The sequence below is a fragment of the Pedobacter sp. AC379 genome (assembly GCF_979258145.1).
The window spans coordinates 1095759-1211101 of record NZ_OZ409839.1 but is presented as its reverse complement, the minus strand read 5'-3'; the positions used below and the strand labels follow the sequence as shown (position 1 = coordinate 1211101).

General features: G+C 38.2%; 85 protein-coding genes and 1 tRNA gene (1 of these 86 only partly in view). 27 read left to right on the top strand and 59 right to left on the bottom strand.

Annotation, left to right across the window (positions count from 1 at the left end):
* Positions 1-36: 36 nt before the first annotated feature.
* Both ACZZZW_RS05295 and ACZZZW_RS05290 read left to right on the top strand, forming a co-directional pair.
* On the top strand, positions 37-1986 hold the full coding sequence (locus ACZZZW_RS05295; RefSeq protein ID WP_055908190.1) for a beta-N-acetylhexosaminidase: 1950 nt from the start codon (positions 37-39) through the stop codon (positions 1984-1986).
* The gene (locus tag ACZZZW_RS05290) at positions 1986-2456 is read left to right on the top strand and encodes a CYTH domain-containing protein (protein WP_463492484.1); all 471 of its coding nucleotides are present in this window, start codon (positions 1986-1988) and stop codon (positions 2454-2456) included. The genes ACZZZW_RS05295 and ACZZZW_RS05290 overlap by 1 nt, the downstream gene beginning before the upstream one ends.
* A 184-nt stretch (positions 2457-2640) precedes the next feature.
* Here the strand turns inward: ACZZZW_RS05290 and ACZZZW_RS05285 are convergent, their stop codons facing one another.
* From ACZZZW_RS05285 to ACZZZW_RS05270, 4 genes are all read right to left on the bottom strand, one after another.
* Complete coding sequence (locus ACZZZW_RS05285; protein ID WP_463492483.1) at positions 2641-3276, bottom strand: response regulator; 636 nt, start codon at positions 3274-3276, stop codon at positions 2641-2643.
* Between the two features lie 456 nt (positions 3277-3732).
* Positions 3733-4701 carry an FKBP-type peptidyl-prolyl cis-trans isomerase gene (locus ACZZZW_RS05280; protein ID WP_463492482.1) on the bottom strand — a complete coding sequence of 323 codons (969 nt, stop codon included), beginning with the start codon at positions 4699-4701 and terminating at the stop codon, positions 3733-3735.
* Positions 4702-4898: 197 nt separating this feature from the next.
* Positions 4899-5894 (bottom strand): FKBP-type peptidyl-prolyl cis-trans isomerase, encoded by a 996-nt coding sequence (locus ACZZZW_RS05275; protein ID WP_055908210.1) that lies wholly within the window; start codon positions 5892-5894, stop codon positions 4899-4901.
* Positions 5895-5936: 42 nt separating this feature from the next.
* Positions 5937-6947, bottom strand: a complete 1011-nt coding sequence (locus ACZZZW_RS05270) for a DHH family phosphoesterase (RefSeq protein WP_463492481.1) — start codon at positions 6945-6947, stop codon at positions 5937-5939.
* Between the two features lie 164 nt (positions 6948-7111).
* On the opposite strand from ACZZZW_RS05270, the gene ACZZZW_RS05265 reads away from it, so the two are divergent.
* The 3 genes from ACZZZW_RS05265 to ACZZZW_RS05255 all read left to right on the top strand — a co-directional run bounded on the left by ACZZZW_RS05265 (position 7112) and on the right by ACZZZW_RS05255 (position 8873).
* Positions 7112-7531 carry a nucleoside-diphosphate kinase gene (locus tag ACZZZW_RS05265; protein ID WP_463492480.1) on the top strand — a complete coding sequence of 140 codons (420 nt, stop codon included), beginning with the start codon at positions 7112-7114 and terminating at the stop codon, positions 7529-7531.
* Positions 7532-7660: 129 nt separating this feature from the next.
* Positions 7661-8428 carry an FKBP-type peptidyl-prolyl cis-trans isomerase gene (locus ACZZZW_RS05260; protein ID WP_055908220.1) on the top strand — a complete coding sequence of 256 codons (768 nt, stop codon included), beginning with the start codon at positions 7661-7663 and terminating at the stop codon, positions 8426-8428.
* Between the two features lie 268 nt (positions 8429-8696).
* Positions 8697-8873: a hypothetical protein gene (locus ACZZZW_RS05255; protein ID WP_200912294.1), complete on the top strand. Its 177-nt coding sequence runs from the start codon at positions 8697-8699 to the stop codon at positions 8871-8873.
* Positions 8874-8959: 86 nt separating this feature from the next.
* On the opposite strand, the gene ACZZZW_RS05250 is transcribed toward ACZZZW_RS05255, so the two are convergent.
* A complete protein-coding gene (locus ACZZZW_RS05250) occupies positions 8960-9250 on the bottom strand; it encodes a DciA family protein (protein WP_055908226.1) in 291 nt (96 codons plus the stop codon).
* Entirely contained in the window at positions 9243-10346 is a 1104-nt protein-coding gene (gene recF, locus ACZZZW_RS05245) for a DNA replication/repair protein RecF (protein ID WP_463492479.1), read from the bottom strand. Before recF ends, ACZZZW_RS05250 begins: the two co-directional genes overlap by 8 nt.
* A gap of 105 nt (positions 10347-10451) precedes the next feature.
* Between recF and ACZZZW_RS05240 the strand changes: the two genes are divergently transcribed.
* Both ACZZZW_RS05240 and ACZZZW_RS05235 read left to right on the top strand, forming a co-directional pair.
* Positions 10452-10859, top strand: a complete 408-nt coding sequence (locus ACZZZW_RS05240; protein ID WP_055908234.1) for a hypothetical protein — start codon at positions 10452-10454, stop codon at positions 10857-10859.
* 122 nt (positions 10860-10981) lie between these two features.
* Positions 10982-11647 carry a tetratricopeptide repeat protein gene (locus tag ACZZZW_RS05235; protein WP_055908237.1) on the top strand — a complete coding sequence of 222 codons (666 nt, stop codon included), beginning with the start codon at positions 10982-10984 and terminating at the stop codon, positions 11645-11647.
* A gap of 533 nt (positions 11648-12180) precedes the next feature.
* Here the strand turns inward: ACZZZW_RS05235 and pth are convergent.
* The 3 genes from pth to ACZZZW_RS05220 all read right to left on the bottom strand — a co-directional run bounded on the left by pth (position 12181) and on the right by ACZZZW_RS05220 (position 14572).
* Positions 12181-12741 (bottom strand): aminoacyl-tRNA hydrolase, encoded by a 561-nt coding sequence (gene pth / locus ACZZZW_RS05230; protein ID WP_055908240.1) that lies wholly within the window; start codon positions 12739-12741, stop codon positions 12181-12183.
* 209 nt (positions 12742-12950) lie between these two features.
* Positions 12951-13535: a 50S ribosomal protein L25/general stress protein Ctc gene (locus ACZZZW_RS05225; protein WP_055908243.1), complete on the bottom strand. Its 585-nt coding sequence runs from the start codon at positions 13533-13535 to the stop codon at positions 12951-12953.
* Between the two features lie 95 nt (positions 13536-13630).
* Entirely contained in the window at positions 13631-14572 is a 942-nt protein-coding gene (locus tag ACZZZW_RS05220; protein ID WP_055909454.1) for a ribose-phosphate pyrophosphokinase, read from the bottom strand.
* A 370-nt stretch (positions 14573-14942) separates the two neighbouring features.
* On the opposite strand from ACZZZW_RS05220, the gene ACZZZW_RS05215 reads away from it, so the two are divergent.
* Together ACZZZW_RS05215 and ACZZZW_RS05210 are read left to right on the top strand one after the other, a co-directional pair.
* Positions 14943-17969: a glycosyltransferase family 117 protein gene (locus ACZZZW_RS05215; RefSeq protein WP_463492478.1), complete on the top strand. Its 3027-nt coding sequence runs from the start codon at positions 14943-14945 to the stop codon at positions 17967-17969.
* Between the two features lie 215 nt (positions 17970-18184).
* A complete protein-coding gene (locus ACZZZW_RS05210; protein WP_055908248.1) occupies positions 18185-21226 on the top strand; it encodes a glycosyltransferase family 117 protein in 3042 nt (1013 codons plus the stop codon).
* A 677-nt stretch (positions 21227-21903) separates the two neighbouring features.
* Here ACZZZW_RS05210 and ACZZZW_RS05205 read toward each other — a convergent pair.
* The 19 genes from ACZZZW_RS05205 to ACZZZW_RS05115 form a co-directional block, all read right to left on the bottom strand.
* Positions 21904-22866 (bottom strand): acetyl-CoA carboxylase carboxyltransferase subunit alpha, encoded by a 963-nt coding sequence (locus tag ACZZZW_RS05205; protein WP_463492477.1) that lies wholly within the window; start codon positions 22864-22866, stop codon positions 21904-21906.
* 799 nt (positions 22867-23665) lie between these two features.
* The gene (locus ACZZZW_RS05200; protein ID WP_463492476.1) at positions 23666-25222 is read right to left on the bottom strand and encodes a S10 family peptidase; all 1557 of its coding nucleotides are present in this window, start codon (positions 25220-25222) and stop codon (positions 23666-23668) included.
* A gap of 107 nt (positions 25223-25329) precedes the next feature.
* Positions 25330-25857 (bottom strand): helix-turn-helix domain-containing protein, encoded by a 528-nt coding sequence (locus tag ACZZZW_RS05195; protein ID WP_463492475.1) that lies wholly within the window; start codon positions 25855-25857, stop codon positions 25330-25332.
* Between the two features lie 417 nt (positions 25858-26274).
* Positions 26275-28614, bottom strand: a complete 2340-nt coding sequence (locus ACZZZW_RS05190; RefSeq protein WP_463492474.1) for a family 20 glycosylhydrolase — start codon at positions 28612-28614, stop codon at positions 26275-26277.
* A 247-nt stretch (positions 28615-28861) separates the two neighbouring features.
* A complete protein-coding gene (locus ACZZZW_RS05185) occupies positions 28862-30442 on the bottom strand; it encodes a SusD/RagB family nutrient-binding outer membrane lipoprotein (RefSeq protein ID WP_463492473.1) in 1581 nt (526 codons plus the stop codon).
* A 19-nt stretch (positions 30443-30461) separates the two neighbouring features.
* On the bottom strand, positions 30462-33764 hold the full coding sequence (locus tag ACZZZW_RS05180; RefSeq protein ID WP_235526054.1) for a SusC/RagA family TonB-linked outer membrane protein: 3303 nt from the start codon (positions 33762-33764) through the stop codon (positions 30462-30464).
* A gap of 186 nt (positions 33765-33950) precedes the next feature.
* A complete protein-coding gene (locus tag ACZZZW_RS05175; protein ID WP_055908262.1) occupies positions 33951-35018 on the bottom strand; it encodes a FecR family protein in 1068 nt (355 codons plus the stop codon).
* A gap of 345 nt (positions 35019-35363) precedes the next feature.
* Entirely contained in the window at positions 35364-35918 is a 555-nt protein-coding gene (locus ACZZZW_RS05170) for an RNA polymerase sigma factor (RefSeq protein WP_055908266.1), read from the bottom strand.
* 113 nt (positions 35919-36031) lie between these two features.
* Positions 36032-37921 (bottom strand): alpha-amylase family glycosyl hydrolase, encoded by a 1890-nt coding sequence (locus tag ACZZZW_RS05165; protein ID WP_055908270.1) that lies wholly within the window; start codon positions 37919-37921, stop codon positions 36032-36034.
* Between the two features lie 460 nt (positions 37922-38381).
* Positions 38382-39758, bottom strand: a complete 1377-nt coding sequence (locus ACZZZW_RS05160; RefSeq protein ID WP_055908274.1) for an MFS transporter — start codon at positions 39756-39758, stop codon at positions 38382-38384.
* A gap of 100 nt (positions 39759-39858) precedes the next feature.
* Positions 39859-41541, bottom strand: coding sequence for an alpha-amylase family protein (locus tag ACZZZW_RS05155; RefSeq protein WP_463492472.1), 1683 nt, complete (start codon positions 41539-41541; stop codon positions 39859-39861).
* A gap of 182 nt (positions 41542-41723) precedes the next feature.
* Positions 41724-44042 carry a glycoside hydrolase family 65 protein gene (locus tag ACZZZW_RS05150; RefSeq protein WP_055908277.1) on the bottom strand — a complete coding sequence of 773 codons (2319 nt, stop codon included), beginning with the start codon at positions 44040-44042 and terminating at the stop codon, positions 41724-41726.
* A 69-nt stretch (positions 44043-44111) separates the two neighbouring features.
* On the bottom strand, positions 44112-44810 hold the full coding sequence (gene pgmB, locus ACZZZW_RS05145; protein WP_055908280.1) for a beta-phosphoglucomutase: 699 nt from the start codon (positions 44808-44810) through the stop codon (positions 44112-44114).
* A 93-nt stretch (positions 44811-44903) separates the two neighbouring features.
* Entirely contained in the window at positions 44904-46820 is a 1917-nt protein-coding gene (locus ACZZZW_RS05140; RefSeq protein ID WP_082458734.1) for a glycoside hydrolase family 13 protein, read from the bottom strand.
* A 64-nt stretch (positions 46821-46884) separates the two neighbouring features.
* Positions 46885-47901, bottom strand: coding sequence for a SusE domain-containing protein (locus ACZZZW_RS05135; RefSeq protein ID WP_463492471.1), 1017 nt, complete (start codon positions 47899-47901; stop codon positions 46885-46887).
* A 96-nt stretch (positions 47902-47997) separates the two neighbouring features.
* The gene (gene ltrA / locus ACZZZW_RS05130; protein ID WP_463492470.1) at positions 47998-49257 is read right to left on the bottom strand and encodes a group II intron reverse transcriptase/maturase; all 1260 of its coding nucleotides are present in this window, start codon (positions 49255-49257) and stop codon (positions 47998-48000) included.
* Between the two features lie 546 nt (positions 49258-49803).
* Positions 49804-51393 (bottom strand): RagB/SusD family nutrient uptake outer membrane protein, encoded by a 1590-nt coding sequence (locus ACZZZW_RS05125; RefSeq protein WP_055908286.1) that lies wholly within the window; start codon positions 51391-51393, stop codon positions 49804-49806.
* Between the two features lie 14 nt (positions 51394-51407).
* Positions 51408-54383 (bottom strand): SusC/RagA family TonB-linked outer membrane protein, encoded by a 2976-nt coding sequence (locus ACZZZW_RS05120; RefSeq protein WP_055908288.1) that lies wholly within the window; start codon positions 54381-54383, stop codon positions 51408-51410.
* 433 nt (positions 54384-54816) lie between these two features.
* Positions 54817-55830 (bottom strand): LacI family DNA-binding transcriptional regulator, encoded by a 1014-nt coding sequence (locus ACZZZW_RS05115; protein WP_463492469.1) that lies wholly within the window; start codon positions 55828-55830, stop codon positions 54817-54819.
* 282 nt (positions 55831-56112) lie between these two features.
* Between ACZZZW_RS05115 and ACZZZW_RS05110 the strand changes: the two genes are divergently transcribed.
* Together ACZZZW_RS05110 and dinB are read left to right on the top strand one after the other, a co-directional pair.
* Entirely contained in the window at positions 56113-56472 is a 360-nt protein-coding gene (locus ACZZZW_RS05110; protein WP_055908293.1) for a response regulator, read from the top strand.
* Between the two features lie 369 nt (positions 56473-56841).
* Entirely contained in the window at positions 56842-57942 is a 1101-nt protein-coding gene (gene dinB, locus ACZZZW_RS05105; protein WP_055908296.1) for a DNA polymerase IV, read from the top strand.
* 517 nt (positions 57943-58459) lie between these two features.
* On the opposite strand, the gene ACZZZW_RS05100 is transcribed toward dinB, so the two are convergent.
* The 14 genes from ACZZZW_RS05100 to ACZZZW_RS05035 form a co-directional block, all read right to left on the bottom strand.
* Positions 58460-60889, bottom strand: a complete 2430-nt coding sequence (locus tag ACZZZW_RS05100; protein ID WP_463497720.1) for a glutaminase family protein — start codon at positions 60887-60889, stop codon at positions 58460-58462.
* 256 nt (positions 60890-61145) lie between these two features.
* Positions 61146-61979 carry a PKD domain-containing protein gene (locus ACZZZW_RS05095; RefSeq protein ID WP_463492468.1) on the bottom strand — a complete coding sequence of 278 codons (834 nt, stop codon included), beginning with the start codon at positions 61977-61979 and terminating at the stop codon, positions 61146-61148.
* Positions 61980-61992: 13 nt separating this feature from the next.
* A complete protein-coding gene (locus ACZZZW_RS05090) occupies positions 61993-63429 on the bottom strand; it encodes a PA14 domain-containing protein (RefSeq protein WP_463492467.1) in 1437 nt (478 codons plus the stop codon).
* A 29-nt stretch (positions 63430-63458) separates the two neighbouring features.
* Positions 63459-65156, bottom strand: a complete 1698-nt coding sequence (locus tag ACZZZW_RS05085; protein WP_463492466.1) for a DUF4983 domain-containing protein — start codon at positions 65154-65156, stop codon at positions 63459-63461.
* Between the two features lie 36 nt (positions 65157-65192).
* Positions 65193-66812 (bottom strand): DUF5008 domain-containing protein, encoded by a 1620-nt coding sequence (locus tag ACZZZW_RS05080; protein ID WP_055908312.1) that lies wholly within the window; start codon positions 66810-66812, stop codon positions 65193-65195.
* A gap of 33 nt (positions 66813-66845) precedes the next feature.
* The gene (locus ACZZZW_RS05075; protein ID WP_463492465.1) at positions 66846-67586 is read right to left on the bottom strand and encodes a fasciclin domain-containing protein; all 741 of its coding nucleotides are present in this window, start codon (positions 67584-67586) and stop codon (positions 66846-66848) included.
* A 19-nt stretch (positions 67587-67605) separates the two neighbouring features.
* Positions 67606-69129 (bottom strand): RagB/SusD family nutrient uptake outer membrane protein, encoded by a 1524-nt coding sequence (locus ACZZZW_RS05070; protein WP_055908318.1) that lies wholly within the window; start codon positions 69127-69129, stop codon positions 67606-67608.
* Between the two features lie 11 nt (positions 69130-69140).
* Positions 69141-72287 carry a SusC/RagA family TonB-linked outer membrane protein gene (locus ACZZZW_RS05065; RefSeq protein ID WP_055908321.1) on the bottom strand — a complete coding sequence of 1049 codons (3147 nt, stop codon included), beginning with the start codon at positions 72285-72287 and terminating at the stop codon, positions 69141-69143.
* A 21-nt stretch (positions 72288-72308) separates the two neighbouring features.
* The gene (locus tag ACZZZW_RS05060; RefSeq protein ID WP_157255401.1) at positions 72309-73400 is read right to left on the bottom strand and encodes a DUF5007 domain-containing protein; all 1092 of its coding nucleotides are present in this window, start codon (positions 73398-73400) and stop codon (positions 72309-72311) included.
* A 35-nt stretch (positions 73401-73435) separates the two neighbouring features.
* The gene (locus ACZZZW_RS05055) at positions 73436-74545 is read right to left on the bottom strand and encodes a fasciclin domain-containing protein (protein WP_235526055.1); all 1110 of its coding nucleotides are present in this window, start codon (positions 74543-74545) and stop codon (positions 73436-73438) included.
* 10 nt (positions 74546-74555) lie between these two features.
* Positions 74556-76106 (bottom strand): RagB/SusD family nutrient uptake outer membrane protein, encoded by a 1551-nt coding sequence (locus ACZZZW_RS05050; RefSeq protein ID WP_055908324.1) that lies wholly within the window; start codon positions 76104-76106, stop codon positions 74556-74558.
* A 1-nt stretch (position 76107) separates the two neighbouring features.
* A complete protein-coding gene (locus ACZZZW_RS05045) occupies positions 76108-79122 on the bottom strand; it encodes a SusC/RagA family TonB-linked outer membrane protein (RefSeq protein ID WP_463492464.1) in 3015 nt (1004 codons plus the stop codon).
* Positions 79123-79644: 522 nt separating this feature from the next.
* Positions 79645-81180 carry a SulP family inorganic anion transporter gene (locus ACZZZW_RS05040; protein WP_055908327.1) on the bottom strand — a complete coding sequence of 512 codons (1536 nt, stop codon included), beginning with the start codon at positions 81178-81180 and terminating at the stop codon, positions 79645-79647.
* Positions 81181-81242: 62 nt separating this feature from the next.
* A complete protein-coding gene (locus ACZZZW_RS05035; protein ID WP_082458738.1) occupies positions 81243-81656 on the bottom strand; it encodes a winged helix-turn-helix transcriptional regulator in 414 nt (137 codons plus the stop codon).
* 133 nt (positions 81657-81789) lie between these two features.
* On the opposite strand from ACZZZW_RS05035, the gene ACZZZW_RS05030 reads away from it, so the two are divergent.
* Complete coding sequence (locus tag ACZZZW_RS05030) at positions 81790-82545, top strand: SDR family oxidoreductase (protein ID WP_055908330.1); 756 nt, start codon at positions 81790-81792, stop codon at positions 82543-82545.
* Between the two features lie 43 nt (positions 82546-82588).
* Here ACZZZW_RS05030 and ACZZZW_RS05025 read toward each other — a convergent pair whose 3' ends face one another.
* Positions 82589-83647 (bottom strand): SDR family oxidoreductase, encoded by a 1059-nt coding sequence (locus tag ACZZZW_RS05025; protein WP_055908334.1) that lies wholly within the window; start codon positions 83645-83647, stop codon positions 82589-82591.
* A 59-nt stretch (positions 83648-83706) separates the two neighbouring features.
* Here ACZZZW_RS05025 and ACZZZW_RS05020 point away from each other — a divergent pair, with 59 nt between their 5' ends.
* The 4 genes from ACZZZW_RS05020 (at position 83707) to ACZZZW_RS05005 (ending at position 86500) form a co-directional block, all read left to right on the top strand.
* Positions 83707-84519, top strand: coding sequence for a helix-turn-helix domain-containing protein (locus ACZZZW_RS05020; protein ID WP_463492463.1), 813 nt, complete (start codon positions 83707-83709; stop codon positions 84517-84519).
* A gap of 162 nt (positions 84520-84681) precedes the next feature.
* Positions 84682-85245 carry a Crp/Fnr family transcriptional regulator gene (locus ACZZZW_RS05015; protein ID WP_463492462.1) on the top strand — a complete coding sequence of 188 codons (564 nt, stop codon included), beginning with the start codon at positions 84682-84684 and terminating at the stop codon, positions 85243-85245.
* A 98-nt stretch (positions 85246-85343) separates the two neighbouring features.
* Positions 85344-85733, top strand: coding sequence for a RidA family protein (locus ACZZZW_RS05010; RefSeq protein WP_055908343.1), 390 nt, complete (start codon positions 85344-85346; stop codon positions 85731-85733).
* Between the two features lie 212 nt (positions 85734-85945).
* On the top strand, positions 85946-86500 hold the full coding sequence (locus tag ACZZZW_RS05005) for a hypothetical protein (protein WP_055908346.1): 555 nt from the start codon (positions 85946-85948) through the stop codon (positions 86498-86500).
* A 2-nt stretch (positions 86501-86502) separates the two neighbouring features.
* Here the strand turns inward: ACZZZW_RS05005 and ACZZZW_RS05000 are convergent, their stop codons facing one another.
* Positions 86503-87666, bottom strand: a complete 1164-nt coding sequence (locus ACZZZW_RS05000) for an aspartyl protease family protein (protein WP_463492461.1) — start codon at positions 87664-87666, stop codon at positions 86503-86505.
* A gap of 249 nt (positions 87667-87915) precedes the next feature.
* Here ACZZZW_RS05000 and ACZZZW_RS04995 point away from each other — a divergent pair, with 249 nt between their 5' ends.
* Entirely contained in the window at positions 87916-88329 is a 414-nt protein-coding gene (locus tag ACZZZW_RS04995; RefSeq protein WP_055908352.1) for a VOC family protein, read from the top strand.
* 89 nt (positions 88330-88418) lie between these two features.
* Here the strand turns inward: ACZZZW_RS04995 and ACZZZW_RS04990 are convergent, their stop codons facing one another.
* The 10 genes from ACZZZW_RS04990 to ACZZZW_RS04945 all read right to left on the bottom strand — a co-directional run bounded on the left by ACZZZW_RS04990 (position 88419) and on the right by ACZZZW_RS04945 (position 103168).
* Positions 88419-89285, bottom strand: a complete 867-nt coding sequence (locus ACZZZW_RS04990) for a peptidase associated/transthyretin-like domain-containing protein (RefSeq protein ID WP_055908355.1) — start codon at positions 89283-89285, stop codon at positions 88419-88421.
* 336 nt (positions 89286-89621) lie between these two features.
* Positions 89622-89695: transfer RNA gene (locus ACZZZW_RS04985), tRNA-Asn, on the bottom strand.
* Between the two features lie 186 nt (positions 89696-89881).
* Positions 89882-91459 (bottom strand): SusD/RagB family nutrient-binding outer membrane lipoprotein, encoded by a 1578-nt coding sequence (locus ACZZZW_RS04980; protein WP_055908357.1) that lies wholly within the window; start codon positions 91457-91459, stop codon positions 89882-89884.
* A gap of 24 nt (positions 91460-91483) precedes the next feature.
* Entirely contained in the window at positions 91484-94711 is a 3228-nt protein-coding gene (locus tag ACZZZW_RS04975) for a SusC/RagA family TonB-linked outer membrane protein (RefSeq protein WP_082458740.1), read from the bottom strand.
* 106 nt (positions 94712-94817) lie between these two features.
* Positions 94818-95978: a TIGR03364 family FAD-dependent oxidoreductase gene (locus tag ACZZZW_RS04970; RefSeq protein ID WP_463492460.1), complete on the bottom strand. Its 1161-nt coding sequence runs from the start codon at positions 95976-95978 to the stop codon at positions 94818-94820.
* Between the two features lie 350 nt (positions 95979-96328).
* A complete protein-coding gene (locus ACZZZW_RS04965) occupies positions 96329-97534 on the bottom strand; it encodes a DUF5690 family protein (RefSeq protein WP_463492459.1) in 1206 nt (401 codons plus the stop codon).
* 201 nt (positions 97535-97735) lie between these two features.
* Complete coding sequence (locus tag ACZZZW_RS04960) at positions 97736-98626, bottom strand: alkaline phosphatase (RefSeq protein ID WP_055908370.1); 891 nt, start codon at positions 98624-98626, stop codon at positions 97736-97738.
* Positions 98627-98717: 91 nt separating this feature from the next.
* On the bottom strand, positions 98718-99287 hold the full coding sequence (locus ACZZZW_RS04955) for a helix-turn-helix domain-containing protein (protein WP_055908373.1): 570 nt from the start codon (positions 99285-99287) through the stop codon (positions 98718-98720).
* A 220-nt stretch (positions 99288-99507) separates the two neighbouring features.
* Positions 99508-99666, bottom strand: coding sequence for a hypothetical protein (locus ACZZZW_RS04950; protein ID WP_200912295.1), 159 nt, complete (start codon positions 99664-99666; stop codon positions 99508-99510).
* Positions 99667-99916: 250 nt separating this feature from the next.
* Entirely contained in the window at positions 99917-103168 is a 3252-nt protein-coding gene (locus ACZZZW_RS04945) for a TonB-dependent receptor (protein ID WP_055908376.1), read from the bottom strand.
* Positions 103169-103495: 327 nt separating this feature from the next.
* Here ACZZZW_RS04945 and ACZZZW_RS04940 point away from each other — a divergent pair, with 327 nt between their 5' ends.
* Complete coding sequence (locus ACZZZW_RS04940; protein ID WP_463492458.1) at positions 103496-103996, top strand: GNAT family N-acetyltransferase; 501 nt, start codon at positions 103496-103498, stop codon at positions 103994-103996.
* Here the strand turns inward: ACZZZW_RS04940 and ACZZZW_RS04935 are convergent, their stop codons facing one another.
* From ACZZZW_RS04935 to ACZZZW_RS04925, 3 genes are all read right to left on the bottom strand, one after another.
* Positions 103997-104572 carry a DUF4256 domain-containing protein gene (locus tag ACZZZW_RS04935; protein ID WP_055908390.1) on the bottom strand — a complete coding sequence of 192 codons (576 nt, stop codon included), beginning with the start codon at positions 104570-104572 and terminating at the stop codon, positions 103997-103999. It abuts the gene before it with no gap.
* A 32-nt stretch (positions 104573-104604) separates the two neighbouring features.
* Positions 104605-105183: a YdeI/OmpD-associated family protein gene (locus tag ACZZZW_RS04930; protein WP_055908393.1), complete on the bottom strand. Its 579-nt coding sequence runs from the start codon at positions 105181-105183 to the stop codon at positions 104605-104607.
* A 715-nt stretch (positions 105184-105898) separates the two neighbouring features.
* A complete protein-coding gene (locus ACZZZW_RS04925) occupies positions 105899-106330 on the bottom strand; it encodes a winged helix-turn-helix transcriptional regulator (protein ID WP_055908394.1) in 432 nt (143 codons plus the stop codon).
* A gap of 199 nt (positions 106331-106529) precedes the next feature.
* Here ACZZZW_RS04925 and ACZZZW_RS04920 point away from each other — a divergent pair, with 199 nt between their 5' ends.
* The 3 genes from ACZZZW_RS04920 (at position 106530) to ACZZZW_RS04910 (ending at position 109008) form a co-directional block, all read left to right on the top strand.
* Positions 106530-107498 (top strand): zinc-dependent alcohol dehydrogenase family protein, encoded by a 969-nt coding sequence (locus tag ACZZZW_RS04920; RefSeq protein WP_463492457.1) that lies wholly within the window; start codon positions 106530-106532, stop codon positions 107496-107498.
* Positions 107499-107903: 405 nt separating this feature from the next.
* Complete coding sequence (locus ACZZZW_RS04915; RefSeq protein ID WP_055908400.1) at positions 107904-108122, top strand: hypothetical protein; 219 nt, start codon at positions 107904-107906, stop codon at positions 108120-108122.
* Between the two features lie 64 nt (positions 108123-108186).
* Positions 108187-109008: an SDR family NAD(P)-dependent oxidoreductase gene (locus ACZZZW_RS04910; protein ID WP_055908404.1), complete on the top strand. Its 822-nt coding sequence runs from the start codon at positions 108187-108189 to the stop codon at positions 109006-109008.
* A 10-nt stretch (positions 109009-109018) separates the two neighbouring features.
* Here the strand turns inward: ACZZZW_RS04910 and ACZZZW_RS04905 are convergent, their stop codons facing one another.
* Positions 109019-109411 (bottom strand): winged helix-turn-helix transcriptional regulator, encoded by a 393-nt coding sequence (locus ACZZZW_RS04905; protein WP_055908407.1) that lies wholly within the window; start codon positions 109409-109411, stop codon positions 109019-109021.
* 123 nt (positions 109412-109534) lie between these two features.
* Between ACZZZW_RS04905 and ACZZZW_RS04900 the strand changes: the two genes are divergently transcribed.
* The 6 genes from ACZZZW_RS04900 (at position 109535) to ACZZZW_RS04875 (ending at position 114716) form a co-directional block, all read left to right on the top strand.
* A complete protein-coding gene (locus ACZZZW_RS04900) occupies positions 109535-110326 on the top strand; it encodes an SDR family oxidoreductase (RefSeq protein WP_055908410.1) in 792 nt (263 codons plus the stop codon).
* A gap of 24 nt (positions 110327-110350) precedes the next feature.
* The gene (locus ACZZZW_RS04895) at positions 110351-110689 is read left to right on the top strand and encodes a hypothetical protein (protein WP_055908413.1); all 339 of its coding nucleotides are present in this window, start codon (positions 110351-110353) and stop codon (positions 110687-110689) included.
* A gap of 229 nt (positions 110690-110918) precedes the next feature.
* Positions 110919-111302 (top strand): tautomerase family protein, encoded by a 384-nt coding sequence (locus ACZZZW_RS04890; protein ID WP_055908416.1) that lies wholly within the window; start codon positions 110919-110921, stop codon positions 111300-111302.
* A 328-nt stretch (positions 111303-111630) separates the two neighbouring features.
* The gene (locus tag ACZZZW_RS04885) at positions 111631-112446 is read left to right on the top strand and encodes an SDR family NAD(P)-dependent oxidoreductase (RefSeq protein ID WP_055908419.1); all 816 of its coding nucleotides are present in this window, start codon (positions 111631-111633) and stop codon (positions 112444-112446) included.
* A gap of 63 nt (positions 112447-112509) precedes the next feature.
* Positions 112510-113412: a helix-turn-helix domain-containing protein gene (locus ACZZZW_RS04880; protein WP_055908422.1), complete on the top strand. Its 903-nt coding sequence runs from the start codon at positions 112510-112512 to the stop codon at positions 113410-113412.
* A gap of 992 nt (positions 113413-114404) precedes the next feature.
* Positions 114405-114716 (top strand): transposase family protein, encoded by a 312-nt coding sequence (locus ACZZZW_RS04875; protein WP_463492456.1) that lies wholly within the window; start codon positions 114405-114407, stop codon positions 114714-114716.
* Between the two features lie 8 nt (positions 114717-114724).
* On the opposite strand, the gene ACZZZW_RS04870 is transcribed toward ACZZZW_RS04875, so the two are convergent.
* Positions 114725-115343 (bottom strand): IS3 family transposase gene (locus ACZZZW_RS04870; RefSeq protein WP_463492068.1); it runs 454 nt beyond the window's last position. Within the gene, positions 114725-115343 belong to an annotated coding region that runs on past the window's edge; the region does not span the whole gene.

The window sequence follows — 115343 nt, the reverse complement described above, 5'->3', positions numbered from 1 at the left end:
TTATACTTATCCGGATAAACCGTTTTAATTATTTTAATGAAAAAAATATTCCTTATTATCTCATGCTGTTTTTTTACAGCCAATATTTTCGCTCAATCTATCATTACAGAAACTGAAACCGGCGATGCCGAAAGTGCAGTTGTACAAACACCGATTGCCATTATTCCCGAACCGGTATCTTTAATGAAAAAGGCAGGAACTTTCATCTTACCCGAAAATATAACCATACAGGCCGTCAAAAGTGGAGAGTTAAAACAATCTATTGCATACCTTACTAACCGCATTACTACCGCCACAGGCAAATTTGTGAGTACAGTAAACGCATCAAACCATCCTACCATCAAACTGATTCTAAATGCACAAGAAGATGCACAGTTAGGTAAAGAAGGTTATAAATTAAATGTAAACCCAACTCAGGTTGTCATCACCGCAAATCAACCAGCGGGTATTTTTTATGGTGTTCAATCGTTGCTTCAGCTTTTTCCTGCCGAAATAGAGAGTAAAGAACTGGTAAACAATATCAAATGGAAAGCACCTTGTGTTGATGTGGTCGATTATCCTAAATTAGGTTGGAGAGGCCTTATGTTTGATGTTGCCCGTCATTTTTTCACCAAGCAGGAAGTAAAGCAGTTTATTGATGATATGGTGCGCTATAAATTTAACCTGTTGCACTTGCACCTTGCAGATGATGAAGGCTGGAGAATTGAAATTAAGGGTTTGCCGAAATTAACTGAAATTGGTGCATGGAGTGTTAAAAAAACCGGCACTTTTGGTGATTTTGTTCCTCCAACGGCTGATGAACCACGTACTTATGGTGGTTTTTATACGCAAGAAGATATTAAGGAACTTGTTCAATATGCACAAGAACGCTTTGTAAATATTTTACCAGAAATAGACGTTCCTGGCCATAGTTTGGCTATTATTGCTTCCTATCCCGAATTATCATGCACACCCGATGCCGTGAATTACAAAGTGCGTTCAGGCGAAAAAATTATGGATTGGAGCCGTGGTGCCCCTCCTATCGCTTTGGTAGATAATACGCTCTGCCCTGCTAATGAGAAAGTTTATGGCTTTTTAGATACAGTACTTACACAGGTTGCGCAGCTTTTCCCGTTCGAATATATCCATATGGGTGGCGATGAAGCTTCGCATAATTTCTGGGAGAAAAACGATCAGGTTAAAGCTTTAATGCAACGCGAAGGATTAAAAACGATTCCTCAGGTACAGGCATATTTCGAAAAAAGGGTTGAACAGATCGTAATTTCAAAAGGTAAAAAATTTATGGGCTGGGATGAAATTCTTGAAGGTGGGGTTTCACCTACGGCTGCTGTAATGAGCTGGCGTGGAATGAAATATGGCATTCAGGCAGCAAATGACAAACATAATGTGGTGATGAGCCCTACTGATTATGCTTATTTAGATTACATGCAGGCTGATCCCATTACTGAGCCTAAAGTATATGCCTCATTGAGGTTAAATAAAGTTTATCAGTTTAATCCATTGCCTGCGGGCGTAAACCCACAATATGTAATTGGTGGACAGGCAAACTTGTGGACGGAGCAGGTTTTTACTTTCCGCCAGGTAGAATATATGCTTTGGCCGCGTGCTTTTGCCATTTCAGAGTCGATTTGGAGTCCGATTGAAAAGAAGAACTGGACAAATTTTGTTGACCGTACAGAACAGCATTTCAAACGTTTGGATTTGGCCGAAATCAAATATTCTCCTGCCATTTATGATCCGATTTTTACTGTAAAGCGCAGTGCCGACAAACAGTTGATTATCGAATTAACACCTGAAATTGATGGTTTGGATATTTATTACAGTTTCGATAACTCCACTCCCGATCGCTTTTACCCTAAATACACAACTGCATTGCAGGTTCCGAAAGATGCCAGTATGTTGCGTGTAATTACTTATCGTGGCAAACAACCTATCGGAAGGCTGATTAGCATGCCAATAGCGGATTTGCAAAAAAGAGCGAGGTAATGGGAAAAGAAATAGAACGCAAATTTTTAGTCGATCAACAGAAGTGGGATAACCTTAACAAACCAAAGGGAAACCTATTTAGGCAAGGTTATTTGTTAACCGATAAAGACAAAACCATACGGGTAAGAGCAACAGAAACCAAAGGTTTTTTAACCATAAAAGGGCAAACAATTGGTGCTACACGAATGGAATATGAATATGAAATTCCTGTTGCTGAAGCCGTAGAATTGTTAGATAACTTCTCAAAATCCGAGCTTTCTAAAATCCGTTACGAAATTCCTTTTAAAAATAAATTATGGGAAGTAGACGTGTTTTCGGGCGATAACAAAGGATTAACCGTTGCAGAAATTGAACTGGAAACCGAAGATGAATTTTTTGATTTACCCGATTGGGTAAGTATTGAAGTTACAGAAGAAGAAAAGTATTATAATTCCAATTTAACAATAAATCCATTTAAGGATTGGGTTTAGCGATTATTTCCAGGAAATTGTATCATAATAGCACTTTTTTTGAAAGACATCCTATTAGCAAGATCGTCTTTTCTACCGAAAGACTGCGTGAGATCTTTGAACTAGTTTAAGGATTTCTCTATCAAAGGGATTTCTGCCCAATAATTAACAGTAACAATTCTATAATACGACACAGCACTTTTCCTCAAATAAGTTGATGCTCGTGGGCAAAATTTAGCAAACCCACTATCGATTTTACGCCAGTTTTACGCCAAATATTTTTACGGTGGGTTTCTACTGTATGCTCGGAAATGAAAAGCATTCTTCCAATATCTGCTGAGGTATGCTCTTTGGCAATCAACCGGATCACTTCAATTTCCCTTGCTGATAAAATATTAAGTTCCTCTATGTGATTTTCTCGCTGGTAACCATTTATAAACTTTGCGGTTATGGAATGTTGTATATAGGTTTGGCTTTGTAATACCTTATTTATTGCTTTATGCAATTCATGATATTTTACATTTTTTAAAAGATAACCCGTAGCACCAGATTTGATCATTGCTGAAATATCCGTAAAATCATCCTCCCAAGAAAGTACAATAATTTTAATCTTTTGAAACGCTCTTTTAAGTGTTTTAATTAAATCAGTACTATTTTTTGTACATAAACTGGCATCTACAATAACAACATCCGGTAATTTTTGTCGAATCAATTGAATTGCAACCAAACCAGAACTGGCTTTCCCTACAATGATAACACCTTCAATAGCACTCAGCATCAATTCAACACCGCCGAGCAGCTCATCAGAATCATTAAGTAAAAACACCTTAATCGTTTCCATAAGTTTAGTTTTAACGTTAAGCATTCTACCAGATTACGGGAAAAAACAGAGCAGCCGATTGTAATAAGCTACGCTGAGAAACCTACATCGGGCATATTATTAAAAGCCAGAAAATTTATGTTTTTAACGAAGATAGATAGTATAGGGATTTCGAAAATTTGTAATCGGCTGATAATTAACTGATCAATGGGATAACCTTGAATAAATTTAGTAGTTACTGGGCATAACTGCGGGAAAGGCAGTATGAAAAACATGCCATTTAGCAAACTTTTAATACCCGGAAATGGAACGGTAAAGCTTGAGCGCATAATGACAATAAGGATAAAAGAATGTTTTGTTGATCTAATTTAAACAAATATTTGACTTACCAGCAATTTATTCCATCCTTATTGCCAAAAAAGCGCAAAAACCAGCAATTAATGCTGTTCTTTGCGCTTTTTTTTATACTGGTCTTAATTATTTTGCTAACGGAGAGCCTTCGCCCGGTTTAATGATCTTTTTCAGTTCCACATCAAAAACCAATGGCGTAAATGGATTAATTGGTCCACCACCGTTTTCGCCAAAACCAAGTTTAGATGGCAAAATCATTTTAATCTTACCGCCAACACCGATTAATTGAATGCCTTGGATAACACCTTGAGGCAATTGCCCTAATGGCAAACTACGCGGCGCGTATTGTACATTTTCAGAATATATACCAGCTTCTTTAGCCACTTTTGCATCTGAAGTATCAAAAACATTTAATGCTCCACTCGATTTTTTATTGGTAAACTGACCGGTATAATCCATCACCACCGTATCGGTTAAAGTTGCTCTTTCTGAATTTCCGGGAGAAGTAATTACATATTGCAGGCCCGATGGTGCGGTGGTTACCTTTAGCTTATTCTCTTCAACATATTTAGCTATTTTAGTAGGCTCTACAATCTTATTTTTCTCATTTAACGCTTTATATTCTGCTTCGAAGAACAATCTTTTCTTGGCATCAAAAATAGAATCAGGATCTTTTCCTTTATGCAATACTTTCTCTATTTTAATTGTAAAGGAAGCAATATTTGATTTTAAACCTTTTGGCTTCGGCTGACCGGAATATTTCTCCATCGAATCTAGATTCAATTTGAAAACCGCACTATCACCCTCACCAAGCAACTTTAACCCAGATGCCAAATCGCCCTTAAACATGGATTTACTAATGGCAAAAAAGGCAGGTCGCTCATTATCGTAAGTATTAACCATTATCGAATCAGGATTGGTATTGGTTTCGACTGTTTGAACTCCGTTTAGCTTTACATAATCGCCATCCTGAATTTTTGGCTTACCATCACTTTTATAGATCTTGTAAGTCATATCTCCTTCACCCTTTTCAAACTTGTTACAGGCAGATAGTCCTAATGCTGCCGCTAAGAGCATAATAATTGCTTTTTTCATTTAATTTTATTTATTAAAAACCACTTCAATTCCTCATAAAGAAGATTTAAGTTATTTTATTACATCACTACAAAGATAGACTATATTAAGTTTTTATAAATCTTTAGGATATTATATTTCTTGGCTCAGCGTCAAAAAAAAAGGCAAAAAAAATCCTGCTTAAATGAATAAGCAGGATTTGTATATCAGTTATCTGATTATTTTTTAACTACCGGAGCAGGGATTGTTACCGGAGCCGCTGCAGCTGGTTTTCCTTTGATAATATCTTTGATTTCTAAATCGAAAGCAATCGGACTGAAAGGCATGATACCAACTTGTGGTGCACCTTGCTCGCCGTAACCTAAATTAGAAGGGATAATCACTTTGATTTTACCACCTTTACCAATCATTTGTAAAGCTTCAGTAAATCCAGGGATTGTACCGCCAACTGGCATTTTTTGAGGACCATATGGTTTACCTGGTTTAAGTTCATTTTCTGCTTTAGCAAGTTTCTCATCACTTGTATCGAAGATTTTGTATTTACCATCTTTACCTTTTTTAGTTACTCTACCTGTATAATCAATTAGTACGGTATCACCTAAAGCTGGTTTTTCAGCACTACCTGGTGCTTCAATAATGTAATGTAAACCACTTGCAGTAGTTTTGGTAGCCAATTTAGTATCGTCTAAATAAGCTTTTAATTTAGCAGGTTCAGCAGCTTTCTTTTTCTCTGAAGAAGCTTTGTAATCAGCCTGGAAAAATTCTGTTGCTCTTTTATTGAAAGTAGAATCAGCTTCGCCAGTTTTTTTCTTGAATACTTTTTCAATTTTAACAGTAAAAGTGATGTATTTATCATTTTTAAACTGCTCTGGTTTTGGTTGTTTGCTATGGAAAGCCATAGTATCCAAATTCACCTTAAAAGTTGCGCTATCGCCTTCTCCAAACAATGTTAAAACATCATTCATATCACCAGCGTACATTTTTTTCTGTGCAGGAAATACTGCAGGGGTTTCGCTATCGAAAGTGCTTGATAAAACTGAATCTTTATCGTTTTTTTGAATAAAATTCATTTTAACGATATCACCTTCTTTAATTTTTTCGTTACCTGCCGAGTGGTGAATGGTATATAATAAGCCACCAGCTCCCTTTTTTTCTTGTTTACATGCCGCTAAGCCTAAAGTAGCTGCTGCTAGAATAATAATTCCCTTTTTCATTTATTAATTTGACTTTTTAAGTTTTGTGTTTATTTATTGCCCTTAGGCGATTAATTGTTCTTTATATTCTGCTAATATCGATTTAAATTCGTTAACCACATCAGCTAATGGTTTTTCTGCCGCTCCACCAGCTGCATTTCTATGTCCGCCACCGTTGAAATATTTTTTGCAGATTTCATTTGCGGGAAAATCACCTGTAGATCGAACAGATAATTTCACTTTATCGCTACGCTCAACAATTAAGGCGGCCAAGCGGATACCGTTAATCGATAATGCATAGTTTACTACACCTTCTGTATCGCCTGTGGCACTATGGTATTCTGCAAGTTCATCTTTTGTAACCGAAATGATGGCTGTATTGTATTCTCTTAATACTTCCAGTTTATTTGATAAACAATAACCTAAAAAGCGCAAACGGTTTTCACTGGCATTATCGTATACGAGTTGATGGATTTTCCAATGCTCTGCACCCAAATCTATTAAATTTGCTGCTATGCGATAAACTTCTGAGGTGGCAGATTGAAACCGGAAAGAACCTGAGTCGGTCATAATACCTGTATATAAACAGGCTGCCACATCTTTATTGATGCCCGCTTTATCTTCCAGCTGATTTACGATAAAATCGTAAACCAATTGTGCAGCAGCACAGGCATTGATATCCCAATGGCGGTAATCATCAAAATCTTCAGGTTCCAAATGGTGATCGATCATGATTTTTTTAGCACCTGCAACCCTAACCAATTCGCCGAGTTCGTTAATACGGCTTAAGGTATTAAAATCAAGGCAGAAAATGATCGAAGCTTCATCCACTAACTTCGCGGCTTCTTCTTGCTGCTCGGTAAAAATAATTACATCACCATTGTTTGGCATCCAATGTAAAAAAGTAGGATAATCAGTTGGAGTGATTACCTTAACGTGGTGGCCTTTTTGAATTAAATATCCATATAAACCTAAAGATGAACCCATCGCATCGCCATCAGGTTTGTGATGCGTAGTGATCACAATTCGTTGTGGCGTAGCCAATAATGTTTTTAATTCAGTTAATGTAAGCATATATTTTTTGCGCTGCAAAGCTAAGTATTTTTAATATAGAAATGCAGCTTAAAGTAACAATATCAGTCGCATTATAGCCAAAGCCTCTCCTAAACATGAACAATGGCTGTTGATTATTCATCAATTAAAACGTATTTTTGCAGAAAATTGATATCAAAAGCACAATGAGCACTAACAGAACTTTTACCATGATTAAGCCTGATGCAGTAGCAAACGGCCACATCGGATCGATCATTAACGACATTACCAATGCAGGTTTCAAAATCATTGCATTAAAATATACCAAACTTACAGATGAAACTGCCGGTCAGTTTTACGCTGTACATGCTGAGCGTCCTTTTTACAAAGATTTAGTAAGCTTTATGTCTTCAGGACCAATTGTTGCTGCTATTTTAGAAAAAGACAACGCAATTGAAGATTTCAGAAAATTGATCGGTGCTACCAACCCCGCTGAGGCTGCAGAAGGTACAATCCGTAATAAATATGCTAAATCAATCGATGCTAATGCAGTTCACGGTTCAGATTCTGATGAGAATGCAGAAATTGAAGGTAACTTCTTTTTTAAAGCAGACGAACGTTTCTAGTTCGCTACACAAAAAATTTACAATAAAAGCCCGAATATTCGGGCTTTTATTGTTTTATCTATTTTGTATCTTTCGCCCATAAAATAATCCACAATAAACCTGTTGGAATTAGTTACAAATAAATAATCAATGAAGAGAATTTTTCTGGCGGTATGTTTATCAGGTATCGCCTTTGCATCTTATGCACAAACCAAAACAGCAGCAAAAAAGCCTGCCGCAAAGAAACCTACTACAGCAAGTAAAACTTCAACATTTACCGTGTTAAAATCTTCATTAGATTCTACCAGTTATGCTTTCGGTACTTCGATTGGTGCAGGCTTAAAAACTACCGGCCTATCTACCTTAAATTACGAAGTATTATTAAAGGGTTTGAAAGATGCATTTAGTGGCGGCAAGGTAGTACTTACGCAACAACAGGCTCAGCAGTGTATAAATGAGGCGATTTCTAAAGCCTCTGCAGTAAAAAACAAAGCAGAAACAGAAGCAAATAAAATTAAATACGCACCAATTATGAAAGAAGGACAGGATTTTTTAGAACAAAACAAAAAACGTGCAGGCGTGCAAACAACTGCAAGCGGTTTACAATATGAAGTTTTAACTCCAGGAACAGGAGTTAAACCGGTAGCAACAGATTCGGTATTGGTTCATTACAAAGGAACCCTATTAAACGGAAAACAGTTCGACAGCTCTTATGACAGAGGTGAGCCGATTTCTTTCCCACTTAACCGTGTAATACCGGGGTGGACAGAAGGTGTACAGTTAATGCCTGCTGGCTCTAAATACAAATTCTTTATTCCTTATAACCTGGCTTACGGCGAACGTGGCGCAGGTGCAGATATTCCGCCTTATAGCACTTTGATCTTCGAGGTTGAGTTGTTAAAAGTGAACGGAAAATAATTTTAAGGCAATTTAAGAACGGACATTTGCAGTTAACCGTCATAAATGGCTAAGAACCTGAAGGTTCACCGAAGTTAAATTTATTATTTGCGGTCAGAAGTTCACATCTGGCCGTTTTTTATTTTAAATAATTTGTACTTGGAATTGCATGTTGCATTACTTTACCGGGTGGTTACATCCAACATCACTGATAAGCAATTGGAGGCAAATAAGTCATTTACTAAAACTTTCTTCAACCTTCGATGTTAGCTATTACAAATTAACTGATATGAAAAAAGCATTTCCTTTAGTACTGATCGCATTTTTATGCACCACCTTAAGCAGTTGTGAACTGGTAGAAGGTATATTTAAAGCCGGCGTTTGGGTAGGCGTTATTGTGGTTGTGGTTGTTGTTGCAATCGTAATCTGGATTTTATCTAAGATTTTTGGCGGAGGCAGAAGTTAGTCTCTAGTGCACAGTCTTTATTCGGGAGCTTTATCTCCACTAAAATAAAAGGGCATAAATTTAAACTAATGCCCTTTTATTTTCACTTACAAAAAGACCATGTCATTGATGACCTCACTACCGGCATGTTCGTTAAGTTTCTGGATAATGCCCTGACGAACCATAACCAGTTCGTTTTTAATAACGGATGATTCTATCCGGAGAAAAAGTTTTTTATCGTGGATGTAGATCTGTTTGGTTCTATTTGCAATGGCAGTTCCCATAATCTCAGGCCATATCGATAAAATTGAAGTTTCATCAAACTTACGGCGTAAACGGTATACATCGAGCATTTTGCTAATCGCATCCTTTACTGTAACATCATTGGGTTTACGCATTTTGTATATTTCCGTTATCAACTTCAAACAAAGTTACATCAACTTCTATTTTTTCAAAAATTGATTTTACTCTTTCCCTTCCTGTATCTGTTATAAATATTTGCCCAAAATCATGGTGGGAAACCATTTGCATTAATTTTTGAACACGGTTATCATCCAGCTTATCAAAAATATCATCCAGCAAAAGCAAAGGTTTAAAACCCTTATTTTTGGCTAGGTAAGCGTATTGTGCCAGTTTTAAAGCAATTAAAAATGATTTTTGCTGACCTTGGGAACCAAACTTTTTTAAAGGCATACCGCTAATTACAAAAGCCAGTTCATCTTTATGTATGCCTGTGGTGGTACGCTCAAGGATGCGATCTTTCTCAACTGATTTTTTTAAAAGTTCTTCAAATGTTGTCTCATTCAATTGTGATTGATAGTTGAGCTCAACCGTTTCCTTGTTTTCGGTAAGGTAAATATAATACTGGTTAAAAAGCGGAATAAACTCATCCATAAAGGCTTTACGGATGGCAAAGATTTTATTGCCGGCAAAAACCAATTGCTCATCTAAAATTTCGAGTAACGTTGGGTCGTATTTCCGGGTAATGGCAATCTGTTTTAACAGCGCATTCCGATTTAACAAGATGCGGTTATAGGTAATCAGCTGATCGAGATAATGGGCATCTGTTTGCGAAATCACATTATCGATGAATTTTCTCCGTTCCTCACTTCCTTCCATAATCAGGTTTACATCATAAGGAGAAACCATTACCACAGGGAACAGGCCTATATGATCGGCCAGTTTATCGTATTCTTTTTTATTGCGCTTAAACTGTTTTTTTTGATTCCGTTTAACGCCGCAAGAAATTTTTTCGTTTTTGGTACTTCGGTCGAAATCACCCTGAATCATGAACACTTCTTCTCCGGTTTTAATCTGCTGACTATCGATTGGATTGAAGTAACTTTTGCACAAACACAGGTAATGTATGGCATCGAGCATATTGGTTTTACCAGAGCCGTTATTACCCGTAAAAACGTTTACAGTTTCTGAGAAATGAAGATCTGCATCCGTATAGTTTTTGAAATTTAGAAGGGTAATGTTTTTTAACCACATAAATATGTCACAAATTTACCGTTTTTTAACCTCTTAACATTCATTGTTTAAAATAAACGTTAATAACATTTAAAAAAACTGTACTTTCATAGCAAGTAAAATTACATGGTTGCACAAAAAATGTTAGAGGGAAACGTTCTATGGTCTTACGATCATGAACTGACCAATGAAAAAAGCTCAAGCTGGATTAAAAAAATCGCTGGTTTATTTTCGTTTTTAAAGCCGATCCATAATCATGAAGGGAATATTCTATTGGCCTCCAACGGACTTTTTATTACCGGAGACGAGCAGCTGGAACTTCCACTATCACATATTGAAGAGGTTTATATGGGTTTCGATGATGTATTTCCTGCCTCATCAGCCAAAAATTTCGGAGCATTTTGGCAACCCATCCGAATTAAATCAACCATAAGCCGCTCAGAAAGCCAAACCGTATACCTGGTGATAAACCATACGGGCATTTTTAGCGATAACCAAACCTGGTTTAACACGCTAATTAGGTTATTGCGGTAATTGAGCTGGCATTTACAGTTCTGCATGCCTAAATAACTAATGTTTAATCAAATACTTCAAAATAAAGATTGATACTTTGATTGAAAAATGTATTTTTGCAATCTTAAATTTTTTAAACAAACATGTCTACAACAGATAACCAGACAATTCAACCATCTAAAAAAGGTTCATTTTTACAAGAGAATAACAAAAGCTTACTGTTTATTGCAGGTGCTGTAGTTTTATTAGTTTTAATATATCTTTGGTATCAAGGCGTGTATTTAAAAGGCCGTGCAGAAGAAGCTGCCAGCAAAATGTACAAAGCAGAACAATATGTTGGGGTAGATTCACTATCCAACAAAGCTGTTAAAGGTGAAGGTGGTTACCCGGGCCTGGAGCAAATTGCAAAAGAATACGATAACACAAAATCGGCAAATTTAGCAAATCTTTATTTAGGTGGCATTTATTTACGTAAAGGCGAATATAAACAAGCTATCGAATCGTTAAGCAAATACAGTGCTACTGGCAGTCCGGTTGCAGATCCATTGGCTTTAGGTTTATTAGGAGATGCTTACAGTGAGTTGAAAGACTACAAACAAGCCGCCACTTATTATAAAAAAGCAGCTGATAAAGCAAGCAAATTTACTTCACCAATGTTTTTAAAGAAATTAGGGTTGGTAAATGAAAATCAAAATGATTTTAAAGGTGCTGTTGATGCCTATACTAAGGTAAAAACGCAATATCCTGAAAGTGCTGAAGCGCAATTAATTGATGCTTATATTGCAAGAGCTCAAGAAAAAGTTAAATAATCATTAACTAAAAATATATTCATTAAAAAGATCATCGAAAGATGGTCTTTTTTTGTTTGAAAGTAGTCCTGATAAAGATTTAAATTCATGCAGAATAGTCTGTGAGGACACAGACCATGGATCCGTAGAGGGAATCTATATAAAATTATGCTATTCAGCCCCTAATAGCAGTAAAAACTTTGCTTTATAGACCTGATTGACGCGGTAGCTCCCGATTCCCTTCTAATCGGGACTACAAGCATAAAGCAGCGCGAACATTCAAAAGAGCTTCTGCAACTGCGCTTCAAATGATTTTTCTCCTCCCCTACGTGCTAATTAAAAAATCCCATTAGCATCTTCATCAATTGTAGCGCAACGAAATAGAGATGTTCCCTTCTGTTTATTACCATATAAGGCATTTGAGGGACATATAAGTTAAAATTATTATCTGTAGAAGGTTGAATATACTTTCTAACAAAAGATCCTCTGCTATGCTCAGGATGACAGCATGCATAGTTAAGCGATTTAAACAGTTACCGGATTAACCTCAAAATTTACTTATTAAAAGCTGTCATGGTGTGAGCAGGCCCAATGGTAACAAAACTTTTAATCAGTTCAACACTTTTATCAATCAATGCAGGGAGTTCTAATTGTTCATTTTTATCAAACAAGCCCAAAACAAAATCAATCTGTCTACCTTTTGGATAATCGCTTCCGATGCCAAAACGCAAGCGGGCATAGTTTTGTCCGCCACACATTTCTTCAATGCTTTTTAAGCCATTATGGCCTGCACTGGAGCCTTGCAGTTTAAGTCTTAACTTTCCTAGAGGTAATGCCAGATCGTCAACTACAACCAAAACATTTTCAGGAGCTATTTTTAACTCCTTCATCCAATAGTTTACTGCCTTACCGCTAAGGTTCATAAAAGTAGTTGGCTTTATAACATGTAGTTTTTTGCCTTTATAGCTTACTTCCGAATAATAGGCCAAACGAATATTATCGAAACTACCTCCTAGGCCTTTAACCAGTTCATCGGCAATATCAAAGCCAATGTTGTGCCTGGTGTGTGCATAATCCGGTCCGATATTTCCTAAGCCAACGATGAGATACTTCATGGCGCAAAGATAATAAAAAGGTTGAGGGCGGGAAAGCTGGATGGTGGAAGATGAAAAAAGTTCGGAGTAGGAAGTTCGGAGTCTTTACCTTTGCAAGAGCATGGTATTTAGCGTATGAGGGTTATCTCACGTAAATAGAAAAAGCGGTACAAAATTGCTTTTGCACCGCTTTTAAAAACTGTGTAATCACATTATGTGATATCAGTGTACTATTTTTTACCTTTAGCAGCTTCAGTTTCTGCTTGTTTTAATGCTCTAGACATTGCAACAGAAACGATAGTATCTTCAGGAGTGTTAGTAATTACGTAGCTCTCGCCTTTAAGGTCGCGAACACGGAATAAACTTCCAACTTCTAATTTTTCTAAGCTTACTTCTACGTTTTGAGGCATGTTAGCTGGTAACGCTTTAACACGAAGTTTACGTAATTTCTGGATTAATTTACCTCCCATTTTTACACCTGGAGAAGTTCCTGTTAATTTAACCGGGATCTCCATAACAATTTCTTTCTCGTCGAATAACTGAAGAAAATCGATGTGCATTAATACGTCGGTAAGTGGGTGAAATTGAGTGTCTTTTACGATAGCTTTAGTTTTAGTACCGTTAACATCAATCTCCACAAAGTTTACATCCGGGGTATAAATAACATCTCTTAAATCTGCAATAACCACTGCGAAGTGTTGTTGCTCTTTTCCACCATACAATACCGCCGGAACTTTACCTTCGTAACGAAGTTCCTTGGCATCGCGTTTCCCTACGTTCTCTCTTGGAGAACCGCTAATTGCGATTGTTTTCATTTTTATATTTATTATTTAATTAAACTCTTTTTTATGGTTTCACGTTCTGCGGCTGGCGTTTTTAGCACTCTTCGCAATACGTTAAACATTTTGCATTATACTCTAAACAGATCGCTAATTGAGCCATGTTCGTTTACATTGGCAATTGCCCTTGCAAATAAACTTGCTGTACTTAGCACCCTAATTTTCGGACTTTCCTGTCTTAACGGAATGGTATCCGTAACAATCAGTTCGGTTAATACCGAATTTTCTACCGTTTCTATGGCTTTGCCCGATAATACTGCATGTGTACAAACTGCTCTTACACTTGCTGCTCCGTTTTCCATAATTAAAGCTGCTGCTTTAGAAAGGGTTCCGGCAGTATCGCAGATATCGTCAATCAATACTACATCTTGTCCGGTAACATCACCAATAATCGACATTGATTCGATTTCATTGGCGCGTTTACGGCGTTTATCGCAAATAATTACCTCAGCGTTAAAGAACTTTGCAAAAGTACGTGCCCTATATGAACCGCCCATATCCGGCGATGCAATAGTTAAGTTTTTTAAGCCCAAGCTTTTGATATATGGTACAAAAATTACCGATCCATCTAAGTGATCAACCGGAATATCAAAGAAACCCTGTATCTGTGCAGCATGCAAATCCATCGTCATGATGCGGTGAATACCTGCTGATTTTAATAAGTTTGCCACCAATTTGGCACCGATTGCTACACGGGGCTTGTCTTTTCTATCCTGACGGGCCAAACCATAATAAGGAACTACTGCAGTAATATAATGTGCCGATGCTCTTTTAGCAGCATCAACCATTAGCAAAAGTTCCATTAAATTATCGCTGGGCTGATAAGTAGACTGGATTAGAAAAACATCACTACCACGAATTGATTCATCAAAGGAAGGTTGAAACTCGCCATCGCTGAATTTGTGGATGGTTACGCTACCAAGCGGCTTACCGTAATGTTCGGCAATCTTAAGTGATAATCCCTTAGAACCTGTTCCGGAAAAAAGCTTTACCGGGTTAAACTGCAATGGCATGGGTTCGTGTAGTTTACGGTTAAAAAAAATCGGATCATGTCTATTTAAAACATGATCCGACATTAAATTTTAGTTGTCCGACCTGGATTCGAACCAAGACAAACGGTACCAAAAACCGTTGTACTACCCTTATACTATCGGACAAAAACTTCTCAAGGATATTCTCCTCGAAAGGGAATGCAAATGTAGGAACCTTATTTTAAATATGCAAGAGTGATTTTAAAATATTTTTAATTTCTTTCCTGCTGTTCCTGTTTGCGTTGCAAAGATAAAAAAATCATCATATCTGGTGCAACATTTTATTTTTTTCTACGACTTTTTTTACTGCGAACCACTTAAATCATTTATTATCAAAGACTAAAATTAAACTATGAATTACTCAAGGATCAACACCATTGGAGGCTGGCTCTGTTTTTTCGTTGCCACGCTCACGTACATCTTAACTTTAGATCAATCTGTAAGTTTTTGGGATTGCGGCGAATTTATTTCTGCAGCCTTCCGCATGGAGGTGGTACACCAACCCGGCGCTCCTATTGTATCAATGATCCAGCGGTTATTTTCTGCGTTGGCTTTTGGCGATAAAACCAAAGTGGCTTATTTTGTGAATTTAGCATCGGCCCTTGCCAGTGCCGGAACGATACTTTTTTTATTCTGGACGATTACCGCACTGGCAAAAAAAACGGTAATTAAAAAAGGCGAAGAAATTACAAATCAGAAAATCATCGGCATTATGGGCGCAGGTTTAGTTGGTGCCCTGGCTTATGCTTTTTCTGATAGTTTTTGGTTTTCGGCAGTTGAGGCAGAAGTTTATGCCATGTCGTCGCTTTGTAGTGCCGTTGTGTTTTGGGGAATACTAAAATGGGAATCGCTAGCCGATGAACCAAAATCAGACCGATGGCTGCTCCTTGTAGCTTATATTATGGGGCTTTCCATTGGCGTACACATTTTAAACTTACTTACCATCCCCGCGCTAATATTTGTCTATTATTTTAAAAAATATCCCTCACCTACCTGGCAAAGTATTTTAAAAGTATTTTTTATTTCAATTCTGGCTTTAGCGGTGGTCCAATTTGGTATCATCCAGTATATCATATCTATTGCAGCAGGTTTCGATTACTTTTTTGTAAACACGATGGGGCTGGGTTTTGGATCGGGAATATTGTTTTTTGCTGTTCTTTTAATCTCTGGTTTGGTTTATGGCATCCGCTACTCCATCCTAAAAAACAAAAGGGCCTTAAACCTCATCATGCTATTTACTGTGCTATTATTATTTGGCTATAGCTCCTATGCTTTACTGGTAATCAGGGCGCAGGCTAAACCGAATTTGAACAATTATAATGTAGATAACGTTTTTTCACTTTCGAGGTATCTGGGTCGCGATCAATATGGCGACAGACCTCTGCTTTATGGTGAGAATTACAATTCGCAAAAAACAGACATTAAAGAAACTGGTAAAATTATCCGTAAGGGCGAGAAGAAATATGAACCTGCCGGAACTAAATCTGCTTATGTTTTTGCCGATGAAACATTATTACCGCGCATGTATAGCGACAAACCCGAACATACCAGGTTTTATAAAAGTTATATGGGTTTTAACGATGAGCATAAACCAACCTTTATGGATAACCTGACGTACTTATTCTCCTTTCAGGCGGGGCAAATGTACATGCGTTATTTTATGTGGAATTTTGTTGGCAGGCAGGATAATGAGGATGGACAGTTTGGAGGAAAAGATGGCAACTGGCTTAGCGGCATTAAACCCCTGGATGCGATTAGGCTTGGTAACCAGAAAAACCTTCCACCTTCAATTGTAGAGAACAAAGCATATAACCGATTTTTCTTTTTACCGTTAATTATCGGACTGATTGGTGCGGTATGGCATTTTAAACGCAACCAGAAAGATGCCGGCATTATTGGTTTACTTTTTGTTTTTACCGGCATTGCCATTGTATTTTACCTAAATTCTGTACCAATTGAGCCTCGCGAGCGGGATTACGCTTATGTGGGTTCATTTTATGCTTTTGCCATATGGATCGGTTTAGGTGTATTTGGTTTAAAAGATTATGTTTTTCAAAAATTAACGCCAACAAAGGCAAGTATTTTTGCATCACTTATAGCACTGTTTGGTGCTCCGGTTATAATGGCCAATCAAGGCTGGGATGATCACGACCGTTCGGATATCCATGTGGCGAGAGATATGTCGGTAAATTACCTAAAATCATGCGCACCAAATGCCATCCTCTTCACCTATGGCGATAATGATACCTATCCTGTTTGGTATGCCCAGGAGGTAGAAAACATCCGTCCGGATGTGCGCATTGTAAACCTAAGTTTATTTACGGCTGATTGGTACATTGATGGGATGCGCAGAAAGCAAAATGAATCTGCTCCATTGCCAATTACGCTAAAACCTGAACAATACGTTGAGGGTACAAGGGATATTATGTATTACCAGGATTATAAAATAGCCCAGCATATAGAGTTAAAACAGATTTTAGACGTGCTCCTATCCGACAGTGATGAAGATAAGGTAACCATGAATGATGGCACAAAGTACAATGTATTGCCAACCAAAAACCTTAAACTGGCAGTAAACCCGCAACAGGTTCTGGATACCGGAACCGTGCCTAAAGAAGTTGCAGGTAAAATTGCCAGCAGCATGGAATGGACTTTTGGTTCGGAATATGTAACAAAAGGCACCCTTGCTTTATTTGATATTTTAACACATAACAATTGGGAAAGACCCATTTATTTTAGTGGCGCAATGCCGAATGAACAGTATTTGGGGCTAAACAAATACCTTTACTCGGAAGGGTTAAACAAAAGATTGCTGCCTTTAAAACCAGATACCGCAATAACCGAAGATTATGAACGTGTAAACTTAAAACCTTTATACAACAACCTGATGAATGTTTACGCTTTTGGCAATATTAAATACGCCAACCATTTAGATAGGCAATCTGCTGATGATGTAACTATGTTGGCCAACATGTTTAACGGCCTTTTAAATGGTTTGATCAATGAAGGTAAAGTTGCTGAAAGTAAAAAAGTGGCCAACAAATACCTGGAAGTAATTCCCACTAAATTTTACAGCATGCGCCAGGTAATGAGCACCTATTATTTTACGGAAAGCCTATACCGATTAAACGATTTAAACCATGCAAATGCAATGATCATAAAGTCTGCTGATTATGTAGGTAAAGAGCTTACCCACCTGGCTGATGTTTCGGAAAGTAAAAATCAATTGTCATCAGAGCAGGATGTTCGTTTTTACCTCGGCTATTTAGGTCAGATGGTAAAATTAACGGAGGTTTTTAAGCAGCAAGCACTTAGTAAAAGTTTAGAAAAACAGTATAACGACCTGATTGTAAGATTTACTCCTTTTGCGGCGGGTTAATCAAAAACATTCTAAATTTTAACCGATAGGCAGATTTTACATTTCTGCTTATCGGTTTTTAATTTGTAAATAGATTAAAATCCTTTAAGATAATAGACTTAAGCCGTTAAAAATTGTTAAATCAATCCAAAAATTTACCTGTTTTATCGACTAGAATAGTTAATTTCGGCAGCATTTTTATGTGAAAACAATTTTTAATATCATTAAACAAACCAATGAATTATTCAAAAGTTAATAATATAGTAGGCTGGATCTGCTTTTTAATTGCTACACTAACTTACGTTTTAACCTTAGAACCATCTGCAAGCTTTTGGGATTGCGGTGAATTTATCGCATCAGCATTTAGAATGCAGGTTGTTCACCAACCGGGTGCGCCTTTATTCTTAATGATCCAACGTTTCTTCTCCATTTTTGCTACAGGCGATTTAACTAAAATTGCTTACTGGATGAACGTAGGTTCGGCTGTTTCAAGCGGGGCAACTATCTTATTCTTATTTTGGACAATTACCGCACTGGCTAAAAAAACAGTGCTAAAAGCTGGCGAAGAGCTTACAACAGGCAAACTGATCAGCATTATGGGTGCAGGAGCCGTTGGTGCACTGGCTTATACTTTTTCTGATAGTTTTTGGTTTTCTGCTGTAGAATCAGAAGTTTACGCGCAATCGTCGCTATTTACTGCGATTGTATTCTGGGCTATCCTTAAATGGGAAGCACATGCCGATGAGCCAAGGGCTGATAGGTGGTTATTGTTTATTGCATACATTATGGGTTTATCGATCGGTATTCACTTGTTAAACTTATTAACCATCCCAGCGTTAGCTTTTATTTATTACTTTAAAAGAACAGATAAGGCAACAACATCAGGAATTATCAAGACACTTATTGTCGGTATCTTAATCCTTGCAGTAATCCAGTATGGTATTATCCAGTACCTGGTTTCATTCGGTGCATATTTCGATCTGTTTTTTGTAAATACATTGGGAATGGGCTTCGGAACAGGTGTTTTATTCTTTGCCGTTTTATTAATCGGTGCGTTGGTTTGGGGTATCCGTTATTCCATTCAGCACCAAAAGAAATTGTTAAACTTAGGTTTAATTTCTACCGTTTTAATCATTTTCGGTTATGCTTCTTTCTCGATGATCATCATCAGGGCCAAAGCAGACCCGAATTTAAATAACAGTGCACCGAAAGATGCTTTCTCTTTCTTAAGTTACTTAAACCGTGAACAATACGGCGATAGGCCATTGGGTTACGGACCTAACTATAATTCTGAAAGAACAGGTGTTACTGAAGGAAAAACAATCTGGAGAAAAGGCAAAGACAAATATGAAGTAGCAGGCAAAAAAACCGACTATGAGTATAGTAACAACACTTTATTGCCACGTATGTATAGTGATGATCCTAAACATGCTGCTTTTTATAAAGAGTGGATGCATTTAGATGATTCTAAAAACCCTAATCTGGTTGATAACGTTGGCTTTTTAGCCAGTTACCAAATTGGTTATATGTATATGCGTTACTTTTTCTGGAATTTTGTTGGCCGCCAGAACGATGAACAAGGTCAGGGAAGTGGTTTTGAAGGCGAATGGATAAGCGGTATTAAACCAATTGATGCCATGCTGAGAGGCGATCAAAGCCATTTACCGCCATCAACAGTTGATAATAAAGCGTATAACCGTTTCTTCTTTTTACCTCTAATTTTAGGTATAATTGGCGCACTTTGGCATTTTAAACGCAACCAAAAAGATGCTGGTGTTGTGGGTTTATTATTCTTTTTTACCGGTATTGCAATTGTATTGTATCTAAATCAAAAACCTTTAGAGCCACGCGAAAGAGATTACGCCTATGTAGGGTCGTTTTATGCCTTTGCCATATGGATAGGGCTCGGGGCACTCGCCATTAAAGAATGGGTATTTAAAAAAGTAAGTCCTACCGCTGGTGCTATTGGGGCAACTGTAATTGGTTTATTGGCAGCTCCGGTAATTATGGCTGAGCAGGGATGGGATGACCACGATCGCTCTACTAAACTGGTTCCTCACGATATTGCTTTGGATTACCTTCAATCCTGCGCACCAAATGCCATTTTATTTACCTATGGTGATAATGATACCTACCCGCTTTGGTATATCCAGGAGGTTGAAAACGTTCGTCCGGATGTGCGTATTGTAAACTTAAGTTTATTCGATACAGATTGGTATATTAATGGTTTAAGGCAAAAACAAAATGAATCGGCACCATTGCCAATCTCGATGAAACCTGAGCAATATGTGCAGGGTGAAAGAGATGTTATGCCATACGATGATTACAAAATTGCAGGTAGCGTTGAGCTTAAAAACGTTGTAGATTTATTATTATCGAATGATGAAAGCGATAAAGTACCAATGCAGGATGGAACAAAATCTAATTTCTTACCAACAAAAAACCTAAAAATTACAATCGATCCTAAACAGGTGGTGAGTACCGGTACTGTACCTGCCGCTGATGCCGCGAAAATTGCTTCAGAAATGGACTGGAAATTTAACAAAGGTTATGTTACCAAAGGAACTTTAGCCATGTTTGATATTCTTGCGCACAACAATTGGAAGCGTCCTATTTATTTTGCTTCTACAGTGCCTTCTGAGCAATATAACGGATTAGATAAGTATTTATACAGCGAAGGTTTAGCCTTGCGTTTATTGCCACTTAAGGCTGATACAACAGCATCTGAAGACAGACCTGAGCAGTTAAACACACCTGTTCTATATAACAACGTGATGAATAAATTTAAGTGGGGAAATATGAAAACCGCTAAATATTTGGATCCACAATCATCTGATGACACCTTTATCTTCACCAACATCTTCAGCAGCCTAACAGGAAGCTTAATTAAAGATGGTAAAATTGATGAGGCTAAAAAAGTAATTGATAAATATTACGCTGTAATGCCTGATAAATTTTTCGGCATACGCACTGTGGTAGTAAAGTTCTACATGGCCGAAAACTTATACAAGCTTGGCGAAACAGCAAGAGCAAACGATATTTTAGATAAATCTGGCGATTACATCAACAAGGAACTAAATTACCTTGCAGATATTTCACAATCGAAGGGTTTAACGGGATCGCAGAATATTCAAACTGGTTTGTACTATCTGGATAGAATGATTAAAACCAGTAAAGCTGCTGGCCAGGATAAATTGAGTGATAAATTACAGAAAACATTTAATAGCCTGGAAAGCCGTTTATCAATGTTCTTCCCTCAACAAGGTCCGCAGCAATAAGCGGATGCTGAAAACATTTTACGAAGCAGCTACATTAATTTGTAGCTGCTTTTTTGTTTATTAGCTAATACAACAGGGATATTCGGTAATGTAACATCCGTCACCCTGAATTTATTTCAGGGTCTTTTTTTTATAGCATGATAGATGTTGAAATAAATTCAGCAGGACGCATATCCATTGAGCATTGCCAAATAGGAAATAAATATCGTAACATACATCACCCTGAATTTATCTCAGGGTCTTTTTTCAATAGCATGATAGATGCTGAAATAAATTCAGCAGGACGAATCTCCATTGAGCATTGCCAAACAGGAAATAAATATCGTAACCTACATTACCCTGAATTTATTTCAGGGTCTTTTATCTATAGCATGATAAGATGCTGAAATAAATTCAGCAGGACGAATCTCCATTGAGCATTGCCGAACAGGAAATAAATATCGTAACATCCGTCACCCTGAATTTATTTCAGGGTCTTTTTTCTATAGCGTGATAGATGCTGAAATAAATTCAGCACCTGAATTTATCTCAGGGTCATTTATCTATAGCAAGATAGATGCTGAAATAAATTCAGCAGGACGAATCTCCATATATCTTGTGTCTATCTTCACTGTTTAAAATAAAAAATCCTGTTCAGCATTGCCAAACAGGATTCAAAGTATTTTATTTTGTTATAATTATTCGTTAACTACTCCCATTGCACAGAATTTCTCAATTCGTTGTTCAATGAGTTTATCAGTTTTTAATTTGCCTAATGCAGCTAAATCTTTAACAATGTAATCTTTCAAAGTTTTCCCCATTAACTCCGGATCCTGGTGTGCACCACCAAGTGGCTCAGGAATTATTCCGTCAATAAGCTTGTTGCCAAACATATCATCCGATGTCAGTTTTAAACATTCGGCAGCTTTTTCTTTAAAATCCCAGCTTCTCCACAAAATAGAAGAGCAGGATTCAGGTGAAATTACCGAATACCAGGTATGCTCCAACATATACACTTTATCGCCAATACCAATACCTAAAGCACCTCCCGATGCACCTTCACCAACAACAACACAGATAATCGGCACGCGAAGGATAGACATTTCCAACAAATTTCTAGCAATTGCTTCACCCTGCCCGCGTTCCTCTGCCTCCAAACCAGGGTAAGCACCCATGGTATCGATAAAAGAAATTACCGGTTTGTTAAATTTTTCGGCCAGGCGCATTAAACGTAAAGCTTTCCGGTAACCCTCAGGATTGGACATACCGAAATTACGGAACTGACGCTCTTTGGTGTTTTTACCTTTCTGGTGACCGATAACCATTACGGTTTGACCATTTATAGTAGCAAAACCACCAATAATAGCCTTATCATCTTTAACCGTTCTATCGCCGTGCATTTCAATAAAATCATCGCAGATCATACTGATGTAATCGAGCGTTTGCGGACGATCAGGGTGGCGGCTCATCTGAACCTTGTTCCAACCGGTTAAATTTTTATATAAGTTGTTGGTAGTTTCATCTAATTTACCATCAAGCTCGTCTAAAGTGGCAGACATATCTACCTTGGTTTTATCGGCAACTTGCTTAACCTTTTCTATCTGCTGAACTAAATCGGCAATAGGTTTTTCAAAATCGAATGATGTTTTTATTTGCTGCATAATTGAACCACAAAAATAAGTAATTATTTTTAGTTTGAAGCGAACAGTTTTTTGTTTGCGTTTTTGGAGCTGAAAAATCGCTTAAATGAGCTGGAAACTTTAATAGCAAGTAATAAAACTAGAAGAGTTGACAACTTTAATAGCAAGGCGCACAAGAAAGTTGTCAACTCTAAAAAAATAAAGCTAAAAGAGTTGACAACTTTAATAGCAGGGTGCATAAGAAAGTTGTCAACTCAAAAAAAAAAAATAAAGCTGAAAGAGTTGACAACTTTAATGGCAGGGTGCATAAGAAAGTTGTCAACTCTAAAAAAAATAAAGCTAAAAAAGTTGACAACTTTAATAGCAAGGTGCAAAAGAAAGTTGTCAACTCTAAGAAAATAAAGCTAAAAGAGTTGACAACTTTAATAGCAGGGTGCATAAGAAAGTTGTCAACTCTAATAGCAAGGTGCAAAAGAAAGTTGTCAACTCTAAAAAAATAAAGCTAAAAGAGTTGACAACTTTAATAGCAAGGTGCAAAAGAAAGTTGTCAACTCTAAAAAAAAATAAAGCTAAAAGAGTTGACAACTTTAATAGCAGGGTGCATAAGAAAGTTGTCAACTCTAAAAAAAAAAACTAAAAGAGTTGACAACTTTAATAGCAAGGAGCATAAGAAAGTTGTCAACTCTAAAAAAATAAAGCAAAAAGAGTTGACAACTTTAATGGCAAGGTGCAAAAGAAAGTTGTCAACTCTAAAAAAATAAAGCTAAAAGAGTTGACAACTTTAATAGCAGGGTGCATAAGAAAGTTGTCAACTCAAAATTTAAAACTTAGCCGCCTCTCCCGCCTTTGGCAATGCTTTTTTGATAAACTCCCTGATATGGTTATTAGCTGTTTTAAGGTCATCTTTGCGCAGGTACATCATGTGCCCACTGCGGTAACCTTCCCAACTCATGCGATCTTGCAGTTTACCGGCGGCATCCAATTGCCACATGCTATATTTAGCGTTAAAATAATCGCAGGCACCATCATAATAACCCGATTGCACCAACAAATGAAGATATGGATTTTGCGCCATCGCCTGACGGAGGTTATCGCCCGTTTGGTCGCCGGTTTTATCCCAAGGGTAAACCGAACCGAACATATTGTATTTTAAATCGGTTTTATAATTAAGTTCATTGCGGATGTACATGTTAATGGCTGGCGTAAAAGAGTGCAGCCACGAGGTTAATTCGGCATTATAATCAGGTCCTTCACCAGCACTCATTTTATCGATACCACGATAGCGCGAATCCAATCTGCCAACGGTAAAACCTTTATCTCTCAACAATTCTTTCCAAAAGAAATCTGTGGGCACGTTGAGGTTATAATCTAAAATCACCTTTTCCGAAAGGCCCGAATAACGCGCCATTTTAGCAGCGATTCCTTTTTTCTTATCTGCACCAAGTATTCCGCCTTGCGAAATTGCCGGAATTAATTCGTTGAGGGTGAAATTTTCTACTTCGGGTAACATTGCCGTTAAATCTTTGCTTTGTAAATCGGCTGCCAAGGCTTTATGGTACCATGCAGTAGCAGCAAAATACGGTAAACGTAAAGCTGCATCAACAGGACCGCTCCGCTCTATACCAAGTTCGGTAGGCGATACCAATACCACACCATTTAAATACATCCACTGGCTATTCTGTAACTCTAAGGCAAGCCCTGAAACGCGGGTGGTGCCATAACTTTCGCCTATTAAAAACTTGGGTGATGCCCAGCGGTTATTGCGGGTTACAAAAGTATTAATCCACTCGGCAAGGTATTTTATATCAGCACGTACACCAAAAAATTTATTTGTCGGAATATCTTTACTTACTACCCTTGAGTAACCTGTATTAACGGGATCAATGTAAACAATATCGGCAACATCTAAAATAGAATAAGGGTTTTCCTTATAACCATAAGGCTGAACAGGGTAACCTTCATCATCGATATTTAGCACCACCGGACCCGTATAGGCAATGTGCATCCAAACTGAGGCAGAGCCCGGCCCACCATTGAAAGAAATTACCAGCGGTCTTTTATCGCGGTTTTGCACATCGCTGCGTTCGTAATAGGTATAAAACAAGCCGGCAATGGGTTTTCCATCTTCATCCCAAACCGGAAGCGTACCTGTAGTGGCTTTATAGGGGACAGCTTTTCCGTCAATGTTTACCGAATGGTTGGTAACCACAGCACTTTCTACTTTAATGGTTCTTTCGTTTGTTAGCGATTTTGGTTCGTCTTTCACGGTAACCTGTGTGGTGGTTACGGTTTCTTTTGACTGATTTTTTCTTGGTCCTTGTGCCTGCACATAAAAGGCTGCACACAGAAATGTGGTGAGTAAAAATTTAAATTTCATCGAAAGTTTGGTTTGGTTGTTAAATATCAAACTAATGCGGCGTTAATCAAAAATCGCATTGGAAATGTTACCATAAAAGCACCAAGCATATTTATTAATGCTGCTTGTTATGCCTTTAATTCCTCAATCATTGATTTTGCCGCAGCCTGCTTAAATTTTAAAGTTTTAATTTTGAGAGAAATTTCTGCCTGCTTATCAAGGCCGCATTTAGCTGTTTTTTCCAAACAGTCTATTTCCAAAATTTCTAGATATGCCAATAATGGTAGGTTTTCAGGCATTTTTAATTTTAAATGAACCAAAACAGACCATAAATTCTTTGTTTTAAGATTAGTATCCTGCAATAACTGTAGCTTTCTTTTTAGCTTTAAACATGCATAAGCAGCCCGATCAATCTGCTTATTTAATTTGGTTATAATCGCGCTTTTTGCATGTTCAGTTTTAGTGTTGATTTCGCTATGGATTATTTCATGAACATCGTTGTTTAAAAATATTTCTATTACTGAAAGCAGAAGCAGATTTTTTGTGGCTATACTTCGTGAACCATTTTCATACATTGCTGCCGAACTTCTGTTTATCCCAAGTAGGCCACTCATTTGATCTTGTGTAAGGCCTAGCTTCTCTCTGATGTTTTTCATTTGCTATTCCTGTTACGGTAACCTTGTGACAATTTTTTACATCATTCGAAATTTGCTCATAGATTTGTGACAATTTTTTTTAAAAAAAATTATTTTGTGCAGCTATCGGATAATTGCAAAGTAAGCTAGCAATAAAAAGCCGACATTACATTTAGTAACGCCGGCACTGCAAAAAACTACTTCAAAGAAGTGGTAAAATTTTTATAAAGAATTTTGTTACTAAAACAGATTGCCATTTGATAAACAACAAAACTTAAATAAGCAACGTATAATTGAAGTTATTACTTTTACAAAAAGCTATTTGATCAATTATCGCACAAACGTTTGATTAATTTTGCATTCCGAAGCATAACGCATGTATAAGCAATATTTACTATAATGATCACTTTGGCTTGTTATTGATTTTACAGCATCCGTTTATTTTAGTGCCGAAATTTCTTCATCAGACAATACCTTGTTCCAAATTTGCAGTTCATCTAACTTTCCTTTAAATCCACCGATAGTGTGTAAAGGGAAAAACAGTGTTTCAGATTTACGCATTTTTGTTTTGTCTTTATCTGTGAACTCGATCCAGTTATCGTACAATTTCTTTTGCAGCTTACCATTTACATAAAGGCTTGTCCCCTTATTCGTACCTGTTATCACTACATGCGTCCAGTTATTTTCTGGCAAGCGGTATCCAAAATCAATATTATAGCCTTCTCTCGAAAAACCCAGATTACCCGTACCCGCCTGTTCTAGTTTTACAACGGCGTTAGGAGATTTAAACAGTATCGCATTATCTGCATTGTTACTAGCAGGGTTTACCCAAAATGAAACCGTGTAATTGTATCCAATTTCGGTATAAGGCAATTCGGCCAAACTGTTTTCACCTGAAAATGCTAAGGCATTTTTTAAATATCCTGGGGTATATAGTGTATTTTGAAGTTTAACCTGATTATTCTTTTCATCAAAACTATAATGTGCTGTAAATGGAGCTTCCTTTTTGGATAACTTTCCACTAATATTTAGCGATGGTCCTTCTCCTATTTGTTTACTCAAAACGCTAAAATCATCGAATGTTAAATGCGTATTGCTGCCACCCCACATTTTTTGCGCAAGTACCTGCATCGCCGGAAACACCCTATCGTGCACATCTTTTTCGGTAATGCCATTGCCTACAATATCATTCCATACGGCGAAAGATCCTCCTAATATGGTAGGATCACCGGTAGGAAACTGAACATCACCGATCATCGAGGGAGTCCACTTACTGTACAGGTTTTTTATATTCAGGTAATCAAAATAATAGCCCGCAGCGGGCACAATATAAAGCCATCCATCTGGCGTACTGATCTGTTTGTAGCCCAGTTTTTTCATCTCAACAGGATTTGCATATCCGTTGTACCAGGTATTCATCACTACATTTTCTACTTTAACAGGGGTATTGCCCTTGGCATGTGTTAATGCGCCCCAAAGCCTTACCTCTTTCCCAAAATCTTCTACATACCTGATCATATGATCGGTAAAAGCCCTAAAAACTTCTGCATCTTTTTTGGCGTATTCATCCGTGCCAATATGAACCGCTTTACCCATAAACACGGGGTTGTTTCCTGAAATGTATTCTTTAAACACATTTTCCATAAAAGTATAGGTTAATGGGTTATGGAGATCGAGGTGATCCATACCATATGCCTTACTACCAATTTCGGGAACCACTTTGGTAAAAGCCAGTGCATGGGCCGGGGCATCAATTTCAGGGATGATACGCACGGCATAATCATTTGCAAGTTGTTGCAAGGCGATAAATTCTTTTTTGGTATAAGAACCATCTTTTGCAGTTAAGCCAGGGTAGCTTGTATTTTCTAAACGGAAAGCAGAGTAGGTTTCAGACCAGTTATCGTTGAAATATTTTTTAAAACCGTTATCATTTAAATGAATCTGAAAATCGTTCAGTTTATAGTAAGACATGAATTTCACATAATCTCTTAAAAACCGTAAACTAAAGAACTTACGGCCAACATCGAGTACAAAGCCGCGGACTTTAAATTCAGGGTAATCTCTGGCCAGGCCTTTTGGAATACTATTTTTCTGTTCCAGTAATTGCAACAAAGTCCGTGTTCCCCAAAATAATCCCTGGTATTTTTCGGCACTAATGGTTACATGCTCGTCAATATTAAAGTAATAACCCTCCTCTCCAATGCTTTTATCTTTGGTATTTAAGGTCAAGAAAACGTCTCCTTTTTTAGGTTTTCCTTTTACGATCAACAGCATAAAACCCAGCTTATCTTTCAATTCCTGTTTTAAAATACCGGCAGCATTTTTCAACGCTGACTCATCATTTGCATTTAAAACTATCCTGCTGGTTTTTGTGAGTATGAAATTACCTTTATCTCCATGCCATTCGCGTAAAGCCGGAATAACGAAGGGTTGTGGATTAACACCAGCGTCGGCATATTTTCCGGGTACAATTATTTCTTTTGAAACATCGTACTTTATCGAATCAGTTGTTTCATTAATCAATTGAAAGTAGAGTTTCACTTTTGTTGCAACCAGTGGTGTGGTAATTTTGCCCGATGGATTTATAATGGGCTCGTGGTTGCTTCCTTTAAATACGAGGGAATATCCTTTAGGACTTTCAGGAAAGACGATTTTCTGGTCGCCTGCTTTTATTTCTTTCACATCAGCTACTGATTTTACAATGGTACTATCGGTTTGACCGAATATAAACCCCGTGGTAATGATGATTAAACCAACGGTAATTAGCATATTTTTCATGTAGTGAATTGTATTTGGCGTTTAGTGGTAATTTCCCTTTGCTGAAGCCTTGACATTACAAACAGGCCCATTTAGTTTAAAGATATATTAAACTTTTTCCATATGCTTAAGCAAGTATTGCGCAAACGTTTGATGCAATGCTCATGCGAAGTATTAAATGCAGTGAAACGCTACTCAAGTACCCAAAAATAAAAAAGCCGACACTGCGCAATGCAATGTCGGCCAGTATAAAAACCGTGAAGCCTTGTTATTTATCCCACCATACTTTTCCTACCAACTTATCGCCACCAGGTACGGCGGCTGATGCAGCTTTATAATTTACTGCATTGGTAACACCTTCAAAAAGCGGATAAGGAAAACGGCGTGGAATTGTTCCATTGGTTGCGTTACCACTATAAATTACTGGAGTTAAAGCAGGTATGCCTGTTCTCCGCCAGTTAGACCATGTTTCGTAAAAATCCAACATGGTAATGGTATGTGCCCAATATTGGGTAGCAATCATATCCAAACCATTTGCCGGTAGATAAGGATGTGCCACCAGATATGCAGCAGCATCAGTAGCACTAACAGTCATTGATGGGTCGTACTGCGATAAATACGTCATTGCCGAAGTTACGCCTGCATTGTAATGTGTAGCTGCGCTACCACCAATATTGTAACGCTGTGCAGCCTCTGCCCAAAGCAGTTCTGTTTCTGCATAAGTTAAAATAAAGGTATTACCATCCTTTTTCAACATACCGGGATTCGGTGAGGAATAATCGGTAAAATCTGTATAGGAAGGATCCTGGCGTACATCCCTGGCTGCAATACCGCTTAAATCTTTACCGTTTGGCATGCCCTTTTGTACTGCAGCAGTTGTAATGAAAGCAGGATTTTGATCCTTAGTTCCATCGGTTAAATATAGCTTGGTTACCGCAACCTTACCTAGACGCGGGTCGTTATTGGTTTTTAAATAATTGATAAAGGTGCTGCTCCAGCGGGTATAAAAATTCTCTTGACCACCATCTCCCAAAAGCACCTGCGAATTTCTGTTTTTAGTTACACGGTCACCATTGGCATCATGTTTAAAAAATGCATTATCAGCGTCGCTGGTCATGGTTTTGCCTACCGCTTTGTTGATATAGTTTTGTGCCAATGTTGCATCGGCTTTGGTTAGCCTCATGGCCATACGCAACATCAAACTATTGCCAAAACGTTTCCATTTGGCAATGTCACCAGCGAAAATAAGGTCGCCTGTAACTTTATCACCGCTTGCATTTAATGCTGTGCTGGCTTCATCAACCTCTTTTAACAGATCGGCATATATAGCCTGTTGTGCATCATATTTAGGATACAAATTTGCGGTGTAATAACCTTTACCTGCATCAAAATAAGGTATATCGCCATATAAATCTGTTAATCTTTCAAAAATGAGTGCTTTCCAGATTCTACCCATTTGGTAAACGTTGTTATATTGAGGCTTTCCTTTGGTAAATTCAACCAGATCGGCAGCATATTTAACCTGATCGGGATAAGCTTTTTCCCAATAAGCCGCGGTGTAACCTTCGTTAAGCAAGTATTTATCTCCTGCCCAATAACTAATAACAGACGACATGCCCTGCATCATGGTTGAGGCATAGATTAAATTACCTCTCCAGGTTTCGTAAGCAAAATCGATGCTCCCTGTATAATTTAACTGAGCCGTAGATAATAGGAAGTTTGGGTTATATTGCTCCTGACTGATAGCTGTTGGATCTGTATTAATTTTTTCAAAGTCTTTTGTACAACCAGTTATCATGGCTAATCCAGATAATAAAAGAGGTACGTATAATTTTATGATCGTTTTCATTTCAATTTTTTTTAAAGGATTATAACTTAACACTTAAATTTAAACCGTAGGTACGTACTGGTGGCACACCACCTAACTCCATACCAGGAATGGTTGCATTATAGCTCGATTCGGGATCAATGTTGTCTGTTTTCTTCATCAGAATGAATAAGTTACGACCAACAAAGCTTACGTTTAAACCTTTAATTTTATTATTGAACATTTTTGCAGGAAAATTATAGCCTAAAATGACCTGTCTGAACTTTATAAAGCTCGCATCCTGCACAAACTGTTTTGATACATTATTAGCAAAATTGGTGTAATAAGTTGCCGCATTTGGTTTGGTAGGGTCAGCAGCAGCGGCAGCATCCAATGCATCACGGTTTTCGAGTGTTGACTGATGCAAACCAAACACATAACCATAATAATCAGTAGCTGAGAAAATTTTGCCACCCCATTTACCGTCGATTAAGAATGAAAGATTAATTCCTTTATAAGTAAATTCGTTATTCCATCCGGCAGTCCATTTATTGTATGCCGAACCATAAGGTTTCAATTCTCCTCTTTCCGGAATCCCGTCGGCACCTTTAACAATATTGCCATTTGCATCATACTTATAATCGTAAGCCATAACCTGCGCAATAGCCAATCCTTCTAAATTTTGCAAAAAGCCTACATTACTTCTTGAGGTTGCTAATGGTTGCGAGGCGGTACCAGGTGCAAGGGTTAATACTTTATTATCATTGTATGAACCGTTTATGCTTGATGTCCAGTTAAAATCCTTATTCTTTAAAACAACTCCAGATACCAAGCCTTCTATCCCTTTGTTTTGCAAACGGCCAATATTTAAAATGGCAGCGTTATAACCTGTTGTGGTAGAAGCAGGAACAGCCAGGATTTCATCTTTCGATTTTTTATTGTACCAGGTTAAATCGAAGCTCAAACGATCGCCAAAGAACTTCATCTCCGTACCAATCTCTAATTCTGTAGCACTTGACGCTTTTAACGTAGCATTTGGAATTGCTGGATTAACAATATTACCCAATGAGCTTCCATTAACGGTTTCGCTACGTAAATTATAGTATAGTTGGGTTTGGAACGGATCTGTAGCCTGTCCAACCATTGCATAACCTGCCCTAAGTTTACCAAAACTTAAAAAAGATGGTTTCCATAACTCTGAGAAAACAAATGAACCGCTTACAGAGGGATAGATGCTATTGAGTTTATTATCTTTCCCTGGGGTTGCCAGTGTAGAAAACCAGTCATTGCGTAAACTTCCTGTTAAATATAAAATATCCTTATAGGCTAATTCCAAAGTACCATATACCGATTGAGTTTCTTGATCTGTTTGATAAATACCAACAGCTTTACCGCCGGTATTGGCTAAATTATACACGCCAAAAATCTGGAACGAACCACCTGTATTTGTGGTTCCGGCCCCTTTGGTACGACGATAACTGGCACCAAAATTCGGTGTGATTGAAAAATCATCAATTTTAAAAGATTTACCAATTAATGCATCAACGTTAAGGTCAGAAAATTTACTGATCTGCTCTGTATACCCCCCATCAGCATCGTAAGCTGTACCTGAAGGAGTAATACCTAAATAATTATCGTTGTACGAGTCTCTACCCGCACGTAATTGTAAAAACAGTCCGTTATCGAAAGTATATTTTGCGTTGATAGAACTCAATAAACGCTCTCTTTTGGTATTGTGGATAAAATTGTAAGCGGCAAACCAAGGGTTAGTAGCATAGGTATTGCCAGTGTTATACGAAAGCTCAGATCCATCGGGTTTTGTACCCGGCTTAAGTGTTTCAATATTTACGCTGGTTGGTAAAAACGCTGCGTTGTAATTGGCATTACCTGCACCATCTGAAACCATAGGGCGGTTATTTGCTTGTTCTAAAATGTAGTTGAAGCGTGCATCAATTACCAAATTTTTAATGGGATCGAAAGTACCTGATAGGGTAAAGTTTTGTCTGTTTAAGCCAGAGTTTGGCACAACAGAACGGTTAGTTAAATCACTTGCCGATAGGCGCATTACGCCACCGGTAAATGATTTGTTTAATGCCAGGGTATTGGTAAAGGTTCCCCCTGTTCTATAAAAATCCTCAATATTATTTTCCTGGGCCGAATAAGGTCTGCTCACCCCATCAAACTGAACTACGTTTGATCCATCTAATTTTGCTCCCCAGCTCGAACCGCCTACCTGGGCGGCTGCGGTTGCATCAGCAGGTTTTACCCCATTGGCACCCTGGCCGTAAACATATTGCCAATTGGTTCTATCCATTACCTGTTCGGCTACATAGTTACTGCTAAATTCGATGCTGTTCCCTTTTCCACTTTTGGTGGTTATTAAAATTACCCCAGCTTTTGCTCTGTTGCCATATAAAGCTGAAGCGGCAGCACCTTTTAAAACGGAAATGCTTTCAATATCATCGGGATTTAAATTGCTAATCGCATCGCCCAGATCGGGAGCGTTATCGTATTGACCGCCGTTGTTTCCAATACCTATTGTACTTCCAAAACCAACAGGGGCACTTTCCATCGGAATACCATTTACCACATATAGTGGTTGTTTTGATGGGCCCATGCTCGATACCCCACGAATGGTAACGTTGGTTGCTGCACCGGCACCGCCTGATGTGCCTGCAATATCCAAACCTGCTACCTTACCCACCAATGAGTTGGTAACGTTATTTTCGCGTGCCTGTGTTAAGGTTTCGCCACCAATTTGCGTAACTGAATAACCTAAAGCTCTTCTTTCTTTTTTGATGCCCAAAGCCGTAACCACTACATCGGTAAGCTGTTTGGTATCTTCTGAAAGCACTATATCGATACTGGTTTGAGCACCGATTGAAATTTCCTTTGTTTGAAAACCTGCAAATGAAACCACCAAAACCGCATTTTCTGGCGCATTTAAAGAAAATTTACCATTTACATCTGTTGAGGTACCAATACCTGTTCCTTTTACCCGAACAGTTGCTCCGGGTAGTGCACCTCCAAGTGCATCTTTAACCGTTCCGCCGATTGGTACTTCCTTATTTTTGCTAATTACAATTAAGCCACCTTCAGAGACAGAATATTTCAGGTTCGTTCTGTTTAAAATGGCTGCCAACACATCAGTAACCAAAGTATTGGTAACAGTAATACTTACATCCTTATTAACAGGAACATAAGAAGAACTGTAAACAAAATGGTAACTGCTTTGCTGTTCAATAATCTGTAATACCCTGGCCAGTTTTGTTTTCTTAACATCTAAAGAAATTTTTTCCTGAGAAAAAACCGATGCCGAAACATTAAGACAGGTAATGAAAACCATAATACAGGTTAGTTTCATTAGCATAATGAATTTTAAGAGCGCTTTATATTTTGGGCGCCCTTGCAGTAAGTAATAATAAATCATATTTTTGTTTTTTTGGTTGCATAAGTTCTTGGCAGCAATCTGTTTGCGCATAAACTGCCATTAATTAATCAAAAGAGAAATATTTAAGGGCGGTGCTCCAACACCGTCCTTTTTTTCTTCCTATTTTGAGATGATTACCTGTTTTCCCTTTATCTCATATTTAAAATTATTTTCAGTTGCTTTTAAGGCATTCAAAACCTGTTCAATAGTCTCATTTGTAATGGTTGCCGTAAAACGGTATTTTTCTATGGCGGGGTCTGTAAATTTGATTTCTACATTATACCATTTCTCTAAAACATTCTTAATTTCATCAAAATCCTGGTCGTAAATCTCAATCCGGTTTTGCGTCCACGCGGTTTCTACAATCGTGCTATCCTTAATTTTAGTGTAATGATTAATGGTAATTTCGGGCTGGGGAGCAGTTGGCTTTACCAGTTTGCTTTTTAATTGAGGAGCAACATTTTTATAAAAAGTAACTTTCTGACTTGGTTTAAGGGTAATGGTACCTCCATTTCCATTTACAGCTTCCATTGTAATTAACCCACGGATTAAGGTTGCCTCTGAAGTAATTTCATCAGGATAGGCTTTTACATTAAAAGCCGTGCCCAGCACATTGATATTAAAATCAGTAGTATGCACTTTAAACGGCTTATTTTTATTGTGTGCAACATCGAAAAAAGCCTCTCCGGTTAAGGTTACTTCCCTGGTTTGATCGTTAAAACCTTTGTTAACGGATAAAGAACTTTTCGCATTCAATAACACAGCGGTACCATCCTGAAGCCTGATTTTTTTGCGCTCGCCGTTTTTTGTAGTGAACGTATTCATCACCTGCGCAGCGTTTTTAACACTATTGTAATGATTATAGTTGTTATAAATAAGTACCGAACCAATAATGAAAATGATTGCCGCAGCAATTTTAAGCCATAAATAACGGTTAATCTTTACAACCTTTCCTACCGGGAATACACTTTCTTTAAATGTTTCTACTTGTTTGTTTAACGGACGTTTGTTACCGCTCAATATCACATACAGTTTTTTCGCCTCTGCAATTACCTCCGCCTGTTCTTGATGGGCATTAATATACTTCTCCCAATATCCAATGCAAAGCTTATCTGTTCCAGCGCAATATTGCTGGAAAGTGCTGTCGACTAAAAAGTCTTCTGCATTAAATTTACTTCTATCAACCATTATTGTTTGCCTTTTATATAGCAGTGCCTAAAAGCTTTACTTTTTCCTAAGGAAATTTTAACTTTTTTTTAACATTACCGAATATATGCATTGAATAGCGACAGAAGAAGGAAATTTAATTTGTAAAATCAAATTTAGACGGGTAAAAAAGAATTTTAACGGATAAAAGATCTGGTGATTTTTTCAATATAGGTTATGCCGTGATTTTTTTGGGCGTTTTAACACGCTATCCGCTGTATCTTTTGGTTATCCCTTCGCTTATTAAGCTTCAGGTATACCAAAAGGATGCCGCTGCTATCGTTAACGCAATTCAAGACCTTTTTTACTAAGCCTAGAAAAAATGATTTACGCGTTAAATTCCTTTCTCAGGATTTTAAGTGCATCGTAAATGGTATTGTAAGCAGTTTTAATGGTTTGATTGCTTTGTTCGGCAATTTGTTCGTAAGTTAATCCATCAAAAAATTTCAGATGGATGAGTTGTTTCTGCCTAAATGTCAACTTTTCCAACGCATTTTTGAGCTGATGTTTTACCAGCTCATCACTTTGTACTTTAACAATAAATTCTTCGTAACTCATTTCCATCCAATCGCCATCGGCTCCGGCATTAAAAAGGGCATCGTTAATTTTGCGTTTTCGTTCGAGAATTCTTAGTAATTTCCTCTTAAGGAAAGTACGCAGGTAAGCTTCAACATTATCAACGCGGGTTAAACTTTCATGTTTTTCCCATATAGTGGTAAAAACTAGGTCGGTAGCTTCGCTGGCCGTATCGGCATCGGCACAAACCCTGATTCCGAAATTTACCAATGGATAATAAAGCGCAGCATAGAGATCAAAAAACGCATCTTTATCACCAGTTCGTAATCGTTCCCATAATAAGTGATGCGCTAATTTGTTGTCCATTAATTTGTTAGTTGTTATCGCAATATTAACTAAAAACAACAAGATTATTACGTCCGGATTTTGATCAAAGTGAAAAAACTAAAACTCCACTATCCAAAACTTATCAGTTTATTTTACTTTAAAGCCGTTTTACTAAAAATATGGTATTCTCCTGGTGCCAATGTTTGTGTGTAAATGTTGCTGGCCAGGTTAATATTGCTCCCGAAAGCATCTGTCCAATTGCCTGCTGTACCAAAATCAATATTGGCTGTTTGGTTCACCACATCAAAGTTTCCAACCACTACAACGGTATTGTTTCCTTCAATTAACTTAATATATTTAATTCCGCCCGCTAAACTATACGTAGAATTTGCTGAATTAAAAATGCTGTTGTTTTTCTTTAGCCTGATCAATTTGGCATAAGCATCGTACAAAGCCTTACGGTTTGGATCGCTGTAATAATCCCACTTAATTGGTTTTTCACCTGTCCTGTTGTTATAATCAATGCTAATATCGTAACCCAATTCTCCAAACTGCCACACCATTTTTGGCCCCGGAATACTAAATAAAAATGCTGCGGCCAATTCTTCTCTTTTTAATGCTATTGCCAAATTCCCTTTAATTGTATAACTACCTGACCCGTTACCGTAACTGATGTTTTTAAAATTCAGCCTTTCTTCATCATGACTTTCGCCATAGGTAACCAGTCCATCCGATTTGGCAAAACCATGGTTACCATAAAAACCCCATTGAAAATTCGAGTTTCCCAGCCAGCCCATAGTGGCTTCGTTCATGTTTACATTTAGGTTGTTCCACAACATCATTCCATCATCAGCCAGCACCTTTTCTTCAGATTCTTCTGCAAAATGTTCTAAAATCACATAAAAATTATTGCCATCAACGCTTTTTATAAATGCATTATAATCTTTCCAAATGGCAATACGACTTGCGTCGAACAGCCTGAATTGTGCATCATCTGTTGATGTTTTCTGGGTAAATCCTTTAGAAAGATCGAAGCGGAAACCATCAATTTTATACTGCTGCATCCAAAACTTCATTACATCTTTGGAGAATTTTTTCGTTGCCTGGCTCTCATGGTTAAAATCGTAACCCACATTAAAAGGATGCTTGGCATCAACATTAAACCATGGGCTGGCAGTTGTTGGTTTTGAGCCATCGAAATACAATTGTACCATTGGCGATTGCCCAAATGAATGATTCAAAACCATATCCATAATTACGGCAATGCCACGGCCATGGCACTCATCAATAAAATTCTGCAAAGCCGTTTTGGTACCGTAATATTTATCGGGTGCAAAATAAAACGATGGATTATAACCCCAGCTTAAATTCCCTTCGAACTCATTTACGGGCATCAGTTCAATTGCATTTATACCCAAACCTACCAAATAATCGAGTTTGGTCAAGGTTGAAGCATAATTATGATCGGATGTAAAATCGCGGACGAGTAATTCGTAAATCACGAGGTTATCTTTTGCAGGGCGTGTAAAACTGGCATTTCTCCAGGTATAGTTTGGCTGATTGGCCTGCATTGTACTTACAATACCCGTGGTTTTACCCGTTGGATATGCTTTTAAATTTGGATAGGTTGCAGCAGTGATGTATTGATCGTTATCAGGATCGAGTACTTTTTCGCAATAAGGATCGGCAACTTTTAAATTCCCATCTACATAAAATTGATAAGCATATTCTGAATTCGGATTTAAATTATCGAGCTGAATCCACCAGTAATTTCCATCTGGTGTATTTTTCATCGGTGCAGCAGTTACCAACCAATTGTTAAATTCGCCAATCAATGAAACTGATTTTTTACCCGGGGCATAAAGTGTTACAATGGCTGATGTGCCATTATTGATAAATACTACTCCATCTTTTGCTCCAGAAGGTAAATCTGCCTTTTGATTGGTTGGCGTTAGCTCTATACCTCCGTCATTTGATGCTTTTTTACATCCGCTATTAAATACAGTTATCAATAAAAATAGATAAAGGATGTTTTTTTTCATTTGGTTAGGATTTTATTTTACTTCAATTCAGTGCACGAAATTGGTGGCCTGTGGGGACACAGGCCACGGAATAGCTTTCATTTTTATGCTCTGGTTCATGTATTCACGAACCTTAATTTATTTCCTTATGTAATCTCGAATAATGGCAGTGAATCCTATCGGGTTGTATGCCTACAAAATAAATGCTGTTAGTGGTCGGTGAGCACACATACCACGGGATCATTGATCATCTCCTCGGTCTGTGTCCTTGTGCCCTGATTCATGTCCCCGTGAACCAAACTTTATTTCCTTGTTTAATCTCAAATAATGGCAGTGAATCCTATCGGGTTGTATGCCTACAAATAAATGCTGTTAGTGGTCTGTGGGGACACAGACCACGGAATCTTTATACTGATCTTGCTCATCTCCCCGGTCTGTGTCCTCACAGACCGAATATAAATAATGGCAATTTATGCCCTATTTACATCGATCTATTTTCTTCTACTTCCAGTTTGGAAGTCAAAACTTCATCTGTTTTCTTTGGTTCACGAATAAATAAATAACAGATTATTGCCGCTAAAATCATCAATCCACCGCCTAGTTGTACCGCTAAAAGTCTATCATTATTCAGAACATTACGCATCAGCCAGCCAAAACCTAATGAGGCAATAATCTCTGGCAAAACAATAAAAAAGTTAAAAATCCCCATGTAGATCCCTATTTTATCTTTTGGTAACGATCCGCTTAACATGGCATAAGGCATAGAAAGGATACTGGCCCAGGCAATACCAACGCCTGTCATACATAAATACAACATATTTTTATCGTGCACCCAGGCTACACTGATTAAGCCAATGGCCCCGCAAATTAAACAGAGCGCGTGCGTGGTTTTTCTACCCAATGCATCGGCAATTTTTGGCAGCACCAATGCAAAAAGAAAAGTGATTACGCTATAATAGGCAAGTGTTAAGCTTCCAAAATCTGCACCTTGGGCATAAACCGGATCTGCGGCATCTTTCCCGCCAAAAACATTCACAGCAACAGCCGTGGTGTAATAAAACCACATTAAAAATAAGCCTGGCCAGGTAAAAAACTGCACCAAAGAAACAATCTGCATCCTTTTGGGCATATTTTTTAATGCACCAAAAATTTCGCGGGCACCACCACCAAAACCTTTGTTGCTTTCTTTAACTTTTTCTTTAAAATCCACTTCTTGTGGCGGGTATTCTTTAGTTGTAAAAACCGTCCATAATACAGCGGCTAAAAAGAAAAATGCGCCGATATAAAAAGAAAATTTAACATTTTCAGGAATATTGCCTTTTTCTGCTGTGTTGGTTAAATGAAAAACATTGTTCATAATCCATGGCAACGCCGATGCCACACTCCCACCCAATCCAATCATCATGCTTTGCATAATAAAACCACGGTTAACCTGGCTATCAGGCAATTTATCGGTAACAAAAGCGCGGAAAGGTTCCATGGCAATGTTTCCAAAAACATCTAAAACCCAAAGCAGGCCGGCTGCCATCCACAATACGCTGCTATGTGGCATAAAAATTAAAGCGATACTGCTTACAATGGCACCAACCATAAAATATGGTCTTCTTCTGCCCCATTTTGGATGCCAGGTACGATCGCTCAGGTAACCAATAATCGGTTGTACCAATAAGCCTGTTAAAGGTGCTGCCAAAAACAATAACGGAACCTGATCGGGATTGGCCCCCAGGTTTTCGTAAATACGCCCCATGTTGGCACGCTGTAAATCCCAACCGAACTGGATGCCAAAAAAACCTACACTCATGTTAATGATTTGAACAAGTGTTAATTTTGGGTTTTCAAATATTGTTTTTAAGCTCATTTTGGTTTGTTTAAGCGCTTAGCGCGGGGCGCAGGGCGTTATATTGGTTATAAATAATGTTCAATCGCTACCCGAGTTACACTTAATGCATTGCTAATGATTAAAATTCTATCACCTGTGCGCTAACGGGTGTAACGGTTACTGGTATACTAGTTCCTGCCGGGATGTTTAATTTCCTTTCGGTTAACAAATCTGTAACCGGGGATGAATGTTTAACTTTTAAAATCTGATCTGGAATTTCGATATTGGCGTTTAAAGTTTGTGTTCTGTCGAAATTGGCCACAACCAATAAACGTTGTTTACCGGAGTACCGGATAAAAGCATACATGCGGTTATTCATATTCCCAGTAACAGGAACTTCATATATCTCTCCATTTACTACCGCATCGCTGGTTGTGGTAACTTTTAGCAATTGTTTGTAATACGCTCGCAGGCTTTGTTGCGCCGCACTTAGTTTCTGACCATCGAATAAACCTCCGTTCATCCATTTCTGGTGATCGGGAACGCCCCAATAATCGAATATTGTTGTGCGGTTATCATCGCCCCCGAAACCTTCTTGTCCTTTGCCTTGCTCGCCAACTTCCTGCCCGGAATAAAGCATTACCGGACCTGAACCCAGGGTAGCCGAAATAACCATTGCAGGCAAAGCCAGTTCGGCTTTTCCTGCAAATCCTGCTGATGCAATGCGTTCTTCATCGTGATTTTCTAAAAAGCGCAACATATGTTTGCCAAAACCAGCACTTTCTACCTGCCACACCTGCTTAATTGCTGCTACATCTGCAGTTGGTTCATTTTTGATCAGTATTTTAAGGCCATCATATAAACCCACTTTATCATATAGGTAATCGAATTTACCCTCATCCAAATACTGCTTGTAAACTGTTGGATTGTAGGCCTCACCCAAGAAAATAAGATCGGGGTTAACTTGTTTTACTTGTGGTATAACCCAATTCCAAAAGGCAATGGGTACCATTTCGGCCATATCACACCTAAAGCCATCTACGCCTTTTTTAGTCCAGTATATTAAAATATCCCGCATTTTAAGCCAAACAGGTGGAATGGGATCGAAATATTGTCTTTCTCCATTCAGGTAGTCTACTCCATAATTTAATTTAATGGTTTCGTACCAATCATCATATTTGGGTTGGGCAGAAAATACGTTATTACCAGTTGCCTTTGCTGGGTTTTCTTCAAATTTCCGATCTTGCAAGGCGGAGATCGGGGTAGATTTTGATCCTGATGTGGGCACTGAAAATGGTTGCCCAGGGGTATAGTAAAAATCGTTGGTGGTACTAAAAGCTTTTGTAACATCGTCTTTTTCCCCAAAGTCGGTTACTCCACTTGGTTTTGTATAAGAATGATAGCTTCTGGCAACGTGATTGGGCACAAAATCGATAAGCATTTTCAGGTTATGATCATGTGTTCTCTTTACCAAAGCCTCAAATTCTTTCATCCGGTTTTTAACGTCAACAGCTAAATCAGGGTCAACATCATAATAATCTCGGATAGCGTACGGAGAACCTGCTCTGCCCTTTACTACATCGGCATCGTCTACTTTAATTCCGTAAGCACTATAATCAGTTAAACTTGCATGGGCCAGTACGCCGGTATACCAAACATAATTTACGTGGAGTTCTTTTATGCCTGCTAAAGCCTTATCGCTGATATCATTAAACTTACCAGAACCGTTCTGTTCAATGGTTCCGTAAGGGATATTGGTTGTATTTTTATTCCCAAATAAGCGGGGCAATAACTGGTAAATAACGATTTGTTTATCGTTCATTTTTGTACGCTTTTTTTGTGCAAAGGATGATAATGTAAGAATGGCAAAAGTAAAAAAAAGTGTTATGTACCTACCTTTACCTCCTCCAAAAGGGAACAGAGATAGGACTGAAAAGGTTTTTCTATTTACGGAAGATTGAAATTTTAACCCGCTATCCACAACCTTTAAACCCTTTACATTCCTCATACCAACGCTGCATTATTTACTTCGATTTCGGTATTTCCAGCTAATTTATAAACCTGGTTTCTAATGCCGATTTCTAAATCGATTGCTGCATTATTTTTTATACTGATACCGTTTTCGGTAATGTTAATTTTTAAGGTTGCGCCTCTAAAACCAATGGTAAAAGAAAATGATTTCCATTTATCAGGTAAGAAGGGATTAAATTGAAGTTTACCGTTTCTAACCCGCATACCCGCAAAACCTTCTACCACACTCATCCAGGTACCTGCCATTGAGGTAATGTGCAGGCCATCTTCGGTATCGTTGTTATAATCATCAAGATCTAAACGTGCCGTGCGCAGGTAAAATTCGTAAGCACGCGCTTCATCATTTAATTTTGCAGCCAATATACTGTGTACGCAAGGCGATAAAGAGCTTTCATGTACGGTGCGCGGCTCGTAAAAGTCGAAGTTTCGTTTTAAAGTATCGAGATCGTAGTCTTCTTCAAAAAAGTACAATCCTTGTAAAACATCGGCCTGTTTAATAAAGCACGACCTCAAAATCCTGTCCCAACTCCATTTCTGGTTAATTGGTCGTTCACTTGCAGGGAGATCACTAACCAAAGTCTGTTCTTTATCCAAATAACCATCCTGTTGTAAGAAAATGCCAAGTTTTTCATCATGAGGGTAATACATTTTCTCAATAATGTCGGCCCAATCAGCAAACTCTTGCTGATTAAAATTTATGCTTTTTAGTAAGCTGTTGTATTTTTCTGGTTGTTGTGTTTTTACAATTTCAGCGGCTTCGGTTGCATATTTCATGCACCATGTAGCTAAAATATTGGTGTACCAGTTATTGTTTACGTTGTTTTCGTATTCATTTGGCCCGGTTACGCCAAGCATTACATATTGTTGTTTATCGTTGCTCCAGTTAACACGTTGTTTCCAGAAACGGGCAATACCGATTAATACTTCTAAACCAAAATCTGATAAATAACTATCGTCGCCCGTATAACGGATGTAATTGAAAATGGCAAAGGCAATGGCACCGTTACGGTGAATTTCTTCAAAAGTAATTTCCCACTCGTTGTGGCATTCTTCGCCATTCATGGTAACCATTGGATATAATGCAGCACCATCTTTAAAACCTAATTTTGCTGCATTTTCAATTGCTTTACCCAATTGTTTATGGCGGTACACCAACAAGTTTTTGCTTACTTCCTGTGGGGCTGTAGCCAGGTAAAATGGTACACAATAAGCTTCAGTATCCCAATAGGTAGAGCCGCCGTATTTTTCGCCTGTAAAACCTTTCGGACCGATATTCAATCGATCATCTTTGCCGGTATACGTTTGGAAAAGCTGAAAAATATTGAAACGAATGGCTTGCTGGGCCGAAACATCTCCTTCAATTATGATATCACTTTCTTCCCATTTGGTTGCCCAGGTTTCGGTTTGTTCTTTTAATAAAGTATCAAATCCTTTAGCAGATGCTTTGGCAATAACTGCTTTTGTTTCTTTTAAAAGAGATTCTTTAGCATAATTCTCTGAAGATAAATTAGCAGCAATTTTAACCAGGGTAATCTCCTCGTTTGCTTTAACATCTAGAGAAAAAGTTTGTGCAACGAATTTTTCTTTACGTACCGCCTCTGGATTAATGTTTAGTTTTTCGGCGTTTTTATACAGTTCGATATTGCTACCGGTACAAACCTCAAACTCAGTTTTCTTTGTTCTTAATTTGATATAGGCTTCGGTTCCTGAAATTTCATCAGTTACCTTATCCCAAAATTTTTCATCGTAGTTACTGTCCTGGTTTTTAACATCGCCATCAATAAAAGGCGTTAAGGTTAATTTACTATCAAAATTTAAGGGTATAATGGTGTATTTAATGGCACCAACTTCATCATCGGCTATGCTGCAAAAACGGGTAGCTTTTACTTTCAGGGCTTTTCCGCTCTTTAATTTTGCGGTAAAAGTCCGCTCCAGGTAGCCGGCATGCATATTCAATACACGCTTGAAATCTTGTACTTCTGCTGTTGCCAGATCAAGAATTTCATCATCAAGCTTTACTTCAATACCAACCCAGTTTGCAGCATTTAATACTTTGGCAAAATATTCAGGATAGCCATTTTTCCACCATCCCACACGGGTTTTATCTGGATAATATACCCCTGCAACATAGTTACCAGATAGGGTTTCGCCGCTGTAAGTTTCTTCAAAATTTGCACGCTGCCCCATGCGACCATTGCCCAGGCTGAAAATACTCTCCGAAATTTTATTCAAATGTGGATCAAAGCCTTCTTCGATAATATTCCACTCATCTGCCTTAATGTAATTTTTCATAATTGAAAATTGAGTAGTGAGATGCAAAGATTGGAGGGCATCCCTCTAAACCTTGTACCGCACACTAAACTATAAATTCTCTAAATCTGTAACTGTTAATTTGTCTAATCCGCTTACTACTACATCGGCCTGCGTAAGCACACTTTTTTCGCCGATTCCGATTGCTTTCATCCCTCCTCTTTTTGCGGCTTCTACGCCTGCAACGGCATCTTCAAAAACCACACATTCTTCGGGTTTAAAGCCCAAAAGTTCGGCACCTTTTAAAAAAACCTCAGGGTCGGGTTTTGATTTTGTAACCATATTGCCATCTACAATCTCATCGAAGAAGTGGGCCAGGTGCGTTTTCTCCAAAATGATGCCTGAGTTTTTACTTGCCGAGCCTAAGGCCAATTTATAACCGGCTTTGTGAATGGCGGTTAAAAAATCAACTGTACCGGGTAATACTTCTGCCGGCGTCATCTTCGTGATCATATCTACATACCAGCTGTTTTTTAAACTGGCAAGTTCTTCCTTTTCACGATCAGTTTTTTCTACACCACCCCAGCTTAAAATTTTATTTAAACTTTCTACCCGGCTAACGCCTTTCAACTGCTCATTCTGCGCTTCGGTAAAATCAAAACCCATGGTATTGGCCAAACGTTTCCACGCTTTATAATGGTAAACCGCAGTATCAACCAGTACACCATCTAAATCGAAAAGGCAAGCCTTTATTGAGGCAGAAGGCTTAAGGTTGAGGTTAGAAGGTTCTATATGACTATTATTTTGCATCTTTATTTTATATTTTTTAATAAGTATCAGGTTTCAAGGCATAGCATTTATTTGGCAATAGGCAATTACCTTCCGCCTTAAACCCTCAACCTTCTACCTTAATTCGAGCACTAAAGTTGTTTTAGCGGGTACTTTGATGTTTTTAAATTCGACGTTTTCTCCGGTAATTACATTTTTTGCAGTGGTAATTCCTTTTGTTCTTTCGGCAAAACGATCGGTATTTAAAGTTTTTTCTTTTTCTGTATTGTTTACAATAACCATTACCGAGCCTTTTAGTTCGTTGGTATAACGGAAATAAACATAAATATCATCCTGAGGCACAAATTGCATCAACTTTCCGGTTTGTAAAGCTGCACTGGTTTTTCGGAAATTTGCCAATGTTTTAACAAAGTTGAAAGCTTCATTTTCTTTGTTTGTACGACCATCAGCAATGAATTTATCCTTTTTATCATTCTTCCAACCCCCAGGAAAATCAGAGCGGATTAACCCATCTGGATTGGAAAAATTTTTCATTAAAATTTCAGTACCATAATACATTTCAGGGATACCACGCATGGTAAGTAAAATGCTCATGCCCATTTTATATTTGTCGAAATCTTCGCCAACCATCGAATAGAAGCGGCTCATATCGTGGTTATCTAAAAAGATGCAATTGGTATTTGGGTTTTTATAAAGAAAATCGTGTGCCAGGGTGGCATATAAACGGTTAATTCCATCTACCCAGCCGTTTTTACCATTAATTCCTTCGTAAATGGCATCTTTTAAAGTGGCATCGGTTATGCCTTGCAAGTGGGTATCAAAACCGCGGTTAACCGTATTGCCACCTGTAAAAAAGGCCTGATTGGCTACAGCAGTTACCAATGTTTCGCCAAAAACGGACAAATGAGGAAATTCTGCCTGCACTTTAAGTGCCCAGTCTGCCATGTAAGCCGGATCGTTATAGCCATAAGTATCTAAACGCAAACCATCAATACCTGCATACTCAATCCACCAGATGTGGTTTTGGGTTAAGTAATTTTGTACATAAGGGTTAGTTTGGTTTAAATCGGGCATTGAAGGTACAAACCAGCCATCGAGCATTTGTTTCCGATCTGCCGCAGAGGCGTGTATATCCATTACAGTTTGATCGCGGTAACTGGTTTGCGTATATGTTGGCCACTGGTTCAGCCAGCTTTTCATTGGTAAATCCTTATAAAACCAATGTTGGGTACCAATGTGGTTGTGTACAATATCTTTAATTACTTTTAATCCTTTGGCATGGGCCAACTCTACATATTTTTTGTAAAGTGCATTTGTTCCATAACGGGGATCTATTTTGTAATGATCGGTTACCGCATAACCATGGTATGAAGCGTGTGGCATGTCGTTTTCTACCTCAGGGGTCATCCAAACAGTGGTTACGCCTAAATCTTTAAGGTAATCGAGGTGGTTCATTACCCCCTGGATATCTCCGCCATGGCGGTAATACATGCTATCGCGGTTGAGTGCGGTTTCTGTTAAACCCTGCACAATGTCGTTGCTTTCATCTCCGTTCGAAAAACGATCGGGCATAAGCAGGTAAATAAAATCTTTATTGGTTACGCCCTGAATTCTGCCCGCACTTTTATCGCGGCTTTTAAATTCGTAGGCATAACTGAATATCTTTTTGCCATTTACCGAAAAATTAATTGGAAAGCTTCCTGGTTTTACGGTTTGGGCAATATTTAAATCGAGAAAGAGGTAATTAGGGTTTTCAACTTTGTTTACTTTCACCAGTTTTACGCCCGGGTAAGTAAGGCTTACTGTAGCATTGGCAATGTTATCGCCATGCACAAGTAATTGTAATTTAGGGTTGTGCATGCCTGTAAACCAGAACATAGGTTCTACACGCTCCAGCTTTTGCGCAAACAGATTGTTTGTTAGCAAAACAACCAATAGGGTAAAAATGGATGTTACCCATTTAAAAAAAGAAGTATTAGTATGATTATGAATTGGAAACGGATAATTTGGATGGGTATGAGATCTGTTCATGCTAAAACTTTAAAGATTTTAAAAAAAGCCCTGCAGCATGTAACTGCAGGGCAGATAATAAGGATTAGTTTTTAACCATTGTAGCTTTTTTAGCGGCTACATCTAAAGTAATGGTATAAGTTCCGGGAACGGTTACGGCAATGTTATCGCCTCCATTGGTTAAAGCAGTTATGCTACCACCGAGATTAACTGTCCAATCATGTTTGAATCTGAATTTCAATGCACCAGTGGTTAAAGTGGTTTTAACGGAGTAATTATTTGACTTTCCATCATTTACCACTTTCATGTCGGTATCATTGTTCCAGCCACCCAAAGTTGCATCTCCAATAATCGACCATTCGTTCGGTGTTGTAAAAGCTATGGTTTTGGCATTTAAATCAACAGTTACCTGTTTCACTATGGCATCTGGTGATTTTAAGTTATCTCCTACGCTACTGCTGATTTTACCCGCACCTGCATCGCCATAGGCTACATCCCATTTTTTAGCAGGTGTAATTTTAAATTCCAGATTTCCTGCGGTATAAGCAATCATTCCGGTATAAATACCATTGCTTGATAGCGAAATTAAACTGTCTGCAGTAGTAGGATCCCAGCCCTGATAAGCTCCGGGAGCGTAAATCCATGCTGAAGCCAAATAAGGGGTTGCAGTAATCGTTATTACATTAGAATAGGTTATGGCATTTGCTGCAGCACCCGATTTTAATCTTACTTCTAATTGAGTTGGAGTATCAATTTTGCCACCCAAAGCCAACATCATATTATTAAAATCGTTTACAGTTGGCGAATATGAGGTGTTGCTGATTACATATTCTTTCGGCGCTGCGAAGTTTTTCCCTTTAAGATCGAACTGCAATGTAGAAGTTACCGGAATAGTATAACCTGTTACTGTTGGTGCCGGAAAAGTTAGCGTTAATGCAGGTTTTGCCCCATTTGCCTGTACCAGACTTAAAGTAGTTGCCGAAGCTGTAAGTGTGCCTGCCGCACTTACATTGGAAACGGTTTGCGTTTCTTCTTTTTTACAAGACCATAGCGATAAGGTTATCAGACTTAAAGCAAGGGATTTTAAAAATATTGTTTTCATCTCTTATAAATTTTAAGATTATCAAGTAAACCCAGGTATCTCAACCTGAGATTCTCACAGAACCGTACGTGATGGTCTCCCATCATACGGCTCTTATTATCGTAATTCCATAGTAGGTTTCGAGCCAAATGTCCAATGTGCAAATAAGTTTGGCTTTCGTTTATGTAAACGCCTTATCCATTTCATCGCACTGGTCAAACTAACCCTTAACCCTTTGTATTTTCTGATTGCCCAGTTGGCCAGCTTCGCGTTAACCCTACGCAAAAAGCCTTTCAACTTTGTGCTATAGAATTTTCCGTAATAGTTGATCAAACCCTGCAATACCGGATTCATTTCTTTGGCAACAGATTCTATCTCAATACCTGCAATTCGTAGTATCGGCAACTTGTTGAGCTTTTCATTCATTGCTTTCATTGCTTTCATACTTACTGCGGGAAGAAAGTTGGTAAAACTGACATGCCTCTTGGTGTTCAATGCCTGTCTGGGCTTGAATGTATAACCAAGAAAGTCAAACGATACCGCCTTCTCTGTTTCTCCCCTGCGGTTGCTGTCCTTGCAATAGACAATCTTAGTTTTCTCTTCATGCATCTCCAGTCCACAATCCTTTAGCCGTTGTCCTAATGATTCCTTCAAGTGGATGGCCTGTTCCTCTGTTTTGCAGTGAATGACTGCGTCATCTGCATAACGCTCAAAAGCATGATCCGGATAGTTGGCTTTTAGCCACACATCCATTGCATAATGCAGATAAAGATTTGAAAGAACCGGACCAATAACAGAGCCTTGAGGTACTCCTTTACTCCTTGCAACTACTGTTCCATCTTCCAGTTGTAAAGATGCTACCAGCCATCTTTTGATGTAAAGAACCATCCAATCTTCTTCTGTGTGCTTTTCAACGGCTAACATCAGCAAGTCATGCGGAATATTGTCGAAGAACCCTTTAATATCGACATCCAGTAACCAGTTGTATGCCCAGCACCTTTCACGTGCCTTGGCAACTGCCTGTAATGCTGATTTCTTTGGGCGATAACCGTAAGAATCTTCGTGGAATAAGTTGTCGACCACTTCTCCCAGTCTTACTGCTACCACTGCCTGTCCAATCCGGTCGGTTATCGTGGGAATACCCAATGGCCTTTTACCGCCATCTTTCTTGGGGATCTCTACCAACTTGATGGCGGGTGGTACATAGCTACCAGAACTCATCTGGTTCCATAACTTGTAAAGATGCTTTTGGGATTGCATGTCAAATGCTTCCATACTCATCTTGTCTACACCCGCTGCGCCTTTGTTGGCTTTGATCTTCAAGTAGGCTTCCTGGACCGACTTTCTTGAAATACAATATGGTTTTGGCCTGTACATCCTCTATACCTCCTGTAGTATTAACCTTGAACAGTTTCTATCAATGTACAGCGCCTGATAATGCCACTCCTTCGTTCCAGTCAAGTTTCCAAGACTATCATCACTACTACAGGTGGCTCTGCCCCCGTGGATGGCATCGGTACTTTCGACCTTACGGGTTCCTCCGCTTGGACTTTTCCCTTCACATCCTTCCGACAGGTTCACAAGTTCCATCTGATTGCCTGTATAAAGCTCATGCTGCCTATACGCCGGATGCCACAGAGAAGGTAAACAGGTCGTCCTCCCTGCTGATAATAAAGTGTTACTGTACTTTAGTTTTGACATCATCTAATCCTTTCGACGCCTCTTCGGCAGTTCATTTGCATTCATCTTCTTTATACTTACCTGACACCTTTAAGATGCCTTTTCCTCTGACGCTCACCACCAGGACACTTAATCCAAGCAGCTCAGAGGCGGTTTGGTACCTGCTCCTGTAAGCCGATACCGAGGGGCCTACCCTCATCAATCAGACAGCACTGATTTGCTCGCGCAAATCATTCATGTCGCTCAATAACCTGGGTTTTGAACCAAATTCGGATTAACGATAATATCTGCCGATGGAATTGGATATAAATTGCGGTATGCAGGAACACTGGTTCCTGATTTTACACCACCTTTAAATGGCCATAAATAGGTGGCACCTGTAAATTTACCATAACGTACCAAATCTGTACGGCGGTGACCTTCCCAGTATAACTCGCGGCCACGCTCATCCAAATAGAAATCAACTGTAAGTGAAGCTGTGGTTAAATTCCCGTTATTATTCCCATAAGCTCTTTGACGTAATGCATTTACGTATGTTAAAGCCAGTGCAGCACTACCTCCTGAACCTCCACGGGCTACTGCTTCTCCATAAATTAAATATTGTTCAGCTAAGCGGAACAAAGCAAAATCAAGTGAGCTAAATGTTCCATTTAACGATGCAGGTGTAGAACCTGTTGAAGTAACATTCTTGAATTTTGTTACCCTTAAACCATCGGTAAAAGTTCCAATTTCATCAACCGTACTTTTTGCACCAAAGAAAACACCACGTTTATCCTGTGTTCCGTTTGGATCTGGAAATAGCGCAGGCAAATTCTGGCGGGTTCTGTTACCGCCCCAACCGCCGTTTGGCACACCGTAAGAAGCTGTACCCATATCGGCATTAATACCTGCATTAATCAAAAATGTTGTACCACCATAGTTGGTTCCGGTTACGCCATCGTAATTGATGGTTAAAATATTTTCGGTATTGTTAATGTTGTTATCAGCTTTGAAAAGATCCATATAATTGGCTTTTAAAGTGTAACCTGCATTAATTACCTTGCTTGAATAGGTAATGGCTTCTGTATATTTTGCAGTACCAGTATATACTTGTGCATTTAAATATAATCTTGCCAATAATGCCCAATCGGCACCTTTATCTGCACGGCCATATTCATTTGTACGAGCTTCAGCCAAATCGCCTTCTATAGCTTTCAATTCTGATTCTATATAAGTAAACAAAGCTGCTCTACTGGTTTGTTTAGGTGCAACTTTACCAATCTGATCATCTTCGGTAACAAATGGAGGATTACCAAAGGCATCCATTAACACCCAATATTGATAAGCACGTAAGAAACGGGCTTCTGCACGGTATCTCTGAATTGCAGTTACATCAGCACCTGTTATGTTGCGCGAGGCCAATTTATCCGGTGTGCTTTCGCGAAGAAATTCGTTACAAACAGTAATCTGTAAAATACTTCTTGAGTATAAGCCACGTAAAAACTGGTTATCAACAGCCCAGGTTGAATTGTCTAGTTCTGGAATACCGGTATCTCCCCAGGCGCAGATAGCTTCATCAGTGGTTAATTCCTGCGAAGTCCAGAATAACCTTAAAAAATCTGCAAAGCCAGAGTTTAAGCCACCCACATCACTGTTATCAGATCCGGTAGAACTGGTAAGTGCATAGGTTGCATACAATTTAACCAAACTTTGTTTGTAACCTGCCGGTGTTGCATAAACGGAAGCAGAAGTTACATCGTTTGTAGGCAATACATTTAAATTGTCCTTTTTGCATGAATTTAATGACAGCAGTAATACGCCTGATGCCAATATTATTTTAAATGAATTTTTCATTCTTTATCTCTTTATTAAAACCCTACGTTAAACCCTAATGTGTATGTACGTGGCCTTGGATATAAGTTATAATCAATACCGCTGCTCAGTTCAGGATCGATACCTCCGTAATTGGTTACGGTAAAAACATTCTGGCAGTTTGCCGAAATCCTTAAAGTAGCTGTGCCGTTTTTAGAAAGCTTACCTGCATTAAAAGCAATACCTGCATTGTCCATTTTTAAAAATGAAGCATTTTTAACATAGTAATCGCTTAAAAACTGGTTGTTCTGGAAATTTGTGTTTAAAAAATCGCTTGATGCATTGTTGATCACACCAGCCGAGCTTAAAATATTAGCCCTGATACCGAAATTTGAAGAAACGTTATCGTAAACATAATTGCCAAGATTAGCCCTTAATGTTGTGGTAAAACTCCATTTTTTATAGTTAAAAGTGGTGTTAAATCCGAAAGTAACATTAGGATCGGCAGATTTATAAAAGTATTGGTCGCTGGTGTTTACCACGCCATCACCGTTTAAATCTTCATACACACCTTCCAATGGTTTTCCTGATGGATCGTAAACCTGTTTGTAAACAAAATATGATCCTGGAATCTGGTTAACGGCGTTGTATTTTAAGTGGATACCCGTACCGCCGGTAATGTCTCCCGCATCAACCTTGAATCCCGAATTTGGGTTTAAAGTTAAATTGGTAACTTTTCTTTTGTTGTAAGCAACGTTCACACCAAAATCCCAACTGATGTTTTCGGTTTTAATGGCGGCAAAATTAATGCTGGCTTCGGCACCTCTAACATCCATATTACCAACATTGGTTGTTAATTCGTTATTGAAGTTGGTACCTACAGGGATATTGATTTTACTCAACAGATCAGAAGTTTTTTTGTAATACACATCAATACTTCCATATAAACGTCCTTTCATAAAACCATAATCCAAACCTGCGTTATAGGTGGTTGTGGTTTCCCATTTCAAATCCGGATCGTAAGCTGCCGGAGTATAATAGTTGTAATAAGTATTCCCAATCTGGTACTGGCCGGTATTGCTGTTGGCATAATATTTTGATAAATAATCGTAATAGCCGATACCATCTTTATTTCCCGTTTCACCATAACTTAAACGGAGCTTTAAGTCGGAAACAGATTGACTGTCTTTTAAGAAATTCTCACCCGAAATTCTCCAGGTAAACGCTGCTGAAGGGAAATAACCCCAACGGTTCTGCTCAGAAAATTTAGAAGAAGCATCTGCCCTTAATGTTCCTGATAAGATATATTTATCAGCCAGGGTGTATATAAACCTTCCGTAGTACGACAATAATTTATCGCGATCTGTAGAAAAAGGGAAAACCGGAACTACCAATTCTTCACCCGTTCCTTTGTATGAAGTAAAATTGAAACCCGTTTTCGAGTTATCGTAATAACCATAACCAGCAGTTACATCAAAACGGCTTCTGATGCTTGCCACAGTGTGCGCATAGTTTAAATAAAACTCCGAAAGTTTATTGGTTTCGGTATTTAATGAGCGTGTGTAAGAACCTGAAGTAGAAATACTTTGTGCTGCATAAACCGGAACACTAACCGATCCGTAACCTTTGGATAAATCGTAACCTAAATTTAAGTTGGCATGCAACTCAGGCAAAAAGTGAAAAGAATAATCGAAACGGGCATTACCGAAACTTCTTTCAGCATTACCATTGTTATCGTTTAATCTGATTAACCCTACCGGGTTACGTGGTGCATTTGGATTAACAGAACCATCGCTTCTTAACCATTCGAAATAATTTCCGAATTTGTTATTGGCCGTTACCTGTTGCGTTGGATCGAATTGAATGGCAGAACCTACAGCACCTGCATTGGCAAAATGCGATTCGGTTAATGCACCTTTTAAATTCAGATCGATTTTTAAGTGATCTTGAAATAAGCGTGGAGAAATGCTGATTGCCCCGGTACCGCGAGAAAATTTATCGGTAATTAACAAACCCTGCTGATCTAAATAGCCAGCAGAAACACGATAAGGAACACCCTTAAATGAACCTGCAATGCTTAAACTGTTATCTGTAGAAAATGCATTCTGGTAAATTTCATCCTGCCAGTCGGTATTTGCATTGCCCAATAATGCAGTATACTTTTTACCATCATCGTATGATGCATTGGGATTGGCGTTTACAAAATCGCGGATTTGGCCAGAAGATAAAATATTAACTTTTTTAGCTACGGTAGCGATTGAGTTGTTGGTACTGAAATTAAAAACCGGAGCACCTGATGCACCTTTTTTAGTGGTGATTAAAATTACCCCGTTAGATGCTCTTGATCCATAAATGGCCGTTGCATTGGCATCTTTTAACACAGTAAAGGTTTCAATATCATTAGGGTTTACCAATGATAACGGACTTGGCGCATTACCAATAGAGTTGCCACTGAATGGCACCCCATCAATTACGATAAGCGGATCGTTACTTGCATTTAAAGATGCACCACCACGGATACGGATGGTACTACCAACACCTGGTTGCCCGCTGTTTGAGATAATGTTTACCCCTGCTACCTTACCCTGAATTAATTGCTCGGGTGTAGTAATGGTACCTTTTTGAAAATCTTTCGAATTTACCGTAGTGATAGATCCCGTTAGGTTTTTCTTTTCGGCAGTACCATAACCGATTACCACAACTTCGTTCAGTTTTTGTGCATCTGGCACCAATTTAAAATCAACAGTTGCATTTGCCGAAACGCTAACTGCTTTATCAAGGGTTTGATAACCGATAAAACTTGCAGATAGGGTTACCGAGCCGCTCGATAGGCCTGCAAGTTTAAAATTACCGTTTCCATCAGTTGATGTACTTCTTGTTGTACCTTTTACAACTACAGAAGCACCGGGTAGTGGAAGGCCGGTTTCATCAAGCACCTTACCAGATACTGATCCGGTTTGTGCTTTTACCATTAATGCTGAAAAAACCAACAGCACCAAAAGCCCCTGTTTTAACAGGTAAAATACTCTCATATTTGAAGCTCGTTTAAGTATAAAAATTTGGTTAAATATTATAGTGATTTACACATAGGACTAATTTACAGCTGTTATGGAGATTTCAAAATTTATTTAAAAAATATATTTGGCGCAACAAAAGCTTAATAAAAACTAGTTCAAAAATCTGTTTTTTTGTACCCATAATAAGTCACATTAAATAATTGTTAAATATTTAATCGTTTATAAATCAATTACTTATAAATGTTAAATTTCAAATTAAAGTGTAAATTCTACACTAAGCCATTTTTGAGGCTTTTTTCGGGAACGTTCCCGAAAAAATTAGATCAAAATTTAGTCATCTTTCGGGAACGTTCCCGAAAATCGGTCAGAATTCTGCGTATTTTACACTAAGTGAGGAAATTTTTTGAGAATTTGGAGTTCAAAACAGCCCTGTTTTTAAGGGCCTTTTTTAATCTTTTTTTGTCGAATTCCGCTTGATGATTTTCGACTCTAAAACCACCTCATTTGATTCGTTTTTATCAGCATGATCATCTAAAATGGTAAACAATAATTTTGCGGCCTGCTCCCCTATTTCAGCTGCCGGCTGAGTGATGGTGGTAAGCGAAGGATTTAGCAATGGCGCAATTTCAAGACTGGAGAAACTGATTACTTTTAAATCTTTGGGAATATTAAGGTTGAGGTCGTAACAGGCATAATATGTAGCAAAGGCCAAACGCTCTACCGAAGTGAAAATGCCATCTGGTTTTAATTGTGTTAAGGCATTTTTTATGATAGTGCTGTTTTCCTCATAACTATTGCTGCAATCTACAATCAGGTTTTCTTCAAAAGGAACCTGATGTTTGGTCAATGCATCAATATAACCTTGCATACGTGTTTTACCGATTGATAAACTTTTATTCACAACCAGGTAGGCAACACGTTTACAGCCCTGCTCTATCAAATGCTCGGTAGCCAAAAAACTGCTGTTATAATCGTTGGTAATTACCCTCGGCGTATCAATATCTTCGTAAATCCTATCGAAAAATACCAGGGGCAATCTTTTAGCACCAAATTTATTCAGGTAATTGTGGTCGTTTGCTTCACCAGAAACCGACATTACAATACCATCTGCTCTACCATTGTGTAAATGGCGTATAAAGTTGACTTCTTTTTTGTAATCATCATCCGTTACATAAATCAGAATGTGGTAGCCATTTTCACGCGCTACGCGCTCTATACCGTGAATAGCCTGCGAGAAATAATTATTGGCCAGTTCGGGCACAATAACCGCAATAGTTTTACTTTTCTGCTCCCTTAAATTACTGGCGTAATGGTTGGGCTGGTAGTTTAATTCTTTCGCTTTAGATAATATGCGTGCTTTGGTAACATCATTAATGTCACTATTATCTCTAAAAGCCCGCGAAATTGTAGAAGTAGATAAATTTAAAGCTTCTGCTAACTTCTTAATATTAATACTATCCATTTTTGGCTATTTAACTCAATTAATTTGAATTAATGCTGTAAATATAAACTATAAATGCACCAAATATTTGTTAAGAACCACAATTTATCAATTTATAGCTATTGCCCAATTGCAAGCAATGCCAACATTAAAAAAGTGACGACCGCCGAACCAATAAATTATTCAAATAAATATTCATTTTTTTTAAAACAAAAAGCATCTTTACAGCTTTAATAGTAATACTATTAAACATTTTCGCACCTACCTACGCTAAACGAAACTGAATGAAAATAAAATTACAAAATGGCAAATAAAAAAATACTCATCGCAGATGATGATGAGGGCATTGTTGACGCTGTTACTATGATTTTGGAAGTGATGGGTTATGACGTAGAATATACGTATGATGGTGGTGCGGTAATAGATGCTGTAAAAAACAGACCAGATTTAATCTTACTTGATATTTGGATGAGTGGCCACGATGGCAGGGATATATGCAAGCAACTTAAAAACGACCCCGAATTTATGGCGATTCCCATTTTAATGATTTCTGCCAGCAGAGATATCAGGCAATCGGCAATGGACGCCGGGGCAAACGATTTTATGGAAAAACCATTCGAAATGGATTCATTGCTGAATAAAGTAGATATGTTGCTGAATTAGTTTGATATCGTCTTAAAAACTTCATCCTTAATTCATTACAAAGCAAAAATCGTTATTAATTGAATGTGGTTTAAAACTTACCATTAATTATCCCTTATAATTACCAAGGCAATAGAACCCTAAGATCATTACTTTAATGACCTTAATATCAAACTTAGTTTCCTGAGTACATTTTAGTAAAATACCTCGTTTTAACGCCTGCTTCTATATTTATAAATCTTCATATCTGATTGATTCATTGATCAGCAGTTTATATCATTCACATTCCCGATTTTCATTTGTGTAAAACGATTGCAACACGCCATATTGTGTAAAGAAAAAAATCTTATATTAAAATACTAAAAAAATAGCGAAATTTAGCTATTCTACATGCCCGATGAAACCTCAATAGCGTTAAGAAAGATAATCCACATTGATATGGATGCTTTTTATGCATCTGTAGAGCAGCGCGATTTCCCCGAATACCGAGGTAAACCACTCGTAGTTGGCGGTAAACCCGATAGTAGAGGAGTGGTATCTACAGCCAGTTATGAAGCCCGCCAATACGGAATCCGTTCGGCAATGCCATCAAGCAAGGCTTATCAGCTCTGTCCATCGGCCATTTTTGTATATCCGCGGTTTGATGCGTATACTACTGCCTCTAAAGCCATTAGAGAAATTTTTAGCCGTTATACAGATCTTATCGAACCTTTATCACTAGATGAGGCCTACCTCGATGTTACCGTAGATAAATTGGGAATTGGCTCTGCAATCGACATTGCACAATCGATCAAAGATGCAATTAAAAATGAGTTAAATTTAACAGCTTCGGCAGGGGTATCTACCAATAAATTTGTGGCTAAAGTAGCGTCTGACATGAATAAACCCGATGGCTTAACGTTTATCGGTCCTTCGAAAATTAAGGCTTTTATGGAGAAACTCCCCGTTGAAAAGTTTTTCGGAGTAGGCAAGGTTACGGCAGCAAAAATGAAAGCCATGCAGATTAATACTGGAGCGGATTTAAAAAAATTAACGGAATCGCAACTGGTTGCTCAATTCGGAAAATCAGGGCGGTTTTATTATAAAATAGTCCGTGGCATTGATGAACGCCCGGTTAGGGCAAACCGCGAAGCTAAATCTGTAGGTGCCGAAGATACCTTTTCGGAAGATACCAACGAAGATTCGGTAATGCACGACCTATTGAAGCAAATTAGCGAAACGGTGGCCACCCGACTAGAAAAACACCAGCTGAGTGGCAAAACAGTTACCTTAAAAATTAAATTTGCTGATTTTAAGCTCATTACCCGCAGTCGCTCTTTTGCTACCCCAATAAATAAAGCAGAAGTGATTTACGCCGAAGCCATTAAACTTTTAGATGAAGCGGCAATTGGCACAACACAGGTAAGGCTTTTAGGAATAACTTTATCAAGGTTTTATGATGATGTAGTGATCGAAAAACCTGAAGACAATCAGCTGGAGTTTGAGTTTTAAAAATACTTTTGGCCATTGTATATCGGTGAGACACCAACCGATAGGTCAAACGAAAAACAGTGTCACCTTGAGCGTAGTAGAAGGGCATAGCCAAATGGAAAGGAATAATTACACAATCTTTATTTTTTGGAGCGCAAGGCCTGTACATAATAATACGTTTCCTCCCGTTTTGCGCTTTTACGCTTCGCTGCCTCGTACCTCGTTGCTGCAGGGTAACGCTTCAACCGGGGCTAAATGGCCAGAATAGCATTCCATTTTGAGGGTTGCAGGGAGTAAAGCTATTGTTTAGCTTGGTTATTTCGGTCGGTGAGACACCGACCGATAGGTCAAATAATAAATATCTCCTGCTTTATACAACAACATTAATTTCGGAAGATGAGACTCCAAACAAGAGTATAGCCCAGCATTAATATATAGAATTATCTATGCGGTCTGTGGGGACACAGACCATGGGAACAAAAACAAAAAGGTTCTACAAATTAATGCAGAACCTTTGATTGTTAATTTATAGGTAATCTTATTTGCCAGCTAATTTATCGGCAAGCATTTTCATATAAAAACCGCCTACAACACTACGGGCTTTAAAATTATCACGTATACCGGTATTTGAATCATAAAAATCGTTAAGCGGCACTCTCGAATCGGTTTCAATGGCATGTTTGTAAACTGGATGTACCAAGGCTTCGAATTCTTTTTGTGTTGGGGCGAAAGTAGCTGTCCACAAAATCCAATCGTTTTTTGTATATGCTTTTCTGCTATCCAACGGAATGCCATACCTGTTTTGTTTGGTTAGGTAATATTTGGTTTCGGTATCGTAAATTTTCTGAGGAAACAGATTTAAATTTAAAACCTTATCCCAAACCAGATTATATTTTTGGCTCCAGGTATCTTTATTGTCGAAAGTTAAAGCATAGTGATCGCCTGCATCAGCCATATCAATCCATTTTGGCACCATACTTTCAGCAATTGCGCGGTATTTTTTAGCCACATCATCATAACCCAATGTTTTAGCCATTTGTGCATAGCAGGCAATACCCACAATCGCTTTTACCGATAAATTGGCATTACGGGCAAGGTGACCGGCAAAATCATCGGTACAGAGCTGCGTTTTCGGATCTAAACCTTCTTTTGTTAAATAATCAACCCAGGTGGTTAATGTTTTCCAGTGTGCTTTTGCATAATTAGCATTTCCTTGCGCTTTTGCAATGGCGGCAGTTAAAATAATCATGTTACCCGATTCTTCCACAGGCATTGGCTCACCATAAGTTTGTCCATTTGCCAATGGATATGTACCTAAATCATGAGCTGCCCATGGATGAGGATATTTCCCGCTTTCGCTGAAATAAAAAATTCCGTTCAACATACCCTGCAACAATTCTGGCTTATATATCAGGTATAATGGTGCTGATGGGTAAGTTACATCAACAGTATTGATAAAACCACCACTGTTATTTTCTTTTGATAACCATAAAATTTCACCTTGCTGACTTTTAACCAAAGTATGTGCTGCAATGCTCTGGCGATAGCCTAAAACACATAGATCTGCATATTCTTTGCCACCTGATTTTAATGCATCGGCATATAAAGTTTTGTTAAAAGCTTCGCATTTCTGAATCACATTTTTGTATTCATCTGCTGCTGCAGTTAATTGTGCTTCTATGGTTTCTTTACCTGAGGTGTTCCACCATGGCCTTAAATTTTTATTAAAATACTGAACTGAATAAATTTCATCGTAGCCCAATTCTACATATTTTTCTACAGGGGCCTTGCCTACCGCACCGAAAGGAACAATTGTATTTAGAGCCAGCATTTTGCCCTGCTTAGCTGTTGAAGCAGAATTGCCTTTTCTAAAAGCATCTGATGCATCTTTTTCTGCGGTTACAAATTGTATTGCATTATTTGCTTTTGGTGCAGCTACATAAAAGTAACCCCAATCAATACGCATATCATCACTTGCTTTTTGCAGAATTGGCTGTTCTACTGTACCTGTTTTTAGTACCGATAACTTGGCGGTACTGTATTTGCTTGCGGTAACTTCTTGCGTAGGACGGTAAACGGCAATATTTGATGATGCACTTAGCAAAACTTTTACCTGGTGCGTTTTACCATCATTGGCTTTTACCTGGTAAGAAACATAAGAAACCGGACGGGCAAACAAGCCCAAATCTTGCATTAATAATGGCGAAGTAAAGGTTAATTTAAGATCTATTTTACCACAAGTAAAGTTATAAATGGTTTGTGTAGCGTTAATATCGACACTTTTTTGCTTTGCAACCTGCACCTTTTCGGCATTATCTTTCAGTTTTTCAACCAAGCCAAAATCAAGGAAACGGCCCCCAGCGGTATTTAATAAGTGGATGGCGATTACGTTTGCACCTGCTTTTAATGTGCTTTTATCACCATTGCTTAAAGCGATATATTGGAAACTGTTTGTCCACCCTTCTTTGTTATAAATTTTTTTCCCATTTAAATAAACTTCAATGTTATCATCGTGGTTTATTTTTAGAAAAAGTTCATTTATAGATGCTGGATTGGCAACATTAAAGGTTCTTCGTACCCAGATATCGTGAGATTTCCAAAGGGTTTTAACATTCTTTGCATCATCGCCAATGGGTGCTGTACCGGTTTGCCAGTTGCTTGCAGTATATTGCTCAGCTTTCCAATCGCCCTGAGGTTCTGTTTCAGTATATTTTACTTCATATCCTTTTTCATCAGAAGCGGGTACAACAGTTTTGTAAGTAGTGGTTTCTTTACCTAAAAAACGATAAATATTGCCATCAACGTTAATCATACCCAATAGAGAATGATCGGCACCTGTCCAGTGTTGCGTAGCAGATTCATTTAATTTATCGGTGGTAGACCAGATACTGAAATAGGTATTGTGCGTGATTAAGGGATAAGCCGGGGCTTTTCGCTCCTGTGCCTTAAGCAAACTGCCAATAAACATGCAGCCCAGTATGCCTATGCGTTTAAAAGTGTTGATTTTGTTCATAATTTGTGTGTGTATTGAAATCTGATATTATATTCTGGTTAGATTTTAACTATAGTTAAACGTTTTACTAAAGTATAAAATATAATTAACTTTTGAGCGTGAATTGAAACTTTTAATTGTCATTTAGACAATTAAAAATAAACTTCAAAAAAATACATGAAGTTTTTAAGCTCCATGTATCTTTCAAATTGTGTATAAGTGCTAAAATGAATTAGTGTTGTTTTTTATTGATTGTCCACTCAGATAGTTGGAAAACTCTACTTCCTCTGTTGGCTTTAATGTATAAACGATAGAATTTATAGGCTACAAAATTATCGAAATAATATCTTTTGGTTACATTTCTTTCGCCTTGATTTGGCCAAGGACAAGTAGTTACCGTATGTAAATCGGTATATTGGATGCCATCTAATGATCCTTGCAAAATCCAATACCTTGGGTCTCTATCTTCGGCATCATTTCCTGAAGTTAGCGTATAAGCACCAACAACCTGTGGCGTTGCGAGTTCGAAAGTACACCTCTGGGTACCATCAAAACCTGCTTGCAAAAATTTGGTTTTAATATCATTATCAACCAGTTTTTTCGATCCCTCATTAGAATCGGCACCTGCACCAGCTTCGAGGTTGACAGAATATTTACCGCCAATAGTTTGCATATAATTTTCGCCAATTTTCGTTGGGTCGAAATTAGGATCTACAATATTTAACAAAACCTCTTTAGAAGCTGAATAACCTTGTCCGTTTCTCGTGGTTAAAGTAACCTTATATTTGCCTGGAAAACGATAAACATGTTTTGGATTAACTGCTACTGATGTACTATCATCGCCAAATTGCCAAAGCAATGTTTTATAATTGGTAGAGCTTCCGGTAAACTGATATTCTAAAAACTTGGTTGGGCTTGCTACCGTGTAATCAAAACCTGCTGTAGGTTTAGGTTCATCCACTACCGGAATCACCTCTTCTGCATCCTTCTTACACTTTACTGTTGTAATTACAATAAGTATTAAAAGAGATAGAATACTGAATAATCTTTTTGTGTTATTTTTCATATCTTATTAATATTTAAGGTGTTGGAAATAATTGAGATTTTGGTATTACTCTTTTCGACAAGATATCCGGTACTTCAATTTCTAAATAAGCTTGCTGCCCACCTACATTTTCACGGTGATGTGCCTCAATTGTATACCGTTTGCCGCGCTCTAAAAATATGGTGCCCTTACGTGTATCTTTATCCCATTGGGTGGTATAATCGTTTACTAAGGCAACTCCGTTTACATATAATCTTGATCCATCATCCCAACGGGTTTGATAGAAGGTGTAAGTGCCGCGTACCGGAGCCAAAAACTCACCTTTCCACCTGGTTGCAAAATTATCTCTGCTTAACTGCGTTCCGCTGGTATTTTTAACATTATCCGGCCATCCATCACCACTAAAGTTAATGGTTTCATCAACCCTTGTTACAAATGGTGCACGCCCGTCATCCGGATCCAATTGTGTATTGGTATAATATTTTGCAGTTAAACCAGTCCCGTTTCCGGTGATATAAGAATTGTTATCCAAATTTACATTCGGATCTATCACCACAATTAACTTGCTTTTTGTTGGATGAATTACGTGGTTTGTTGCATCGCTGATATTTAAAGCAAATGCAAATTTCTTATTTGCAACAATATTCGCATCAAATACAGGCCATGGGATCTGAAGCCTTACGGTTGCACTTGTTGCTCCTGTAGCAAATCGAACTAAAGTATCAAGTGAATAATCTTTCGCTGCCAGATGGATTGCATCCGCAGGTAAAGTTCCTTTTCCCACCAAAGTGGCAATGGTATCTATGTTCTCTTTGATTTTAACATTGAATGCTGTAGATGGCTGGTTTTCCAAACTTATTGTAAGCGGTATGGTTACTCCTGCCGGACCTATAATGTAATTGCCTTGATAAACCACGGTATAAGTACCACCCCCATTTAAGCTTAGATAATGGATATCAGTTGGTTTTAACAACTCGGCAGTATTAATTATCACTACAATAGTAGATTTACCGGCTGCAATTTTATTTCCTTTGCCCGGGGCCGAAAGTTTTAAGGCAAAAACAACCTTTTTACCATAATTACGTTCCAATACTGACCTGCGTACAATGGCAATACCCTCGCTGTTATCTGTTCCAAAGGCTACGTTGATTACGTTCGGATATTCTACTCCGGCTGATGGCATAAGTATGCCATTCGTAATTGAACCATTTTTAATTAACTGGGTAACGGTATCGTTATTTAAAGTTAAACCAACCTGAAATGCTTCTTCTGCAATTCCTGTTAGGGAAATTTTGAAAGGGACTTTAACAAATTCGTTGTCGATAGAAACATTTCCGGCTACAATGCCATCTCCTGTAATACTCCTGGTATTGGGATCGGGGAGTTTTAAATCCTCTACCTGTGATTTGCGGCAAGAATAAACACCAATGATGCTTAGGCTTACCAATGCGATGTATATAATTTTTTTCATTTTATGATATGTTAATTATCGAATAATCCTTACTGATCTAACCAAACTCGGCCATCTAACCTCCAAGATTGCTTATTGGCAATTTTTAACCAGTTTATAACCTGTGCTGGTATATCTGAAGTTTGCGGAACAAATATGGCCAGTGTTTCTGGTGCTGGCGGGCAGATTAAATCGTTAAAATTTTCCCAGGTATAAATTCCCTGAAATTTGAAATCATGTGCCTGAGAACTCAAGTCGGCCATAATGTTACCGTTACCATCAGTTGCAGGCCAGTATCCTACCAAGAAATTAAAGTATGGATGGCTCTGATCAATAGAGGTTTGACAGGCATAATTACTGATCATTCCATCTGGAACAGAAAATTTAAAGAAACGGATATCACTTACATATACATCAGGCTCTCCATGGCCATTGCCGTTTAAATAACCTAATTTTAGGGAATTTGAGTTTGCTAATGAACCTGATCCGGTAATTTCTTCTTCATTATTAAAGCTACCGTTGGTATAGGTACGAACAAATCTTTGGCCATTACGCACCTCGATTTTAGCGGTTAAATTTGTCCATTTTCCTTTGCTAAAACTGCCTCCCCTACATTGATGGTAATCTCCATCCTTGGTACCTCTCCATTCGAAATACCAATAATCTTCTTCCAGATAAATTACCCAACCCACACTTGGGTGACCGCTAGACCACTCGTTACGTTTACCCAAAACACTTGGCCAGAAAAATTTTTCTTCATTCTTTTTAACCTTAAGCTCTATGGTTACTTTTGTGGTATCGTCTATATTGTAAACAGTCGCATCAACGCTATCAATTTGCGCCCTAACATCTTTCCCTTTAAAGCGGATTGTTTTACCTAGGTACCGGTTTCCGGTAAATGGCTTGGTAAGAATCCGTTTGCTATATGTTGGCGTATAATAAATAACAAATGAGTTGGCTTTAGGCTGGCTAAAAATGGTTTGATCATCGGCATTTGGGGGCAAGGTAAACTGGCCGCCTGCACTTGATGCAATAACAACCAACCATTGTTCATTATTGTAATTTGGTCGTTTTGTTAAAGCGGCCAAAATTTCACCTACCGAAGTATCGAATTTTTCGATAGCTGTTTTATAAGCCGGAAAAGAAATGTCGTACCCGGATGCTGCTCCTGCTGCATTAATCCCAGTAAAATGGCCCACAACAACAGTTGCTGTATCGCTGTTTAAGTTACTTATCAATCCTGCTTTTACGGCATCATCATTTGCCACCAGGCTACTTACATCAGCTCCTGTTGTTAATGATTTAAATACAGTTGATGAAGTGTAGGTAACAATTTTACTTTTTGCACTCGTTTCTTTAATTCTGTTAAAAATTATTGGATAATTCTGCAGGTCGTTATTGGTTAGCGCATCAGTTGTAACTTGATGTTTATCTTTTGAAACACCGGTTAACATATTGGCCCAATTGGTTGCATTTGCGGCTGCATCAAGGTCGCTTAACCCCACCCAACTGTAAATGGAGTGTGGTAAAATTGCATCGATATTTGGTGTATTGACATCTAAAACAGATTGGCCCCTTGCCCCATCAACAATTAAATAGAGCACCTTACGGTTTCCGTATTTTACAGTTGTGGTATCGTTGGCATTCTTATCTCCAATTGTTCTGTCGAACTCCTTATTACAAGAAAATATAGCCGTAGTGATTATTGCTGCGATTAAGCCAATCAATAATTTATATTTTTTCATCATACTCATCCTAATTTATATTTTGGTTAGCTTAATCTATTATTCGATGGTTACCCTAATAATGTGATACAATGGTAAATTATCAAAACGATAAAATTCGCCGATTAACAATAATGCTTTTTTACCATCTGCAGATTTTGTTTCTATAACATCAGATAATTTTCCTGTAAACGGACCTGTTGCATTGTATCCTTTTGCCAATGTACCTGATGGCGTTAAAACCATAAAACCGTTTCTGGTAATAGCTCCATATTTTATAAAAGATCCGCTTACCACAATTAATCCGTTATTAAGCTGTTTCGCAAAACTAGGATAGCCTCCTTCAAATGATCTTGAAGAGAATGTTTCATCTAAAGTCCCGTTATCATTTAGTACGGCCAAACCAAATGCTGGTTTACCATTATATTGGCTAAAAATTCCGGTAATTACATATTTTTTTGTAGTTGCATTATATACACACGAAATTATGGAGTTATCTGCTCCTGAGCCAGGAGTAAAAGTAGGATCAATGTTTCCATCAGGGTTTAACCTCACAATGCGATTGGCCGGCTGACCATCAAACGTATTAAAATTACCGAATACAACCAGTTTTTCAAGCTTTTCTGCATCGGTATGCATATAAGTATACGAACGTCCGTTTGCACTTTCTTTTCCCTTATTGGTAACGGTGTTAAAACGGAATGTTTTATCAAGACTGCCATCTAAATTAAAGCGTAAAATCTGTCGAATTTCTGTACTGTCCAATATTACAGTATCCCTTGATAAATCGTAATTAAACTTATCGTAAGTTCTTTTTACGTAAAACCTAAAATCGCCGGTTGCTAAAATTTTTCCCTGGTGTTTGTATACACGGTCAATATAACCATTTGTACCACCGTTAAACTTCGGAAACCACTTTTGCGTAACAGTGTCGGTGGCTGTTGGTTTTCTTTTAGTCTGAATTTTTACAGTGTCAATTGCTCCGCTTGTAAACAAACTGGTAATGTTGCTGATGTTATCAGCACGCTGGTTAAATCCGCTAAAGCCACCTGCTACAATAAAACGGTTACCAATTTCTACAATACTGGATAAGCCTCCATTTGCACCTTTTCCGGTACGGAATGTACGGTCATATTCGCCATCAATTGATGTTCTGGCGATTCGGTTAATTGGAACTACACCCCCTTTATTATCGAAATTGGTAAAATTACCAACAACAATTGCCCGTCCATCAAGCATTTCGTAAAACTGGCTTACATACCCATTAGTACCGGCTGTAGCTTTAAAAGTAGGGTCGACCTGGATGAGGCCGGTTACGGTAAATGTTGGGCCAATAAATAATTGATCGCCAATGGCGATAGACGTAACGCCTGTACTTCCAGTTTCAGGAACTTTAACTTTTATTTCAGTAGCGGTTACACTAAGTACTTCGCCTTTTTCGCCATTGAACATAAAGCTCAACTGATCTTTATATTTATCAAAGCCAGATGCTTTAATGGTTACTGTTGTACCCACCAGCCCTACTGCCGGAACAGGGATATCAGTTTGCGAAATGGCCACACCCAGGGGTGATTTTGCATCTGCATAAGGATCGGGGATCACTTCGTCTGCTTTTTTACATCCTTGAAAGCTAAAAGCAATCAAAGTGATTATTGCGAGTATAAATTTAATATTTTTCATTGTTTTATATCTTGAGGTAAAACCTGTTATGACTTATTTTGTGGGATCAGACGGAGCTAAACCACTAAAATATACGTCGCTGTAAAAATCATCGCGGTTAAATCCAAAATAGGCGCCGTTCACTATATCATTAAAGGCTAAAGCATGTACTACACCATTGGTAGGTTTTATATCTGATGATGATACTTTATTTATACGCCAATCATCATTAGGCTTTGAAGCATCTGGTATATAAGTTAAATTTAGTTGGCGGTACCCGATGTATTTGATATTGTTTGCGGTGGCATAGGTTACGCCAATGTTGGCAATGTTGCCTGCAAGCGAATAGTATAAGCCACCCGGATAAACTGTCCTCACATCAAAATCTATCTGTTGATAGTCTTTTAACCTGTTTACCCCTTTAAACATATAGCGCATTAAATATTTTTTCCATATCGCCGGGCTAATCTGATCCAAAGTTTTAACGGTATCTTTTCCTGAGTAATAAAGAAAATTATTTAACCCATCAGTTCTAATTGTTCCAATTGTTCTTTTAATAACATCATCATCGAATGCAAAAAAAGTGAAGTCATCATTAGAAAACATACTTTCCAAGCCCGCCAGCTTTACAATTTTAGCTACAGTATCAAAAGGAACTTTTTTAGCCTGCAGGTACTGAAGCATGTTACCTTTAAAATTAGGATCAGCCAATCCTCCATCACGATAATATTCATCACGTTTACAAGCATTTAATATAAGCAGTACAGCAGCACAAGCAAAAATTAGCTTTTTCATATATCTTTTATTATAATAATTAATTACCACCATTAACCCAGTATTCATTCAGTTTCATAAATGGATTATTGTTCACAGCATCTGAGCTGATAGGCCAGGTCCAGGCACCACGACTAAATTTATCTGATGTAAGTACATTGTAAGAAAACTGACTGTTTAAAATTCTTTTGGTTCTAACCAGATCGAAGTAATGGTGGCCTTCGCCGATAAGCTCTCTAGATCTTTCGTAGAAGATAAAATCTTTCAGTTCTGAGCCTCCGCCACCACTGTATTTTGTTGCTTGTGCACGCTCTCTTACTTTATTCACCAATACAATGGCCGCTGCATCTTCTCCTAAATTGGCAAGGGCTTCTGCATAAAGCAGCAATTCGCCGCCGTACCTGAAAATCATAAAAGTATTATCAGGGTTGGCATCTTCCTCACCAACAATGAAGGAGTTTTTTGCATATTTCAACAACATGAACTTTCCGTTATCAGCAAAAATATCTTCGTTAAACCAGGTGGTTATTCTTTTATCACTACCATCCTGAAAAATTTTCTGCATATACTCTCCCCTGTAATAAGCAAAACTTACACGGTGGGTATACTCGGGCCTTTTATATGGGTAATGCAAAAACATATCGGCAATTGGCGCAACGTTCAATACTGCATCTCCATAATTGATACTTTGATAAAATTCAAACAAACTTTCTTCTGAACGACCTTTGATCACGGTTGACCATTCGCTAAGCGGCAATAACCGATAGGCATTACTGGCAACCAGTTCTTTACCTAAATCTGCGGTAGCCTCATAATATTTTTTTGCATTTGCATTGTCGAAACCGGCATTCCACATATTCATTTCCATCATTAAGGCAATAATGCTGCCTCTACTTGCCCGTACACCTTTTAAAGCAGGATCGCTATAAGTAAATGGAATTTCGTTTTTATGGCTATTTAAATCGGCGATGCATTTATTCAGTACAGAAACAAAATTTTCACGTGGTAATGAGGTAGAGTGAAATGCATCTGTATAGTAAACAACATCTCCAAATAACCGTACCATGGTGAAATAGCAAAGTGAGCGGATAAAAGCAGCCTCAGCTTTAAACTGTCCTTTTTCGGTATCGTTAACGCCTGGTACGCCCTCATCTAATTTTGCAATTAGGATGTTTGCACCTTGAATGGCCCTGTAATAACCTGTCCAATTTGTTATTCTATCAAAATTGTAGTAATCCCAGGGCTGCCCTCTTCTGATTAGATTTAATATATCGTTTCTGCCCAAATATTCTACATATTCTCGCGATGGGGCATTATCAGACTGGCTTTCGTGCAGCACTTCACCTGACCTATATTCTCCAACCGCACCAACATAGTGTGTTTCGTTTATTTTACTAAAAACAATCCTCGATAAATCGTAAATATTGGCAACAACATCTTCTTTAGACTGGAAATAGTTGTTACCCGTTAATTTATCCAAAGGCTGTACGTTTAAAAACTTTTTACATGAAGGCAAGCAAAAAGATGCCGCAATAACTAAAGTGTAAATGATAACTTTTTTCATAATAAATATTTTTAGTTGCCTGTATTAAGTTCTAAGTTTAAACCAATATTATAGGTACGTGGTACAGGATATCCATTTGAAATATCGCGCCCTAATGCGGTTACATTTTCTGGATTTGGACCACTATACTTAGAAAAGGTAATTAAGTTATTGGTTGAACCAAATATCCTTAAATTGGCAAGTCCGAATCTGCGTATCAACTTTTTATCGAACATATAAGAAAGCGTTAAATTGTTGATTTTCAGGTACGAACCACTTTCTTGCCATAAGGTTTGATCGGCTCTTAATGGCTGTATACTTCCGTAGCGGGCAAAATCATAAGGGTATGGGTACTTGGCTACATCACCAGGTGATTGCCAGATGTTTAAATCACCTAAAGGCACTACCGCATTTAATGCAAAAGGATCTTTCATAATGGCAATACGATCGGCAAGGGCATTATTCAAAATTGTTCTGTCTGCGGTATAACTTGCATACATATTTAAGCCCCAGTTTTTATACCTCATGGTAAATGATAAACCCCCTGTAAACAATGGCTGTGAGTTTCCGGTAATTTCGTAATCTCTTCCATCCAGGATGTAATCGCCATTTACATCTTTTAAAATCGGGTCTCCTCCATAAAAGAAGGTATTGTTGGTTTGGTACCTTTTTCCGGTAACCGGATCTACAGGTACATCACCATCCGTGCGGTAAACACCCTGGTTAATTCTTAAATAGTTGGAAAGAGTATTTCTACCCACACGGAAAACATTATGTTGCAGGTAACTGGAACCATCAAAGCGGATATATTGACCGTTATATTCTTCAGGCAATTTTAAAAGCACATCGCGGTTATAAGCGCCGTTTACTGAAAATGACAAATCAAAATCTTTACTGGTAATGGCTTTCACATTTAGACTGATCTCGGTACCATAATTTGCAATTCCTAAATCGTTGCTTGATAATTTGTTAAAACCTGTAGTATTGGATAAAATACGATCGAACAATAAATTATCTACTTTTTTGAAATAGGTATCAACAACGATCGAGAATCTGTTCAGGAAACCGATATCAAGCCCCAAATTGTATTGACTTGTTGTAGTTGGCTTTAATGCCGGGTTTGGAATTAAATCGTAATCTATACCAATGGTTTGGGTATTGTTGTAATTTCCATTAAGGTTGTAAATACCATAAATACTTTGAAGATTACCTGTTGGCACAATATTTTGCCCCCAGGTTAACCTTAAACTACCATAATCCAACCATTTTTTATCGGTTAACCAGTTTTCTTTGTTAAAGTTCCACCTTAAACCAACTGATGAGTTTTTAGAATATGGATTTTCTAAACCGCTTGATGATGTACCATCCAAACGGTAAGAAAATTCAGCAACATATTTTTTGTCGTAATCGTACGATAATGAGCCTGCGAATGAGGCAATTGTAGCATTTCTATAGCTACTTAAAACCCCACCACCTCTTGAATAAAAACCATCAATACCAATTGGGCCCTGAAGCTGATCATTCGGAATTCTCTCCTGCCGACTTATTGACGATTGTGAGCCTTGTTTATAGATCTCATTAAACGTGTTGATAAAGAAATTATGTTTTTCGCCAATCGATGTTGCATAAGTAATGGCATTTCTATTGTACAACTGGAAATTTCTTCCATTATAATCATACAGTTTGGCAAACTGTCCGTTTGCCGCAGCAGGTGTAAATGTGGTTTCAGTATCTGATGTATAATCGTAACTCAAGGTTGATGAAGCTGCCAAACCCGGAATAAATTCATAGCGGGCATCAATATTTGCTCTTAAATTTCGAGAGTTATTATCATTTAAAGTTTGTAAGGCCGATAATACCCCACCAGATGCCTGATAAAATGATGGTGGCGGCAAAAGTGTTGAGGCCTGCCCGTTGGCAGCTACTCCCGATTGAAGTAAACCGGCACCGTTACCTTTATTTTGTTTACCAACTGAACCGTTAACAAAACCGAAAAATCTAAATTTATCATTCGGTTTAAACTCCATGTTCATGTTTAAATTATAGCGGTTGTAACCTGTGTTTTTAATAACACCTTTTTCGGAATAATAACCCATATTGGCTTTGTAATTAAACTTTTGATCACCGCCATCTAAAGCCAGGTTATGACTTTGGTTAAAGGTAGTTTGGTAAAATACATCCTGCCAATTGGTAGAATTATTCCAATAGGCATTTAAGCTATCGGCAAGAAAAGGTGTATTACTTATTCCCCTGATTTGATTAATGGTTTGAGCATTTAAAATGATCTGCTGAATTTTTAATGAACGCTCGGAATTACCACCTAAGGTTTCGCGTAATTTTGGTGGAGAATTAACGAAAAAGTTAGATACGTATTTAATACGTGGCACTTTAGAGTTACCTCTTTTTGTAGTGATAATAATTACACCATAAGCACCTCTCGATCCATACATGGAGGTTGCCTGTGCATCTTTCAGGATCTGGATATTTTCGATATCTTCCTGAGGGATTAATGAAAGCGGACTAACTCCCGGACCTTGTGTTTGAAAACCAAATTCAGCTGCTTTATCTGCATCCAAAGGCACACCATCAATAATATACAGTGGCGATGTAGGTTGCAGAAATGAATCGTTACCGCTACCGGATATACTTAAACTCGACAAACCACGAAGCTGTACCGATCCTCTAAAACCCGGAGCACCCGTATTGTTCTGGATATTTAATCCCGGTACTTTACCCTGTAATAAGGTTTCTATATTGGATACAGGTACATCTGCTACATCTTTATTGGTTAGCACGGTTACCGAACCGGCAGTAGTTTCTTTTGGCCTATTTTGATAAGCTACAATGATAACATCGTTCAGATCTTTACGGTCTTCGCTAATGGTAACTGTAATATTTGTTTGATTGGTAATTTTAACCGATGAGGTGTTGTAACCTAAAAATTTAAATAAAAGTGTGCCTCCAACAGGTACATTTACAGAAAACTTTCCATCGCCATTGGTTTGTGTTAGGCCTTTATTGGTGGCTTGTAAAACCACTGATACTCCTGGAACGCCTTGTTTTGTGTCTTTATCTAAAACCCTACCATTTATAATGATATTTTTTTCTTGCGAATAGGCATTCGTACAACATATTATACATACAATAAGTAATGTATATAAAAGTATATTTCTTTTCATAATATTAGCTTTATTGATCAACTATTCGTTAGCAAATTTTGGGTTTTCGTTTTTGAAATAAAATACGATCTCCCAGTCACCTGCCTTATAAATGGCGAAATCGATACCGAAATTGCCCACTGTACGTACACCTCCAAAACCTATTCTGGAGTAGCTCAGTTCCACTTTTGCTCTTGATCCTCCGGTTGCGTAAGATGTTGGAACCTCTACCAATGGAATGGGATAAGCAACATCGTATTGCACATATTTATCTGTTTTTTGAATATTAAATCCATGGATCATTTTGTCCCAAACGGTTTCATTAAATGCAGATGGATTAATTTCTACAGAATCTTTGTTCAAAACCTTAATTCTAAGCGAATGCCCGTTACCACCGGAAGTAAATGGACGGATGTAAACGATTGCGTCCTTTTTATCATTATTACTTACCAGCGGTAAGTTAGATGTAGCACCGATTACGTTGTTTAGATAAGGGCGGATATAATCCCGAAGAGTTTTATCTAACGGAAATTTTGGATCAGGCGCAGGCAAACCTGTATAGGCGTTAAAATCATTCGATGGCTCGTAAGGGCGCTCCCTGAACGGTCTGATCTGAAAATCCCTGATCAACCTTTCTCCACCTGTATTTTTCACTTTAACATCAAAAAAGCGCGTATCCTGAGCGAAATTGGTACTATCTGTCGGACGGGGCTTTAATATCTGATTGGTTGCCGAAGGCCATAAAATAAATTCGCCTGATGAACGCATTTCAAATATTGGATGCGTTTCTATTTTTCTCTTTGCTTCGATCTCGGCGAGGCTTTTTTCTAAACCTGTATAAGGTGCAATCCATACGTAAGTAGGTGCAGTTATAAAAAGATCTGTTACTGGTTTTCCATCGCCATATCTAACATTCAAAATTTCAAACGTAATCGGATTGGTTGAATTGTCGCTGTTAAAGCCACCGATCAGATTGGTTCTGCCAATTATAGGCTCGAGAATTTTATTGCTAAAATTCACATTATTACTCATATAATCCTTCTCGTCAGGCAGGTCGAAAATCTTTTTACAGCTACAAAAAACAGTGAGGGCAAGTAAAAGGAGCGCAAAATATTTATTTATGATAAATTTCATTGGAGTCTTTATTTTAATGTTTCTATTCCGCATCATTATTTCGTTTTGTTTATGGTAAACTCTGCCAACTGGAATAATCCGCTGTTTCGCAGTTCGGTAATATCAATGCGGTAAAATTTATAGGCAACAGTATTTGTGCACCTGAAAATCTTTTGCTGATACCTTTCTTCGAAGAAGAAGTTAGATCTTCTATCCAATTCTACCCAGTTTACACCGTCCATAGAGCCCTCATAAGTCCAGGCTTTTGGATCCCTTTCGTTGGCATCATTTGCAGAGGTTAAGGTATAAACCGATGACACTGCAGGGGTTTTAAGTTCAAACCTCATCCACAATTCACCCTGCAAATCAGCTAAGAACTTAGTATGGTCATCTCCATCAATCACTTTTCTCGAATTTTCGCCACTGGTTATACCTCCGCCATTTTCGCGGTTAGATGAAAACACACCACCTATTTCGAGGTATAGGTTTGGTGGTGGTGGTACAAAAGTTAACCTGGTAACGAACTCATTAAAACCGAATACGTGATCGGCACTGATTACGTGTACCACGCCATTTTTGGTTTTAATGTTGTTTGATGAGGTTGTACTTGTTGCCCAGTTGCGAACAAATTTGCTTTTTTTGGTATTATCAAAATTGATAACTGCCGGCCCTGCGCCAACCTGGCCTGAAGCAGAGATGTTGGTAATGCTGGCATGCATCGGGTAACCAATATGTACACTGGTTAAGTTTAAACCATCCTGAAGTTTTAAGGAATCAGTTGTTTTTTTACCTCTGATAATATAATAAGAGGTCATTGTATCTAACTGAACCGCATCAATATTGGCTAAAAAAAGTGGATCTTTATCTGATAGTTTTCTTAAAGTATTTAAGTTCCTTAAAGCCAGTTGAAAACTTGGATTTGTTACAGCAAATAAAGTAACATTACTATCGGTTAATGTTTTTTTCAAACCCATTCGATCAACTGCTACAATTAGCGAATCGAAAACGCCTGGTTTGCTTTTTAAATAATCGTAAGTACTACCGGCAAAGGTTACATCCTGTTCTGGAGCATCATAAAACCCTCCGTTTTTTTTGCAAGCTGCATTGACTAGAATTAGCAACGTTAAAATTGCTAAAGCGCTCATGTATTTTATTGAATTTTTCATATCCGTATAATTAGCGCCAGTAAGCATTTTGGGTTAATAAACTATTTTGAGAAATAAGTCTTCTTGATATTGGCCAGTAAATGCCGCCAGAGTTAATGAGGTTCATAAATTTGGCGTCATTTTGTTTAATCTTATTGTAGCGGATCAAATCGTACCATCTAGAACCTTCGCCCAACAATTCGCGGTGGCGCTCTTCGAAAATGACTTTGATAATATCATTGGTATTTAGTGAGTTAAGCAGTTCTATAGGGTCTTCAAATCTTCTGCTTTGTACAACAAGCAATTCATTTAAAGCACCATTTTGATCGCCTAAAACCGATAGAGCTTCTGCCCTTAAGAGTACAATATCTTCTAACCTGGTAAAAATTAAAGCACTGGTAAAATACCTGAAGTTCGGATCTGTTCCTCCGCCCTGAATCACTTTGATTTTGCTGAAAATGGGATACTTACCGTTTAAATTTGTAAAGTATCTGCCATCATATTTCGCTTGTCCTAAAGTATCAACGGCAAACCTTTGATCTTTAGCGATATTGAAATATTTTAAGATCGAATCTTTTGGCAGGTATATATCCGGTACTGATTTGGTCATAACCGGCTCAGCCAGGGTTAGCTCTTCAATGTGCCCTGTAGATGAGCCATCAACATGTCCGTAATCGGAGTTAAAACCAAACATTTGTCTGGTGTTTTTATTGTAAAAGAACCCGTTAGAATTTGATAGATCACCACTTGAAGTAAAACCACCTGCACTTCTGTTATAATTATCTTCAACAAATTTGGCATATTTAGCAACATTGGTGTAATCACCATTCCAGGCTGCTATATGGGCTAAAATGGCATAGGCTGTAACTTTGGTAGCCAAAGCACCACCCCATCTTCCTGATGTTTCATTATAATAATCAGTAGGCTGCTGCACATCACCACCACTATAAATGAATGGCATATCGGCTGCTGCTTTTAAAATTTCCTGTTCGGCCCATGCTAAAACCCTTGCCTGGCTTTCACGTGGTTTATCGGTAAACTTACCTTCATCCGAAGAGGTTATAAAAGGTACATCTCCCCAAATCCTAACCATATAGAAATAAGCAAAAGCCCTTAAAAATCTAGCTTGGGCAATATCAACAGTCATGTTATTGCTGGTGTAACGCTTATCTGTTTCTTTCACATGTGCTATATTTTCTAAAAAAACGTTGGCACCATTAACAATGGCGTAAAACCTTGTCCAATCGGATAACGACTCGAGTACCGGATATGATGCATTTAAATTATTACCGATAACTGCCTTTAAATCCTGCCTTTTAGGACTTAAAAACTCTCCTGTTCTTACATCACCATAAATCCAGTGACCGTTATTATCTGATAAAGCAGCCCTTGTTAAAGCATAAACCCCTAAAATTCCAGATCGGGCATCTTCTACTGTATTCCAGGCATTTTTTTCGCCAACAACTCTGGTAGAATCTGTTTCTAAAGCTTTATTACAGCTCGCTAAGGCCACTATAGAAATCAGAAGTATGTATAAAATATTTTTCATCTTGCTTGATGTTTCGTTAGTTCTTGTTTTCATCTTATAGCTCCATTTTAACACCTACAGTATATGTTCTTGGAATTGGCTGGCCATAGCCTGTATCAACGCCATCGTAGCTAACCAATTCAGGATCCTGACCGGTGTAAGGTGTGAGGGTGAAAATATTACTCACTGCACCGTACACGAAAAGTTTACTGATTTTGATGTTTTTCTTACTAAGCAGGTTGCCAAGATCGTAACCTAACGATACCTGCCTCAATTTCAAAAATGATGCATTTTCTAAGAAAAGATCCTGATCTGCGCGATAAGGAATTACCGTACTCCAAGGGTTATAAAGCGGGTATTTTGAGTAATCGCCGCGTTTTTCCCAAAAGGTAATTTCTTTTACAGAATTGATATCTGTATTGCCTTCGCGGTTAACGAAATCAAAACGGTTGGCCATCTCCTGGTTAATTAGCTTTCTACCTAAATTAAAATATAAGCTTGTGCCTAAACTCCAGTTGCCATATTTAAAGTTGTTATCAAAACCACCTGCAATAGTTGGTAAAGAGTGGCCTTTTAATACTTTATCATCATCATCAATGGTATTATCGCCATTTTGATCCTGCCAACGTGGATCGCCAGCTTTTAAAGCAATTCCTTTGTATTTTAATTTTTGTCCATTAACTACCGGCACATCCCCATCTGAAGTGTAAATACCATTATTAACCAATAACCAATATTGATCTAAAGGCTGGCCAACCTTTAAAAACCTGTTACCTACAACAAGCTGGTCCAAACCTCTAGGCAGGGCTTTCAGTTCGTTCGAATTGTGATTAAAGTTTAAGGCAGAATTCCAGGAGAATTTACTTTTGGCAATTACCTGACCGCTGATGGTTACATCAACCCCCATATTATTAACTGACATCCCGCTTTCGATAGATTGCTTATAACCGTATTCGGCATAAGCAGGAATACCAATTAATTGGTTTTTATCGGTTTTGCTGTAAAGATCAACCGAAAGTTGGAGACGGTTTTTTAACAATGCAGCATCGGCACCGATATTAACCTGATCGGAATACGACCAAGGCACACCATAACCCACCCAGCCAAACTGATAAGAACGGGTTAACACACCAAAGGCGTTATAGCCGGGCACGGTTAAGTTACCTGTATACCCAACAGAAGCTGTATATTGTGGCCCTTGTGCATAATTATCGTAGCTAAATGTACGCCCCATTCTACCAACACTTGCACGTAATACCAAATCATCAACCAATCTGTTATCTTTCAAAAATTCATTTTTGATATTCCAGGCAGCAGAAATAGTTGGTGAATAAAACCAGCGGCTTGTTGGTTGTGCATTTGAAGAACCATCTAAACGTAATATAGCTGATAAGAAATATTTTTCGTTAAATGAATAATCGGCTTTGCCATAAAAAGACAGTAAATTATCTTCAGTTTTATCAATAAAGCGATAAGTTAATTCTCTAGGGAAAGCAACCGGGATTAAATAATTTCCGTTATCAGAACCATCATCATTTTTAGGTTTCGAATCGAGCAAGTTGATTTTAATGTAATCGTTAACACCTTTATAAGCATAAGCGTTACTGTATTTGTAAATATCCCATTGCATAGATTGGCCTATTGCAAAATGAAAATCATGAACCTGATTAAGATTTAAATCATAGGTTACTTTATTATCCATCATTAACCTTTGGCTAAAGCCGTAATAGTTAGAGGCATAACTGTTGCCCTGCAAAAGCGTTCTGGCATAAAAAACATCCCTGTAACCTTCACTGTAATCGGCATTAAAGGCCGATATAACTTTAAACTTACCAAAAGTGCCTTCTAATTTGGCATATCCCTGAATGCTGTTGGTTTTATTATCATCAAAGCCTTTTGCGTATTGCTGTATATAAGAGGCATAAAAATCTTTGTTGGGAGGAAGCGGGGCGCTTAAATCAGGAAAATAATTAAGTTGTGCAAACCGATCGCGCAGGTTCCTGTTTCTATCACGGTTTAGGCGGTTTGCATTAATCATGGTAGAAAAAAGCAACCACTTAGTGGGCTTCATATTAATATTAAAAGTGGCACTATAACGATCTATGCCGGCTTGATCGGCTACACTCTCGCTTTTAGTGTTACCCAATGCAAACCTGAAGTTAGCCCTGTCGGTACCCCCCGCAAGCGAGAAATTAATGCCATATACCAAGGCATTTTTATAGTACAAATCCGTCCAATCTGATTTACCGCTATATACGTTGTTTAATGAATCACTTAGATATACCGGATATTCTTCATCATCAGAGTACCTGCCGTTTGTGGTATAAATATCGTAAAACCGCTGTCTGAACTCATTTTCATATCTTCCATTAATGGTATTAACAGATGGTTTTTGCACCATACCGATATAAGAATTGAAGGAAATTGAACGGTATTTACCAACTGCTGTTTTAGAAGTTAGCACAATTACACCATTAACACCCCGTGGGCCATAAATGGAAGTAGAACCCAAATCTTTTAGTACTTCAACAGATGCAATATTATTCATATCGATACCTGCCAATAAATTAGTTGCAGGGCCGATTCTATTAAAGTCAAATTGTTGTATATCAAAAGCGAAAGGATGTTCCCTTACCAAAGGGATTCCATCAAGCACAACCAGAGGCTGTACATCATATAAATCCTTTTTAGACAATAGCGGCATTGCAGCCCCTCTGATAAACATATTTTGTATAGAGCCCGGTTCGCCTGATGGCTCCTGAACATACAAACCAGCAAAATTGCCCTTTAAATTTTGCTGTAATGAAATGGCTGGAAAAAGAGACAGATCTTTCGGATCTTTTTTTACACCTCCGGAAAGCTTGTTGTAAAGTGTTTTTTGCTTAATCTGGTCTAAACTGTCTTTTCGCAAGGAATCTTTCAGAGTTACGATCTTAATTTTTGTCGTATCCTGAAATGCCAGGTAATTAATTGTTAGGCCTTTATGAAGTTTTTTGCCCGCTGCAAAAGTCGGTAAAACGTTTAATGTAAACGCGGCAAAAAAGACAAGGCACGCCCATAAGTATCGCATAGTTAATGGATCTTTAATTGGTAAAAAAAATGATTTTTAAAACTTAGTTTTTCGGAAACGGCAAGATAGGTCTCGGGTTAGAAAGACAGGTACTTCGATAGTAATAGTTAGGGATTCTCATAAAATTTAGCATTTGGTTAAATCAAATATATATATACTAAATCGTTTTAACAACAAAATGTCATTTTTATGAAATTTTTATAAAACAACGTAATAATATTAAATTCTATTAAAATAAATGTCAAATCGAGACATAAAAAATTAAATATTATTAATATTTGTTAATATTTTAACATCCTATAAAACAGCAGATAGTGATATTTTTGAGTCTTAATTACAATAAATTGAACAATTTTCTGTTGTTAAGCCTGAATCTAGTTAAACGTTTTACTAAGCATTTAATAAAGAGTCCTATATCTCGCTGAACAATAGAGGGTGTCCGCTTTGCAACAGCACCATTGCTTGTTACAGTATTATTGCCACATCAGTATTCTTTTATGGTTTAAAATGACTTATAAGCGATCATTTTTCTGTAGCAACCCGGTAAACCGGATCTTCAATAATATTTACCTGGATAATTTCGCCGGCATTTTTAAGTAAACGTTTACAATCATTACTCAGGTGCTTCAATTGCAGCTTCTTATTTGCATGGCTATATTTTTCGGTAAGTTTATTTAAGGCATCAATGCCCGACATATCGTAAATTCTACTGTTTTTAAAATCTATAACAACAAAAGCAGGATCTTGAGCAACATCGAAAAGCTCATTAAAATTGGCCACCGATCCAAAAAACAATGGTCCGTATATCTCATAGTGCTTTACGCCATCGGCATCAATGTGCTTGCCCGCCCTTATCCTTTTAGAACTTTCCCATGCAAAAACCAGCGCAGAAATAATTACCCCGATTAATACGGCCAGTGCAAGGTTATGCAACCAGATGGTAATTACCGCAACCAAAATGCCGATCACAATATCTTGCCTGGGCATCTTATTAATTACCTTAAAACTCATCCATTCAAAGGTTCCGATGGCAACCATCATCATTACCCCTACTAATGCAGCCATAGGCACGCGATCGATTACAGGCGCACCTACCAATATAATTATCAGAATGGTAATGGCAGCAACAATACCCGATAACCTGGCCCTTGCCCCTGCCGAAAGGTTAACCAATGTTTGCGCAATCATTGGGCAGCCCCCCATGCCGGTAAAAAAGCCATTTGCAATATTTGCTATACCCTGTGCTATGCTTTCTCTGTTACGGTTCCCTTTCGTTTCTGTAATTTCATCAACCAGGTTTAAGGTAAGCAATCCTTCAGTTAAGCCTACACCTGCCATAATGAGTGCGTATGGAAAAATTATTTTAAGTGTATCCATGTTAAATGGAACTAGAGGAATATGAAATGGCGGAAAACCTCCTTTAACTGATGCAATATCTTTCACCAATTTGGTATCGATTCCGAAACCTAAAACAACAATAAAAACCAAAATAATGGCCACTAAAGATGCAGGAATAGCTTTGGTTATTTTTGGGAGGATAACTACAATTGCAACAGTAAGCAGCACTAAAGCCAACATGATATATAAAGGTGTGCCGCTTAACCATTCTACTTTACCATTAACCATGGTTTTAAACTGTTCTAACTGCGACATAAAAATAATTACCGCCAAACCGTTCACAAAACCGAACATTACAGGCTGCGGAACGAGCCGCACAAATTTGCCAAGTTTAAATAAACCCACTAAAATCTGGATTGTACCGGCAAGCGCCACTGCGGCAAAAACGTATTCTATGCCTTGGGTTTTCATTAAAGCAATAAGCACAATTACAGTAGCACCCGCACCACCCGAAACCAAACCTGGCCTGCCACCCAAAACTGCAGTTACCAGGCCCATAATAAATGCAGCGTACAAACCTGTTAATGGCGGAAAACCAGCAAGAATAGCAAATGATAACGATTCGGGAATCATCGTCATGGCTACAGTTAAGCCTGCAAGTATTTCAGTTTTGTAATCTATTTTCTTCGAAAAATCGAAAAGTTGCAGGTAGGGTTTCATTAATGAATGATATTAGCAAATTGCAAATATCGAAATAATAAGCACAATAGCCTTATTATTGGCTACGCATTGTGGGTAAGTTCAGCAAGCTGCTCCTCATCCTTAAAAGTGTAACAGCTCTTGTCGTGATCAGCATTTCCTGAAATTGGATTTATACGATGCTGAAAATTGCTTCCCCAAATTTCCAATGCTTTAAAAACATCAGTCAGCCTTTTACCCGATTCGGTAAACGAATATTCCACCTTTGGCGGTACCACGGGATAAATTTTCCGCTCCACAATCTGATCTTCCTCCAACTCCCTCAATTGCTGGGTAAGCATTTTTTCCGTTATGCCTGCTACACTACGGTGAAGTTCTCCATATCTTTTCGGACCCGACAAAAGCCTATTCAAAATAGTTAGTTTCCATTTACCGCCAATTACATTCAGCGCCGCTTCCATTGAGCAGGAGTAATAGGCTTGTCTTTTCTTTGTCATATAAAAATTTCGATGCAGGTGTTTAAAGAATCTCGGACCATTTCGTACTAAAAAGTGCGTACCGAACCAAAAAGTACATACTTGATGGGTGGTATAATTAGCCGTCTCTTTGACCTATTAAAACATAAAGATAATGAAAAAATTAGCAGGAAAAACCGCAATCATCACAGGTGGAAATAGCGGTATAGGTTATTCAACAGCAGCAGAGTTTTTAGCTCAGGGTGCTAAAGTAATCATCACAGGCAGAAATGAAAAATCGGTAAAAGATGCCGTTGCTGCACTGGGAGAAAATGCATTCGGAATAGTTTCTGACAGCGCCTATATGGAAGAAATTACAAAATTGGCAGAACAGGTAAAAACGATAACAACCACATTAGATATTATTGTGGTAAACGCAGGTATTGGTAAATTTAATTCATTGGCAGATATGACAGAGCAAATGTTCGATGAAATTATGAATATCAACTTTAAAGGTGCCTATTTTAGCTTGCAGCAATTATTGCCTTTAGTTAACAACGGCGGTTCTATTATTTTAAATACTTCGATAAATGCACATATCGGCATGGCTGGTGCTACCGTTTATGCTGCAAGCAAATCGGCATTATTAACTTTAGCAAAAAATCTATCTGCAGAATTAACTTCCAGAAAAATAAGGGTAAATGCGGTTAGTCCTGGCCCTGTTGGCACACCCTTGCATACCAGCGAAAAACTTGGCTTAAGTGAAGAAGATTTGCAGCAAATGGGAGAGCATTTGGTAAAACAGATCCCCGTAGGCAGATTCGGACAAGCAGAAGAAATTGCTAAAACAATTGCTTTCTTTGCTTCTGATGACTCATCATTTATTTTGGGATCAGAACTCATCGCAGATGGTGGTATGTATAATTTATAATAAACAATTGAACCAGAGGATATTTCCCCTGGTTCAATTTTAATTAACCTGGAATAATACCATTACGTTTCAATTCATCAAACAAACTAAAAAACATTTTTTCGGTTTCCACATACTCATGAAAACCCATCCGCCGCGCTTTGGTTCCATCAGAAAAGAAATCATAATCCCATGAAAAAACAAAATCGCCAAACGGCCAAGAGGATACCGACGAATAATGGTGTTTAGCCAGGCCGTATTTTTCCTGCATCTGCGTCCATAAAGTCAATTTATCAGCCATAACTATTGTAAGAGGCATTTGGAGCGGTGGCGCGACTTCCATTTTAAAATAAGCGGCAATTTTTGGCCAGAGATCATTCCAGCGGATCAGATCGCCATTTGTAATGTTAAATGCCTGATTGGCGCATAAAGGATTTGTAGCTGCCCAAACTGTGGCCTTTGCCAATAAGCCAGCATCGGTAATATCCAAAAGTTTATCGTAGGCACCCAACTTACCAGGGAAACGAAGTGGCAAACCCAATTCTTTTGATATGGAGGCATAAATAGCAATTACCAGCACTAAATTCATCGGATTACCCAAAGCTGTACCTGCAACCACTGAAGGACGAATTGCCGACCAGCCCCATTTTTTTCCTTTTTGCTGCGCTTCAAGAAATTGCTGCTGATCTACATTAAACTCCGGTGGCATATGCCCGCCATCGTTTTCTTTGGCTGGCGTTTTAAACGGGCCATAATGCGCGCCATACACTTTATATCCCTGCATTAAACTAATATGCTGTAAATCCACAGCAACACTTTCTATTGCATTAACTACATTAACGAGCATAGCCAGATTAGGGGCTACCAGCTCAGCCCATGTTGGCTTATCCTGGTAGGCTGCATAAAAAATATGCGTTACGGCTGTTAATGTTGCTAATTTTAGCTTACTATCTTCACTATCCAGAAGATTAACCGATATATATTTAACGTTCCCATTATCAGTACCTCCACGGCGGGATAGGCCGATAATTTGCCAATCGCCATGGCTTTCCAAATGGCTGATGAGGTTGCTGCCGATAACGCCATTTGCGCCTACCACTACTGCTGTTTTTTTGCTTTTCATCTCTTAAAATTGAGTTGTAAAGTTCAGCTCAAAAAATAAATGTGTTTTTGTAAAATAGTATGATAGATTTGTACAATTCCATGATGAAACGATACATCCAATTTCAGCCCATTGTTATTTCGGATTTTGAAGCAAACGAATGGCAACATCCTGTGCACCAGCACAACCATTATGAACTGATTTACATTAAAAATGGATCCGGCAATCATATCATTAATAATATTCCTGTAGCTTACAAAAAGGGAAATGTATTCTTAATTGGCCCTGATGATGACCATCGTTTTGAGATTGATGAGAAAACGCATTTCGTTTACATTAAGTTTACTGATATTTATATCCATCAGCCAGAAATTAACTCAACTGGCTTACAACATTTAGAATACCTGATTAAAAGCAGGGAAACACATTTTTTAGGTTTCAGTTTTAATGAAGATGACCAGTTGGTGGTGGAAAATATTATTGCACTCATATCCTCACTCCATAAAAATATGTTGCAAAATGAAGCGCTAATCTGGATACAGATTTTAACATTATCGCATATTATGCAACGCAACATGCCAGAAATTAAAAGCAGTTTACAACGTTCTAAAGATATTCAGGCCATTTTCTGTTACTTGCATAAACACATTTACCATCCACAAAACTTAAAGGCCAGCATTATGGCTGCGCATTTTAATCTTTCAGAAGATTATATAGGTTCGTACTTTAAAAGAAATACAGGCATTACCCTTAGGCAGTATATTCAGGATTATCGACAAAACCTAATAAAAAAGCGCATGGAAAATGGCAGGTTTGGCCTAAAACAGATTGCCGCCGAATTTGGCCTAACCGACGAAAGCCATGTAAGTAAGGTATTGAAGAAAAGTATATAGTCAATCACCTGAAAAAAGTTTCAACGTGAAATAACGGACTGAATTGTTTATCCTTAACAAATATTAGGCTTATTTTCCATGTTTTTATAACGCTAAACTATTTCCTCATTTACAGGAGATTTGTACTACAGAAAAATAGCACTTATCTTTATCCTTACAGGCATGAACCACAAATTAAGAACCCACATAGAAGAAATTGTAACGTTAACGGATGATGAATTTGATTATGTACAGGAAAATTTCATCACCAAAAAGTTTAAAAAACATCAATTTTCAATCCAGGAGGGTGAACAGGTAAAATACTCTTATTTTGTGGTATCAGGGCTTTTAAAACTGGTGCATACGGATGATTCTGGAAAACAGCATATCGTTTCTTTTGCTATGGAAAACTGGTGGGAAAGCGACTACCTGGCCTATTTTAATCAGAGCTCTGCCACCATGAGTTTGGAGTGCCTGGAAGATACCGAAGTATGTTGCTTTACCCTTAAAAATTACCAAACCCTGTGTAAGGAATTTCAAAAAATGCAATATTTTTTTCTACAGAAAGCCAATTACGGACACATTGGATCTCAGCGCCGGATATTATCATTACTTACATCAAATGCTCAAGAGCGTTACGAACAGTTGCTAAAGGAATATCCAGCTTTATTTCAACGGGTACCCAAATCGCTTCTTGCAGCTTACCTGGGCGTTTCCCGCGAAACTTTAAGTCGGTTTTCTCAATAATAATGTGATAAACCTCACTCCAAATTCTTGCGGTTCATCACCGTTTAAACCCTAACATCGGTTGCAACTTTGTATCATTATAATTTAAATACAAAGTGATGGAAAAACAAATCATTAATCCCTGGCAGTGGCAAAATCAGCGCAGTTATGTACAAGCTGTAGAAGTTAAACAAGCAACAGGCACGCTTTACGTTTCGGGGCAAACAGCTACCAGTGCAGATGGCATATCAAGCACGGCCGACGTAAAAACCCAACTTATTGAAGCCATACAGCATTTGGAACAGGTAATTGCACAGGCTGGATATGAACCTAAAGGTATTGTCCGTTTAAATATTTACACCACCAAATCAGCTGAATTTTTCGAATGTTTCGATATTTTTCAGGCGTGGATAGCCAAACATGGTATTAAACAAGCCACTACCTTATTAGAAGTAAAAAGTTTGTACGAAACCTTAAGCGTAGAATTAGAAGCAACTGTAGTAAAGTAGATGCGAATCAATTAGCGCTTAGAAACTGTAAATTGTTAAACTAATGCTGTAAACGGCATATAAAATGCCATTAAATATAGCTTCGAGCAATAATTTTAAAAAAATCAGTCGGGTGACTGATTTTTTTTGCGCCATTTTATCGACTAAAACAAAACACTGATTATCCAGTTAGATTAATATTATTGGTTAGAAAGCATGGAGGAAAAGTATAAATGACGGCTTCAGCACAATTGGCAAAGTGGGTGGCAGAACAACATGCGGGGCAACTCGTAAGAAATACGAATAAGCCCTATTTTAATCATTTGGAAACTGTTGCAACGCTTGCAGGGCCTGTAACAAGATTGGGTTATGAAATTGGACTTTGTCATGATTTATTGGAAGATACTAATACCAATGGCGATGACCTGCAAAATGCATTAATCCGTTTTGGTTATGCTAAATCTGATGCATCTGAAATTATGAATTGTGTAATCGAATTAACAGATGTATACACTAAAAAAGCTTATCCTTACCTTCATAAAGTGAAGCGAAAAAAACTGGAAGCCGAGCGGCTTTTTAAGGTAAGTGCCGCTGCCCAGACCGTAAAATATGCCGATTTAATGGATAATATTGACTGGATGATGCAGCACGATCAAAAACATGCTACAAAATACCTAAATAAAAAACGCCTGCTAATTGCCAACCTAAACCAAGGCAATGCACAGCTTCGCCAACAAGTATTAAACCTAATTAATAAATGTTTATTGACACTTAAATATAATCATTAAGATTATGCACCACTTTTCTTTTGATCTGCATAGGCCACATTATAAAGGTGGTTTGGCTTTAAATAAATTACATCGTTTTGGAAATCGAAAACAGTATTGAATCTTTTCAGAATATCTGTCCCTAAATAATGAACGTTTACACCCGGCATTGGTTTATTTTGCTCCATTACCTGCGCCGGAACATCTTTAAGTTCAAAATTGCCGATTTTTAAACTTTGCAATTTTACTGTAGTTACGGGTACTTCATTACCCCTAGTGCCCTGCATCATCACCTTTTTTATAACTTCCATCTTATCTGTCGGAAATTTCATTTCCCGCAGCAAATCATTATCCAGCATTACGGTACGCTGATAGCCTAAATCAAAGAAAAACAGACTTTTATTTTTCGTACCGCTTTGCAAAATCTCACTTTCAATAAAAGGTTTGTTTTTGATATAGGTGATTTTAAATTTAGTGTATTGTTTATCCAATAAAATCTGTTTTGGCATCACCGAATGCACCATTAGTTTATTTTTGTCGTAATCAAGGGCTACAATCATGCCGTCGAATATATCCCAGCCCAGCAGTCCATCCGTTTCATCACCAGCCAGTTCAATATCATAAATTTTGCTTTTATACGTTTGATTCCCAATTTTAATATCATAATCGGTATTATAAAGCTTTGGCTTAGATTTAACTTTTTGCTTCAAAGCAGCGGTTGTGAGGTCTACTTCGGTTGCGCCAGAATCGAAGTTCAACAAAAGGGAATCCGTTTTATTGAAAACCACTGGTAAAAAGTTAGTATTGTATTTATTTACGAAAAATGGAATAGAATCGTGTACTTCAGGCGATATTCTACTAAAATTCTTTAAAGGTGGGCACACAATCCTGGTGCGGCAGGAATCTTTGCCGTTTAATAATACGATAAATTCTTTTTCTGCCCCCGGGCCTATTCTGAATACAATAGAATCTATATCTGTTTTAAACTTTATGTTTATTGATTTGGTTATTTTCCCCGTTGTAAACACATCCACCTTTATTTTAGGATTGATGTACCAGTTTGAGGATGCCTTGTGCGCTTCGTAAAATTTTGCCTCACCAGCTCCGGCTTTAACAATTGGTAATTTCTTTTGGGCTAAAATAGATAAGGGAAGTAACACTGCTGCAATGAGTAATATTTGTTTCATAAGCGAATAATAGATTTAAGATTTTGCAAGGGACTGCATTTAATGGTTGCCAACGGAAACTAAAGATAAAAAAGAAATACAAATCATGATGTGCATGATGCATTTAAATTTTGAACGGTTGAAATGAGGTACTCAAACTAAATTGTTAGCGATAAAACAAGTCGCATATCACCCCTTAACTTGTCGTTTTTGCACATCTGCGCCTATATTATATTGCTGTATTTTTGAGTAAACTAAATAAGAAACAACATGGCAACTCAAATTTTCGTAAACCTGGCGGTAAGCGACCTTAACAAGTCGGTAGCGTTTTTCACCAAACTTGGTTATACTTTTAACCCAAAATTTACCGATGAAAAAGCAACCTGTATGATCATCAGCGATACCATTTACGTTATGCTGCTCACCAGAACTTTTTTCCAAACTTTTACCGAAAAAGAAATTGTTGATGCCCACAAAGCCATAGAAACATCCATTGCCATATCTGCCGATAGCAAAGATGCCGTTAACGAGATGGTAGATAAAGCTGTAGCTGCTGGCGCAACGATTCCAAACCCGGCTACGGATTATGGTTTTATGTATCAACACAGTTTTGATGATCTTGATGGTCACCATTGGGAATATGTTTGGATGGATCCGAACGGCATGCCAGAGCATCAGGGGTAAGATATTACAGGAATTAAAAAGGACAGATAAGGAAATTCCTTACCTGCTCTTTTTGCTTTTATCTGATTACAGCAACTTGGCTAAATTTTTTATTTTGAGAATTTGATCTTCTTTTTATAGGCTTTTTTAATTTCGATTAAGATTACACCATTTGCACCTTTGGCACCATACATTGCTGTTGTATTTGCATCTTTAAGTACTTCAATTCTTTCGATCCAATCCGGAGATATTTCACTTATTTTCGAAGGATCAATGATACAACTTTTATTACCGGCCATAACATAGTAAAGCGGCGTTTTATTTTTCGAAACTATTGAAATGCCACCCAACATAATCCTTTGCTCCGTGGCTAACTTTACAACAATTTTGTCATGTATATCCGTTTCAACATTCGCAAAACCATTTAAACTGAAAATAAATTTACTTAGCCTGTCTATATCCTTGATGTTGAATTCGAACTTACCAGTTGAGTCTGTTACGGCAAGAACCTGCTCATCTCCCTTTTTCCTGATCTTTACACCAACTAATGCATTTCCATTATTATTTTGCACTACCTTTCCGGTAATTATTGTATTTGGAGCAGGTAAATAATGTGATAATTCACTCGATATTGAAGAAGATTTAGGATGTTGCTCGCTCTGCAAAACTACAGGTTTTAAATTTTGTGCATCCGCCGGACTAATTATAAATGCACTTAGGGCAAAGGGCACTAACCATTGCCAGTTCAGCCTGGAAGAAGGCAATATAAGCGCTCTATTTAACTGACTGGCCAATACCCGCCCACACACATTTTCTTTTTTATTTTGAAAGAAAAGAAGCAATTCTTTATCCGATTTGCCAGAAAGATCAATAATGTTTTTTTCACACTTACTACAATGGTGATTTCCATCTGCGCTTTCGATGTGGCTCCACTGTTGTGTACAAGGTTTGGTTAATAGCAATTGCAGGTTTTTCATGCTTTGGGTTTTAGAGAAGATGCACTACAAACTATTATTCCATAAAATTACACATCTGATTTTACTGCTAAATGTATTTTTACATTGATTTATAACGAATAGAACTTCTCGCCCCGGTGTATACGGAAAAAGCCAACTCGAAAGTTGGCTTTTTGGCTCCCTCTGCTGGGCTCCCCGATCTAAAATCGGGATAAACTTCTCGCCCCGGCGTATACGAAAAAAGCCAACTCGAAAGTTGGCTTTTTGCTCCCTCTGCTGGGCTCCCCGATGTAAAATCGGGATAAACTTCTCGCCCCGGCGTATACGGAAAAAGCCAACTCGAAAGTTGGCTTTTTGCTCCCTCTGCTGGGCTCGAACCAGCGACCCTCTGATTAACAGTCAGATGCTCTAACCAGCTGAGCTAAGAAGGAGTGCTGGTTGTTTTCCTAAAACGTTGCTTAATGTACTTTGCAGCAAACTTAGCCTTGTTCGTTTTGGGAGTGCAATATTAGTGCTTTTAAATTATTTATGCAAGAATAAAATACAATAAAATGATCTTCTATTTTGAACAGAAGATCATTTTACAGATTTAAAACTGGATATCAGTTCATTAACAATTACTTCTTAACAATCCATGGTTCCTGATTTATATCATCGGCGCCGTTATATTGACGGCCTAATGCCTGTTTTAGGTTTTCTCCATTAGTTGCTCTTTCAATATCAGGGTATTGAAAACGCTTCGGAATCCTGTTACTGTTACCCACACCAGGGCCAGTATCAAAAGTTGGCACAAGTGTACGGCGGTATTGATAGTAAGCCTCTAAACCTGAATTACGGAAATAAGCCAGATATTTTTGGGTAAGAATCTGCTTTAAGCCATCGTCTGTATTTCCTGTATATTTTACAACCGGTTGTGCATAGTAATCTGATTCGAAATTGAAATTTACATTATACGTTTCAAAGTCGCCCAACTTTCCATCCTTCTTTAAAAAAGTAACTACATTATTGCCATCTTTAATGCCATAAAAGCCTATAGATGCCTGAATACCTTTTTTATACCAACTTTCGGCATCGCCGGTAGCCCAACCTCTGTTAATACCTTCAGCCTTAATAAAGCAAAGTTCTGGATAAGCAATAATAAAGGTATTTTCGGCCGTGTAACCACTGTAATAACGGTAGCGCCCAATGAGCGAATACAAACCTTTTTGTACTTTATCCAACATCACGCCCTGATCTTCTCCTGTAGGTGCACCAATGAAATTGCGGTAATCGGTAATGGCATAACCATTTTGTTCTGCAACACCGCGAGCTGGCTCGGCAACCATGTAAGCACGAGGATCTTTAAGTGCCGAAAGTGTATTTAAGTACGTGCCCGCCATATTGTACCGCAAGGCATCGTTACCAAAATTATCTTTATTGTTGGGATATTTGTTAAAACTCTCGTTATATACAAACTGTAGGTTATCAGCCATGCTCTCCATTACCGGATATTTTGAAGGGTTATCCAATACCGCAGCAAACTGTTGTTTTATATTTAAGTCTGCATCACCCGCCTTAATGCTCAGATTGATCAACGTTCTTAATTTAAAGGTGTTTACCACCTTTTGCCAGGCTACCAAATCATTTTTGAGGTAAATATCACCCTTTAACTCTTTGTTACCCGCAACAATTAAAGCGGCTAAGTCATTATTTGATTCTTCCAACCAGGTTAGCGATTGTTTAAAAATATCTTTTTGGGTATCGTACTTTGGGGTCAGGTTAGCAAAACCTTTTAAAGCTTCTACCATTGGTAAATCCCCAAGTTTTAAACTCATTTTTACAAAGTAGTATGCCTTAAAAAATTTGCCCAAAGCCAGGTAAGGTTTTGCTACAGCACCACCTAAACGATTGGCTTCCTCTTCCATTTTCACAACATTTTTTAAGGTCGTATAATCTAAGCTTAAAACACCACCTTCATTCCAATTATATTCATTTTTGGCATAGTAGGAGTAATTTGACGCTGTATATTGATTCCATCTTTCTGAACTCGAAAAAGGAGCTTCGTACATATCGAACAAAATGCCATTCAGCAATAAATTTGGCGGAACAGTTTCAGCCTGGTTAGGGTTTTTAAAGTTATCTTCAAATTCTTTCTTACATCCGCCGCAAAAAGCTACGATGATAAAAAGAAACAGGATTTTATATATTGATTTCATCTTTTTATTTTTATGTTCTGGGTATTAAAAAGTAACATTCAGGTTAAAACCTATACTTCTGGTTGTTGGGGTTTGCAGCGACGAAGTACCTTCTCTGCCCGAATATTGATCTACATCCACATCATTATAGGTAGAATTGATAAAGTACAGCAGGTTACGCCCTACTACAGAGAAATTGGCCGACTTGATGAAGCTGCGTTCCAACAATTTTTTAGGCAACTGATAACCAAAAGTTACCTCACGTAGTTTTGCATAGGTACGGCTCATCATTGTATTTTCTTTGGCACCATAAAAAACGCCCAAATAATCCTGCAACAATTGAGGGGTAGTGTTTGGCGCGAAAGAAAGCTCTCCATAATTGGTAATTACCCCTGTAACCGGATCGAAGTTAAGTTTGCCGCCATTGGCAACAACCACTCCATCCCCTACCCATGTACCTTTATAGTTTGGATCATTTACACGCAGGTAATCCTGATATCTGGCTTCGCCCATTTTACCCTGAACAGTTTCGATCTGACGGCCACCCTGAAACGATTTCAACCTCACATAATCTTGCATTACCCCACCAACTTTACCATCTAACTGGAAACTGAAAGAGAAATTCTCGTAGCGGAATTTATTGCCAATGCTCCATACCCAATTTGGATCGGCATGCCCCAACAATTGGCTAACCGGTAATGAAATCGGTGTACCGCTTAAAGTATGAATTACCTGTCCGCTTGGTGTTTTGGCTAACACAGAACCGTAAATATTATCGATACGGTCGCCGGTTTTAAAAAATTGATCAACCGATGTTTCACCTGGTGCAAGTTCTTTGTAAACCTGTTTATAGGTAGACCAGTTGATCATTACATCCCAACCAAACTTATCCGTCATAATTGGTGCGCCCGATAAACTTAACTCTAAACCGCTGTTTTGTGTTTTACGGCCATTAATGGTATTGGTTTGGTAACCTGTAGCTGCTGAAATATTTTGTTTGATAATTTTAGGACCGTCGATATACCTGAAATAAGTGGCTTCGAAACCCAATCTGTTTTTAAGAAACTTTAAATCGATACCTCCTTCATAATTGGTTCTGCTCTGCGCTTTTACAGCATTGAGGTCAATCAGGTTATTGGTATAATAGGCACCTGTTTGGTTATTATAAGTCGGCCTGATGCTATATGGCGAAGATAAACCATAACCCGGGCCACCGTATGATGATGAGTATTCTGCACCATAACCGACAGGATAAGATTGCAATGGCGTGGCACCAATAAAATCCTGCGTACCTAAACCAGGGTCTTTAACGTTGGCATACGATGCCCTTACTTTAGCAAAAGAAATAAAAGCAGGCATTTTTATATAATCAGAAATCACCGAACTTAATGAAACTGAAGGATAGAATGCCGCATTATTGCCAGGAGGAAGAGCAGAATTCTTATCAACACGGCCAGTGGTATTGATATTAAGGTATTTTTTAAAACTTAAATCAACCGAGTAAAAAGCACTTAATACCAACATTTTCGAATTAAAATCGAATGCCTTTACCGGATTTTTAGAGTTTGAGAAGTTGTATACGTTAGGAACATTTAAATAATCGGTAGTGGTAAAGCTTGAGTTATAACTGAAGTTACGGGCATTACCTCCACCAAAAGCGCTGATTTCGAATAAATCGCCAACATTTTTGTTGTATTTTAAAATCAACTGTGTATTGTTTTCGAACATGCTGCGACGGTCTTCCCTGTAATCACCCAAACCTTCTTCACGTCCATAAGGATGAGCAGAAAATGGCATTTTTTCGGTTCGTAACTGATCGTAAGTCGATATTTGTGTTTTTAACAACACATCCAATCCTTTGGTTACATTGTAGTTAAGGGATGCATAACCATTGATATCATTCTTTTTATGGCCGCGTAACCACTCATACGACATAAAATAAGGATTGTGGTAACGCTGGTATTCTGCATAAACAGACTGGATGCCTTCTTTACCCGGCTGCCAATAGTTTTTCATGTCATCTATATTCCAATCGGCACCGCCCCAAAGCGTCATGTTATAAATCACACTGTTTGGGCCATAGTTAACATCAGGAATATTATCAGAAAACTGGCGGCTGTAGTTAATGTATGCTTCGGCCTTTAATTTTGGACTGATGTTATAAGAACCGCTCAGATTAAAGCTATTGATATTTAATTTGGTATTCGGTATAATTCCTTTCTGGTAGTTATTAGAGATGGAAACCCTCAAATTGTATTTATCCGTTGCAGATGATAGCGCAATGTTATTGGCAGATAGCAATCCGGTTTCGATAAAACGCTTTAAGTTGTCTTTACCGCGGGCCACCCATGGAGTACCCTGGCGCACGCCATTTATAACAGGACTATCGTATTGAGGAATTAACTGACCTTCGAATTTTGGCCCCCAGATATCGTAATCTCCATCATTTAAGCCACCGCCTTTTCCATCGCCAAAAGCATAGGCACTGTGTTCACCAGGACCATACTCATCCTGACTTTTTGGTAAAGCAATAAATCCTTTGTTAAATTGCGTGCTCGAATTTAGTTCTACAGTAAAGCCTTTATCGCTGAGCTTACCTCTTTTGGTGGTAATTAATAATGCACCGTTGTAAGCCTGATAACCATAAAGTGCCGCTGCAGCAGGGCCTTTAAGCACAGTATAGGTATCAATATCATCAGGATTGATGTTCCAGGTATCCGAATTGATCGGCACCCCATCTACCACTACCAGGTTTACATCATTACCTCGCAGGTAAAGCGATGAGCGCCCCAAAAGTTCTGAAGATACACCTACAGTTAAACCAGCAACTTTACCAACCAATCCATTTACGGGGTTGGCTTCCCTGGCTTTTACCAGATCGGCACCTTTAACTTCCTGAATGGCATAACCCAGGTTACGCTTTTCTTTGCGGATACCGAGCGCGGTAACCACTACATCATTAAGATTTTTTGAATCTGTTTTTAAGGTTATAGTAAGGTTTGCACTTGTAACCTGCACCTCTTGCGGAAGAAAGCCGATAGAACTTACCACTAGAGTTGAACCAGTTTGGGCATCTAATGTAAAACGGCCAGACTGATCGGTAGAAATTGCTTTTTTGGTTCCTTTAACCGTTACGCTTACGCCAGGAATTGGCTGCTGTGCATCATCTTTTACCTGACCGGTAATTTTTGTTTGTGCCCATGTAAAATAGGGCGTGAGGCATAAAAGCAATAAAGCTAACATGCACATCTTCATCTTGTAGAGATGTTTCATTTATCTATAAGTTTTTTTAGGTTTTATAGATGCAATGATAAGGTATGCATGTTAGCCTAATGCCAACTTTTAGTTAACAAATAACACTATTTTTGTTTAGTATTTGTTAACTAAGTATTTTCTTAATGCTTTCAGCAGCGTAACCTGCACTAGCCGTCATTCCTTTACCGCCAATAGCGGTGCGAATGTGGATGCGGTCGTCGATATCATAAGTTACAATGTGCTTTGTGGGGTGTTGGGGGTAAAATCCTGCCCAGGTGGTTTGGAGCTTCCGCACATCAAAATCAACAATACGCGCCGCTTCTTCCAACATGAGCTCATTTATGTAATGGCTTAAATCAAAACCAAGATCATCAAAATGGTTTACATCTGCATATACATGTGAATCGCCAATGATAATGGTATTATCAGCTGCTTTTTTAAACAACATATGGATGCCCCATTTTTTCAGTTCTTCGTAATGCTCAGGAGTTTTAATGCTTTTAAAAGAAGGGCAATAGTGCTCGAAACTTTCGTAACGCCTGGTGGTGAGCCCTGTTAAAATATTACCTTCCAAAGCTACACTAGGCATAGGGATGCTGCGCATCATCTGTAATTTACTCACCACAATTCCACTTTCGCTAAATAACTCAGGGTAAAGGAGTTTAAATTCATAACCATTGCAAATAATGGCCTTTTCTGCTGTAAAAAGTGCTGTTTTATTTCTTAAACCAACCTCTACACCGGTTCCTTTGCTTTCGCAGGCTGTAACTGGGCTATTGTATTGAAGTGTGTAGTTTTTAAACTTGGTTTGCATATAGGTATGCAGTCGGTAAATCATTTGATCTGGCGCAACACTAATTTCCTGAGGAAAAAAAATGGCTTCTTTAGCATAGGAAGCTTTTATAGCAGGATATTTTTTTAAAACAGCTTCCTGACTAAGCAGCTCTGTTTCGTAACCTATCGTATCGTAATGTGCTTTAAGCTCATGGATCAGTGTCTGTTCATCAGGATCGGAAGCGATATATACACTTCCATTTTGCTGCACAGAGATATCAAATTCTTTTTGAATGGATTTATAAATTTCCAGGCCTGCAACACCATACTCAAACCATTCGGCTTCCATACCTGATGGCACTACCTGGCCGAAGTTGCGTACTGTAGCACCTACCGGAAAATTATCTTTTTCGAGCTGCAATACCGTTTTGCCAGAAAGTAAAGCATGGTAAGCATGAAATGTTCCTAAAATTCCTCCTCCAATTACAATAAGATCGAAATGTTTATTCATTTTTTGTTTATGTTTTTGTGCGAGATGCTTTAAATAGCATCTTCATCGATGTTAAAATATTTTAAAAATTATTCGCCATTCCCGCTCAGGCGGGAATCTTAAGCCTATTACGTTACGATTCCCAATCGACCGATAGCTATCGGGTTAGGAATGACGATACTGTTTATAAAAGCCGCCTCAACTTCGTTGCGCTCAGTTACCATTAACAAACTCCAAATAGAAAAGCCGTTATTGCTGGTGGAACAACGAAGCAATCTTTCATGCTTTACGGCCACTATAAAGATTGCTCCGTCGGCTGAAAAAGCCTTCTCGAAATGACGATAAATGGCAAAAAGCAGTCAAAACTTTTTTTATTTCCCCGTTAAAACCACGCTTCCTGCAGCTTGCATCTTTTTATTGGTAGCCAATGTTTTCCTTCTAAAATAAATCAATGAAAGTACGCTGCATACCCCACCAATTAGCGGCACAGCAAACAAACACTGTTTAAAGAAATGCATCCAGCTGGTATTGGTTCCTCCAAATTCATGTAACATCAGCACCGAAAAGCTTCCTACATAACCAATAGAATCAGCCACATACATAATGAAACCGATATTGCTTTTGTAATGAAAATTGGCGATCATCCGCTCAAAAAAAATGGCATTATAAGGTATATAAGCCATATAAAGCCCCATACCAAGCAAAGCCATCCAACTTACCGGACCAATATATCCACGGTCAAAAAAGAATGTACTTACCCCAATTAATAAGCAACCTGCAATAATCATGATGTGTATTACGGTAAAGGCTTTAAGGTTATCTTTAATGAGAATTAAAAGTCCCATCATTACCAATACCACAACCGATATTAAGGTATCTATCTGCGTATAAATGTGGTTGTTGTGTATACCCAAACCATTCCATATCTCAACTTCAAAATTATCGCGCATGTCGCGGATGCAGGTAAGCAGTACATAAATGATAATGGTTAAAATAATACCCGGCAAAAAAGCGGTGATAAAAGCTTTCCGTTGTTTTGCATCCATCGGTACCCGCTTTGTACGCAAAGCCTGATCTTCTGCTGAAGGCGGTGGAATAACCTCCAAACAAAATACAAAAAGGAACAAGGGAAGCAAAAAAACCAAACCGGTAAGGAAAGGCATCCAATAATCACTTACGGCTGCAAAACTCATTAATGTACGTGCCACAGTTTTTACAAAACCTGAGGCAAAGATTAAACTGATCGACATTAACGCTCCCATAAACTCAGTGGTTTTTCTACCTTCGAGGTAACTGAATACCAGGCCCCAGATCATCCCGAGCGGGAAACCATTTAGGAAAAGAAATACAATATTGTAAGGTGCAGGTACAAGGGCAAAGCCAAGCAGTGCAAGCCACGAAAAAACAATTAAAAAAATAATGCTTCTGGCGCGGTTCTCAAAAGTGGCTGATGCGAATGCTTTTCTGAAAGCATACATACTGGTATAACAGCCAAAGGCTGCAACGCCACCAAGCACTGTAATTAACCAATATGGCCAGTTTAATGCTTTTTTGCGGGCAATTTGAAGTAAATTCATCTTTAGCTTAACGATTTCCAATATTGCACACTTATATACTTGTCAGCTGTATTTGCTGCACCGAAGGTTTTGCCCATGCTATAAAACTTTACAAACTTAATTAACATAGCTATTATAATTTAAACAATAGTAAACAATGTTTATTATTTGTAAACAAAGTCAAAGTTATTAAATTGTTAAGTTTAAAAACGTTGGCAAAAATTATTTACCAAAAGCTACCAACACTGGTTTTCCCCTCCAACTTTGCGGCGCAGTTAACCCCATTAGCCAGGCTAATGTAGCGGCAGTATCATAGGTAATAATGGCATCTTTTAACTCGTGGTTTTTTTGTACGCCAGGCCCTGTAATAATCCATGGAATCTGCACTTCATCAAGTGATTTTCCGCCATGTCCTTTACCTGTACCACCATGATCTGCGGTAACTAAGATAACAGTTTCTCCGGCAATACCAGCATCATTAACTGCCTTAACAATTTTTCCAATACGCTGATCTACCAGTTCGAGCTGTTTGTAATAGGCTGGTGTACGATGACCGATAGAATGGCCGGTTTCATCAGGCTCATCAAAATGTAGGAAAGTAAAATAGGGTTTTTCTCTTTTGATAATGGCCGCAGCAGTGTCTGCGCAGAAATCGTCCTTTTCCTTCCCATCTACGATAATATTTACAGCTTCTTTTTCAAACAGGTAACCGATCCCATTCCAACTGTAAATTATAGCTGTTTTAGCCTGCTTTTTCTGATCCCTGATTACGCTGAATATTCCGGGAAATAAACCATAAGAAGTTTTGGTTATGGAAGGAATTTCTGGCACTTTACTATTCCATTCAGTGTAGCCATGCTCAGTAGGCCCTGCGCCCATTAATAAAGAAGCCCAGTTTACCGCACTTGATGATGGCAATACACAACGTGCCTTATCTGTCCACGAGCCATTTGCCATTAGTGCTTTAAGGTTGGGCATATTTGCTTCCTGCAGGGCATAACCCCCAAAGCCATCGCAACCGATTAATACAACATGTTTAACTTTTTTTGGCTGAGCCTGTGCCAAAACGGCTACGCAGAGCAACAAAACAATACTTTTTAAAATTTTTTTCATATTCATAATTTTACCACCCAAAACTAGGAATGGTTTATGAACATGAAGGTAAATATTTGTTAAGTATTTATAAACATTGTTTACTAAATTGCTACTCGAAGAAATATACCACGAGCATTAAAGCTTTGGTATCGCCAACATTTACAGGAGTATGCGAAAGCCTTCCATCAAAAAGCATTGAATCACCCTTTTCTAAAACGATTTTCTTTTTTGCAAATTGATATTCAACCCTGCCTTCAATCATATATTTAAATTCGAAAGCTTCAGTTTTAACCATTGGGCGTTGGGCGTTTACCTCAAGCTCAAGCAATACAAAATCTGCTGTAGAAAATTTAATGTTCTTGGTTAAGATACGCGAATAGTTAAAGCCAACGGCTTGTTCTTTTTCAAATTTCTGATATTGTTCTTTTCGCTTTACCAGTACAGGGGCATCTTTTTTATGGAAGTTGATATCCTTAAAAAAACTGTTCAAATCAATTTGCAAGCTTTTGATTATATCCATCAAAACCATTAAAGATGGGATGGTTCTGCTATTTTCGATCTGAGAAATAAGGCCTTTACTTACTTCTGCCTTATCTGCAAGTTCCTGAACGGTAATGCCAAGTTCTTTGCGTCTTTCCTTAATTTTAACGCTTATTTGTAAAAGAATTTCTTCCTGCATGTTAAAAGTGTATTAATGACGCTAATGTATTATTTTATTCCTACAATCTGATTCCAACCATCGCATTAGTTACGTTTAAACACATTTTTTTTGAGGGCGAAGCGTCAAATTTAGATTTATCACCATGAGCCTGCCGATGGAAATACTTAAAATTATTTAAATTGTTTCGACAGGCTCAATGTGACAGGTGCAAACCAAATTGATCTGATTAATTTACTTATTATCGGTAATGGCCCTTTACCCAATGACGGCCACCATAAGGGCCAACAATATAATGGCCGGGTACCCAATGGGCGCGTGGTGCACGTGCACTTACCACGCATGCACTAAAATTAACTGCCATAACCAATAAGAGCAATGCATTTACAATCTTTTTCATAACCTAACCTTTTTAGTGAAAAAATAATTCGAGCTTTATGCTGTGTGTATCATTTTGACGGGCCGAGCACGGGAAAGGTTTAATTGTCTTTAACTAAAAACATAAGTTATGTTATCCGATAGCTATCGGATTTATTCATCTTCTTTGCATGACAGACCCTGAAATAAATTCAGGGTGACGAGCGACCACTGACAAAAAAAACGGCCTGACCTTTTGGAGGCCAGACCGCTATATATTAGTTAAAAAAAGATTAGAAGCTATATCTCAATCCCAATTGCATCTGGTAACGTGATGCAAAGAAATCTTTCGAATAAGAGGTTACATCTTTTTGAGCGAAGGTATATACCGGATAGGCCGTTGGTGTACCTGCCGTTTGAACCTTAATACCCATACTGGCCATAGAGTTATACGTATTAGGAGAAAAATATTGAATTCCCCAATCCTTGTTTACCAAATTGGTTAGGTTAACAATATCATAAGTTAAAGTAAGTACATGCGGGTGTTTTCCTTTAGCCACCTCAATATCCTGAGAGAAACGGAAATCAGCCTGAACATTCCAAGGGGTACGTGCACCGTTACGCTCGGTAAAATCACCTCGGCGGCTACTTAAATATTTATCACCATTAATGTAGTTATCGAACGCCGAAGCTTGTGCAATACCATCAGGTGTATTGGCAAAGAATTTCTGTGTTTGGCCTACAGCTGGCACATACATTAAACTTACCGTTTGTCCGGTTCCATTGATTCTCGTATTCACTAAGCCCAATGAATATGGTGAACCCGATTGACCACTAAAAAATAACGAGAAGTTAGATACATATTTACCATTTTTAGCCCAATCTAACCTGTAGTTGATGGTAGAGATAATTCTGTTGCGGATATCGAAGTTAGAATAAGCCAAACCTGGATTATTTGGACTAAGGGCCTGGTTTAACTGCCAGTTAGATTCCATAGAGTTACGGATACCATTCGCAATATCTTTCGATCTTCCGTAGGTATAAGCCACCATCATATCCAAACCAATAGGAAGCGATTTACTTACCTGAGCGGTTAAACTGTATTTATATCCTTTATCGGTATTAGATAAAAGATAGGCATTGGTGTACAATGGATTAATTTTGGTACCTGAGTAAATTGGCTGTTGTTTTTGCGTATCGTAAACCATGTAAGTAGGGTTATCTACATAGTTGATCTGTTGAAACTGCACATCTTTGATTACCTGGCTAAAAATTCCTTCAACGGTAAATTTCCACTGATCGTCAGTTTTATAATCGAAAGCTAAATTACTTCTCCATGCTTTTGGCATTTTAAAGTTATTATCAACCAAATCTACCTGTGTTGCACCTTTGGCATCTTTAACATTAACACCTTGGTTGGTTACATAACCTGCTTCGCCATTACCAGTTAAAGCATCTTTAATCGGGTCTGAACCTGCTGCAGGTTTCACAATTTTGGTTGGATCTGAATTGGTATAAACATACGATTTATCAAATGCACCATAGTTTACACCATTGTTGTAATATGCATAACCAATCCATGCAAAAGGAACACGGCTGGTAAATAAACCTGTACCACCGCGCATTACCAAACTTTGGTTACCCAATACATCGAAATTAAAACCTACACGCGGAGAAATCTGAATTTTATTTAAAAATTTTCCAGTAATTGACGAGGGTTGTGTATACGTATAAGTTGTTCCGTAATTGGCATCAACCGGAGAGTTTGTGGTTTTTGAACTTAACGAAGGCATATCTGGTAAGTTTGCCATATCGAAACGTAAACCTGGAGTTAATTTAAAACGGTCGCCTATGCGGATTTCATCCTGACCATAAACGCTGTACATGTTCACATTAAATTCTGCAGTTGGGTTGGCAATAATGTTATCGCGGGTATTGTCATCATAATTATAACTTGTACGTACCCTGTTTGGCTGATTGGCCAGAAAATCTGCAACACTGCTATAAGCTACACGGCCGTTCCATGAGTTTACAAAACCATAGTTAATTTTATAGAACTCGTTGTGTGTACCTACGGTAAAAGTATGGTTACCGCTGCTGTAAGTATAGTTATCGGTAAACTCGAAAGTGTTTTGTTTCATGTTAAAGATACTGGCCTCACGGTCGGTACCTAGAAACAACGTTCCACCGTTGGAAGCAATTTCGATTTGCGGTACAGCTGGGTTAGATAGTGGATCACGGTAATCGTGAACGGTAGAATAACCTACAATTAAGTTATTTGTAGCTGAATTTCCGAAACGTGTTTTAAGGTCGGCAACTGTTGAAGTTTGATTGTTGTTCTGCCTAAAATCGATACCACCAAACCTAAAGTTAGACTGATCTCTTTCTAAGTTTGTGGCTTTCGAAATGATGGTATTGTTTCTAATGGTCAACTGCGTGCTTTCGCTGATATTCCAATCTAAACGGTTAAAGAATTTGTTCGATTGTGAATAGATATTGTAGTTGCCAAACGAACCTGCATCAATGCCGTAAGCGGTTTTCATACGGTCAGAAATCTGCTGCGCCTCAGTTAAGGTAAGCAATTTCATATCCGATGATCCTGCACCTAAAATTACCGGATCCTGACGGCGGGTAATCTCCTCATTGGTGAAGAAAAACAATTTATCTTTAATGATTGGAAAGCCTACACGGAAACCAGTTTGATAATCGTGGAAAGCAGAAGGCTCTTTGCTGTTATCGCCAATTTTATTCCTGCCGATTAACGAAGCATTACGGCCATAGCCATAAACCGATCCTACCACTTCATTTGTACCGCCACGCGTTACCGCATTAATACTACCGCCTAAAAAGTTACCCACTTTAACATCGTAAGGAGAAAGCAAAACGGTAACATCCTGAATGGCATCAAGCGAAACGGGATTGGTACGTGTACTGCTTCCAGGCATGCCCGAACTTCCGCTCTGCCCACCCAATGAGGGACTAAAACCGATGGCATCATTATTAATCGCACCATCAATGGTTACGTTATTGTACCTAAAATTGGTACCGCCAAAGGTATTGTCTTTACTGCCTTGAGGGGTAACTCTTGTTACATCCTGCAAACTGCGGTTCATGGTTGGTAAGGTTTTTATCTGCCCTTCGCCAATACTGGTACCTGCGCCAGATTTTGTTCCGCCTTTTTGACCTTTAACACTTACCTCTGCCAATTGGTTGCCTTGCTCCTGAAGATCGATATCCAATTTAACATCAGCACCCAGGGTTAAGTATATATTTTCTTTAACAACCGGACTATAACCAACAAAGGTTACCGTGATTTTGTATGGTCCGCCGGGATTTAAATTGCCGATGCGGTATAGGCCGTTTTCGTTCGACGAACCTTTTGATACTGTACCTGTTGGAACGTGCACCATAACGATGGTTGCCCCAGGGATGATGCCTTTGTTATCCTTAATCTTTCCGTTAATGCTGGATGTTGTAACCTGCGCCTGAGCAAATGTGACCAGTAGCACAAGGATACTTACCAGGGATAGTATACGTGATTTCATTTTCTGTTATTTTATTTTGGTACAAAACAACAGCCTTAATGTTAATTCAATATTAACATCAGATTAAGTTTAACCTTGTGTTAACAATATAAAAACGGAAAATAAATAATAGGAAAACAATTCCTTAACAGCCCGGTTTCGGGCAGGAATAAGATTTAGAGCAATATGCTCAAATATCAAAGTCAAAGATGAAGATTTGATGAAGTTTGCAGTTTTCAGTTGGCGGTTTTCTGTTACCAGTTAACTGATTTTAAAAAAATTAACTGTTCCACTCAGATAAGCAACTCGCTATTGAACCAATAAACCTTATGTATTACCTTTGCAATAATGACAATTAGATTAGCTAAAAAACAAGATATACCACAAATAATGCAGTTGGTAAGCAAGGTTGTGCCGTTGATGCAGGCTGCCGGAAATTTTCAATGGGGAAATGATTATCCGAATCCTGAAGTATTTACCGCCGATATTACCATAAATCAGTTATGGGTTGCCGAGCTGGAAGAGCAGATTGTTGGGGTTTCGGCCATTACAACAGATCAGGATCCGGAATATGCCGATGCGGGATGGAATATTAATGATAAAGCCATTGTTACGCACCGTTTAGCAGTAGATCCCGATTGCCAGGGAATGGGCATTGCCAAAGCGTTAATGATGCAGGCCGAAGTTGTGGCTAAATCATCAGATATTACCATTTTAAGGGTTGATACGAATAGCGAAAACAAAGCCACTCAAGCACTTTTTCCTAAACTTGGCTATCAGTTTAGCGGCGAAATCAGTCTTGCCAAACGCCCAGGACTACGATTTTTTTGCTATGAAAAGCTTTTGTAATTAAACCCTTAACGAACCGCGGAAACCTCTGGCGGCATAGTATGATTGCGCACCATTGTGGTATACAAAAACATGATTATAACGTCGGTCGGCAAATAACGCTCCGCCGAGTTTTCTAATTTCAGGAGGGGTAACAATCCAGCTTGATGTTTTCACATCAAACGCTCCCAATTGCTGCAAAGCCCTGTACTGCTCTTCATTTAAAAGTTCAATACCCATAGCCGCGGCCATATCAATTGCATTATCAGCCGGCTGATGTTCTTTTCTGGATTCTAAACCTTCCAAATCGTAGCAAACACTCCTGCGGCCTTTGGGACTTTCTGCAGCACAATCGAAAAAAACATATTCGCCTGTGGCGTTATCATAAGCGACTACATCAGGTTCACCTCCAGTTATTTCCATATCATCAAGTACCCACAACTTTTGCGGATTGGCTTCGAGTTTTTGCTGCACATTGCTCCATTGCATACCTTTATGCCTGTTCATATTTTTTTCAAAACGGTTTTTTAAGGTTTGCATGAGCGCTTCGGTCTGTTCGAACGATAACTCTTTTTTATTGGTCTTTATTTCATTCATAACTTGGGTAAAAAATTGTGTAATCACCAGAGTTAGTCATTCAGCCCTTTTCCATTTAAAATATGCGGCAGGTATTTCTCAACTCTGTTCTCGCGGGTTTTGGCTTGTTTAGGTGCACAAAAATGTAATAGGTAAGCCCTTTGCCGTCCGGGTGTTAATGCCTCAAATGCAGTTTTTAAATCTGGCATACTGTTTAATTTACTTTGAAACTCTACCGGAATTTCATATTCTGTAGTTTTTTTCAATTCTACCTTTAATCCAGCCTTTTCTACTTCAATTGCTTCATAGATATAGGTTTTTAAAACAGGTTTTAACTCGATTATTTCCAATGTACTGGTAAACCTAATTTGCCTTGCCGATTGCACATTCTCCGTCTGCTGGATCAATATGCCATTTTCATCCTTCAATAAAGCACCTTTAAAAAACAAAAAAGCACAGTATTCTTTAAAATCGTGTATTAAAACAATATTGCTTCCTTCGAACGTGTAACATGGACAGCCCCACTTTAATTCTTCGTTAAGTCCGCAATCAAGGGCAATTGTTCTTAATATAATAACCGCCTCTTGCCATTTTTTGGCTTTGTTAAAATAAAAATCAACTTTAGCATTCATCGGGTTATAATTAGCAGGAACAATCTTTTATATATGCTGGTCTAAAATAACAGGATATTATATGCCCATTCTATTAGTTAATTTAAATTTAGGAATTACTACAGCAATTCAAAAAACTTTCTAAAGATATAAGAAAGGTTATATGAGCTTATATTTTTCTATCGTGCCCTGATATTATCAAAGCTGCGGTTATTTTATAATACGCGATGGCTTAATTGATAATTGTCAGTCTGAGCGGAGTCGAAGAACTTCTCGCCAGCCTTAAATGAAAAAAGCCAACTCGAAAGTTGGCTTTTTGGCTCCCTCTGCTGGGCTCGAACCAGCGACCCTCTGATTAACAGACGGACGCCGCCCATTGCTAACAATATGTTTGCCAATTAGTTACAACCTATCAAAGAAATTTTGTAATGTATTTGTAACGGTTTTTTTTATGAAGATAAGAATTTCTTTTTGCACATAATTTCCCAATTCCTTAACTTTTACCATAATTAAATTTTGGTTCTAAGCCTCGCTACTTGCGATTTGATATTGCTTTGACTACTCTTTCAGGAAAGATGATAGCAAACGATTAGCAGTGATGCAGATTTAGACTTTTAAATAGCTGATCAATGACATAGATCACTATACCCTTTTCAAATGATTAGTAATTTGATACCTTGAATTTTACCGTTTTACTTTGAAAGGTTGTGTACACCATACTACATCTTAAATTACTTTAAGTTACGGGAAAAGCCTCTCTACGGGCAGCAAGCATTTTCTCATATAGCTCTTGAATAGTTTTCTTTTTGCTGGCTTCGATCTTCTTCATCCAGTATGCTGATCCGCCTTTTGGATTGTATTTACATCCGAACTCCATCAGTTCTACCATCAGCGGTATCAGGTCAAGCCCTTTATCCGTCAAATAATAAAGAAACTTGGAAGCATTGCTTTCAGAAACCTTTTTGATCAAATAATTCTCATCCAATAGTAAACTGACTCTGTCTGATAAAACCGAGGGCGCAATGTGTTCGTCAGAAGCCCTCCATTCGAGCCAGGAATTTTTGTCTCCAAAAATCATATCTCTCAATAATAACAAAGTCCATTTATCTCCAAAAACGTCCAGTGTGTAGCCTACAGGACATGTCGATCTGCTTCCAATTGTTTTCATAATGTCATTAAATTAAGTAGTACATTTTTAATACTACTTTGTGTTTATGTTTGTGGTATCGAAATAATACCACAAATGTACACATAAATGTTGCCAATAAAAAAGTTGCAGTATCTGCATTCGCTAATATGTAACATCATTTTATCAAGTGACAAATTATGACTTTGTAATGAACTCAATTATTATTAATTAAAAAATCATGAAAGCAATTCACCTAACAGCTATTGGAAATCCGATAGAAAATTTGAAACTAGTAGAAATCCCTACACCCACTGCACCCAATTCAGGTGAGGTGATCATTAAAATGGAATATAGCCCAGTTAACTTTAGCGACCTGATGGTGGCTAAGGGTGTTTACTTTGTGCAGCCTGAATTGCCTGCCGTGATCGGTGGTGAAGGTGTAGGCGTAATCACTGAGATCGGCCCAGATGTAGATCATCTTAAAGTTGGCGATAGGGTTGTATTACCTTTTGGTACATATGCCTGGGCAGAATTTGTTAAAGCTCCAGCTGAAAAATTGTTTGCATTATCTTTGACATCTGATCCCAAACAAGCTGCAATGGCATCAATCAATCCACCTACAGCTATACTATTACTTGATGAATATGCCAAGCTAGAACAAGGTGATTGGATAGTTTTAAATGCAGGAAACTCAAGTATAGCTAATGTAATTTTCACATTCGCTAAGGCACGGGGTATTAAATGCGTTGCAATTGTTAGGCGACCTGAGGCTGTTGAGGCTGCCCGTCAGGCAGGTGCGGATGTTGTTGTAGTAGAAAGTGAAACTGTTGTACAAGAAGTAAAAGAGGCTACTGGCGGTGCTAATATTAAGCTGGGTCTTGATGGGGTAGGCGGAAAATCCTCTGCAATATTAGCCCAAATTCTTGGACAGGGAGGTCATCTGGTAGCTTATGCTGTCTTAAGCGGACAACCTTTAGTGGTAAGCCAGGTAGATCTTATTGTTAAACGTTTAAAAATCCATGGTTTCTGGATGTATTTGTCTGAATTTCTTCCAAAGCTAGATGCCGCTGCCCGGGAAACCGATTCATTAATGGCATCCGGCTCCATCAATGTGCCTATAGCAGCTTGCTATCCGCTAAGTGCCTTTAGCGAAGCTGTAGAACATTCTATCAAAGGCGAAAAAGTCTTGCTTGACTTTACTTTATAATCAGAATCAAAAAAACAATAGTTTGGGAACAGGTTATTTATTAACGAATTAATTAGCTGTGAAAAATAAATGTTTAAGATTGACATTCAGCAAAGTGTAGTCGTAATATTGATCTGAAACTGGCATGCGCGAATATTTCTTTAGCACAGGACGGATTTTGCCGCAAAAGGGAAATGATGCTATTGGTGTGTAGAATCCTCGGAGTTTTATTATAATGTCTGAATGAATTCTCGCTGAAGACTGATATTACAAGCTTAGTAATTTGAAAACGCTTTTAGTTTTCGACAAACTCTTCCATTATTCTCTAACCAGGCAGAGAGATACCGTCGAGGTAGGGCCAGTTATGACTAATAATTTAATTAAAAGAGAGGAGGCTTTATTAATCCTTCTCTCTTAAAAATCAAAATGAAAAATAATAACAGATGTCCGTTAGGGATAAATGAAAAAGTTTTTCGGGTCTTAGACCAAAAAGTTGCTATAAATTTTGCTATAGTCGCTGAGCTAGATTGTAATGAACCGGAAGAAGCCTGGAGACAGGCTATGGATAGTGCGCAGTTAAGGCACCCAAATCTTTCTGTAGAGATCATTGGCAGCCATTATTCGAATTTAGCATTGAACTTGTAGCAAATTGCCCTATTCCACTTACTACTGAAAGAAGAACTTAAAACTATCAATCAAATAAAACGAAATGGTAAAAATTATATTAATAACCGGGGCCTCAAGAGGATTCGGTAAATTATGGGCAAAGGCTCTTCTACAGCGTGGTGATAAAGTTGCTGTAACAGCGAGAAAGCTTCAGGATTTAAATGACCTGGTGACGGAATTTGGAAGTGCAGTGTTTCCAATTGAACTTAACGTGGATGATCGGAAAGCGTGTTTTGCCGCTGTTCAACAAGTTAAAGATCATTTTGGACGTATTGATGTTGTGGTCAATAATGCGGGTTTTGGTTTGTTCGGAGCTGTTGAAGAAACTACGGAGCAGCAGGCACGCAACCAAATGCAAACTAATTTTTTTGGTCTACTTTGGATTACGCAGGCAGTTTTACCAATAATGAGAGCCCAGCAAAGTGGACACATTGTCCAGGTTTCCAGCTTCCTGGGTTTAATTACTATTCCATTTCTTGGTTTGTATAATGCTTCAAAATATGCAGTTAATGGTTTGAGTGAAACCCTTGCTAGCGAAACTAAAGCTTTTGGAATAAAAGTCAGCATAATAGAGCCAAATGGCTATTCAACTGATTGGGCTACTATATCTTCAGTTCACACAGAGCCTCAAGAAATTTATTCTCTGGGTAAAAAAGAATTTGAAGATTCACTAACTCCTGATACCTATGGGACACCTGAAAACACTGTGTCAGCTTTTCTACAGCTCATTGACAGCGATAACCCACCTTTACATTTTTTATTGGGGAAAAATGCCTACGCGGCAGTAAAAGATGTTTATTCGGCACGTATTGCTGAGTTTGAAGACTGGAAAGAAGTTGCCATAAGGGCCCACGGTTTTCATTAATACTGCAGCATCATTCTGTTTTTATCAATATTACTTTGGTTTCATTTATGGCTGCTTGCCTAATTACTGCACTTAACTTTTCCTGATGGGCGTCTCCCCATTGCCCAAGGGCATTAATTATTGGCATTAAACTTTCACCCATGGTCGTTAAAGAATATTCAACTTTAGGAGGTAACTGAGGGAAAATCTTCTTGGTCACCAATTCATGTGCCTCCAGCTCATTCAGTTGCATATTTAAGACTCGCCTTGATGCATCTAGGATTTGGCGCTGTAATTCGCCTGGCCGTTTATGACCCTGATTAATAAAGTATAGAAGACGTATTTTCCATTTCCCGTAAAGAACCTCTCCCAATACGTCCAGACCGCAGTTAAGTGATGGTTGTATTTTTTTCTTATATGCCATATTGCAAAGGTAAAACATATCTTCAAGAATGTCTATACGGATAAATTTGTCCCTATTGAATCGTTTTTCCGTACTTGTTTCACCCGCGCTTATCCTCCAATTTTGCCTTATAAAAACAAGAAAATGGAAAATTATAATCATAACAACGAATTAGCAGGAAAAATCGCTTTGGTTACAGGTGGTACAAAAGGTGCGGGACAGGCAATCGCAGAGCGACTTGTCAAGGCGGGAGCAAAAGTTATCGTCACGGCGCGTAATCATCCCGAAAAGATAAATGATGCCTTCACATTTATCGCCGCGGATCTTAGTACAGTAGTTGGTACAAACCAAGTATTAGAAAAAATTAAATCACTGTTTGGAGGGGTAGATATTCTAATTAACAATATGGGCGGTTCTGAAACACCCGGGGGCGGATTTAGCGTATTAACAGATGAGCATTGGGAGCAAACGCTGCAAACTAATTTTTTTGCACCTGTTAGACTTGATAGGGGCCTTTTACCTTCAATGCTGAAAAAAGCGTCAGGTTGCATCATTCATATTGCTTCTATACAAGGGAAGCTGCCATTATATGATTCAACTTTGCCATATGCTGCCGCAAAAGCAGCATTAATAAATTACAGTAAGGGCTTGTCTAATGAACTCGCATCTAAAGGAGTAAGAGTACTTACAGTGTCTCCGGGATGGATTAAAACCACTTCTGCAATTAGAATGATGGAACGCTTAGCAGAAAGTTCAGGTGTAACAATAGAAGAAGCAACACAAGGGGTGATGGATTCTTTAGGTGGAATTCCCATGGGCAGACCTGCCGAGCCAGAAGAAGTGGCAGAGTTGGTTGGATTCCTCGTTTCCCCCAGAGCGTCTTACCTTACCGGGACAGAGTTTGTCATCGACGGAGGTACATTACCAACAATTTAATTTCAATTAAAAAAATAATAAAATATGGAAATCAAGAATTTAGAATTGCCACCAATAATTACCGCATTGATCAACAGTCAGAATGAGCATGACAGCACAGCGTTTGTAGCCTGTTTCATGGATCAGGCAGAGGTGTTTGATGAAGGAAAACACCATAAAGGATCCCAAGAAATTAAAGCATGGAATGAACAAACCAATAGCGAATACAATACGCAAAACGAGCCAATAAGCTTTGAGCATACAGATGCTGGGGATGTTCTTACACTAAAGGTATCTGGAAATTTCAAAGGAAGCCCAATTCAATTAAAATATAATATTATAATTCAGGATAATCTTATCTCTTATCTATCGATAGCATCATAATAGGTAGATCGGTTTGATCTTTCTGTAACTGTGATTTATAACATAATCACGAGTTATAAAGTTGGTTATCGACGTAATATTCAACCACTCTATACTGTTATCAACTGTATTTGTACAAGCAATGTCATTTGCAAAAGTAGTATTATAATAATACTTCTTATTTAATATATTTGGATATGCAGGTGCATGTCCTGTGACAATACAGTCAGAGGATTTTTACAAAAAAAAGATGCCATTAGTAACAGTAACTTTAACAAAAGGAAAACCTCAACAATATATTGAGCAGGTTTCCGGTAGTATCAATAACGCATTACTTGAATCCTATATGTTGCCGCCGAATGATTTGTTCCAGAGATTTTTGCAGTTAGAACCAGGGGCATTTATCTATGACAGACATTATCGTGGAGGCCCGAGATCTGATGATTTTATACTTGTGGAAGTTAAATCGAATGCAAGGAGAACCGAAGAAAAAGATGCAGCTTTTAAATCGATAGTGGAACATTTGTCAAAATCTCCAGGTGTTCGTCCTGAAGATGTGATGATCATTTTTGATTCTCATTCAACTGCCGAGGATTATTCTTTCGGTAGCGGAATCTCAGCCAATAAAAATTGATATTGCCGTTATTGTTTGAATCTTTTAATTAATGAAGAGGCTGTATCCAATTAGATGATGCAGCCTCTTTGTATTTAGTAGGTTTATACCATTCGATGTTTGTCTCTACATTCCTTCTTCCTGTTCGTTTTCTCCATGCTTTGCTTATGACGAATTAGGTTTTCATTGATTTCAATATTGTGGTTTCGTTTGATTTATGGCAAAATCCTTTCATCGGGCAGTTTTGACCTTTTGCCACTACCGTTTTTTTGTATCTGAAATGGATACATCTGTATAAGTCGAAAAGGCCACGACTGATGCAACTTTGAATCATAAAATAAATAAACAGATGAGTAAAGTAATCTTAATCACCGGAGCCTCCAGAGGCTTCGGGAAACTCTGGGCAAAAGCGTTCCTGGAAGCGGGTAACAAGGTAGTGGCAACCGCAAGAAATTTGGCCGACCTAGAGGACCTCGTGTTAGAATTTGGCAATATGGTATTGCCGCTTCAGTTGGACGTCAAAAACAGGACGCAATGTATCGAAGTGGTAAACTTTGCTAAAGAAACTTTTGGACAACTGGATGTAGTGATCAACAATGCCGGATTCGGCCTTTTTGGTGCGGTAGAAGAAGTGAATGAAGTTGATGTAAAGAATCAGTTCGAAACAAATGTATATGGCTCACTTTGGATTATACAAGCTGCGCTACCGATTATGCGAGCACAGCGGAGCGGTCACATTATACAATTATCCAGCTTACTGGGAATTGTTAGCATTCCTACTATGAGCATCTATAATGCAACGAAGTTTGCCTTGGAAGCCATCATAGAAGCATTGTCTGGGGAAGTGAATCACCTGGGCATCAACACTACCCTTATTGAGCCTAACGCCTACACAACTGATTTTGGGGGTGATTCGGCTCTGCACAGTGGGTCTATCGACATTTATGATGATGTAAAAAATGCAGTCCTTGCAGGTTTTAACGAAGACACGATGGGTGATCCATTAGCGACCATACCTGCTATTTTAGAGATCGTGAATACGAAAAATCCTCCGCTTCGTGTATTTTTTGGTAAAGTAGGTTATACCTTTGCATCAGAGGTTTATGCCAAACGCCTTGCGGAATGGGAAGCTTGGAAGGAATTTTCCATTGCTGCCCAAAAGTAACCGGTTTTTGTAACGAAAGACCAAATGACATTCGTTTGGCTTTCGTCATTTTATAACATGCATATGAAGCACTATACAACATTGAACGCCTTACATGATGACAGCGGAATTCAGCGGCCTGAAAACCCTTTGTTAAGCATCATGACCTGCCAGGATTATAGGAGCAGTTCGCTGGGAAAAAACAAGTTTAGTGGGGATTTTTATCTGATCAGTTTCAAAAAATTCGTTTCCGGCAATTTTCGGTACGGACGCAGAAAGTATGATAATGATAATGGTTCGATGATCTATGTAAGACCTAGGCAAATCATTGAGTTTGCGGATTTGGTATTATCAGAGAAAGGTTTTCTAATATTAATACATGAAGATTATTTGTTGAACACAAAATTACATTCTGAAATAAGCAAGTATAGTTTCTTTGATTATGAAGTTAGTGAGGCCCTACACTTATCGGTAGCTGAAGAAAAAAACATCTGGGAACTTTATGGTAAAATCCAGTCGGAATACCATAATAACCAGGACGAATTCAGCAAAGAGATCATCATAACGCACATCGATTCTATTTTAAAATACTCTCAGCGATTCTATAAACGTCAGTTCATTAATCGGGCGGATTATGAGGGAAGTCTGATCACCAGATTTAACTTGATTATGAGGGAATATCAGGAAAGCGGTAAACTGATCACAGAAGGCTTACCCACGGTTGGGTACATGGCATCGCGACTGGCCATATCTACACGTTACCTAACCGATCAACTGAAAGTGGAGACGGGTAAGACAGCCCTTGACCATATTCATATATTTTTGATAGACAAAGCTAAAAACATCTTGTTAGCTACTAATAATTCTATATCAGAAACGGCTTACCAACTAGGCTTTGAAAACCCACCATATTTCTCCCGATTATTTAAAAAGAAAAGCGGTATTACACCGGTCCAGTTCAAAGAAGGAAAGTTTGGGCTTAATTAATATTATCAGGCAAGTATTTTGAAAAAAAAGCCTTCTTTTTCTGATAATCGATTGTGAGCAAATGCCGATGCCTTTAAGGAAAGTAAACCGTTCCAGATAAGCATTCAATATCTCTTTTTCTTTTTGCCGATTATCATAAACCCATTCCATTATTCAAACCAAAATTTTAGGTTTTGATGATGAATTTTTGATAATTTGGATTACAAAAAAACGAAGGTTTAATTGTAATCTCAAAAAATTAGAATAGATGGATAGTCTAGGCATTCGTATGACCTTGAAGACATAATGGATACACAATATGGTGAGCAAAGAAAATGATGATAGGAACTTAATCATTCTTGTTTTAGAACACTGCGACCGATTTGATGCGATAAGAGGTCGTGCTATGTTAATCACAGTTGCCTGAGATAAGCCATATTACTCCAGAGAAAGAAATGAAAGTGTGGACAATGATTACAAGGCAATGCAAGAGTGGGGATTTCGCTAAAAGTGTGCACCAGTTTTCATTCCAAACTGTACACCCCGCTTTTTACCATCCGGTCTTGATGGAATCGTAAAGACTGAGCCAAATATATCCAATCTTCCCAGATTCCTTACCTTCATTTCCCAATCTATCTTTCCTACATCTGTTCTCTCAATCCTCCACAGAAGATGGTTTTGCAAGAAAAACGGCCTTCCAGGACAGAATTTGAGACAAATCAGCCCATGTTTAAAAACACATCAGAATAAGAAATGTAATTTTGGATTTTAAGGCCATTAGAACATCTCCATTTCGGTTTCTCTAGGCGAAACAATCATTGAGCCCAGCCCCGCTTTTCAGAAGCTTAAAACCGCTTAAAATGAGCCGAGTGGCCACTTTCGAGCGAAATCTAGTGAACAATATAGGCCGAAAAAGATGGCCACGATGGATGAAAACCAGTGGCCACTTTTAGGTTCTTCCCCACTTTTGGTGGTACTTATGATAATTGATGGCTAATGTTCGTTAGAAATTAATGAACCTTGCGAATCTAATTTTCTCTTCTGCTGATACATTTAAGATTATTTCGGTGGACAATCAGACTGATCAGATAAATATATACGTTCAAAGCCGGCAGAAAATATGTTTATGTCCGAATTGCTGTGAGCCGTCCGCCAAATTACATAGTTATTACACGAGGAAATTTAATGACTTGCCCACCTTTGGAAAGTCTTGCAGGATCTTTCTGAAATCCCGTAAATATTATTGTCTAACGGACGAGTGTCCACTTAAAATTTTTACAGAACGCTGTAGGCTCCCCTGTTTTTCAGACCATTCAAAAGTATAATTTTGTCCTCAAATTTCCTGTAATAAATCTACAGGAGATTTGAAGTTCAATGCTTGATGTGGTCGATGGTAATTGTAATCCATCATCCATTCCTCTACTTTCTCCCTTACATCATCCAGGGAGTGAAATATGTATGCATTTAGCAATTCTCTTCTGATGCTTCCATTCAATCTTTCAATATACGCGTTCTGTGTTGGCTCTCCTGGCTGAATAAAAACTAGTTCAACATTGTTTTCCTTTGCCCATTCATCCAACTTATGCGAGATGAACTCCGGCCCATTATCCATTCTTATTTTTTTTGGAAGTGCCCTATATTGTTTCAACTCATCCAACGCTCTGATAACCCGCAAGGACGGCAGTGAATAATCTATCTCCATAGCTAGCATCTCTCTGTTGTAATCATCAGCGATGTTCAACAACCTAAATTTCCTTCCATTCCAAAGCGCATCGCTCATAAAATCCATGGACCATACCTCATTTATAGTTTCTGGTACAGACAAAGGCTTTTTGACTCTTTCTGGCAGCCTCTTTTTTGCCCTGCGGCGGATATTAAGCCTCATTGATGTATAAATCCTATAAATCTTTTTATGGTTCCATTTAAGCCCTTTTCGACGCAATCGGTAGTAA

Excerpts from the sequence above, each read along its gene's own strand:
- ACZZZW_RS05295 (WP_055908190.1), top strand. The coding sequence starts at position 37 with ATGAAAAAAATATTCCTTATTATCTCATGCTGTTTTTTTACAGCCAAT.
- ACZZZW_RS05290 (WP_463492484.1), top strand. The coding sequence starts at position 1,986 with ATGGGAAAAGAAATAGAACGCAAATTTTTAGTCGATCAACAGAAGTGG.
- ACZZZW_RS05285 (WP_463492483.1), bottom strand. The coding sequence starts at position 3,276 with ATGGAAACGATTAAGGTGTTTTTACTTAATGATTCTGATGAGCTGCTC.
- ACZZZW_RS05280 (WP_463492482.1), bottom strand. The coding sequence starts at position 4,701 with ATGAAAAAAGCAATTATTATGCTCTTAGCGGCAGCATTAGGACTATCT.
- ACZZZW_RS05275 (WP_055908210.1), bottom strand. The coding sequence starts at position 5,894 with ATGAAAAAGGGAATTATTATTCTAGCAGCAGCTACTTTAGGCTTAGCG.
- ACZZZW_RS05270 (WP_463492481.1), bottom strand. The coding sequence starts at position 6,947 with ATGCTTACATTAACTGAATTAAAAACATTATTGGCTACGCCACAACGA.
- ACZZZW_RS05265 (WP_463492480.1), top strand. The coding sequence starts at position 7,112 with ATGAGCACTAACAGAACTTTTACCATGATTAAGCCTGATGCAGTAGCA.
- ACZZZW_RS05260 (WP_055908220.1), top strand. The coding sequence starts at position 7,661 with ATGAAGAGAATTTTTCTGGCGGTATGTTTATCAGGTATCGCCTTTGCA.
- ACZZZW_RS05255 (WP_200912294.1), top strand. The coding sequence starts at position 8,697 with ATGAAAAAAGCATTTCCTTTAGTACTGATCGCATTTTTATGCACCACC.
- ACZZZW_RS05250 (WP_055908226.1), bottom strand. The coding sequence starts at position 9,250 with ATGCGTAAACCCAATGATGTTACAGTAAAGGATGCGATTAGCAAAATG.
- recF (WP_463492479.1), bottom strand. The coding sequence starts at position 10,346 with ATGTGGTTAAAAAACATTACCCTTCTAAATTTCAAAAACTATACGGAT.
- ACZZZW_RS05240 (WP_055908234.1), top strand. The coding sequence starts at position 10,452 with ATGGTTGCACAAAAAATGTTAGAGGGAAACGTTCTATGGTCTTACGAT.
- ACZZZW_RS05235 (WP_055908237.1), top strand. The coding sequence starts at position 10,982 with ATGTCTACAACAGATAACCAGACAATTCAACCATCTAAAAAAGGTTCA.
- pth (WP_055908240.1), bottom strand. The coding sequence starts at position 12,741 with ATGAAGTATCTCATCGTTGGCTTAGGAAATATCGGACCGGATTATGCA.
- ACZZZW_RS05225 (WP_055908243.1), bottom strand. The coding sequence starts at position 13,535 with ATGAAAACAATCGCAATTAGCGGTTCTCCAAGAGAGAACGTAGGGAAA.
- ACZZZW_RS05220 (WP_055909454.1), bottom strand. The coding sequence starts at position 14,572 with ATGCCATTGCAGTTTAACCCGGTAAAGCTTTTTTCCGGAACAGGTTCT.
- ACZZZW_RS05215 (WP_463492478.1), top strand. The coding sequence starts at position 14,943 with ATGAATTACTCAAGGATCAACACCATTGGAGGCTGGCTCTGTTTTTTC.
- ACZZZW_RS05210 (WP_055908248.1), top strand. The coding sequence starts at position 18,185 with ATGAATTATTCAAAAGTTAATAATATAGTAGGCTGGATCTGCTTTTTA.
- ACZZZW_RS05205 (WP_463492477.1), bottom strand. The coding sequence starts at position 22,866 with ATGCAGCAAATAAAAACATCATTCGATTTTGAAAAACCTATTGCCGAT.
- ACZZZW_RS05200 (WP_463492476.1), bottom strand. The coding sequence starts at position 25,222 with ATGAAATTTAAATTTTTACTCACCACATTTCTGTGTGCAGCCTTTTAT.
- ACZZZW_RS05195 (WP_463492475.1), bottom strand. The coding sequence starts at position 25,857 with ATGAAAAACATCAGAGAGAAGCTAGGCCTTACACAAGATCAAATGAGT.
- ACZZZW_RS05190 (WP_463492474.1), bottom strand. The coding sequence starts at position 28,614 with ATGAAAAATATGCTAATTACCGTTGGTTTAATCATCATTACCACGGGG.
- ACZZZW_RS05185 (WP_463492473.1), bottom strand. The coding sequence starts at position 30,442 with ATGAAAACGATCATAAAATTATACGTACCTCTTTTATTATCTGGATTA.
- ACZZZW_RS05180 (WP_235526054.1), bottom strand. The coding sequence starts at position 33,764 with ATGAAACTAACCTGTATTATGGTTTTCATTACCTGTCTTAATGTTTCG.
- ACZZZW_RS05175 (WP_055908262.1), bottom strand. The coding sequence starts at position 35,018 with ATGGTTGATAGAAGTAAATTTAATGCAGAAGACTTTTTAGTCGACAGC.
- ACZZZW_RS05170 (WP_055908266.1), bottom strand. The coding sequence starts at position 35,918 with ATGGACAACAAATTAGCGCATCACTTATTATGGGAACGATTACGAACT.
- ACZZZW_RS05165 (WP_055908270.1), bottom strand. The coding sequence starts at position 37,921 with ATGAAAAAAAACATCCTTTATCTATTTTTATTGATAACTGTATTTAAT.
- ACZZZW_RS05160 (WP_055908274.1), bottom strand. The coding sequence starts at position 39,758 with ATGAGCTTAAAAACAATATTTGAAAACCCAAAATTAACACTTGTTCAA.
- ACZZZW_RS05155 (WP_463492472.1), bottom strand. The coding sequence starts at position 41,541 with ATGAACGATAAACAAATCGTTATTTACCAGTTATTGCCCCGCTTATTT.
- ACZZZW_RS05150 (WP_055908277.1), bottom strand. The coding sequence starts at position 44,042 with ATGAAAAATTACATTAAGGCAGATGAGTGGAATATTATCGAAGAAGGC.
- pgmB (WP_055908280.1), bottom strand. The coding sequence starts at position 44,810 with ATGCAAAATAATAGTCATATAGAACCTTCTAACCTCAACCTTAAGCCT.
- ACZZZW_RS05140 (WP_082458734.1), bottom strand. The coding sequence starts at position 46,820 with ATGAACAGATCTCATACCCATCCAAATTATCCGTTTCCAATTCATAAT.
- ACZZZW_RS05135 (WP_463492471.1), bottom strand. The coding sequence starts at position 47,901 with ATGAAAACAATATTTTTAAAATCCCTTGCTTTAAGTCTGATAACCTTA.
- ltrA (WP_463492470.1), bottom strand. The coding sequence starts at position 49,257 with ATGTACAGGCCAAAACCATATTGTATTTCAAGAAAGTCGGTCCAGGAA.
- ACZZZW_RS05125 (WP_055908286.1), bottom strand. The coding sequence starts at position 51,393 with ATGAAAAATTCATTTAAAATAATATTGGCATCAGGCGTATTACTGCTG.
- ACZZZW_RS05120 (WP_055908288.1), bottom strand. The coding sequence starts at position 54,383 with ATGAGAGTATTTTACCTGTTAAAACAGGGGCTTTTGGTGCTGTTGGTT.
- ACZZZW_RS05115 (WP_463492469.1), bottom strand. The coding sequence starts at position 55,830 with ATGGATAGTATTAATATTAAGAAGTTAGCAGAAGCTTTAAATTTATCT.
- ACZZZW_RS05110 (WP_055908293.1), top strand. The coding sequence starts at position 56,113 with ATGGCAAATAAAAAAATACTCATCGCAGATGATGATGAGGGCATTGTT.
- dinB (WP_055908296.1), top strand. The coding sequence starts at position 56,842 with ATGCCCGATGAAACCTCAATAGCGTTAAGAAAGATAATCCACATTGAT.
- ACZZZW_RS05100 (WP_463497720.1), bottom strand. The coding sequence starts at position 60,889 with ATGTTTATTGGCAGTTTGCTTAAGGCACAGGAGCGAAAAGCCCCGGCT.
- ACZZZW_RS05095 (WP_463492468.1), bottom strand. The coding sequence starts at position 61,979 with ATGAAAAATAACACAAAAAGATTATTCAGTATTCTATCTCTTTTAATA.
- ACZZZW_RS05090 (WP_463492467.1), bottom strand. The coding sequence starts at position 63,429 with ATGAAAAAAATTATATACATCGCATTGGTAAGCCTAAGCATCATTGGT.
- ACZZZW_RS05085 (WP_463492466.1), bottom strand. The coding sequence starts at position 65,156 with ATGATGAAAAAATATAAATTATTGATTGGCTTAATCGCAGCAATAATC.
- ACZZZW_RS05080 (WP_055908312.1), bottom strand. The coding sequence starts at position 66,812 with ATGAAAAATATTAAATTTATACTCGCAATAATCACTTTGATTGCTTTT.
- ACZZZW_RS05075 (WP_463492465.1), bottom strand. The coding sequence starts at position 67,586 with ATGAAAAAGCTAATTTTTGCTTGTGCTGCTGTACTGCTTATATTAAAT.
- ACZZZW_RS05070 (WP_055908318.1), bottom strand. The coding sequence starts at position 69,129 with ATGAAAAAAGTTATCATTTACACTTTAGTTATTGCGGCATCTTTTTGC.
- ACZZZW_RS05065 (WP_055908321.1), bottom strand. The coding sequence starts at position 72,287 with ATGAAAAGAAATATACTTTTATATACATTACTTATTGTATGTATAATA.
- ACZZZW_RS05060 (WP_157255401.1), bottom strand. The coding sequence starts at position 73,400 with ATGAAATTTATCATAAATAAATATTTTGCGCTCCTTTTACTTGCCCTC.
- ACZZZW_RS05055 (WP_235526055.1), bottom strand. The coding sequence starts at position 74,545 with ATGAAAAATTCAATAAAATACATGAGCGCTTTAGCAATTTTAACGTTG.
- ACZZZW_RS05050 (WP_055908324.1), bottom strand. The coding sequence starts at position 76,106 with ATGAAAACAAGAACTAACGAAACATCAAGCAAGATGAAAAATATTTTA.
- ACZZZW_RS05045 (WP_463492464.1), bottom strand. The coding sequence starts at position 79,122 with ATGCGATACTTATGGGCGTGCCTTGTCTTTTTTGCCGCGTTTACATTA.
- ACZZZW_RS05040 (WP_055908327.1), bottom strand. The coding sequence starts at position 81,180 with ATGAAACCCTACCTGCAACTTTTCGATTTTTCGAAGAAAATAGATTAC.
- ACZZZW_RS05035 (WP_082458738.1), bottom strand. The coding sequence starts at position 81,656 with ATGACAAAGAAAAGACAAGCCTATTACTCCTGCTCAATGGAAGCGGCG.
- ACZZZW_RS05030 (WP_055908330.1), top strand. The coding sequence starts at position 81,790 with ATGAAAAAATTAGCAGGAAAAACCGCAATCATCACAGGTGGAAATAGC.
- ACZZZW_RS05025 (WP_055908334.1), bottom strand. The coding sequence starts at position 83,647 with ATGAAAAGCAAAAAAACAGCAGTAGTGGTAGGCGCAAATGGCGTTATC.
- ACZZZW_RS05020 (WP_463492463.1), top strand. The coding sequence starts at position 83,707 with ATGATAGATTTGTACAATTCCATGATGAAACGATACATCCAATTTCAG.
- ACZZZW_RS05015 (WP_463492462.1), top strand. The coding sequence starts at position 84,682 with ATGAACCACAAATTAAGAACCCACATAGAAGAAATTGTAACGTTAACG.
- ACZZZW_RS05010 (WP_055908343.1), top strand. The coding sequence starts at position 85,344 with ATGGAAAAACAAATCATTAATCCCTGGCAGTGGCAAAATCAGCGCAGT.
- ACZZZW_RS05005 (WP_055908346.1), top strand. The coding sequence starts at position 85,946 with ATGACGGCTTCAGCACAATTGGCAAAGTGGGTGGCAGAACAACATGCG.
- ACZZZW_RS05000 (WP_463492461.1), bottom strand. The coding sequence starts at position 87,666 with ATGAAACAAATATTACTCATTGCAGCAGTGTTACTTCCCTTATCTATT.
- ACZZZW_RS04995 (WP_055908352.1), top strand. The coding sequence starts at position 87,916 with ATGGCAACTCAAATTTTCGTAAACCTGGCGGTAAGCGACCTTAACAAG.
- ACZZZW_RS04990 (WP_055908355.1), bottom strand. The coding sequence starts at position 89,285 with ATGAAAAACCTGCAATTGCTATTAACCAAACCTTGTACACAACAGTGG.
- ACZZZW_RS04980 (WP_055908357.1), bottom strand. The coding sequence starts at position 91,459 with ATGAAATCAATATATAAAATCCTGTTTCTTTTTATCATCGTAGCTTTT.
- ACZZZW_RS04975 (WP_082458740.1), bottom strand. The coding sequence starts at position 94,711 with ATGAAACATCTCTACAAGATGAAGATGTGCATGTTAGCTTTATTGCTT.
- ACZZZW_RS04970 (WP_463492460.1), bottom strand. The coding sequence starts at position 95,978 with ATGAATAAACATTTCGATCTTATTGTAATTGGAGGAGGAATTTTAGGA.
- ACZZZW_RS04965 (WP_463492459.1), bottom strand. The coding sequence starts at position 97,534 with ATGAATTTACTTCAAATTGCCCGCAAAAAAGCATTAAACTGGCCATAT.
- ACZZZW_RS04960 (WP_055908370.1), bottom strand. The coding sequence starts at position 98,626 with ATGAAAAAAATTTTAAAAAGTATTGTTTTGTTGCTCTGCGTAGCCGTT.
- ACZZZW_RS04955 (WP_055908373.1), bottom strand. The coding sequence starts at position 99,287 with ATGCAGGAAGAAATTCTTTTACAAATAAGCGTTAAAATTAAGGAAAGA.
- ACZZZW_RS04950 (WP_200912295.1), bottom strand. The coding sequence starts at position 99,666 with ATGAAAAAGATTGTAAATGCATTGCTCTTATTGGTTATGGCAGTTAAT.
- ACZZZW_RS04945 (WP_055908376.1), bottom strand. The coding sequence starts at position 103,168 with ATGAAATCACGTATACTATCCCTGGTAAGTATCCTTGTGCTACTGGTC.
- ACZZZW_RS04940 (WP_463492458.1), top strand. The coding sequence starts at position 103,496 with ATGACAATTAGATTAGCTAAAAAACAAGATATACCACAAATAATGCAG.
- ACZZZW_RS04935 (WP_055908390.1), bottom strand. The coding sequence starts at position 104,572 with ATGAATGAAATAAAGACCAATAAAAAAGAGTTATCGTTCGAACAGACC.
- ACZZZW_RS04930 (WP_055908393.1), bottom strand. The coding sequence starts at position 105,183 with ATGAATGCTAAAGTTGATTTTTATTTTAACAAAGCCAAAAAATGGCAA.
- ACZZZW_RS04925 (WP_055908394.1), bottom strand. The coding sequence starts at position 106,330 with ATGAAAACAATTGGAAGCAGATCGACATGTCCTGTAGGCTACACACTG.
- ACZZZW_RS04920 (WP_463492457.1), top strand. The coding sequence starts at position 106,530 with ATGAAAGCAATTCACCTAACAGCTATTGGAAATCCGATAGAAAATTTG.
- ACZZZW_RS04915 (WP_055908400.1), top strand. The coding sequence starts at position 107,904 with ATGAAAAATAATAACAGATGTCCGTTAGGGATAAATGAAAAAGTTTTT.
- ACZZZW_RS04910 (WP_055908404.1), top strand. The coding sequence starts at position 108,187 with ATGGTAAAAATTATATTAATAACCGGGGCCTCAAGAGGATTCGGTAAA.
- ACZZZW_RS04905 (WP_055908407.1), bottom strand. The coding sequence starts at position 109,411 with ATGGCATATAAGAAAAAAATACAACCATCACTTAACTGCGGTCTGGAC.
- ACZZZW_RS04900 (WP_055908410.1), top strand. The coding sequence starts at position 109,535 with ATGGAAAATTATAATCATAACAACGAATTAGCAGGAAAAATCGCTTTG.
- ACZZZW_RS04895 (WP_055908413.1), top strand. The coding sequence starts at position 110,351 with ATGGAAATCAAGAATTTAGAATTGCCACCAATAATTACCGCATTGATC.
- ACZZZW_RS04890 (WP_055908416.1), top strand. The coding sequence starts at position 110,919 with ATGCCATTAGTAACAGTAACTTTAACAAAAGGAAAACCTCAACAATAT.
- ACZZZW_RS04885 (WP_055908419.1), top strand. The coding sequence starts at position 111,631 with ATGAGTAAAGTAATCTTAATCACCGGAGCCTCCAGAGGCTTCGGGAAA.
- ACZZZW_RS04880 (WP_055908422.1), top strand. The coding sequence starts at position 112,510 with ATGAAGCACTATACAACATTGAACGCCTTACATGATGACAGCGGAATT.
- ACZZZW_RS04875 (WP_463492456.1), top strand. The coding sequence starts at position 114,405 with ATGAACCTTGCGAATCTAATTTTCTCTTCTGCTGATACATTTAAGATT.